Genomic DNA, 112,270 nt, shown 5'->3' on the forward strand with positions numbered 1-112,270 from the left:
CCACTCGGCGGGCCGTCATCATCCGGCTCGACGCCCTCGTCCTCGAGGTCGTCATCCTCCATCAGTGGCGGCTCGAGCTCGAACACCATGCCCTGGCCATTCTCACGGGCATAGATACCCAGGATGGCGCCGGCAGGCACGTACAGCGTGTGGGCAACCCCACCGAAACGCCCCTCGAAGCTCACGGCTTCGTTATCCATGTGCAAGTGACGCACGGCATTGGGCGACACGTTCAAAACGATCTGGCCATCGCTGGCGAAGCCCTGAGGCACCTGCACCGCAGGGTACTCGGCATTGACCAGCATGTGCGGCGTGCAATCGTTGTCCACGATCCACTCATACAAGGCTCGCACCAGATACGGACGACTGGAGTTCATCAACGGCTCCTTAAAACCTAACGCATATCGCGTTCAGCGGCGGACAGGCTGGCCTTGAAGGCTTCCCGCGCAAACTGACGCTCCATGTAATCGAGCAGCGGCTTGGCTGGCCGCGGCAGTTCGATACCCAATACCGGCAAACGCCACAGTATGGGCAATAGACAACAATCCACCAGGCTTTGCTCCTCACTCAGGAAACAAGGCTTGTCGGCGAACAACGGCGAAACGCCGGTAAGGCTCTCGCGCAGCTCCTTGCGCGCCTGCACGCGGGCAGGCTCCTTGCTGCGCGGGTCGAGAATCAGGTCCACCAGCGAACACCAGTCACGCTGGATACGGTGGATCAGCAGGCGGCTGTTGGCACGCGCCACCGGGTAGACCGGCAACAGCGGCGGGTGCGGGTAGCGCTCGTCGAGGTATTCCATCACCACGGTCGACTCATACAACGCCAGGTCACGATCAACCAGGGTCGGTACGCTGCCATACGGGTTGGCTTCCAGCAGCTTGGGCGGCTGGCGCCCGGCTTCGACACTGATGATCTCGACGCCGACACCTTTCTCGGCGAGAACGATGCGCACCCGATGAGAATAATGATCAGCGGGGTCGGAGTAGCAGGCTAACCGATTGGTCACGCCCATGGGGGTCCTCCTCGCGTGTTGAACTTATGAAATTACAAATGCAAACGCGCCCTGGGGGCCCTCCATACTGCAGAGGGACCCCAGGGCGCGCGTTAAACTAACAGATTTTACCCTGTGATCAGTGCACGTCCTTCCAGTATTCGCGCTTGAGCAGGTAGGCGAACACGAAGAAGAAGGCCAGGTACAGCAACACGTAGGTGCCGATGCGCTGGCTCTGCAGCTTGACCGGGTTGGCCGAGTAGGCCAGGAAGGTCACCAGGTTCTTGACCTTCTCGTCGAACTGCTCGTCGGTCAGGGTACCGGATTTCGGCACGATGGTCAGCTGATCGCACGCTTCGTGGGTCAGCGGGGCACCGGTGAGCGGGTCAAACTGCTTCTTGCCCTCGACCACGGTCTGGATCTGCTTGCAACCGACCACCTGACGCCCCTGCAGGCCCACCAGCACGTTTGGCATGCCAACGTTGGGGAAGACCTTGTTGTTCACACCCCAAGGGCGTGACGGGTCCTCGTAGAAGGCCCGCAGGTAGCTGTACAGCCAATCGGTGCCGCGTACCCGCGCCACCAGGGTCAGGTCGGGCGGCGCCGCACCAAACCAGGCCTTGGCGTCGGCCGGCTGCATGCCGATGTTCATGTGGTCGCCGATCTTGGCGCCGGTGAACACCAGCTTCTCGAGCATCAGCTCGTGCGGGATGCCCAGGTCATCGGCGACACGCTCGTAACGCTGGAACTTGGCGCTGTGGCAACCCATGCAATAGTTGGCAAAGGTCCGTGCGCCGTCCTGCATGGCGGCCTTGTCGGTCAGGTCGATGTCGACCTTGTCCAGTTCCACGCCGTGTTCGGCGGCGAAGGTCAGCGAAGGCATCACTGCCAGGAGCAATACTGCAAATAGCTTTTTCATCAGCCAGTCACCCTTTCCGGAACCGGTTTGGTCTTCTCGAGCCTGGTGTAGAACGGCATCAGAATGAAGTAGGCGAAATACAGGAAGGTACATACCTGCGACAGCAAGGTGCGACCCGGGGTTGGCGCCAGCACGCCGAGCACGCCCAGGATCACGAAGGAGATGCAGAACACCCACAGCCAGGCCTTGCTCATCCAGCCCTTGTAGCGCATCGACTTGACCGGGCTACGGTCCAGCCATGGCAGCACGAACAGCACCGCGATCGCAGCACCCATGGCGATCACGCCCAGCAGCTTGTCGGGTACCGCACGCAGGATCGCGTAGAACGGCGTGAAGTACCACACCGGGGCGATGTGCTCCGGGGTCTTGAACGCGTTGGCCTGTTCGAAGTTGGGTTTCTCCAGGAAGTAGCCGCCCATTTCCGGGAAGAAGAACACGATCATGCAGAAGACGAACAGGAACACCACCACGCCGACGATATCCTTGACGGTGTAGTACGGGTGGAACGGGATGCCGTCCAGCGGAATGCCGTTCTCGTCCTTTTTCTTCTTGATGTCCACGCCATCCGGGTTGTTCGAACCCACTTCGTGCAGCGCCAGGATGTGCAGCACCACCAGGCCGAGAATCACGATCGGCAGGGCCACCACGTGCAGGGCGAAGAAGCGGTTCAGGGTAATGCCGGAGATCAGGTAGTCGCCACGGATCCACTGGGTCAGGTCGCCGCCGATGACCGGGATGGCGCCGAACAGCGAGATGATCACCTGGGCACCCCAGTACGACATCTGGCCCCAGGGCAGCAGGTAGCCCATGAAGGCCTCTGCCATCAGCGCCAGGTAGATCAGCATGCCGAACAGCCATACCAGCTCGCGTGGCTTCTGGTACGAGCCGTAGAGCAGGCCACGGAACATGTGCAGGTAGACCACGATGAAGAACGCCGACGCACCCGTGGAGTGCAGGTAGCGCAGGATCCAGCCGTATTCGACGTCACGCATGATGTATTCGACCGAGGCGAACGCCTCTTCGGCCGAAGGGGTGAAGCTCATGGTCAGCCACACGCCGGTCACGATCTGGTTGACCAGGACCAGCAGGGCCAGGGAGCCGAAGAAATAGAAGAAGTTGAAGTTCTTCGGTGCGTAGTACTTGCTCAGGTGATCTTCCCACATCTTGGTGGCGGGGAAGCGGGCGTCAACCCAGTCCATGAACTTACTCATCACGCGTTCTCCTGATCGACGCCGACGACGATGATGTCATCCGACTCGTACGAGTGCGGTGGCACTGGCAGATTGAGCGGCGCTGGCTGGGACTTGTAGACGCGGCCGGCGAGGTCGTAGTGGGAGCCGTGGCATGGGCAGAAATAGCCACCCACCCACTTGGGACCCAGGTCGACAGGCGCCACTTCGGGACGGAAGGTCGGCGAGCAGCCCAGGTGGGTGCACAGGCCGACGAGCACGAGGATTTCCGGCTTGATCGAGCGGTTCGACGGGTCGACGTAGGCCGGCTGCTCCGACGCCTTGGACTCGGGGTCGGAGAGCTCACCGGTGATCTTCTTCAGGTTGCCCAGGATCTCCTCGGTGCGGCGGACGATGAACACGGGTTGGCCGCGCCATTCAGCAATCATCTGCTGGCCGGGCTCCACCTTGGCGATGTTGACCTTGACCGGTGCACCGGCAGCTTTCGCCTTGGCACTGGGAAACCATGACCCTACGAACGGGACCGCAGCCCCCACCGCTCCTGCAGCACCCACCACGGACGTGGCTGCTACCAGGAAGCGACGCCGGCCTGCATTGACGCCGTCATTGCTCATTCAGTCCTCTCCCATCAGCTTTGTGGCCTGTTGCAACAGGCATCTACTAAGTAAATTTCGAACTGCTAAAAATAAATTTCGAACTGCTAAAAATTTGCCGCATGGTAATGAAAAGACCCATCGAAGACAAGGTTATTACCCGGCATAAAGGCTGTATCCCTTATAGCACTTGACCTGCGTCTATGCGGCAAGTTGTCACACAGGGTCGGCAGCCCCTTTTATTCAAGACATAAAAAAAGCCCGGTTCCACCAGGAACCGGGCTTTTTTTGAACGCCGAAGCGAATTAACGCTTGGAGTACTGAGGACGCTTACGTGCTTTACGCAGACCCACTTTCTTACGCTCGACTTCACGAGCGTCACGGGTAACGAAGCCAGCTTTGCGCAGAGCGCCACGCAGGGTTTCGTCGTAGTCCATCAGTGCACGGGTGATACCGTGACGGATAGCGCCCGCTTGACCGCTGACACCACCACCGATGACGGTGACGTAGATGTCGAACTTCTCGGTGGTTTCGGTGAGTTCCAGCGGCTGGCGAACTACCATGCGCGCGGTTTCACGACCGAAGAAGGTCTCGAGGGAGCGGTTGTTGATGGAGATGCTGCCAGTACCCGGACGCAGGAAAACGCGTGCGGTTGCAGTCTTGCGACGGCCAGTGCCGTAATTTTGAGTCGCCGACATAATGAACTATTCCGTTAAATCTTCAGTTCTTGGGGCTGCTGAGCAGTATGAGGGTGTACAGCGCCCGCATAGACTTTCAGCTTACGGTACATGTCGCGACCCAGCGGGTTTTTAGGCAGCATGCCCTTTACCGCGGTCTCGATCACGCGCTCAGGCGCTTTGGCGATCAACTTCTCGAAGTTGATTTCCTTGATGCCGCCCGGGAAACCGGAGTGGGAGTAGTACATTTTGTCCGAAGTCTTGGCACCAGTAACACGTACCTGCTCGGCATTGATCACGACGATGTAGTCGCCGGTGTCAACGTGAGGGGTGTATTCTGGCTTGTGCTTGCCACGCAGACGGCTCGCGATCTCAGTGGCCAGACGACCCAGGGTCTTGCCAGCAGCGTCAACGACGAACCAGTCGCGTTTTACTGTTTCCGGTTTAGCAGTAAAAGTTTTCATTCTTTATAGCCTCAGGGGCCGTCCCGCAATTTTAAGACGGCAGATCTTACTGAATAGTGCGTACTTTGACAAGGTCAAAGGCAGCCGGATACGGACGCTATCGGGGGCTCGGGTCAGCACGTCCAATACTCGGCAAGATTCTTCGGCGGCGGGGCATCACTTCCACTGCTGAGAGAGGTGCAGAATTATCCAGATTGCAGAAAAAATATCAACCTGCTTTTATGCTTCTTTTGCCGTGGAGATCGTCATGGAGTATCGCCAGCTGGGTCGCACCGACCTCAACGTGAGTGCATTGTGCCTGGGCAGCATGACCTGGGGCGAGCAGAACGACCAGGCCGAGGGCTTCGCCCAGATCGAACGGGCCAAGGCGGCCGGGATCAATTTCATCGATACCGCGGAGATGTACCCGGTGCCACCGCGCCCGGAAACCTACTCGGCCACCGAGCAGATCATCGGCAACTGGTTCAGCCAGCGCGGCGATCGCGCCGACTGGATCCTGGCCAGCAAGGTGGCCGGCCCCGGCAACGGCATCAGCCACATTCGCGACGGCCAGCTCAAGCACAACCGCCAGCACATCGTGGCGGCCCTGGACGCCAGCCTCAAGCGCCTGCAGACCGACTGGATCGACCTGTATCAGCTGCACTGGCCCGAGCGCAGCACCAACTTCTTCGGCAAGCTGGGCTACCAGCACCTGCCCCAGGACCACTTCACGCCGCTGGAAGAAACCCTCGAAGTGCTCGACGAGCAGGTCAAGGCAGGCAAGATCCGCCACATCGGCCTGTCCAACGAAACCCCGTGGGGCACCATGAAGTTCCTGCAACTGGCCGAAAGCCGCGGCTGGCCCCGTGCGGTCTCGATCCAGAACCCGTACAACCTGCTCAACCGCAGCTTCGAAGTGGGCCTGGCGGAAATCGCTATCCGCGAGCAGTGCGGCCTGCTGGCCTACTCACCGCTGGCCTTCGGCATGCTGTCGGGCAAGTACGAGAACGGCGCGCGCCCGGAAAACGGCCGCCTGACCCTGTTCAACCGCTTCTCGCGCTATTCCAACCCGCAGACCGTCGCCGCGTGCAGCCGTTATGTGGCCCTGGCCCGCGAGCACGGCCTGGACCCGGCACAGATGGCCCTGGCCTTCGTGACCCAGCAGCCGTTCGTGACCAGCAACATCATCGGCGCCACCTCGCTGGCGCAACTGGACAGCAACCTGGCAAGCGCCAGCCTGAAGCTCGGTGACGAGCTGCTGGCCGCCATCGATGCGATCCACCAGGATCAGCCCAACCCCGCCCCGTAAAGCGCTGCAACGGTTCCCGCAGCCCGCTGCGGGAACCGAGGGTAGACACAATCGCCAAAAAATAAGACGATCCAGCCGGTGATTGACCACTCTACCCTATAAGAATAACGACAATGATGTTTACCCAACCTACCGCATCGCTGCGGCGCGTCAGCATCCTGGCCATCGACAAGGTATTCGCATCGACCCTGATGCAGGCCAAGGATTTCTTCCACCTGGCCAGCCTGCGCTATGGCAAGCAACTGGGCCTGGGCCTGCAACCGATGTTCGAAACCCGCCTCGTGAGCCCCGACGGGCTGCCCGTGCAGAGCTTCAGCGGCGTGCAGCTACCGGTGGACAGCGGCCTCGAGCAGGCCGACGTGATCATCCTGCCGGCGTTCTGGGACGACTTCGATGCCCTGTGCCAGCGCTACCCCCAGGTACTGCCCTGGCTGCGCGAGCAGCATGCCCGTGGCGCGGTGCTGTGCGGCGAGGCCAGCGGCGTGTTCTGGCTGGCCGAGGCCGGCCTGCTCGATGGCAAGGAGGCCACCACCTACTGGCGCTTCTTCGGCCAGTTCGCCGAACGCTTCCCGAAGGTGTCGCTGAACCAGGACAAACACCTCACCGATGCCGACAACCTCTATTGCGCCGGCGGCGCCACCTCGGCCTGCGACCTGTACATCTACCTGATCGAGCGCTTCTGCGGGGCCAACGTGGCCCAGGCCGTGGCCCGCGACATCCTCTACGAGGTGCAACGCAACTACACCCCGGGGCGCATGGGCTTTGGCGGACAGAAGCTGCACCAGGACCTGATCATCCTGCAGATCCAGCAGTGGCTGGAGGAACACTTCGCCGACAAGTTCCGTTTCGAGGACGTGGCACGCAACCATGGCATGAGCATCCGCAACTTCATGCGCAGGTTCCAGAGTGCGACGGGGGACAAGCCGCTGCATTATCTGCAACGGCTGCGGATCGAGACGGCGAAGGGCTTGCTGTCGGGTACGCGCAAGAGCATCAAGACCATCAGCTACGAGGTGGGCTATGACGACGCCAGCTTTTTTGCGCGATTGTTCAGGCAGCACACGGAGCTGTCGCCTAACCAGTATCGGCAGCAATTCATGCAGGAGGCCTGAGGGCCTATCGCGGGTCACGCCCGCCCCCACAGGTTCGCTGCAAACCTCTGTGGGAGCGGGCTGAGCCGCGACAGCAGTGACGCGACTTAAGGCTTGTGTGCCCGCGACAGGAACTCGTGGGACTGCATCTCCAGCAAGCGGCTCAGGGTACGCTGGAACTCGAAGCTCAGGCGCCCGCCGGTGTACAGGTCCTTGAGCTCCACTTCAGCCGAGATGATCAGCTTGACGTTGCGGTCGTAGAACTCGTCGACCATGTTGATGAAGCGACGCGCCAGATCGTCGGTGGCCACGCCCATCTGCTCCACGCCACTGAGCAGCACCGCATGGAAGATCTTGCCCAGTTCGATGTAGTCGTTCTGGCTGCGCGGGCCGTCGCACAGTTCGCGGAAGTCGAACCAGGCCACGTCGTCGCAGGTACGCAGCGCACGGATCTCGCGGTTCTCGATCATCAGCACGTCGTTTTCCACCGCCTGGGTGCATTCCGGCGTCAATGCGCGAAAGCTCTTGCGCAGGCTCTCGTGGGCCGCTTCATTCAGCGGGAAGTGGAACAGCTCGGCCTGCTCCAGGTGACGCAGGCGATAGTCCACGCCGCTGTCGACGTTGACGATGTCGGTGTTCTGCTTGATCAGGGCAATTGCCGGCAGGAAGCGCGCACGCTGCAGGCCGTCCTTGTACAGCCCGTCCGGCACGATGTTGGAGGTGGCCACCAGGGTCACGCCGTTCTTGAACAGCTCCTCCATCAGGGTGCCAAGGATCATCGCGTCGGTGATATCGGACACGAAGAACTCGTCGAAGCAGATCACCCGCGCCTCGTCGGAGAACCGCTTGGCAATGATGGTCAGCGGGTTCTTCTCGCCCTTGAGGGTCTTCATTTCCTCGTGCACGCGCTTCATGAAGCGGTGGAAGTGCGTACGCACCTTCTGCGGGAAAGGCAGCGCCTCATAGAACGTATCGACCAGGTAGGTCTTGCCGCGCCCTACCCCACCCCAGAAATACAGGCCCTTGACGGGCGCCTGCTCTTTCCTGCCGAACAGCTTGCCGAACACACCCGGCTTGCTGTTGTGCGCCGCGACCAGGTCGTCGTACAGGCGCTGCAAGTGACGCACCGCTGTTTCCTGCGCCGCGTCATGGAAGAATTCGGGACGTTTCAGATCTGCTTGATATCGTTCTAGGGGCGTCATAATTCGTTAGCAAGGCAACAAAAGCGGGCCGTCACTGTAGCGACGGCCCCGGGTAATGGCAATCAGACTTGCGATTGACGGTCAGTCCTGCTGGGGCTGCAAGGCAGCGCGCAGGCTCTCGATGGCGGCATCGCGCGCCGTGGCATCGGCGAACTGCGGGCCGTCGGCCACGCACTCGCCTTCCAGCCACAGGCTGAAGCCCAGGCCTTCGTCACGTACATCCAGCGGCTGGCCCAGTTGCAACTGCTTGCTCACCGCGCCGGCCGCCTTGCCATCGGCAAAGCTGCGCGACAGCAGCAACTGCTCGCCGTCGGCTGCCAGCAGGCGGAAGCGGAAGCTGCCGTCCTCTTCACGGAAGCTCACGAAGCGTGCCGCCTTGACCGCCTTCTTCCTGGTTTCACCGCTGACCTGAACCGTGCTGCGGAACGAGCGCAGGCCCACTGCTTCGCGCAGTTGCTCAAGAAACGGCGTGGCGATCCTGCGGGCCTTCTGCGCGCCGGCCAGAAGAATGTCCTCCAGGTCCGCCGGGCGGGAAATCAGCTGGTGGTAATGCTCGCGCGGCGCGCTCAACTGGCCGTCGACCAGCTGGAACAGGCGCTGCTTGGCTTCGCCCCAACCCAGCCCCTGCAGCAGCTCGCTTCGGAAGGCTTCGGCTTGCTCGGCGGTGGCAAAGGCCTGGAACAGGGTGAACAGGTGCGAGTTGTCCGGGTCCTTGGCCTCGCCCGGCGCGCGCGAGTCGGTGACGATGCGCGAGATCGCGTCCTTCATCTCCTTGGCACTGGTGAACAGCGGGATGGTGTTGTCGTAGCTCTTGGACATCTTGCGACCGTCCAGGCCCGGCAAGGTGGCCACGCTTTCCTCGATCAGCGCCTCGGGCATGGCGAAGAAGTCCTTGCCCTGGCCGAACAGGTGGTTGAAGCGCTGCCCGATATCACGGGCCATTTCCACGTGCTGGATCTGGTCGCGCCCCACCGGCACCTTGTTGGCATTGAACATCAGGATGTCCGCCGCCATCAGCACCGGATAGCTGTACAGGCCCATGCTCACGCCCGCATCCGGGTCTTCGCCGCTTTCCAGGTTCTTGTCCACCGAGGCCTTGTAGGCATGCGCGCGATTGAGCAGGCCCTTGGCCGCCACGCAGGTCAGCAGCCAGGTCAGCTCGGGGATCTCGGGAATGTCGGACTGGCGGTAGAAGGTCACGCGTTCCGGGTCCAGGCCGCCGGCCAGCCAGGTGGCGGCGATTTCCAGACGCGAGCGCTGGATGCGCTGCGGGTCGTCGCACTTGATCAGCGCATGGTAGTCGGCCAGGAAGTAGAACGAGTCGACGCCCGGCTGCTGGCTGGCGAGGACCGCCGGGCGGATGGCACCGGCATAGTTGCCAAGGTGCGGCGTGCCCGTGGTGGTGATACCGGTAAGGATACGAGTGGTCATGGGTAATCGCTTATCAGGCTTGTATCAGTTCGAAAGGCGTGGCAGCACCAGATCCTTGAGGTCGGTCAGCTTGCCGTGAAAAAAGTGACCGCATTCTGCCACTTTCAGCAGCTCATGGGGGCGCGCCAGTGCATCGGACCAGGCGTAGACGATCTGCGGATCGATCACCTCGTCGGCTTCGGGCTGGATCACGCTCAAGGCACCTGCCTGCGGCAGACCGTCGGTACCGCCAAGGCGCATCACTGCCGGGGCTACCATGAACAGGTGCTTGAGCGTGACGCCCTGGGCTTCGAGCCGGCCGCCGAGGCTGGCCGCGACGAAGCCGCCGAAGGAGAAGCCCATCAGCGTCAAAGGTAATTCGGGATGTTTTTCGCGCAGCCAGGTTGCAGCGGCCTGTGCATCGTCGACTTCGCCGCTGCCCATGTCATGGCTGCCAGCGCTCTGGCCTACACCGCGGTAGTTAAAGCGCAGGGTGATGTAGCCGGCATCGCGTGCGGTGCGCTGCAGCATCGACACCACCTTGTTGGTCATGGTGCCTCCCTGCACGGGGTTGGGGTGGCACAGCAGGACGATGCCGCGAGGGTCTGCCACGTCCAGGTACAGGGCTTCCAGCTGGCCAACCGGGCCATCGATGAATACGGGGGTTTCGCGGATAAGCAAGGGTGAACTCCGTGACCTCTGGAGGGGTCGACTCGTCTAGCTGATGATTCTGTCTGAGATATTTGCGATCGCTCGCGGTATACAGCGCAGGTCCGAGCCGTTAACGTAAAGCAAAGCCGTTTATAGAGGAAGGACTCGTGGAACTCTCGCTCTTAGTTTGGTTGTTGCCGACCCTGGCCCTGGTAGTGGGTGTAGTCGTTGGTTTCCTGGTCGCCCGCCTCTTGCCCAATGCCGCCCCGAGCAGCACCCAGCGGCAGCTGGACGATATCCAGGAACGTTTTGACAGTTATCAGAGTGAAGTGGTGACCCATTTCAACAGCACCGCGGCGCTGGTCAAGAAGCTGACCCAGAGCTACCAGGAAGTGCAGGACCACCTGGCCGAAGGCGCCAACCGTCTGGCCCTGGACGAACAGACCCGTCAGCGCCTGCTGGCCGCACTGCACTCCGAGGCGCAGGGCCCGCGTGACCGTCTGACCCCGCCCAAGGACACCGAAGTGCCACGCGACTACGCGCCCAAGGCACCGAACACCCCGGGCATGCTGGATGAGCATTACGGGCTCAAGCGCTGATCGCAGCGGCCCCGTCACTGGCATGGCGCGCTCCTGCTGGAGCCGGCCTTGCCGGCGAATGCCACACCCAACCATCCGACACAAAGAAAAAAGGGGCCGATCACCGGCCCCTTTTTTCATCCCCTCACATCAACGATACCAGGGGCCCGCCGCATCCAGCGCCGGATACCTGGCCCGTGCCTGCGCCATCACATCGACCTCCAGCAGCCCGTCATCCACCAGCGCCTGCAAGCTGGCCAGCACCACACTGAAGCGGTCCACCTCGAAGAACTGGCGCAACCGCTGGCGCGTATCGCTGCGCCCGAAGCCGTCGGTGCCCAGCGTCACGTACGGCGCCGGCACGTACTCGGCAATCAGCTGCGGCCAGGCACGTACATAATCGGTCGCGGCAATCACCGGCGCATCCCCCACCAGGCACTGCGCCAGATGGCTGCTGCCGCCCAGCCCAAGACGCTGCCCGCGCTGCACATCCCGAGCATCACGCGCCAGTTCGCTGAAGCTGGTCACACTGAACACCTCGCTGGCGGTGCCCCAGTCCGCCGCCAGCAGCTCGCTCGCGGCGATCACCTCGCGCAGGATCGCCCCGGAGCCCAGCAGGCGAACCCGCCCCAGGGCATGCTCCACCGGCTGTTCGGCAAACCGGTACATCCCGCGCAACACTGCCGCATGTGCTTCAGGTGGCAGGGAGGGGTGTGGATAACTTTCATTCATCACCGCCACATAGTGAAACTCGTCGCACTGCTCCATCAGCATGCGCCGCGCCGCGTGTTCCAGAATCACCGCCAGTTCGCCGGCAAAGCACGGCTCCCAGGCGCGGCAGTTGGGCACCATGGCCGCCATCACCAGGCTCGAGCCATCCTGGTGCTGCAAGCCTTCGCCGCCCAGGGTGGTGCGCCCTGCCGTAGCCCCCAGCAGCAGGCCCCGTGCACGCTGGTCGGCCGCCGCCCATATCAGGTCGCCGACCCGCTGGAAGCCGAACATCGAGTAATAGATGTACACCGGCAACATCGGCTCGCCATGCACCGCATAGGAGGTGGCCGCCGCTACCCAGGACGACAGGGCCCCGGCCTCGGTGATGCCCTCCTCCAGCAACTGACCATCGCGCGACTCCCTGTAGGAGAGCAGCGAACTGGCATCTTCGGGTTCGTAGCGCTGCCCATGGGGCGAGTAGATGCCGATCTGCCGGAACAGGCTGGCCATGCCGAAGGTGCGCGCTTCATCGGCGACAATCGGCACCACCCGCGGCCCCAGTTCCGGGGCCTTGAGCCAGGCACCGAGCATGCGCACCGCAGCCATGGTGGTGGACATCTCCTTGCCCTCGGCGTGCAGCGCAAAACCGCCCATCACCTGAACCGCCGGTACCGGCAGCGTGCGCGCCTGGGGCCGCCGCGACGGCAGGCTGCCGCCCAGGGCATTGCGCCGCTCGCGCAGGTAGCGCATCTCCCGGCTGTTTTCGTCTGGCCGGTAGAACTGCAACTGCTCAACCTGCGCATCGCTCAAGGGCAGGTGGAAGCGGTCACGGAAGGCCAGCAGCGCCTGCACGTCGAGCTTCTTGGCCTGGTGCGCGGTCATGCGCGACTCGCCGGCCGCACTCATGCCGTAGCCCTTCTTGGTCTTGGCCAGGATCACCGTCGGCTGGCCCTTGCACGCCTTGGCGGCGGCAAAGGCGGCATACAGCTTGCGAAAATCATGGCCACCGCGCTTGAGCGCGTTGATCTCGGCCGAGCTCATGTGCTCGACCAGGCGCTGCAAGGCCGGGTGCTGGTTGAAGAAGTGTTCGAGGTTGTAGGCGCCGTCATTGGCCCCCAGGGTCTGGAACTGGCCGTCGGGGGTTGCCGCCAGCTGGCGCAGCAGCACGTGCTCGCTGTCGCGGGCAAACAGCGCATCCCATTCCGAGCCCCACAACACCTTGATCACGTTCCAGCCGGCGCCGCTGAACAGCGACTCCAGCTCCTGGATGATCTGGCCATTGCCACGCACCGGACCGTCCAGGCGCTGCAGGTTGCAGTTGACGATGAAGGTCAGGTTGTCGAGTTGCTCACGGGCCGCCAGCGTCAGCCCGGCGATGGATTCGGGCTCGTCCATCTCGCCATCGCCGAACACGCCCCACACATGGCGCTGCGCGGTATCGGCCAGGCCGCGGTGCTGCAGGTAGCGCATGAAGCGCGCCTGGTACACGGCGTTTAGCGGGCCGATGCCCATCGACCCGGTGGGAAACTGCCAGAAGTCGGGCATCAGCCACGGGTGCGGGTAGGAGCACAGGCCATCGCCTGCGACCTCCTGCCGATAGCTGGCCAACTGAGCCTCGCTCAGGCGCCCTTCAAGAAAGGCCCGGGCATAGATGCCGGGCGCCGAGTGTGGCTGGAAGAACACCAGGTCGGCCGTGCGCTGCTCGCCGCCCTCCTCGCCGCGGAAGAAGTGCTGAAACCCCACCTCGAAGATCTCTGCGGCCGAAGCGTAACTGGCGATGTGCCCGCCCAGGTCACCGTAGGCATGGTTGGCACGCACCACCATCGCCAGGGCATTCCAGCGCAGGATGCTGGTGAGGCGCTCGTCCAGTTCCAGGTCGCCCGGGTAGGCGCCCTGATGTTCGAGCGACAGGGTGTTGCGGTACGCCGAGTACGGCTGGGCACCACGCTCCAGGCCCAGTTCACGGGCATGCGCCTCCAATTGTTCGAGCAGAAACCGCGCGCGGGCCGGGCCGCAGTGCGCCAGGGTCGACTCCAGCGCCTCCAGCCACTCTGCGGTTTCGCCAGGGTCGCTGTCACCGGGCACGCCGTCGCCAGGCACAAGGTTCATCATTGCCACCATTGCATTGACCTCATCCGTGACGGGTTCAGGCACTCGCCTTGAGTGCCTGTTGCACATCGGCCAGCAGGTCGTCGATGTCTTCCAGCCCCACCGACAACCGCACCAGCCCCTCGGAGATGCCGTAATGCGCACGCTCCTCTGGGGTATAGCTGGAATGAGTCATGCTTGCCGGGTGCTGCGCCAGCGACTCGGCATCGCCCAGGCTCACCGCGCGGCTGAACAGTTGCAGGGCGTTCATGAACCGCCGCCCGGCACCGATGCCGCCCTTGAGTTCGAAGGCGATCATGCCGCCCGGCTGGCTCATCTGCTGGCGGGCCAGGGTGTACTGCGGGAAGCTCGCCAGGCCCGGGTAATGGATCAGCTCTACCTGCGGCTGCCCGGCGAGGAACTCGGCCAGCACCTGAGCGTTGGCGCAGTGGCGGTCCATGCGCAGGTTGAGGGTCTTGATGCCGCGCATCAGCAGTGCGGCGTCATGGGGCGAGAGCACCGCACCGGTCATGTCCTTGAGGCCCTGCAGACGTATACGGTCCACCAGTGCCTGGCTGCCCACCACAATGCCAGCAGTGATGTCGCCATGGCCGCTCAGGTACTTGGTGGCCGAATGCACCACCAGGTCGGCGCCCAGCTCCAGTGGCCGTTGCAGGTACGGCGTGCAGTAGGTGTTGTCGACCACCACGGTCGCGCCGTGCTTGCGTGCAATCTTCGCCACGCCGGCGATATCGGCCATGTGCATGTTGGGGTTGGCCGGCGATTCGAAATAGATCACCCGGGTGGCCGGCGTCATGGCCGCCTCCAATGCCTGCAGGTCGGCCATGTCCACATGGCGCAGCTTGACCCCGAACTCGCCGATGCCGTGGTGCAGGAAGGCAAAGGTGCAGCCGTACAGGGTGTTGCCCAGCAGCACCTCGTCACCGGGGCGCAGCAGCGTCCATAGCGTGGACGTGATCGCCCCCATGCCCGAGGCCAGCGCCAGCCCGGCCTCGCCGCCTTCCAGCGAGGCCATGCGTGCTTCCAGCAGGTTGAGGGTGGGGTTGGAGATGCGGCTGTAGAAATGCCCGGCCTGCTCGCCGGCAAAGCACGCAGCGCCGTATTCCACGGTGGGGAAGGTGAACGTCGCGGTCTGGTAGACCGGTGGCACCAGTGCGCCGCCGTGGTCCTGGGGGTCGTAGCCATGGTGAATGGCGCGGGTGGCAAATCCTGGGAGCTTGTTGGAGCCGTGCATGGCAACCGCCTCTTGTGGTTTGTTATAAGCTTATTCCACAGACCGGCTTAAATTTTTCCAAATACGCCTACGAAAAGCGCCGCTCACTGACATAAAAACAACAAGAACAGGCTATGGAGGGCAAGACATGCCTAGCGCCATCGACCGTACCGACCGCGCACTGCTGGCCGCGCTGCAAGACAACGCCCGACTGACCGTGGCCGAGCTCGCCGACAGCGTCGCCCTGACCACCTCGCCGTGCTGGCGGCGGGTCAAGCTGCTGGAGGAGTCGGGCTACATCACCGGCTATCAGGCCATCCTGTCACCCAAGGCACTGGGCTTCGGAGTGACCGCCTTCGTCAGCATCATGATGGATTCGCACAGCAAGGAGATGGCCCGGGCATTCGAGCAGCGGCTGATGGATATCCCCGAAATCGTGGCGTGCCACAACATCTCCGGGCGCTATGACTTCCTGCTGGAGATTCTGGCGCGGGATCTGGAGTCGTTCGGCGAGTTCACCCGCGAGGTACTGCAGCGGCTGCCGGGGGTGAAGGAGATCTATTCGAGCTTCTCGTTCAAGGCGGTGAAGGAGAAGCGGGTGATTCCGGTGGCACAGAAGCATATTTGAAGCGGCGTGTCCGCTGGGCACTTCCCCGGCAAGGCCTGCTCCTGCATGGCCTTGCGCTCACCGTAGGAGCCGGCCTTGCCGGCGAAGCGGCCAGCCGCCACAAAAAAGCCCGCGATGGCCTTCACCATCGCGGGCTTTTCATTCAGCAGCAGCGCTTAGATCGCGCCACGCTTGCGCAGCAGTTCCAGTACCTGCTTGACGCCCTCTTCCACGCCAACGCTCTGGGTGTCGATCACCAGGTCCGCATCCTGCGGCACGTCATACGGGAAGCTCTCGCCCGGGATGTTGTCGCCACCGGCCGCGTACAGCCCCTGCGGATCACGCTCACGGCACACCAACGGCGAAGCCTGGACGTAAACGGTCAGCAAGCGCTCCTTGCCGATCAGCGCCTTGGCCTGTTCACGGCCTTCGGCATCCGGTGCCACGAACGCGGCCAGGGTCAGCAAGCCCGCTTCGTTGAACTGACGCGCCACATGCGCAGCACGACGCCAGTTCTCGGTACGCCCGGCACGGTCCTGCGGCAGGCCTTTGTTCAGGTCATGGCGCAGGTTCTGCCCGTCGAGCACGTACACCGCACGGCCCATGTCAAACAGCTTGCGCTCAACGGCATACGCCAGGGTGCTCTTGCCCGCGCCCGACAGGCCGCTGAACAGCACGGTGGCCGGCTGCTGGCCGAAGCGCAAGGCACGCTCCTCGGTGGTCACGTGGGCCTGCCTGCCATGCTGGCCGGTGCTGCCGTGAGGCAGTACCGGTGGCGCGATGATCATGCCCGCGCCCACGGTGCCGTTGGTCAGGCGGTCGATGATGATGAACGCGCCGGTGGTGCGGTTGCTGTCGTAGCCGTCCAGCGCGATCGGAGCATCCAGGCTCACCTTGACCTTGCCGATCTCGTTGAGCTGCAACGCACTCGCAGCGCCCTGTTCCAGGGTGTTCACATCGACCTTGTGGGCGATGCTGGCAATCGAGCCCGGCACGTAGCTGGTGGCGCGCTTGATGTCGTATTTCTTGCCCGGCAGCATCGGCTCTTCGGCCATCCACACCAGCATGGCGTCGAACTGGTCGGTCACCGGCGGGACGTTGTCGGCATGCACCAGCAGGTCGCCACGGGAGATGTCGATCTCGTCTTCCATGGTCAGGGTCACGGCCTGGCCCGGGCCGGCCTGCTCCAGCTCACCTTCGTAGGTGACGATGGACTTCACGCGGCTGCTCTTGCCCGACGGCAGCACCACGATTTCGTCGCCCTTGTGTACCACTCCGCTGGCCAGGGTGCCGGCAAAGCCACGGAAGTTCAGGTTGGGACGGTTGACGTACTGCACCGGAAAACGCAGGTCGGTGAAGTTGCGGTCGGCCGCCACTTCCACGGTTTCGAGGATTTCCATCAGCGCAGGGCCGGTGTACCACGGCGAACGCTCGCTGCGGTTGACCACGTTGTCGCCCTTGAGCGCCGACATCGGCACGAAGTGCAGGCTGCTGGGGGTCATGTTGATGGCTTCGGCAAACTTCAGGTAGTCGGCCTTGATGCCTTCGAACACGTCCTGGTCGAAGCCCTTGAGGTCCATCTTGTTCACGGCCACGACGATGTGCTTGATGCCCAGCAGCGAAGCGATGTAGCTGTGCCGGCGGGTCTGGGTCTGCACGCCGTAGCGCGCATCCACCAGGATGATCGCCAGGTCGCAGGTGGACGCACCGGTGGCCATGTTGCGGGTGTACTGCTCGTGGCCCGGGGTGTCGGCGATGATGAACTTGCGCTTGGCCGTGGAGAAATAGCGGTAGGCCACATCGATGGTGATGCCCTGCTCGCGCTCGGCCTGCAGGCCGTCGACCAGCAATGCCAGGTCGATGTCGTCACCGGTGGTGCCGACTTTCTTCGAATCGCGGGTAATGGCTTCCAGATGGTCTTCGTAGATCATCTTGGAGTCGTGCAGCAGGCGCCCGATCAGGGTGCTCTTGCCGTCGTCGACGTTACCGCAGGTCAAGAAGCGCAGCAGTTCCTTGCGTTCGTGCTGGGCCAGGTAGGCGAGGATGTCCTCGCTGATCAATTCGGATTGGTGCGACATGGTCTGACCCTAACTTAGAAATAGCCCTGACGTTTCTTGTCTTCCATGGAACCTGCGCCATCGTGGTCGATGACGCGGCCCTGGCGCTCGGAAGTGCGCGTCAGGAGCATTTCCTGAATGATGTCGGTCAGGCTCTCGGCCTCCGACTCCACCGCGCCCGTCAACGGGTAGCAGCCAAGGGTACGGAAACGCACTTTCTTCTTGACGATGCGAGCCTTCTCTTCATCCGAGAGGTGCTCCAGGATGCGCTCGTCATCGATCATGATCAGGGTGCCGTTCTTCTCGATCACTTCGCGCTCGGCTGCAAAGTACAGCGGCACGATCGGGATGCCTTCGAGGTAGATGTACTGCCAGATATCCAGCTCGGTCCAGTTCGACAGCGGGAACACGCGAATCGACTCGCCCTTGTTGACCTTGCCGTTGTACACGTTCCACAGCTCTGGGCGCTGGTTCTTCGGGTCCCAGCGGTGCTTGCTGTCACGGAACGAGTACACGCGCTCCTTGGCCCGCGACTTCTCTTCGTCGCGGCGCGCGCCACCGAAGGCGGCATCGAAGCCGTGCTTGTCGAGCGCCTGCTTGAGGCCCTCGGTCTTCATGATGTCGGTGTGCTTGGCACTGCCGTGGGTGAACGGATTGATGCCCTGGGCAACGCCATCGGGGTTGACGTGGGTGATCAGCTCCAGGCCCATTTCCCCGACCATCTTGTCGCGGAAGCTGTACATCTCCTGGAATTTCCACTGGGTGTCGACGTGCATCACCGGAAACGGCAGCTTGCCCGGGAAGAAGGCCTTGCGTGCCAGGTGCAGCATCACGGCCGAATCCTTGCCGATCGAGTACAGCATCACCGGGTTGTCGAACTCGGCGGCCACCTCACGAATGATGTGGATGCTCTCCGCCTCCAACTGTTTCAAATGCGTCAGCTTGTCGACCATGGCTACTCACGGAAAATCAATCTTATGGACGGCCAGCGGGCCGTGTTCGAGCGGGCCACTTTATCACAGCACCCGATTCTATTTAGGCAGGCTACTAGAACGAAACAGTATAAGAATATGCCTTGGCGTTTTAGCCTCAGATCGGGTTCGGGCAGTCGATGAACAGGTGTTCCAGAGCGAATCGACGTGCCAGGTAATCGCCCAGCGCCTGCACCCCGTAACGCTCGGTGGCGTGGTGGCCGGCGGCGATGAAGCTGATGCCGTTCTCGCGAGCACTGTGGAAAGTCTGTTCCGACGCCTCGCCGCTCAAGTACAGGTCGACCCCTGCGGCAATCGCCTGGTCGATGTAGCCCTGGCCGCCGCCGGTGCACCAGCCCACCCGGCGAATGACCTCGTCGCCTTCGATCAGCAGCGGTTCGCGGCCCATCACGTCGCTGACCTTGCGCGCGAAATCCCGCGCCGACATCGGTTCGGCCAGCGAGCCCACCAGGCCCACCACCCGCGGGTTGGCCGGGTCCAGCGGGCCCTCGACGGTGATGTCCAGCTGGCGCGCCAGCTGCACGTTGTTGCCCACCTCGGGGTGCAGGTCCAGCGGCAGGTGGTAGGCCAGCAGGCTCAGGTCGTGTTTGAGCAGGGTCTTGAGGCGGCGCTGCTTCATGCCGGTGATGCAGGGGTTCTCACCCTTCCAGAAGTAGCCGTGGTGCACCAGCACCAGGTCGGCGCCCGCCTCGACCGCAGCGTCCAGCAATGCCTGGCTGGCGGTGACGCCGGTGACGATGCGCGACACCTGCGGGTTGCCCTCGACCTGCAGGCCGTTGGGGCAGTAGTCCTGGATTTTTGCGCTGCCAAGGTAGCGATCGGCTTCCTCGACCAGGGTGCTCAGGGCAACAGCCATGCAAAGACTCCTCAATTCAGCGGTTCAGCGTGGCACAAGGCCTCGTATAATGGCCGCCATTATGAGCCGTCGACCGTTTTTGGGGAAACCGACGGCAACTGCCCGGGGGCGCGGCGCCATGACCGTCATGGCTCAACGTGATTTAGCAGTTCCTGCACGGGCCTTGCCGCAGTATGATCGCGCGCGTTCATCTACTCCCCACTGCGGCATCGGCTCTGGCCACCTCCCAGGATCCATCTCATGTTCAAGGCTCTGCGTTACTTTGCCTGGCCACTGGTCACCGGCGTACTGATCGCCCTGCTGGTCATCCAGCAATTTCCCCAATGGGTCGGCCTGCCCAGCCAGGACGTCAACCTGCAGCAGGCGCCGCAGACCACGCGGCTGATGCAGGGCCCCGTGTCGTATGCCGATGCGGTGAGCAATGCGGCCCCCGCAGTGGCCAACCTGTACACCACCAAGGTGGTCAACAAGACCGCGCACCCGCTGTTCGAAGACCCACAGTTCCGCCGCTTCTTCGGTGACAACCTGCCCAAGCAGCGGCGCTGGGAATCGAGCCTGGGCTCGGCGGTGATCATGAGCCCGGAGGGCTACCTGCTGACCAACAACCACGTGACCTCCGGCGCCGACCAGATCGTGGTGGCGCTCAAGGACGGCCGCGAGACCCTGGCACGGGTGATCGGCAGCGACCCGGAAACCGACCTGGCCGTGCTCAAGATCGACCTCAAGAACCTGCCCTCGATCACCATCGGGCGCTCGGACAACATCCATATCGGTGATGTGGCGCTGGCCATCGGCAACCCGTTCGGCGTCGGCCAGACCGTGACCATGGGCATCATCAGCGCCACCGGGCGCAACCAGCTGGGCCTGAACAACTACGAAGACTTCATCCAGACCGACGCGGCCATCAACCCGGGCAACTCCGGTGGCGCGCTGGTGGATGCCAATGGCAACCTGACCGGCATCAACACCGCGATCTTCTCCAAGTCCGGCGGCTCGCAGGGCATCGGCTTCGCCATCCCCACCAAGCTGGCGCTGGAGGTGATGAAGTCGATCATCGAGCATGGTCAGGTGATTCGCGGCTGGCTGGGCATCGAGGTGCAACCGCTGAGCCAGGAGCTGGCCGAGTCGTTCGGCATGCAGGGCCGGCCAGGCATCGTGGTGGCGGGCATCTTCCGCGACGGGCCGGCGCAGAAGGCCGGCCTGCAGCTGGGTGACGTGATTCTGAGCATCAATGGCGAACCGGCCGGCGATGGCCGGCGCTCGATGAACCAGGTGGCGCGGATCAAGCCCAACGACAAGGTGGCCATCGAAGTGGTGCGCAACGGCAAGCCGCTGAAGCTGATCGCCGAGATCGGCCTGCGTCCACCGCCTGCACCCGCGCCCAAGGAAGAGGACTGACCCCTGGCCGCGCCGGCCTGACGCCGCATCGGCGCAGCACCGGGGTGCGGCGGGTGATTGGCACAACCGACTGTTCTGTGACAGCCTTGCACGCAACGCCAGCGATGCCTTTCTTCAAGCACGCACCCCGGCCTGCGTGCACTTTTTCGGAGCAGTCATGACCAATCCCCTGATTCTCGAACCCCAGAAAACCGCCGACGCCTGTGTCATCTGGCTGCATGGCCTGGGCGCCGACCGCTACGACTTCATGCCGGTGGCCGAAGCCCTGCAGGAAGTGCTGCTGAGCACGCGCTTCGTGATGCCGCAGGCACCCACCCAGCCGGTCACCATCAACAATGGTTACGCCATGCCCAGCTGGTACGACATCAAGGCGCTGACGCCCGGTGCACGCGCCATCGACGAAGCGCAACTCGACGCCTCGGCACAGGCGGTCATCGACCTTATCAAGCAGGAACAGGCCAAGGGCGTCGCCCTGTCGCGCATCATCCTGGCCGGCTTCTCCCAGGGCGGTGCAGTGGTTCTGCACACCGCCTATGTAAAGTGGCAGGAGACGCTGGGCGGGGTAATGGCCCTTTCCACCTACGCCCCGACCTTCACCGACAGCACCGTGCTCAGCGCCAGCCAGCAGCGCATTCCAGCGCTGTGCCTGCACGGCGTGTACGACCCGGTGGTCATCCCGTCCATGGGGCGTGCCGCCTTCGAGTACCTGAACAGCTGGGGCGTCACCGTGCAGTGGAAGGAATACCCGATGGAACACGCCGTGCTGCCCGAGGAAATCCAGGACATCGGCGCCTGGCTGATCGAGCGTCTGCGCTAAAAAACGCCTTGCCTGTAGTTGTCGGAGCAATCCACTACGCCGCGCCCGAATCTTGCATTACACTGGCCGGCGTACATTCCTTAACCAATTGATGAGATGACCGTGCTCAAAGCACTCAAGAAGATGTTCGGAAAGAGCGAGGTTGAGCAACTCGCCACCGAAAGCGTTGCTACCGTGCAGCCGCCCGCAGCACCCAAGGCCCCGGCTCCCGCCGCGCCGCTCAAGGCTCAGACCGAAGCCGCCGCGCCAGCGCGCGCCGAAAAGCCGGCGGAAAAACCCCTGGAGCAACCGGCGAGCAAACCGGCCGAGGCCAAGCCGCGCCGCGAGCGCAAGCCAAAACCCCAGGCCAGCACCTGGAAACTGGAAGACTTTGTGGTGGAACCGCAAGAGGGCAAGACCCGCTTCCACGACTTCAAGCTCTCGCCCGAGCTGATGCATGCCATCCACGACCTGGGCTTCCCGTACTGCACGCCGATCCAGGCCGAAGTACTGGGCTTCACCCTGCGTGGCAAGGATGCGATCGGCCGGGCCCAGACCGGCACCGGCAAGACCGCCGCGTTCCTGATCTCGATCATCAGCCAGCTGCAACAGACCCCGCCGCCCAAAGAGCGCTACATGGGCGAGCCGCGGGCGCTGATCATTGCCCCTACCCGCGAACTGGTGGTGCAGATCGCCAAGGACGCCGCCGAGCTGACCAAGTACACCGGCCTGAACGTGATGACGTTCGTCGGTGGCATGGACTTCGACAAGCAGCTCAAGGCCCTTGAGGCACGCCACTGCGACATCCTGGTGGCCACCCCGGGTCGCCTGCTGGACTTCAACCAGCGCGGCGAAGCGCACCTGGACATGGTCGAGGTGCTGGTGCTGGACGAAGCCGACCGCATGCTCGACATGGGCTTCATCCCGCAGGTTCGCCAGATCATCCGCCAGACCCCGCCCAAGAGCGAGCGCCAGACGCTGCTGTTCTCGGCCACCTTCACCGAAGACGTGATGAACCTGGCGCAACAGTGGACCACCGACCCGGCCATCGTCGAGATCGAGCCGGAGAACGTTGCCAGCGAAACCGTCGAGCAGCATGTGTATGCGGTAGCCGGTGCCGACAAGTACAAGCTGCTGTACAACCTGGTGACCGAGAACAAGTGGGAGCGGGTCATCGTGTTCGCCAACCGCAAGGACGAGGTGCGCCGTATCGAAGAGCGCCTGGTGCGTGACGGCGTGAATGCCGCGCAATTGTCGGGCGATGTGCCGCAGCACAAGCGCATCAAGACCCTGGAGAATTTCCGCGAAGGCCGGGTCACCGTGCTGGTGGCCACCGATGTGGCCGGTCGCGGGATCCACATCGACGGCATCAGCCACGTGATCAACTTCACCCTGCCCGAAGACCCGGACGACTACGTGCACCGTATCGGCCGTACCGGCCGTGCGGGTACCAGTGGCGTGTCGATCAGCTTCGCCGGTGAGGATGATTCGTACCAGTTGCCGGGTATCGAGGCATTGCTGGGGCGCAAGATCAGTTGCGAGACCCCGCCGACCGAGCTGCTCAAGCCGGTGGCGCGCAAGCATCACTGAGTCGATTGATGGACAGAAAACGCAGCCCTCGCCGGCTGCGTTTTTTTTTGCGCTGACCGGGCTGGCTCATCGCGGGTCAAGCCCGCTCCCACAGCGACCACAGTAATGATTGTGGGGGCGGGCTCGACCCGCGATAGGGTTGGCGAAATTAAACTATTTGTCCATAATAGACAAAATAGTTCAAATGGAGCGCCGCATGTCTACCCCACGCGTGATCGACCAGCCCCTGGCCCGCCAACTGCTCGCGCAGGTGGACGTGCCGCAGATCCTGCGCAAGCTGTTCCGTGACCTGGCCGCCGGCCAGGCCGTGCAGCCGCCGCAACAGCTGGTGGAGTTCCCGGCCGGCAGGGGCGACTTCATCAACTACGGCGGGGTGCTCGCCGAAGACCGCGTCTACGGCGTCAAGACCTCGCCCTACATCGTGCGCGAAGGCGCGCCGCTGATCACCGCCTGGACATTGCTGATGTCCATGGACAGCGGCCAGCCACTGCTATTGTGCGACGCCGGCGAACTGACCACTGCACGCACCGCTGCCACCACCGCCGTCGCGGTCGACGCCCTGGCCCCCACCAGCGCCAGGCGCCTGACCGTGATCGGCAGCGGCCCCATCGCCCAGGCCCACCTGCACTATGTGCGCGGCGTGCGCGACTGGCAGGACATCCGCCTGCACTCGCCAGGCCTCAAGGGTAAAAGCGCCGAGCAGCGCGAAGCCCTCGGTGCACTCGACCCGCGCCTGAGCCTGGTGGACGACCTGCAATCAGCACTGCACGACGCCGACGTGATCATGCTGTGCACCTCGTCGGCAAAGCCTGTGATCGACCCGCGCCAGCTGAGCAAGCCGGCCCTGATCACCTCGATCAGCACCAACGCGGTACGCGCCCACGAAGTGCCGCCCGAGTGCCTGACCGACATGGACGTGTACTGCGACTACCGCCTGACCACACCCGGCTCGGCCGGCGAGATGCGCATCGCCAGCGAGCAGCACCGCTGGCAGGCCGACGCCATCATCGGCGACCTGGCCCAGTTGCTCAGCGAGCAGGCGCCGCGCCCGACCTACCAGCGCCATGCCTTCTTCCGCTCCATCGGCCTGGGCCTGGAAGACATCGCCCTGGCCAACGCCCTGTACCGCCTGCACGGGTGACGCCCGCCCGCGTTTGCGGCACACTCCCAGCGCCCTTCGCCTAGGGCGCTGACACCGCCTGGAGCCCGCCTGCATGCCGATACCGCCCCACGACCCCGCCCTGAGCAACTTTCGCGCGATTGCCGACGCCATCGCCACGCTGTTCTTCCCCCACGCCGAGGTGGTGCTGCACGACCTGCGCAGCCAGAAGATCGACTACATCGCCAACAACCTGTCCAAGCGCGAGATCGGCGACGATGCGGCCCTGGAAGACATGTTCGAGGCAGGTACCGACGAAACCAACATCGGCCCCTACGAAAAGCTCAATTGGGACGGGCAGAAGATCCGCTCGCTCAGCACCGTGCTGCGCGACGGCCAGGGCAAGCCGCAGGCCGTGCTGTGCATCAACCTGAACATCTCGATGTTCGAAAACGCCAAGGCGGCGCTGGACCTGTTTCTCTCGCCCACCCGGCTGATCGCCCAGCCCGACGCGCTGTTTCGCGATGACTGGCAGGAGCGCATCAACACGTTTCTCAACAGCTGGCTGCGCGAGCGCCAGCTGGCACTGAGCAACCTGAATCGCGACCACAAGCGCGAACTGGTGCTGGCCCTGCATGCCGAGGGTGCGTTTCGCGGCAAGAGCGCCGCCAACTACGTGGCCAACGTGCTGAACATGGGTCGGGCCACGGTGTACAAGCACCTCAAGGAGCTCAAGGCCTGAACGAACTCAGGCCTCGGGCAGGCGACGGTCAGTCGCCGTAGATGTCGGACTTGAAATACTTGGCCTGGATCTTCTGGTACTCGCCATTGGCGCGAATGGCGTCGATGGCCGCGTTCAGCTGGGCCACCAGTTCGGCGTTGCCCTTGCGCACCGCGATCCCGGCGCCCTCACCCACGTACTTGGGGTCTTTCAGCTCTGGCCCGACAAACCCGTAACCCTTGCCCTTGGGCGTCTCCAGAAAGCCCTGTTCAAGCGGGATGGTGTCGGCGAACACACCGTCCAGGCGACCGGCCACCAGGTCCATGAAGATTTCCTCGTTGCTGGTGTAGCGCACGATCTCGATGCCCTTGGGCACCAGTTCCGCAGTCACATAGCGGTCGGTGGTGGTCGCGCGCTGCACGCCGATGCGCTTGCCCTTGAGGTTGGCGAAGTCGTCATCGACCTGGCTGCCGGCCTTCATGGCCAGGCGTGCGGAGGTGAAGTAGTACTTGTGGGTGAAGTCCACCGACTTCTTGCGGTCTTCGGTGATGGTGATCGACGACAGGGCGGCGTCGATCTTCTTGACCTTGAGCGACGGGATCAGGCCGTCGTATTCCTGTTCGGTCCACTGGCACTTGACCTGCATCTGCGCGCACAGGGCGTTGCCGATGTCGTAGTCGAAGCCACTGATAGCGCCGTCGGCGGTCTTGAACGCGAACGGTGGGTAGGCGGCTTCGATACCGATGCGCAGGGTCTTTTCAGCGGCGAACGACGGGGCGGCGGCAAACAGGCTCAACGCCAGCGCGGCCAACAGGGATGGGGTTTTCATCAGCGGTCTCTCTCGCTCGTTGTTGGGGTGTGTTGCAAGACAGAGGAAAAAGCGGCGGGCACAAGGCAGCCTGGAACTATTTTGTACTTATAATTCCATACTGGACTTTTGTGTATTAATTTTCAACCGATTCGCGGCACCGCACCGTTGCAGGTGCCAGCCTTGCCGGCGGGGCGTCTACCAACGCCCCGCCGCGTCCGCATCACTCTGGCGCCCCTCGACCCAGCGCGGCCCCTCGCCGGTCTGCTCCTTCTTCCAGAACGGCGCGCGGGTCTTGAGATAGTCCATCACGAAGTCGCACGCCTGGAACGCCGCCTGCCGGTGCGCACTGGCTACCCCCACGAACACGATCGGCTCACCCGGCTGCAATGCGCCGATACGGTGCAGCACTTCGACCTTGAGCAAAGGCCAGCGCTGCTCGGCCTCCAGCACGATCTTGGCCAGGGCCTTTTCGGTCATGCCCGGGTAATGCTCCAGGAACATCCCCGCCACCTCGCGACCGTCGTTGAAGTCGCGCACATAGCCGACAAACGACACCACCGCGCCCACCCCGACGTTGGCCGCGTGCATCGCATTGGTCTCGGCGCCGGGGTCGAACGCGCCGGCCTGCACTCGAACGCCCACCTCAGCCCCCGGTCACGGGCGGAAAGAACGCCACTTCGTCGCCGTCGGCCACCGGCTCCTCGAGCCTGCACAACTCCTGGTTGCGCGCGCACATCAGGTTCTGCTCGCCCAGCATCGCGTACCCCTCCCCGCGTGCCAGCAGGGCCTTGCGCACATCGTCGACGCTGTCGAACAGCCCGTCGAGGCGTTCGCCGTCGCTGCCCAGCGCCTCGCGATACCGCGCGAAATACACCACGTCGATGTTCATGGCGCCTCCACCTGGTAGTGCCCGCTCTTGCCGCCCAGTTTTTCCAGCACACGCACGCTGTGGATGGTCATGCCCCGGTCCACCGCCTTGCACATGTCGTAGATCGTCAGCGCCGCCACACTGGCGGCGGTCAGGGCCTCCATCTCGACGCCGGTCTGCCCGGCCAGCTTGCAGCGCGCCACGATATGCACCGTGTCGTCGCCTTCGCCAGTCAGCTCGAGCTTGACGCTGGTGAGCATCAACGGGTGGCACAGCGGGATCAGATCGCTGGTCTTCTTCGCCGCCTGGATGCCGGCAATGCGCGCCACGGCAAACACGTCGCCCTTGGGGTGGCCGCCAGCCACGATCATCTGCAAGGTTTGCGGGAGCATGCGCACCCGCGCTTCGGCCACCGCCTCGCGCGAGGTGACGGCTTTGTCGGTGACGTCGACCATGTTGGCCCGACCTTGGGAATCGAGATGAGTCAGCACAGGGTTACTCCTGATCAGGAGCACCGATTGTAAACCCAGGGGTCAACATTAGGCAGCGGAAAAAACCGGGCGGCACAAGGCCGCCCGGTGGCAGGGGTTACAGGTGGGATTCGGCGTATTCGGCCAGGACCGAACGCGGCACGCCCTGCAGGGTGATGTGCACGCCGTTGGGGAAGTCCTTGAAGCGCTCGGTCAGGTAGGTCAGGCCCGAGCTGGTGGCGGACAGGTAAGGGGTGTCGATCTGCGCCAGGTTGCCCAGGCAGATCACCTTGGAACCGGCCCCGGCACGGGTGATGATGGTCTTCATCTGGTGCGGGGTGAGGTTCTGGCATTCGTCGATCAGGATCAGGCTCTGCTGGAAGCTGCGACCGCGAATGTAGTTGAGCGACTTGAACTGCAACGGCACGCGCTCGAGGATGTACTCGACGCTGCCATGGGTGTTTTCGTCGTCCATGTGCAAGGCTTCGAGGTTGTCGGTGATCGCCCCCAGCCAGGGCTCCATTTTTTCCGCTTCGGTGCCCGGCAGGAAGCCGATTTCCTGGTCCAGCCCCTGCACGCTGCGGGTGGCGATGATGCGCCGGTAGCGCTTGCTGACCATCGTCTGCTCGATGGCTGCGGCCAGTGCCAGGATGGTCTTGCCCGAACCTGCGGCACCGGTGAGGTTGACCAGGTGGATGTCGGGGTCGAGCAGGGCGAACAGCGCCAGGCCCTGATGGATGTCACGCGGTTTCAGGCCCCAGGCTTCCTGGTGCAGCAGTGGCTCCTGATGCAGGTCGAGCAGCAGCAACTCGCTGTCACGGATGCCCTTGACCCAGCCGACGAAGCCCTGCTCGTCGATGATGAACTCGTTGATGTGAACCGCCGGCAGGTTGTCGGCCAGCTGCACGCGGTGCCAGGTGCGCCCGCGCTCCTGGCGGGTCTCGACCTTGTTGACGCGGTCCCAGAACGAGCCGCTGACCGAATGGTAGCCCTTGGGCAGCAACGAAACGTCGTCGACCAGCTGATCGGTACTGTAGTCCTCGGCGGCGATACCGCAGGCGCGGGCCTTGAGGCGCATGTTGATGTCTTTGGTCACCAGCACCACGTCCAGTTCCTTGCGCCGGCTACGCAGCTCGAGCAACTGGTTGATGATGATGTTGTCGTTGAGGTGTTCTGGCAGCAGCCGGTTGGGTTCGGCGCGTGGGGTCATCAGGATCGACAGGAAGCCCTTGGGGCCGCTCTTGCCGCGCTGGATCGGTACGCCCTGCTCGACATCCTCGGGCGTGGCATCGCCCAGGGTCTGGTCGATCAGACGAATGGCCTGGCGGCATTCGGCGGCGATCGTGTGTTTGCCGGTCTTGAGTTTGTCGAGCTCCTCGAGCACGGTCATCGGCAGCGCGACGTGGTGTTCCTCGAAATTCAGCAAGGCGTTCGGATCGTGAATCAGAACATTGGTATCGAGCACGTAAAGGATTGGCTGGTTGGAAGAAACGTTACGTCCTTGATCATCCATACTCGGTCACCTTTGTAGGGGCCAGACGACGCAATACCTGGGCGGTGCTGCGCCGCGAAGTGACCGCCGGTCTCCCCCTGGCCGCGTCGTTACGGTAGGGAAGCTGCGAACAAAGGAGGGGCCATTAGTACGCCACCTGTGCTGCAGGGTTCGGCGGTCTGACTTCTTGATACCGCAAAACCCGTGACGATAAAAAGCGTTTTTACGTTTTTTTGAAGTTTATTTTTCGTTGTGCGGTCAAGCCCTTGGCGTGAGCCGCAAGCACCACTACAGTTAATGATCAAACCCCGATGAACGCCTGGCGATTTTTTCCGCCGGGTGCCGCCGCGCCCAGCGATTACGGGGTTTCGGCGAATTCCCGGCAGTCGCCCCAGCCAATCCCGCTCTGGGCCGTGTGCTGCAGCAACCAGTCGATCGCCGCCTGGGCCCTGGGCTGGCCGTCATGAAACTGGATCACCCCGCGGCGCCACAGCAGCATCAGGCTCAGCACCCGCTGCGCCGACTGCTCGGCATTCAACCCGGCCTGGTCCTGGGCGTCGATATCCCACAACATCACCTGCAGCTGCTGGCCGGCGAAAAACGCCGCACTGTCGGCGCGGCGCTGCCCGTAGGGCGGGCGAAACAGCGGCACGAATGCCTCGGGCAGGCTGCTCTGCACCAGTGCCCGGCTGGAGACCACCGAGTCCTGCCAGCCGGTCCACTGCGCATGCGAGCTGTACTGCCAGCCCTGCAGCCCCACGCACTGCCCGGCATACAGTTGCTGCAGCGCTGCGGCCGAGGTCTGGTCGCGGCGCGCCTGCAGGTTCTTGCCCACCACGAAGAACAGCCCGCCAAGCTTCTGCCGGCGCAGGTAGTCGGTCAGCGCCTCGGTAGCCGGCCCCGGGCCGCCATCGAAGCTGATCACGAACAGCCGGTCGTTGAGTGCCTGGCCATCGCGCTCCTGGTCGGAAAACCGCTCCACCTCGCTGGAGGTCTGGGTAAACAGCGCCGCCTTGCGCAATTGCTCGTTCAGGTAGTACTCGTGAAAACGCCGGCTTGGCTGCGCCCAACCGGCGTAGAACGAATCGTCTGCAACACTGAACTTGCCCGCCTGCTGGCGCAGGTCCGGCAGGCTGTCGATGGCGTAGCAGAACGAGGCGTCCTGCTCGCAGCTCTGCTGGGCCAGGTCATAGTTGCGCCACAGCCGCTGCCACAGGCGCTGACGCAAGGCATTCAGCGTCACCAGGTTGACCTGGCGAAGGTTCAGGCGCTCGGCCAGCTGCGCCTCGCTCAGGGCCTCGCTGTCATACAGCACGCGGGCAAAGCTGAGGATTTCGGCACGCGAGGCCACATCGAACAGGGCCGGGCTGTCGAGTTGTTCGGGCCACACGCTGCGGTCGAACCGGGCCAGCTCGACCGGGGCAGCGTGCACCAGCGTGCTCAGCAGGCCGGCCAGTAAAAGAAGGGCTATGCGCACGATCACACTCTCCATTTTCTCGCCGCGCACTATAGCGCCAAGCGCCGCCAGGGTCTTGGCTATTGGCGCGATAGCTGGAGATCGGCGCCCCCCGCCCGTAGAATCGACGCCACGATTCAAGGAGCCGACCTCATGCTGACGGTGATCTCACCCGCCAAGACCCTCGATTACGACACCCCGCCCGTTACCCAGCGGCACACCCTGCCGCAATACCTGGACGACTCCCAGGAACTGATCCTGCAACTGCGCGAACTTTCGCCGCAGCAGATCAGCGACCTGATGCACCTCTCGGACAAGCTGGCCGGCCTCAATGCCGCGCGCTTCGGCAGCTGGACCCCGAACTTCACCCCGGCCAACGCCAAGCAGGCGCTGCTGGCGTTCAAGGGCGACGTGTACACCGGCCTGGATGCACAGAGCCTGAGCGAAGACGACTTCACCTATGCCCAGCAGCACCTGCGCATGCTGTCGGGGCTGTACGGCCTGCTGCGTCCGCTGGACCTGATGCAGCCCTACCGGCTGGAGATGGGCACCAAGCTGGCCAACGCCCGCGGCAAGGACCTCTACGCCTTCTGGGGCACGCGCATCAGCGAGTGGCTGAACCAGGCGCTGGCCGAACAAGGCGACGACCTGCTGCTGAACCTGGCCAGCAACGAGTACTTCTCGGCGGTCAAGCGCAGCGCGTTGAAGGCGCGGGTGATCAACACCGAGTTTCGCGACTTCAAGAATGGCCAGTACAAGATCATCAGCTTCTATGCCAAGAAGGCGCGGGGCATGATGACCCGCTTCGTGACCCAGGAGCGCATCAACGACCCCGAGCGGCTCAAGCAGTTCGACGTGCAGGGCTACTACTACAGTGCCGAGCAGTCCAAACCGGACAACCTGGTGTTCCTGCGCGACCACCCGGCCGAGTAGAAAGCATCGCGGGTCACCCCGCTCCCCCCGGGATCACCTGAATCCTTGCGGGCGCGGGCTTGACTCGCGATGGCGTCCTCACAGCCCGCCAGTCGCCAATCCCGTGGCGCCAAAAAACCACCCCCTCTAGCCCTATCGCCAAACGTCATAAGACCGTTCGTAGTTTTCTGACGAAATATCCTGAAATTTTTTTTCATGCTGGCATAAAAACATCCCCCTCCAAGTTTGCCCTACAGACACGGGACGAAACTGCCGTGTGCTATCAAAGTGAAAGTATCGTCAACTGTTGAAATATTAAAAAATCCTTCACGGCGACTCGGGCGAGCCTGGAACTTATCCCCTTGAGGCTCGCTCATACCACCGGTACGGATTATCTCGTGATGGATGTGAGAGATGACGTACATGACAAATGGACAGTATTAGGAAGTTTTGAAAGCACTTTTTTGTCCGCGCAATTGTTCGACAAGATTACGCGTCCAAGCCAGGAGAGAGCACCCTTAAAAATCGTCCTAGTGGTTGATTTCAAAGGATTTAATCCACTTGAAATAACAAGCACAGCAGTACGCGCAGTGGGTACTGCAATAAAGACGGATACCGTCCAGGGCTCACCCCCCTAATGTAAATGGCCATTAGCCGCCAACTTGAGTGCCGTTTATTTTTCGCACTCCAATTTAATTTGCCTGCCGGCAGTTAGCGGTTTAACCGTGACACTTCCGTGCACCCTGAATTTGCTGGTCAACCAACCCGGTCTGGCGCTTAGTTGTGCGCCGACATGATAAACACATGAGGTGAATGCGATGCGTATCAGCATCTTTGGTTTGGGTTATGTAGGTGCGGTCTGTGCGGGCTGCCTGTCCGCCCGGGGCCATGAAGTGATCGGCGTGGATGTATCGGCGACCAAGATCGACCTGATCAACCAGGGCAAATCCCCCATCGTGGAACCGGGCCTCGAAGCCCTGTTGCAGCAAGGCATTGCCAACCAGCGCCTGCGGGGCACCACCGATTTTGCCCAGGCCATTCGCGACAGCGACGTGTCGATGATCTGCGTCGGTACGCCGAGCAAGAAGAACGGCGACCTGGGCCTGGAATACATCGAGTCGGTGTGCCGCGAAATCGGTCTGGTACTGCGCGACAAGAGCAGCCGCCACACCATCGTGGTGCGCAGCACCGTACTGCCGGGCACCGTCAAGAACGTGGTGATCCCGATTCTCGAAGACTGCTCGGGCAAGAAGGCCGGCGTCGATTTCGGCGTGGCGGTCAACCCCGAGTTCCTGCGCGAAAGCACTGCGATCAAGGACTACGACCAGCCGCCGATGACTGTCATCGGCGAACTCGACCGCGCCAGCGGCGACGTGCTGCAGGCCCTCTACGAAGAGCTCGACGCCCCGATCATCCGCAAGGACATCGAAGTGGCCGAGATGATCAAGTACACCTGCAACGTGTGGCACGCCACCAAGGTCACCTTCGCCAACGAGATCGGCAACATCGCCAAGGCCTGCGGCGTCGATGGCCGCGAAGTGATGGAAGTGGTGTGCCAGGACAAGGCCCTGAACCTGTCGCAGTACTACATGCGCCCAGGCTTCGCCTTCGGCGGCTCGTGCCTGCCCAAGGACGTGCGCGCCCTCACCTACCGCGCCGGCAGCCTGGACGTGAAGGCGCCGCTGCTCAACTCGCTGATGACCAGCAACGAGTCCCAGGTGCAGAACGCCTTCGACATCATCGAAAGCCACGACAAGCGCAAGGTTGCCCTGCTGGGCCTGAGCTTCAAGGCCGGCACCGACGACCTGCGCGAGAGCCCGCTGGTGGAACTGGCCGAACGCCTGATCGGCAAGGGCTACGAGCTCAACATCTACGACAGCAACGTCGAGTACGCCCGCGTGCACGGCGCCAACAAGGACTACATCGAGTCGAAGATCCCCCACGTCTCGTCCCTGCTCAACGCCGATTTCGAGCAGGTGGTCAACCACGCCGACGTGATCGTGCTGGGTAACCGCGACGAGAAGTTCCGTGCGCTGGCGCAACAGGCCCCGGCCGGCAAGCAGGTCATCGACCTGGTCGGCTTCATGGGCAAGCCGACCTGCCCCACCAGCCGCACCGAAGGCATCTGCTGGTAACAGCAGCCACTGCACGGGGTCGCCCCAGCCCCGTGCAGTTCCTTCCCATTCATTCGCTACGGATGCACACCATGCAAAGGCTCAAGCACGGCCTGCTACAGGTCGCCGGATGGCTGTTCTACGTGAGCCTGCTCATGCTGATCGCCCTGGCCTTGCCCAAGACCGTTTTCGACCCCGACTCCAAGGACTTCATCTTCCTCATCGGCGCTGTCGGAATCTGGCGTTATTCCATGGGTGCCACGCACTTCGTGCGGGGCATGCTGTTCCTCTACATCGTCTACCCGATGCTGCGACGCAAGGTGCGCAAACTGGGCAGCGCGGCCGACCCGTCACACGTGTACCTGATGGTCACCAGCTTTCGCATCGACGCCCTAACCACCGCGCAGGTGTACAGCTCGGTGATCCGCGAGGCAATCGACTGCGGCTACCCCACCACCGTGGTCTGCTCGCTGGTGGAAATGAGCGACGAACTGCTGGTGAAAAGCCTGTGGGCCAAGTTCAACCCGCCCGACCGCGTGGCCCTGGACTTCGTGCGCATCGCCGGCACCGGCAAGCGTGACGGCCTGGCCTACGGCTTTCGCGCCATCTCGCGCCACCTGCCCGACGAGAACGCAGTGGTCGCGGTGATCGACGGCGACACCGTGCTCGGCGAAGGCGTGGTAGCCAAGACCGTGCCCTGGTTCAAGCTCTACCCGAATGTCGGTGGCCTGACCACCAACGAATTCTGCGAAGTGCGCGGCGGCTACATCATGAGCGAGTGGCACAAGCTGCGCTTTGCCCAGCGCCACATCAACATGTGCTCGATGGCCCTGTCCAAGCGCGTGCTAACCATGACCGGGCGCATGTCGGTGTTCCGCGCCGCCGTGGTGACCAACCCCGAGTTCATCAAGGACGTCGAGAACGACTCGCTGCAGCACTGGCGCCTGGGCCGCTTCAAGTTCCTCACCGGCGACGACAAGTCCAGCTGGTTCAGCCTCATGCGCCTGGGCTACGACACGTTCTACGTGCCGGATGCGGCAATCAACACGGTCGAGCACCCGCCGGAAAAGAGCTTCATCAAGGCCAGCCGCAAGCTCATGTACCGCTGGTACGGCAACAACCTGCGCCAGAACTCCCGCGCCCTGGGCCTGGGCGTTCGCCGCCTCGGCCTGTTCACCAGCGTGGTGCTGTTCGACCAGCGCGTGTCGATGTGGACCAGCCTGCTCGGGCTCACCGTGGCGCTGATCGCCAGCCTCAAGTTCGGCCCTGCCTTCCTGCTGGTGTACCTGCTGTGGATCGGCATCACCCGCCTGATCCTGACCCTGATGCTGATGTGCTCGGGGCATGCCATCGGCCCGGCCTACCCGCTGATTCTCTATTACAACCAGATCGTCGGCGCAATCATGAAGATCTACGTGTTCTTCCGCCTCGACAAGCAGTCCTGGACCCGCCAGCCCACTGCGCTCAAACGCGACCTCGCGAGCTTTCAACAATGGTTCAACACCTGGTCTTCGCGGACCATGACCTTCTCGGCAGCCAGCATCTTCGTCGCTGTGCTGTTCATGGTCGTGTGAGCCGCCGCCCTACGGAATAAACAGGAACATATCGCCATGAATACCGCCGTGAATGCCAATGTCGTGCATGAGTCCGAAGCCCAGCGTCAGCACGCCCGGGTAAAGATCCCCGCCAAGCTGCGCTACCTGGGGGCCAACCGCGAGACCCTCGAAGTCAAGGTCGAGGACCTCTCGGCCGGTGGCCTGAGCTTCTACACCCGCCACCCGCTGAAGGTCGGCGAAGTGGTGCGCGGCCGCCTGCAGTTCGTGGTCGACAACCTGGGCCTGGCCATCGACATCGAGTTCCAGGTGCGCTCGCACAACGTCGCCGACGGTCGTACCGGCGTGCAGTTCCAGAACCTGGAACAGCGCGACATCGCCACCCTGCGCCACATCATCACCTCGCACCTGTCGGGCGAGCTGATCAGCATCGGCGACGTGCTCAGCACCCTGCAACGCGACAACTTCACCAAGGCGCGCAAGCAGAAGGACACCGGCGGCGGCCTGAGCGCCTTCGGCCGCCTGCGTGCGGTCACCTTCAGCCTCGGCGTGTTCGTGGTCGGCGTGGCCGCGTTCGGCTTCATCGCCAAGTCGGTGTACGGCCTGTACTTCGTCAGCCATGCCGAAGCCGGGGTGGTCAGCGTCCCCACCACCAACGTCACCATGCCGCGCGACGGCACCGTGCAGAGCCTGGTGAAGGCGGACGGCCCGGTGGTCAAGGGCGCGCCGCTGGCCTCGTTCAACACCAGCATGCTCGACCTGCTCAAGGGCCACCTGGACGACCAGCAACTGGAGCCGGCGCGGGTCGAGGAACTGTTCGGCAAGCAGCTCAGCGGCACCCTCACCAGCCCGTGCGACTGCGTGGTGGCCAGGCAGCTGGTGGATGACGGGCAATACGCGAGCAAGGGCGCAGTGATCTTCCAGCTGATCCCGCGCACCACCAACCCGATCATCGAGGCCCGTTTCAGCTACCGCCAGTTCGACGAAGTACAGCCCGGCACCCGCGTCAACTTCCAGGTGGCCGGCGAAGACGACGTGCGCCAGGGTCGCATCGTCAGCAGCACCAGCCAGAACAGCGACGACCTGTCTTCGGACATTCGCGTGCAGATCAAGCCGGATGCGCCGATGCCCAGCGAGCTGGCCGGGCGCCCGGTGTCGGTCAACAGCGACCGGGGTCCGTCGATGGACTGGCTGATCGACAAGGCCGTGGCCCGTGGGCTTTGAAGAGGACATGCCGGTGACTACCCAACACACCGCGATCCCTGTAGGAGCCGGCCTTGCCGGCGAATCGTGCAGCCCCCTTCGCCGGCAAGGCCGGCTCCTACCGATGGGTGCACTGGCCCTGGCCGTCAGCCTGGCCGGTTGCGCCGGCCTGCCCGACCAGCGCCTGGCCAACGAAGCCCTCAAGCGCGGCGACACCGCCCTGGCCGAGCGCAACTACCAGCAACTCGCCGACCTGGGCTACAGCGAGGCCCAGGTAGGCCTGGCCGATATCCAGGTCGAAACCGGTGACCCGGCCAAGCTCAGGCAGGCCGAGGCCACCTACCGCGCCGCCGCCCGCACCTCGCCCCGCGCCCAGGCCCGCCTCGGCCGTCTGCTGGTGGCCAAGCCCGACAGCAGCGAGGCCGAGCGCCACGAGGCCCAGGGCCTGCTCAAGCAGGCCTTCGCCGCCGGCGAAAGCAACACCCTGATCCCGCTGGCCATGCTCTACCTGCAATACCCGCAGAGTTTCCCCGACGTCGATGCCCAGCAGCAGATCGACCAATGGCGCGCCGCCGGCTACCCCGAGGCGGGCCTGGCCCAGGTGCTGCTGTACCGTACCCAGAACACCTACGACCAGCACCTGGACGAGGTGGAACGTATCTGCAAGGCCGCACTGGCCAGCACCGACATCTGCTATGTGGAACTGGCCAGCGTGTACCAGAAGCGTGCCCAGCCCGAACAACAGGCCGCGCTGATCGACCAGCTCAAGGCCGCCTATGCCCGCGGTGCGGTACCGGCCAGCCGGGTCGACAGCGTGGCCCGCGTACTGGCCGACCCCAGCCTGGGCCAGACCGACGAGAAAACCGCCCAGGCCCTGCTCGAACAGGTCGCACCGAGCAACCCCGCGTCCTGGGTCAGCCTGGCGCAACTGCTCTACAGCTTCCCCGAGCTGGGCGACAGCGACCAGTTGCTGGCCTACATCGACAAGGGCCGCGAGGCCGCACAACCGCGCGCCGAGCTGCTGCTGGGCCGCCTCTACTACGAAGGCAAGGCCGTGCCGGCCGACGCGAAAAAAGCCGAGACGCACCTGCAGTCAGCCGCCGATGCCGGCGAAATCAGCGCCCACTACTACCTCGGCCAGCTCTACCGCCGTGGCTATCTGGGCCAGGTCGAACCGCAGAAAGCCGTCGATCACCTGCTGCGCGCCGCCCGTGGTGGCCAGCTCAGCGCCGACTACGCGCTGGCCCAACTGTTCAGCGAAGGTCGCGGCATTCGCCAGGACCTGGTCAACGCCTGGGTGTTCGCGCAACTGGCGCAGGCCAACCCCAGCGAGCAATCGACGGCGATGGCCGGCGAGCTCGACCAGCAGCTATCCGCCCCGCAGAAGGCCCAGGCCCAGCGCCTGTTGCAACAGGAGCGCCAGGCCCGTGGCGCCATGGGTCAGGGCCCCGGCGCCCAGGCCATGCAGGCCCTGCAGGACACCACCGAACAAGACGGCGAGGAATCCCTATGACACTCAACCCGTGGATGAAGGCCGGCCTGGGCCTGGGCTGTGCCCTGCTCTGGTCGTGCCCGACCCTGGCCGCGATGACCGCCGAGAAGAACTTCGGCCTGGAAGTGAAAGTCACCGGCCAGTCCGAGGATGACCGCGACCTGGGCACCCGCTCCGGCGGCGACGTCAACGGCCTGGGCCTGGACCTGCGCCCCTGGGTGTATGGCGAGCGCGGCAACTGGAGCGCCTACGCCATGGGCCAGGCGGTCACCGCCACCGACACCATCGACACCGACACCCTGCGCCAGGCCGACGACGACAGCCAGGTCGAAACCCGCCGCGCCAGCGGCCGCGAGCAGGACAAGAGCTACCTGGCCATGCGCGAGTTCTGGGTCGGCTACAGCGGCCTGACCGCCTACCCCGGCGAGCAACTGCGCCTGGGCCGCCAGCGCCTGCGCAGCGACGACGGCATGTGGCGCGACACCAACATCGAGGCGCTGAACTGGACCTTCGACACCACTCTGCTGCGCGCCAACGCCGGCGTGGCCCAGCGTTTCAGCGAGTACCGCACCGACCTCACCGACCTGGCCCCCGAAGACAAGGACCGCCTGCACGTCTACGGCGACGTGGCCGCGCAATGGACCCCAGGCCACTGGGTCGGCCTGCGCGCGCACCACACCCACGACGACGGCAAACTGAAGAACCCGGGCGAGACCCTCGACCCGCTGGACAAGACCCGCAACGGCGACCTCACCTGGCTGGGCCTTGAGGCCAACAGCGACGCCTACAACTGGCGCAACCAGAACACCGTCAACTACTGGGGCAGCGTTACCTGGCTCACCGGCGACCGTGATCGCCTGAGCGCCACCACCCTGGCCAACGGCGACCAGCTGGCCACGCAAAAGCAGAGCGGCGATGTCAACGCCTGGGCCACCGACCTGGGCATCCGCCTGCGCCTGGACCCCAACTGGCAGGTGGGCGCGGCCTATGCCCGCGGCAGCGGCGGCGGTGGCAGCGACGGCTCGGGCAACTTCGAACAGACCGGCCTTGAGAGCAACCGCTCCAACTTCACCGGCACCCGCTCGCGTGTGCACCGCTTCGGCGAGGCCTTCCGTGGCGAGCTGGGCAACCTGCAGGCCGCCACCCTGTTCACCTCCTGGCAACTGCGCGACGACTACGACGCAAGCCTGGTGTACCACAAGTTCTGGCGCGTCGACGGCAAGCAGAACATCGGCAGCAGCGGCATCAACGCCGTGGTCGATGATGACGGCATCAACCGCCCGCTGATCCAGGGCGAAAAAGACCTCGGCCAGGAGATGGACCTGGTGGTCACCAAGTACTTCAAGCAGGGCCTGCTGCCGGCCGCGCTGAGCCAGTCGATCGACGAACCGTCGGCACTGGTGCGCTTTCGCGGTGGGGTGTTCAAGCCAGGCGACGCCTATGGCAAGGAAGCGGACTCGTACATGCACCGCGCCTTCATCGACGTGATCTGGCGTTTCTGATGCCTGGAGTGCATTGACATGAACCTTTACCCGCTCAACACGCTGATCGCCGGCAGCCTGCTGCTGGCCAGCAGCATCGCCCTGGCCAACGGCCTGCCCGTGGCCAGCCCGGCCAAAGAGCTGCAGCACGCCAAGACCTACACCGTCAGCAGCGCGCCGATCGAGCCGTTGCAGATCCCGGCGCCGACCCTGCCCGACCTCAGCGGCTACACCGCCGAAGCGGTGCAGGCCAAGATCCAGCGTGCACGCAAGGGCAAGGTCACGGTACGCCGCATGCTGCAGGAAGACGCCCTCAAGGAGTTCATCGGCGGCGACAACAAGATGGCCGAATGGGTAGCCCGCCAGCACGGCATCCCGCAGGCGATCTTCGTCGATGACGGGCATGTCGACTTCACCGAGCTGAGCAAGCACGTGCCGGCCCAGTACCTGCGTGAAACCGCGCCGGGGGTATACCTGTCGCGCCTGCCGATCGTGGTGGGGCAAAAGGGCGTGCTCGAGATCGATGCCAAGGTCAAGGAACTGCGCCTGTCCCAGGAAGGCGGTGCGTTCATCGTCAACGACGGCAAGCTGTTCGTCAGCGACACCCGCGTCACCGGCTGGCGCGAAAAGGACAACGGCCCGGCGACCTTCCGCACACCCAAGGAATTTCGCCCGTTCCTGCTCTCGTGGGGCGGCACCGAGACCTACATCGTCAACACCCGCATGGCCAGCTTCGGCTATGCCCAGAGCAAGTCCTACGGCGTGAGCATTTCGCAGTACACGCCCAACATGGCCAAGCAGATGGGCCGCCCCGAACCCACCGGCTGGATCATCGGCTCCGAGTTCAGCGACATGTGGTACGGCTTCTACTGCTACGAGACCAGCGACTTCGTGGTCAAGGACAACACCTACCGCGACAACATCGTGTACGGCATCGACCCCCACGACCGTTCGCACCGCCTGATCATCGCCGGCAACACCGTGCATGGCACCAAGAAGAAGCACGGCATCATCGTCTCGCGCGAGGTCAACGACAGCTGGATCATCAACAACAAGAGCTACGACAACAAGCTCTCGGGCGTGGTGATCGACCGCAACAGCGTCAACAACCTGATCGCCTACAACGAGATCTACCGCAACCACACCGACGGCATCACCCTGTACGAAAGCGGCGACAACCTGATCTGGGGCAACAAGGTCATCAGCAACCGTCGCCACGGCATCCGCGTGCGCAACAGCGTGAACATCCGCCTGTACGAAAACCTCGCCATGGCCAACGGCCTGGTGGGTGTGTACGGGCACATCAAGGACCTGTCCGATACCGACCGCGACATCGACCTGGACCCGTTCGACACCAAGGTGTCGTTGATCGTGGTGGGCGGTGAACTGGCGGCCAACGGCAGCGGCCCGCTGTCGATCGACTCGCCCCTGAGCGTGGAGCTGTACCGGGTGTCGATGCTGGCCCCGAGCAAGTCCAGCGGCATCAGTTTCTCCGGGGTGCTGGGCGATCGCCAGGACGAGATTCTCGACCTGATGGTTCGCCAGGGCAAAGCCGTACTGATCGACCCGGTCGAACGCCAGACCGACATGGCGGATTGAGGAAACCTGACATGACCCCACACCTGATGAAACTGCTTGGCCTGAGTGCGGCGCTGCTGGCGATCAGCAACGGCGTGCGTGCCGACGAGGTGCAGGCGCCCAGCTTCACCGCCCAGCCGTGCTGCCAACTGTGCCCCGAAGCCCACGATGCCAGCCGCTACACCACCCGCTACCAGCAGAACTTCACCACCCTGGTGCAAGCCCAGGGCGACTGGCTGTTCCGTACCCGCGAAGACCTGCGCACCGAATTCAGCACCACCCCGGCCGGCTACAAACGCCTGCAGCAGGTGCACGATGCGTTCAAGGCGCGCGGCGTGGAACTGGTGGTGGTGTACCAGCCCACCCGTGGCCTGGTGAACCGCAACATGCTCAACCCGGCCGACAAGGCCGCGTTCAACTACGAGAAGGCCCTGCGCAACTACCAGGCCATGCTCAAGCGCTTCGCCCAAATGGGCTACAACGTGCCCGACCTGTCGCCGCTGACCAACGAACAGTTGCCGGCCGCGCAGCAGGGCAAGGACTTCTACTTCCGCGGCGACCAGCACTGGACGCCCTATGGCGCCGAGCGTGCGGCAAAAATCGTGGCCGACACCGTGCACAGCATGCCGGCCTTCGCCGACATCCCGCGGCGTGAATTCGAAAGCCACACGTCCGGCCGCATGGGCAAGACCGGCACCCTGCACAACGTCGCCGGCCAACTGTGCGGCACCAGCTACGCGGTGCAGTACATGGACCAGTTCGTCACCGAGCCCAAGGGCGAGAGTGGCGGTGACGACCTGTTCGGCGACTCGGGCAACCCGCAGATCACCCTGGTGGGCACCAGCCACAGCGGCAAGAACTACAACTTCTCGGGTTTTCTGCAGCAGTACATCGGCGCCGACGTGCTCAACGTCGCGTTCCCCGGTGGCGGCCTGGAAGGTTCGATGATCCAGTACCTGGGCAGCGAGGAGTTCCAGAACAACCCGCCCAAGATCCTGGTGTGGGAGTTCTCGCCGCTGTACCGCCTGGACCAGGAAACCATCTGGCGCCAGATGCTCGCCCTGCTCGACAACGGCTGCGAAGGCAAGCCTGCGCAGATGAGCGTCAGCACCTCGCTCAAGCCGGGTACCAACGAGCTGCTGGTCAATGGCAAGAACGGCGTGATCAAGAACCTGGTCAACGGCCGTCATCAACTGGACATCCAGTTCGAAGACAAGTCGGTCAAGACCTTGCAGGCCACCCTGTGGTACCTCAATGGTCGTCACGAGGACCTGAAGATCGAAAAACCCGAAACCTCCGACACCGACGGACGCTTCGCCTTCCAGTTGCGCGAGGACGAGGACTGGGCCAACCAGACCTTGCTCGCGGTGGAAGTGCAGGGTCCCGAAAGCGGCAGCCAGAAGGTCCAGGCCAGGCTGTGTACACGCAACCCGATCGCCGGCGCCGGGCAGCATGCTGCCCAGGCCGGCCTGTGAGGCGCACATGACATCCATCCGCACCCTTGCCACCCCCGCCCTGCTCGCCCTGGCCCTGTTCGGCCCGGCGGTGCAGGCCGGCGGGCTGGTCCCGCCGCAGGGCTACTACGCCGGCATCGAGAAACCCAAGACCAGCCCCAACGACTTCACCTGTGAGGCCGTGCCCAAGCCCTACACCGGCGCGCTGCAGTTTCGCAGCAAGTACGAAGGCTCGGACAAGGCCCGCGCGACGCTGAACAAGGCATCCGAACAGGCCTTTCGCGATTCCACCGCCAGCATCACCACGCTGGAGCGCGGGGTCAGCAAGCAGGTGATGCAGTACATGCGCGACGGCCGCCCGCAGCAGCTGGACTGCACCCTGCAGTGGCTGGGCACCTGGGCGCAGGCCGATGCGCTGATGTCCACCGACTACAACCACACCGGCAAGTCGATGCGCAAATGGGCGCTGGGCAGCCTGAGCTCGGCATACCTGCGCCTGAAGTTCTCCAACGCACAGCCACTGGCGGCGCACCAGGCCCAGGCCGAACAGATCGAGAAATGGTTCGCGCGCCTGGCCGAGCAGACGGTCAAGGACTGGAGCGACCTGCCGCTGGAAAAGATCAACAACCACTCGTACTGGGCCGCCTGGTCGGTGATGGCCACGGCGGTGGCGACCGATCGCCGCGACCTGTTCGACTGGGCCGTGAAGGAGTACCGCGTGGGTGCCAACCAGGTCGATGCGCAGGGCTTTCTGCCCAACGAGATGAAGCGCAAGCAGCGCGCCCTGGCGTACCACAACTACGCACTGCCGCCGCTGTCGATGATCGCCAGCTTCGCCCAGGCCAACGGCGTGGACCTGCGCCCGGAAAACAACGGCGCGCTCAAGCGCCTGGGCGAGCGGGTGTTGTCCGGGGCCAGAGACCCGAGTGCGTTCAAGGCGCGCAATGGCCAGAAGCAGGACATGGACGATCTGAAGATCGACAGCAAATACGCCTGGCTTGAGCCGTGGTGCAGCCTGTACCAGTGCGACGCCGATGCGCTCAAGCGCAAGCACGCGATGCAGCCGTTCAAGAGTTTCCGCCTGGGCGGCGACCTGACGCGCGTCTACGACCCGCAGGCAGAACAGAAGAAGTAGCAACGACCGCAATCCCTGTGGGAGCGGGCTTGACCCGCGATGCGTTTGATCTGGTTCCCCCGCAATTTCAGCGGGGGGTTTGGGGGGCTGCTGCCCCGATTGTGGATAACGACAAGGAGAGATCGGGATGGTGTTCTCGTCCAATGTGTTCCTGTTCCTGTTCCTGCCGATCTTTCTCGGCCTGTACTACCTGAGCGGGCAACGCTACCGCAACGCCCTGCTGCTGCTGGCCAGCTACGTGTTCTACGCCTGGTGGCGAGTGGACTTCCTGGCGCTGTTCGCTGCGGTCACCCTGTGGAACTACTGGATCGGCCTCAAGGTGGGCGCCGCCGGCGTGCGCACCAAGCCGGCCCAGCGCTGGCTGCTGCTGGGGGTGGTGGTCGACCTGGGTATCCTGGGCTACTTCAAGTACGCCAACTTCGGCGTCGACAGCATCAACGCGATCATGACCTCGTACGGCCTGGAGCCGTTCATCCTCACCCACATCCTGTTGCCCATCGGCATCTCGTTCTACATCTTCGAGTCGATCAGCTACATCATCGACGTGTACCGCGGCGACACCCCGGCCACCCGCAACCTGATCGACTTCGCCGCGTTCGTGGCGATCTTCCCGCACCTGATCGCCGGCCCCGTGCTGCGCTTTCGCGACCTGGCCGACCAGTTCAACCACCGCACCCACACCCTGGACAAGTTCTCCGAAGGGTGCACGCGGTTCATGCAGGGCTTCATCAAGAAGGTATTCATCGCCGACACCCTGGCGGTGGTCGCCGACCACTGCTTCGCCCTGCAGAACCCGACCACCGGCGACGCCTGGCTGGGCGCACTGGCCTACACCGCGCAGCTGTACTTCGACTTCTCCGGCTACAGCGACATGGCCATCGGCCTGGGCCTGATGATGGGCTTTCGCTTCATGGAGAACTTCAAGCAGCCCTACATCAGCCAGTCGATCACCGAGTTCTGGCGGCGCTGGCACATCAGCCTGTCCACCTGGCTGCGCGACTACCTGTACATCACCCTGGGCGGCAACCGCGGCGGCACCTTCGCCACCTACCGCAACCTGTTCCTGACCATGCTGCTGGGCGGCCTGTGGCACGGCGCCAACTTCACCTACATCATCTGGGGCGCCTGGCACGGCATGTGGCTGGCGATCGAGCGCGCACTGGGCCTGGACACCAACCCGCAGCGCTTCAACCCGGTCAAGTGGGCCTTCACCTTCCTGCTGGTGGTGATGGGCTGGGTGATCTTCCGCGCCGAAAACCTGCACGTGGCCGCACGCATGTACGGCGCCATGTTCAGCTTCGGTGAATGGCAGCTGTCGGAACTCAACCGCGCCAGCCTCACCGGCCTGCAAGTGGCCACCCTGGTGATCGCCTACCTGAGCCTGGCGTTCTTCGGCCTGCGCGACTTCTACCGCAATGCCAAGCCCACGGCCAAGGCCAGCCCGGTGGCCGTGCATGGCGACGGCAGCGTGAGCCTGGACTGGGGCCTGTACATGACCCGCGCGCTGGTGCTGCTGCTGTTCGTGGCCTCGATCCTCAAACTCTCGGCGCAAAGCTACTCGCCGTTCCTCTACTTCCAGTTCTGAGCGAGCCGACCATGACCCGATCATTACGCAAACTCTACGCCGTGCTGTTCATGGCCCTGCTGCTGGGCCTGGGCATCTGGTCGCTGGGGGGCCTGGGCAGTTTCCAGCGCACCGCGCAGATGTCCCTGCTCGACGGCAAGCTGGCCAAGGCCGCCGAAACCCACTACGACGCGCAGTTCCCGATCAAGCGCCTGGGCACCAACCTCTGGGCGGCGCTGGACTTCAAACTGTTCAACGAAGGCCGCCCGGGTGTGGTGCTGGGCCGCGAGCAATGGCTGTTCAGCGATGAAGAGTTCAAGCCGGTGGCCGGCAGCGAACAGTTCGAGGCCGAGAACCTCGCACTGATCCGCGGCGTGCGCGACACCCTCAAGCAGCACGGTGTGCAACTGGTGCTGGCGATCATTCCGGCCAAGGCCCGCCTGTACCCGGAGTACATCGGTGAGCAGACGCCCGCCAGCCTGCATGCCGACCTGTACAACCAGTTCCATGCCAAGGCGCGCCAGGCCGGCGTGTTCGCCCCGGACCTGCTCGGCCCGCTGCAGGCGGCCAAGGCCCAGGGCCAGGTGTTCCTGCGCACCGACACCCACTGGACACCACTGGGCGCCGAGGTGGTGGCACGCCACCTGGCCGAAGCCGTGGCCCGCCAGACCCTGCTCAGCGGCACGCCGCAGCAGTTCGTCACCGAAGCCAAAGCCGCCACACCGTACAAGGGCGACCTCACCAACTTCCTGCCGCTGGACCCGTTGTTCAGCCACCTGCTGCCGGCCCCGGACAGCCTGCAGCAACGCACCACCCGCCCTGCCCGGGCCCAGGACCAGGCCGACAGCGACGACGCGCTGTTTGCCGACAACGAGATCCCCGTGGCGCTGATCGGCACCAGCTACAGCGCCAACCCGCACTGGAACTTCCTCGGTGCGTTGCAGCAGGCGCTGCGCAGCGACGTGGTCAATTACGCCGAGGACGGCCATGGCCCGCTGCTGCCGATGCTCAAGTACCTGCAGACCGACGCCTTCAAGACCAGCGCCCCACAGGTGCTGGTATGGGAGTTCCCGGAACGTTATCTGCCAATGAAAAACGACCTCAGCGCCTTCGATCCGCAGTGGATCGCCCAGCTGAAGCAAACCCGTACCGCCAATCAAGACATGGCCCTGTCGTCCAATCGGACGCAACACTGAGAGGAACTGCACATGACCACCAAGCACCGCATTGCCAAAGCATTCGCCCTGACCGCCGGCATGAGCCTGCTCTCGCTGCAGGCCTGGGCCGGCGCCGATGCCGCACTGTATGGCCCCAGCGCGCCCAAGGGCTCGACCTTCGTGCGCCTGTACAACGCCGGCAACCAGCCGGTGGCCGCCAGTGTCGGCAACACCCAGATCAGCGAAGTGGCCGCCCAGGGCAGCAGCGATTTCAGCTTCATGCCCCAGGGCGACTACAGCGCCAAGGTCGGCAGCCAGACCGTACCGGTCAAGCTGGCGGGCGATCACTACTACACCCTGGTCAACCACGGCAGCGGCCAGCCGCAACTGGTCGAGGAACCGCCGTTCAAGAACAAGCAGAAATCCCTGGTACGCGTGCAGAACCTGAGCGACCAGGCCCTGACCCTGAAGACCGCCGATGGCAAGACCGAAGTGGTCAAGCCGGTGGCGGCCAAGGCTCGCGGCGAGCGCGAGATCAACCCGGTCAAGGTCAGCCTGGCGCTGTATGAAGGCGACAAGAAAGTCAGCGACCTCAAGCCCGTTGCGCTCGAACGTGGCGAAGCGGCCGTGCTGTATGTGACCGGCAGTGGCAGCAACCTGTCGCCGGTCTGGGTCAAGCGCCCTGTGTCCACCCGTTAATCAACTGCCCCTTTCAACGTTCGGAGATTACCCATGATTCCAGTCATCCTGTCCGGTGGTAGCGGCTCGCGTCTGTGGCCCCTGTCGCGCAAGCAATTCCCCAAGCAGTTCCTGGCCCTGACCGGTGAACACACGCTGTTCCAGCAAACCCTGTCGCGCCTGGTGTTCGACGGCATGGACGCGCCCATCGTGGTGTGCAACAAGGATCACCGTTTCATCGTCAACGAGCAGTTGGCCAACCTGAACCTGGACACCCAGGCGATCCTGATGGAACCGTTCGGGCGCAACACCGCGCCGGCCGTGGCGCTCACGGCCATGAAACTGGTCAACGAAGGCCGCGACGAGCTGATGCTGGTGCTGCCGGCCGACCACGTGCTGGACGACCAGAAGGCCCTGCAACGCGCCCTGGCCCTGGCCACGGTGGCCGCCGAACGCGGCGAAATGGTGCTGTTCGGGGTGCCGGCGACCAAGCCGGAAACCGGCTACGGCTACATCAAGTCGAGCCAGGACGCCCTGCTGCCCGAAGGCATCAGCCGCGTGGCGCAGTTCGTTGAAAAACCGGACGAAAAACGCGCCACCGAGTTCGTCAAAAGTGGCGGCTACTACTGGAACAGCGGCATGTTCCTGTTCCGCGCCAGCCGCTTCCTCGAAGAGCTGAAAAAGCACGACCCCGACATCTACGACACCTGCCTGCTGACCCTGGAGCGCAGCCTGGAAGACGGCGACAGCATCAGCATCGACGAGGCCACCTTCGCCTGCTGCCCGGACAACTCCATCGACTACGCGGTGATGGAAAAGACCCAGCGCGCCTGCGTGGTGCCGCTGAGTGCGGGCTGGAGCGACGTGGGCTGCTGGTCGTCGCTGTGGGACGTGCACGAGAAGGACACCAACGGCAACGTGACCAAGGGCGACGTGGTGGTGCAGGACAGCCACAACTGCATGATCCACGGCAACGGCAAGCTGGTATCGGTGATCGGCCTGGAGAACATCGTGGTGGTCGAGACCAAGGACGCCATGATGATCGCGCACAAGGACAAGGTTCAGGGGGTCAAGCAGATGGTCAACACCCTGGACGCCCAGGGCCGCAACGAAACCCAGAACCACTGCGAGGTGTACCGCCCGTGGGGCTCGTATGACTCGGTGGACATGGGCGGGCGCTTCCAGGTCAAGCACATCACGGTAAAACCCGGCGCCAGCCTGTCGCTGCAGATGCACCACCACCGTGCCGAGCACTGGATCGTGGTGTCGGGCACGGCCGAGGTGACGTGCGACGAGAACGTGTTCCTGTTGTGCGAGAACCAGTCCACGTACATCCCGATCGCCTCGGTGCACCGCCTGCGCAACCCGGGCAAGATCCCGCTGGAGATCATCGAGGTGCAGTCGGGCAGCTACCTGGGCGAGGACGACATCGAGCGTTTCGAAGACATCTACGGGCGCTCCACGCCAGTGGAGCGCGGGGTGTCGATCAAGACCATCGCACAGTGATCTGAAGCCCGGAAGGCCTTTTCGCGGGTCAAGCCCGCTCCCACAACGGTCGCCATCGAACCTGTGGGAGCGGGCTTGACCCGCGATGCTTTTATCAGGGTAGGATGATCCTTCATCCGCACCCAAGGCGCCCTCCATGTTCATCGGTATCCTGCTCATCCTCACCTGGCTGGTCCTGCTGCTGCGCTACCCGGCCAAGGCCTTGCCGATCTCCATGGCCGCGCTGCTCGGCCTGGGCCTGGTGGGGCTGTGGGTGGTGTGGCTGGACAACCGCGAGGCCAGCCAGCTGGCCCGCCTGGAACTGCGCCTGGACTACGCCCCCGACGCCTGCCCGGCCGACCGCCCGCTGCGCGTACAGATAAAGAACGCCAACCGCGTGCCGCTGGTCGAGCTGCGCTGGCGCGTGGCCGCCTACGCCCCCGGCGACACCGTCAACCTGGCCGAGAACACCTACGCCGCACCGCGCTACCGCGGCCCCGGCGACCTGCAGCCCGAGGCCAGCTGGCACGACTGCCTGCCCCTGCCCCCCCTGCGCTCAGGCTACCGCCCGCAAACCCTGGAATTTCGTGCCGAGCACCTGCAGGGTGGGTTTGCCAACTAGTATTTTTGTCAGTTACCTGAGACACGCCAGCCGGGGTTGAATGGAGCGCACCGGAAATCTTGCAGGAGGCACCACCATGTCACTCAGGCCCGTGACCCGCCTCGACCAGCTCCAGGCGCTGCTCGATGATTGCACACGCCAACGCCCGGCCATGGTCATGGTGGGCTCGGCCAGTTGCCCGCCTTGCCGCACGATGCATCCCGGTGTTGCACGGCTTGGCAGTCAACATCCTCAGGTCGACTTCCACTATTTCAACGTCGACCTGTTCGAGGATCACCCGCAAGAACCGGCCCTGACCTGCCTGTTCCAGAGCCTGTCGCTGCACTACCTGCCTTCACATATCCTGTTGCCCGTCGCCGGCCCCAACCTCGTGGTGTGCGCCACGAGCATCACCCGGCTGATCGACGCCCTGACCGAACACCACATTCTGAGGAGAGCCCCCTTCCATGCCCGTCGTCCTGATCACCGGTTGCTCCAGCGGCATCGGCCGCGCCCTCGCCGACAGCTTCAAGTCCGCCGGCTACGACGTGTGGGCGACCGCGCGCAAGGCCGATGACGTCGCCACGCTGATCAAGGCCGGCTTCAGCAGCCGCCAGCTGGACGTCAACGACGAGGACGCCCTCGTGCGCCTGGCCGACGCCATCGAAACGGCCCATGGCGGCCTCGACATCCTGATCAACAACGCCGGCTACGGCGCGATGGGGCCGCTGCTGGACGGCGGTGTCGAGGCGATGCAGCGCCAGTTCGAGACCAACGTGTTCGCACTGATCGGTGTGACCCGTGCACTGTTCCCCTTGCTGCGACGCAATCGCGGCCTGGTGGTGAACATCGGCAGCGTGTCGGGTGTGCTGGTCACCCCGTTCGCCGGCGCCTATTGCGCATCCAAGGCGGCGGTGCATGCGCTCAGCGATGCGCTGCGCCTGGAACTGGCGCCGTTCGGCATCGGCGTGATGGAAGTGCAGCCCGGCGCCATCGCCTCAAGCTTCGCCAGCAATGCCGGGCGCGAGGCCGAGCAGGTGCTGGCGCAAGACTCGCCGTGGTGGCCATTGCGCGAGCAGGTGCGCGCCCGCGCCCGCGCCTCGCAGGACAGACCGACCCCCGCCAGCGCGTTCGCCCAGGGCCTGCTCAAGGCCGTACAGCAGCGTACCCCGCCCGACCTGCTGCGCCTGGGCAACGGCAGCCGCGCCTTGCCGCTGCTGGCCGGCGTGCTGCCCAAACGGCTGCTGGAAAAGGTGCTGAAGAAACGTTTCGGCCTCGACCGCAGCCTGTGATCTGCCCGGTTTGCGGGGGCCTGCGCCGGCGATAGCTGACCCTATCGCTAACTATAAAGTGCACACCAGAGCATTTTCCAAAGCGTCTCCAAGGCCAAGAATCGCCCTCGTACTGGATCGGCTGCATTGCCACAGCGGCGGCGCGCTCCAGGCAATCAGGGAGAAATCTCCAAGGTCGGAGCACCGCTGCCTGCTGGCAGCCTTTCTCACAAATGCAATCAGGCCCTTTCTGGAGACATTCGTGAAACACCTTAACCTTCCGCGCAAGATCCCCACCCAGGCCCGCTCGCGGATGATGGTCGAAACCATCCTCACCTCCACCGCCAAGGTGGTGGTCAAGCATGGCTACCAGGGCACCAACACCAACCTGGTGGCCCAGCGCGCCGGGGTCAGCGTGGGCTCGGTCTATCAGTACTTCCCGAACAAGGATGCATTGATCGCGGCGTTGCATGAGCGCCATGCGCAGGCCATGAATCGGGTGATTCTGGAGGTCGCCGGCGCACACGAGGTGGCCGACCTGCCGGCCCACCTCAGGCTGCTGGTGCAAGCCCTGCTGCACCTGCACCAGCAGGAACCGGAGCTGCACCGGCTGCTCGACACCGACCTGGCCAACCTGAGCCGCAGCGTCGACGACCTGCAGCACAAGGCCCGCATCACCCTGTCCATCGAGCGCCTGCTGGACCGCTGGCGGGCCACGCTGGCTCACAGCAACCTGCACCTGGCCGCCTGGCTGGCGGCGCAGGTGATCACCTCGATGGTCAAGGCCTACATCCTCGACTCGCCGCAGATGAGCCAGGCGCAGATCGAGGATGCGATCAGCAGCTCGCTGATCGGGCTGTTGTGCCTCCCGCCAGCCATGCCGCTGGCCACCGCCCGCGCCCGCGCGCAGCCGCACAGCTCAGCGGCGTAGCGCCTGGCGCGCCTGCAACTGCTCGTAACGCTCCAGCAAGCGCAGCGCCTGCAGGTAGCTGGGCACTTCCACCACCAGGCCATCGACTTCGGCACGCACGTTGCCGCCCTGGGCCGCCGCCTCGAACGCCGCCACCTGCCGGCGCGCCAGTTCGGCGTCCGCGTCAGCGGGGGTGAGGTAGCGATTGGCGACCGCCACGTGCGCCGGGTTGACCACACCCTTGGCCTGGTAGCCGATGGAGCGGGCGAACTGCATGTCGGCTTCGGCACCCTGCGCGTCGGCAAAGGTGTAGGGCGAGTCGATGGCCAGCACCCCCGCCGCCGCGCATTCGAGCAGAAAGCGCGAGCGCGGGTAATACAGCTCGGTGCCGGCGCGGCTGCGCCCGGCGCCCAGGTCGGCCACCATGTCCTCGGTGGCCACCAGCATCGCCTTGATACGCGGGCTGGCGGCGGCGATCTCGATGGCGCGCACCACGCCCAGCGCGGTCTCGATGTTCGGCACGATCAACGTGCTGCCGGCAGCGATGCCATGGCGCCCCTCAAGCTCGGTGATCAACTGGTCCAGCTCGATCATCTGCTCGCGGCGCTCGACCTTGGACATCATCACCACCTGCGGGCGGCCAGCCATCACTGCCGCCAGGTCCTCGTGGCCACAGGTTTCAAACGGGTTGATGCGCACCGCACTGACCCGCCCGCAGGCGCGCCAGCGCTGCAGGATATCCACCGCCAGTGCACGCGCCTCGGGGCGTCGCGCCGGTGGGGTGAAGTCCTCCAGCTCCTGCACCAGCACGTCGCCATCGCCGTCGAGTGCCGCCAGCAACGCGCGCTCGTCGGCGCCGGGAATGAAGAAAAAGGTGCGGCAAAGCGCCAGTGGGTTGTCCTTGGAAACTGCCATGGTTGACGTCCTGTACAGAGAAGAAAAGGAAGAAAAGAAAGCGCCTCAGAGCATCGCCAGGCCGCCGTCCACGGCGATGGTGGTGCCGCTGACGAACGAGGCCTTGCCCGACAGCAGCCAGGCGATCACCTCGGCGGCTTCCTCGGCACGGCCCTCGCGGCGCAAGGCGGTCATGCCGTGCAGCTGTTCGAGCTTGCCGGCGACGCGCGTGGTGTCATCGAGCATCGGCGTGCGGATCACCGCCGGGGCGACGCAATTGACTGTCAGCCCGCGCGGGCCCAGTTCGCGCGCCAGGCCCTTGCTCAGGGTGATTACCGCGCCCTTGCTGGTGGCGTAGCCGAGCGTGCCGGCCAGGCCGCCGCCGCGAATGCCGGCGACGCTGGCCACGGTGCAGATATGCCCGCCGGCGCGCATCAAGGGCACGCTGTGCTGCACCACGCTGAAGGTGGCAAGCAGGTTGACCTCCAGCAACTGGCGCAGGCGCGCCACGCTCAGGTCGTCGAATGCCGTGGTGTCGACCACCCCGGCGCAGGTGGCCAGGCCATCGATGCGCCCGCGCCACTGGGCGATTTCGGCGAACACCGCAGCCACTGCCTGTTCATCGCACAGGTCCAGGGCGAACGGCCGATGGCCTGGGCCCAGCGCATGCAGGGTGCGATCCAGGCCGCCTTCGTCACGGTCCAGGCACGCCACCTGAAAACCCTCCCGTGCCAGCTGCAGGGCGGTCGCCGCGCCAATACCGCTGGCCGCACCGGTGACCACCGCCACCCTGTCTTGATTGGTCATGAACACTGCACTCCCTGAATGGCGATACAGGGCCGCTACAACAACGGCGCCTGAGTGGCGGCCATGCTAAAAGAATGCCTGCCGAACAACTACTCGCATTAAAAACCCCACACACAAGAGCCGTGCCCGCGTACCCGTCGTGGATTGCTCGCATTGCCGGGAATATTAAATATTCATGACCAAAGTTCGTTGTCGGCGGCGAAATGCGAGCAATTCAACGCCACCCTCAAGGCCGCCCCCACAAACGAACCATGGCGTACAACCAGCAGCCAGCAACCCCACGACAGACAAGCGCTGCAGCGCGAAAGCGAGTTCCCTGCAAACAAACGCGAGTAGCCTTGCAAGTTCAACTTGCCTAGCATTTGAAACAACTTGAAACCCACTTTCAAGGGACCGAACAAGTTGCCGAGAAGTTTCAAGAACATTTCGCCAACTTCAAACAGAACAAACAAAAGGAAGTGCACCATGAGCCAGAAAGGCTTTGAGACCGTCATTGAAATCAAATACCGCGACACCGACTCGATGGGCCATGTAAGCAGCCCCATCTATTATGACTACATGCAACATGCCTACCTCTGCTACATGCACCACCTGCTGCAACTGCCAAAGAGCGAAAAACTGCCGCACATCATGGTGCGCAGCGAGTGCGACTACCTCAAGCAGGCCATGTACGGCGAAACCCTGGTGGTCAGCAGCGCCGTGGTGAAATTCGGCACCAAGAGCTTCGAGATCGAACACACCATGCGCCGCCAGGACGATACCCACGAGGTGGTGGCCAGGGCCAAGTCGTACCACGTGATGTTCGACTACGACAAACAGGCCACCGTGCCTGTGCCCCAGGCATTCAAGGATCAGGTCCTGGCTTTCCAGGAAGGCTGAGCCGGCGCTCAGGGACGAACCGTTCGCCGACGCTCAGGCGCCCCGGCGAACCGACTGCAAAGGTACGCTCAATGAAACTCTCCTGGACTCCACAGCAGCTCGCGCTGCTGTCGACCTACCGCGCCATCGGCGTGGAACTGGCCGAGGCGCGGCGCAGCGCCGCCCCCGGTTTCGATCACTACGGCTGGCAGCGCCTGTGCGACGCGGGCCTGTGGAAGCTGGTCATCCCGCTCGAATACGGCGGCCTGGGTGAAGACTGGTGGGGCTTCAGTGCCGCGCTGGAAGGCCTGGCCTCGTCGATCCGCACGCCCGAGCTGCTGCTGTCGGTGATTGCCCAGGCCGGCATGGTCCGTGCCCTGATGCTCTACGGCAGCGACGCCCAGAAGGACCGCTACCTGAGCGCGATCCTGGCCGGCGCGCTGAGCGCCACCGGCATCGCCGAACCGGGCACCGGCACCGACGTGCGCAGTATCCACAGCCTGCTGACCCCGTGCGCGGACGGCTACCGGCTGACCGGCAGCAAGTTCAACATCGCCCATGCACCGGTGGCCGACTTCCTGCTGATCGTGACCCGCCTGGCCACCGACTCCAAGCACAACATCGCCCTGGTGATCATCGACAAGGACACCCCCGGCCTGACCCGTGGCGAGCCGGACGACAAGCTGGGCAACAAGCACCTGCCCACCGGCCCGCTGCACTTCGACAACCTGCCGGTGCCGGCCGAACAGGTACTGGGCGAGCCGGGCCGCGGCCTGCAGCAACTGATCAGGATCATCTCGCTGGGGCGTGCGTACTACGGCCTGGTAGCGGCCAACCTGCCCACGCCGTTCCTGGCCGAGGCCATGCACTACGCGGCCAACCGCCAGAGCTTCAACAGCGCCATCGACACCCACCAGTACGTGCAGAAGCGCCTGGTGGACATCGCCATGGGCATGGAGCGCAACCGCTGGATGGTGTACGCCGCGCTCGACCAGTTGCTGGGCAACGACCCCCAGGCGCTGATGAGCTGCTCGATCGCCAAGCTCGGCGCCGCGCAGGACTTCATCCACAGCGCCATCAGCCTGCTCAAGCTGTACGGCAGCCTGGGCTACCACGAAGGCGACATCGCCACCCTGGTCAAGGACGCGCTGGGCTTTGCCAGCGTGGGCGGCACCGAAGAGATGCACCAGAAGAACATCTTCAACCAGCTGCTGCGCCTGACCCAGGCCGGCTGATCCCGCAGCGCCCGCCCCTGCCACCTGCGCGCCCGGCCCCACCCGGCGCGCGGGCATGGCAGCGCGAGCGTGGGCGCCCTTGACCACTCCCCTTCCTGGTAGAGAACAGACCCGATGCCGATCGAATCGACTTTACTGCACGCAAGCCCTGTCGCCGCCCTGGCCCCGGTGCCCTTCGCCCAACCGTTCGATGACCACCTGGAACAGGCCGGCCTCGACGAGTTGCGCCAGCACCAATTGCTGCGCCTGCGCCAGACCCTGCTGCATGCTTATACCCATGTAGCCTGGTACCGCGAGCAGTTCCATGCACTGGACGTGCACCCCTACGACCTCAAGCACCTCGACGACCTGGCGCACTTCCCGCTGACCAGCAAGGCACAGTTGCGCGACCACTACCCCTTTGGCCTGTTCGCCGTGCCGATGGACCAGGTGCTGCGCCTGCATGCCTCCAGCGGCACCACCGGCCAGCCCACCGTGGTCGGCTACACGCGCAACGATATCGACGTGTGGGCCTCGCTGGTGGCGCGCTCGATCCGCGCTGCGGGCGGGCGGCGCGGCGACCGCATCCATATCGCCTATGGCTACGGCCTGTTCACCGGAGGCCTGGGCGCACACTACGGCGCCGAGAAACTCGGCTGCACGGTGATCCCGATGTCGGGCGGGCAGACCGCACGCCAGGTGCAGCTGCTCAAGGACTTCCAGCCGGACATCATCATGGTGACGCCGTCCTACATGCTCAACATCGCCGAAGAGATCGAACGCCAGGGCATCGACCCGCAGTCGCTGTCGCTGCGCGCCGGGATCTTCGGCGCCGAGCCGTGGGGCGGACAGATGCGCGGCGAGCTGGAACAGCGCCTGGGCATCAAGGCCCTGGACATCTACGGCCTGTCGGAAGTGATGGGCCCGGGGGTGGCCATGGAGCACCTCGACACCCAGGACGGCCCGACACTCTGGGAAGACCACTTCTACCCCGAGATCATCGACCCGGTCACCGGCGCGGTGCTGCCCGACGGGCAGTTCGGCGAACTGGTGCTGACCACCCTGAGCAAGGAAGCGCTGCCGATGGTGCGCTACCGCACCCGCGACCTCACCCGCCTGTTGCCCGGCAACGGTCGCGCCATGCGCCGCATCGACCGCATCACCGGGCGCAGCGACGACATGCTGATCATCCGCGGGGTCAACGTGTTTCCCAGCCAGATCGAGGAGCAACTGCTCAAGCTGCTGATGTTCAGCCCGGTGTACCAGCTGCATGTCAGCCGCCAGGGCAACCTCGACGTGCTGGCCGTACACGTCGAGCTGCGCCCGGAACACAGCGGCCTGAGCGCCCAGCAGCAACAGGCCGCCTGCCAGCAGCTGAGCCACCAGATCAAGGTGCACGTGGGCATCAGCACCCACATCCAGCTGCACCCGTGCCACACCCTCAAGCGTTCCGAAGGCAAGGCCGGCAACGTCATCGACCTGCGCCGCCAGCCCTAGCGGCGCACCCTCTCTCAAGGATCACGAGGTTCCCCTACTCATGGACATGACCATTGGCGATTTTCTGCTGCGCCGCCTTCAGGAATTCGGCATCCGCCACCTGTTCGGCGTGCCCGGCGACTACAACCTGACCCTGCTCGAACAGGTCGAGGCGCTGCCCACGCTCGACTTCATCGGCAACTGCAACGAACTCAACGCGGCCTACGCGGCCGACGGCTACGCCCGCACCCAGGGCTTCGGTGCGGTGCTGACCACCTACGGGGTGGGCGACCTCAGTGCACTCAACGGCATCGCCGGCGCCTATGCCGAGCGGGTGCCGGTGATCATGGTGTCGGGCATGCCGCCGCTGCACGCGATCATCGACCGGGCCCTGATGCACCACACCCTGGGCGACGGCAACTACGACAACATCATGGTGACCCTGCGCCAGTTCACCGTGGCCCAGGCGCGCATCACCGTGGAAAACGCCGCCATGGAAATCGACCGCGTATTGCAGACCTGCTACCGCGAACGCCGCCCGGTGTACCTGCAACTGCCCAGCGACCTGGCCACCCTGCCTATCGAGGTGCCCGACACGCCGCTGCAACTGAGCGAGCCGCGCAGCGAGCCGGGGCAACTGCAGGCGGTGGTACGGGCGCTGGTGGCACGCCTGGATGCCGCCAGCTCGCCGGTGCTGCTGGTGGACATGGACGTGGCGCGCTTTGGCCTGGTGCCCCAGGTGCTCGAGCTGATCGAGCGCTTCGACCTGCCCTTCGCCTGCCTGCCGCCGGCCAAGGCCATGCTGCCCGAGTCGCACCCGCTGTTCCTCGGCACCTACGCCGGTGCCGGCTCCGCGCCCGGCGTGCGTGCGGCACTGGAGCAATCCGACTGCGTGATCAGCCTTGGCGCACGCTTCACCGACACCAGCACCGCGCTGTTCTCCCACAGCTTCATGGACGGCGCGCTGATCCAGCTGCACGCCTACGCGGCCTCGATCGCCAGGCAGCACTACACCGCCGTGAGCCTGGGCCAGGTGCTCCAGGCGCTGGGCCAACAGGCGCTGGCACGCGAGCGCCGCGCCCAGCGCATCCCGCCGTTCAGTGCCAGCCCGGCGTTCGCCGCGCTGTCGGGCAAGCCGCTGAGCCAGCTGCGCTTCTGGCAGCGCATCGGCCACCTGATCGAAGCCGACGACCTGGTCATCGCCGAAAGCGGTACCTCGTCGGCGGGCATCAGCGGCCTGCGCCTGCCGACCGGGGCAACCTGCATCACCCAGCCGATCTGGGGCTCGATCGGCTACACCCTGCCCGCGCTGCTGGGCAGCCTGCTGGCCGCACCGACACGCCGCCAACTGCTGTTCATCGGCGACGGCTCGTTGCAGATGACCGTGCAGGAGCTGTCGACGATTCTGGCGCACAACCTCAAGCCGGTGATCTTCCTGATCAACAACGATGGCTACACCATCGAACGGCTGATCCTGGGCGAGCATGCCAGCTACAACGACGTGAACCCCTGGCGCTATGCGCAACTGGCCAGCGTGCTGGACACCCGCGAGCGCTCGCGCAGCTTCACCGTGCACACCGAGGACCAGCTCGAAGATGCGCTGGCCCAGGCCGCACAGGCCGACACGCTGGTGTTCATCGAAGTGGTGATGGAACGCATGGACGCGCCCGAATCGCTCAAGCGCTTTGCCCGGCTGTTCGCCGAGTTCGACTACGGGCTGCAACCGGCCAGCCTGCCGGCGATTGCCGGCTGAAGGCCGCGCCCGGGCGAGTCGCTCGCCCGGGCGCGGCAGGGTGAATCAGGCGATGGAACGAACCACGCCGCCATCCACGCGCAGGGCTGCGCCGGTGGTGGCGCTGGCCTGGCGCGAGGCCAGGTAGACCACCATGTTGGCGACCTCCTCGACCGTGGCCAGACGCTTGATGACCGAGCTGGGGCGGTGCTCGGCAATGAACCGGGCCTCCAGCGTCTCGCTGTCCACCCCCTGCTCCCTGGCCATCTGGCTGAAGTAGCCGCCCACGCCTTCTGAGCGGGTCGGGCCCGGCAGCACCGCATTGACGGTCACGCCGGTACCGGCCAGGGTCTCGGCCAGCCCGCGGGAAATCGCCAGCAGGGCGGTCTTGGTGGTGCCGTAGTGCACCATCTCGGTCGGGATCTGCAGCGCCGATTCACTCGACAGGAACAGCACCCGGCCCCACTCGCGCGTGGCCATGCCCTTGGCGTAATGGCGCGACAGGCGCACCGCGCTCATCACGTTGACCTCGAAGAAGCGCTGCCAGTCCTCGTCGCTGATCTCGAAGAAGCCCTTGGGCTCGAAGATGCCCAGGTTGTTGACCAGGATGTCGGTTTCCGGCTCCTTGGCAAACAGGATGTCCGCCCCCTCGGCCGTGCCCAGGTCGGCCGCGATGCCCTTGACCTTGGCCCCGGGCAACTTGCGCTGGATCTGTTCGACGGCGCGCGTGACACGGGCCTTGGTGCGCCCGTTGACCACCACCTCGGCACCGGCCTCGGCCAGCCCGTGGGCAATGGCAAAGCCGATACCGGCGGTGGAGCCGCTGACGATCGCACGCTTGCCGTGCAAGGAAATATTCATACCTGCGTCCTTTTCTGGATGACATGTGAACCCCGGCGCGGCGCCGGCCGTGCCGGGGCACGGCCGGCGCAGGCCTCATGGGTGCTTTGACCGCTGCCCTCGATCGAGTTCAGCGCTGGCCTGGGCCGGTGGGGCAAATGACTGCCAGCCCCCACCCAGGGATTTGTACAGGCCGACCATGGCCAGCGACACCGCCGCCGAGCTTTCGACCCACTGCTCCTGGTTGGCCAGCAAGGCGCTCTGCACGGTCAGCACGTTGAGGAAGTCGACCGCGCCCTCCACGTACTGGTTGCGCGCGGTGTCCAGCGCCACCCGGCTCTGGCGCACCGCTTCGTCGAGCAGGTCGCGGCGCAGCTGGCTGGCGTTGTACAGGCGCAGCACATCCTCGATCTCGTGCCAGGCGCGCAGCACCACCTGCTGGTACTGCACAGCCGCTTCCTGCTGCTGCGCCTCGCGCAGCTTGAGCACGCCGGTCAGGCGCCCGCCTTCGAAGATCGGCAGGCTCAACTGCGGGCCGATGGCAAACCGGCGCGAACTCCAGTTGCCGAAGTCCGACAGTTGCAGCGACTGGAACCCCGCGCTGCCCGACAGGCGGATGCTCGGATAGAAGTTGGCCTTGGCCACCCCGATGCTGGCCGTGGCGGCGTGCAGTTGCGCCTGCGCCTGGCGGATGTCGGGGCGCCGCTCGGCCAGTTCCGAGGGCAGGCCCATGGCAAAGCGCTGCGCGGTCTGCGGCATCGGTGCCGGTTGCAGCAGTTCGTTCTGCAGGCTGCGTGGCGGTTCGGCCAGCAGCAGGCTCAGGGCGTTGATCAGTTGCGCCTGGCGGTCTTCCAGGGTGGGCAGGCGCGCCTCGATGGACGCCACCTGCGCCTTGGCCTGGGCCACGTCGAGGTTGGTCGCCACGCCATCGTTCAGGCGCATCTGCGACAGGCGCAGGCTGTGGCGCGACACGTCGAGGTTCTCGCGGATCACCGCCAGGGTGCTCTGCACCGCACGCAGCTGGATATAGTCGTGGGCGGTCTCGGCCAGCAAAGACAGCAGCACGCCCTGGCGGTCGTTTTCGGCCACCTCGACGCTGGCGTCGGCGGCCTCCACCTCACGCCGCACCCGGCCCCACAGGTCCAGTTCCCAGGCAGCGGTGAAGTCGCCCTGCCACAGGTTGAAGGCCGACTTGCCGTTCTTGCCGGACGGGTCGTTGAGGCCATCCTCGCTGTTGCGGGCGCGGCTGTAGTTGCCGTTCAGGTCGACCGACGGGTACTGCTCGGAGGCAATGCTGCTGCGCACCGCGCGGCTCTGCATCAGCCGGGCGGTGGCCACCTGCAGGTCCAGGTTGCGTTCGACCGCGCGCTGCACCAGTGACGACAGCTGCGCATCGTTGAACTGCTCCCACCAGCGCGCCTGCAGCGGTGTCGCCTCGGGCTGGCTGGGGCCGGCCTTCTCCTGCAGGGTCGGCCAGGCCGACGGCGCGGTGGAGCGCGGCGCTTCGAAATCGGGGCCCAGGCTGCAGGCGCCGAGGGTCAGCGTGGCGCCCAGCAGCAAGGGCGAAGTAGCCTGTGCGAAGTTCATCGAGCGCTGACCTCGTTGCCGGCCTGGGCCCTGGCCGGGCTCTGGGTATCAATTTTGGCGATCACCGACATGCCCACGCGCAGGCGGCTGAGCAATGGCTGGTCGGCGTCGAGCACGATCTTCACCGGGATGCGCTGCACCACCTTGGTGAAGTTGCCGGTGGCGTTGTCCGGCTTGACTGCGGCAAAGGTCAGGCCGGTGGCCGGGGCCACGCTCTGCACATGGCCGCGCAGCTGTTCACCGGCAAAGGTATCCACGCTCACCAGCACTGCCTGGCCTGGCTGCACGTGGGTCAGCTGGGTTTCCTGGAAGTTGCCGACCACGTAGGCCTGCGCCAGCGGCACCACCGAGAGCAGCCGTGCGCCCGGGTTGACGTAGGCGCCCACGCGCACGGCGCGCTCGCCGACCATGCCGTCGATGGGTGCGACGATCTGCGTGTAGGACAGGTCCAGGCGGGCACGGTCCAGCGCGGCCTCGGCATGCTTGAGGCCGCCCTGGGCCGCCTCCACCTGCGCGGTGAGAATGTCCACCTGCTTGCGTGCCGCGGCCAGCGCCGCACGGGTGTTGGCCAGGCGAGCCTGGGCCTGATCGACCCGACTGCGCGCCTGCTGGGCGTTCTGCACGGTGCCGGCGCCCTGCTCGGCCAGGCGGGTGTGACGGGTCAGTTCATGGTTGGCGAACGCCAGCGCCGCCTCGTCGGCAGCCACCGTGGCCTGGGCCTGGGCGATCAGCGAAGCCTGGCGTTCGAGGGTGGCGCGGGCGTTCTGGTACTGCGCGCGGGACATCAGCAACTGCGCGTCGGCGGCGGCCAGCGCCGCCTGGAAGTCGCGGTCGTCGATCTGCGCCAGCACCTGGCCGGCCTTGACCTGCTGGTTGTCCTCGACGTGGACCGCCTTGATGAAGCCCGACACCTTGGGCGCCACCACGGTGTAGTCGGCCGTGACGTACGCATCGTTGGTGGACTGCGTGCCGCCGCTGCCGAACAGCGCGGGCAGCGCCACATAGGCCAGGCCGGCGACGACGATCACCGCCACGGCGATCAGGGTGAGTCTGGAAGTTTTACTTGAGGTCATGTCTTTCTCTCTCGACGGGACTAGGCCACTGCACGCGGCGGGTAGATCCGGGTAGGCACAAAGGGAATCAGCACGATCAGCGCCAGTGCCAGCAGCGCCATGCACAGGTAAAGGTCGGCCGAGGTCAGCACCACGGCCTGCTCATGGATGCGCCTGGCCAACCCCGGCGCATCGCTGGCGGCCAGCGGCGAGTTGCCCAGGTTGTCCACCAGCATGTTGGAGTGGAAATGCCGGCGCACCGTGGTCAGGGCCTCCAGCACCCCGGCGGCCACCACCGAAGCCAGGCCCTTGATGGTGTTGAACCAGGCCGAGGCGAACGGGCCGTCCTGCGGGGTCATGCCGCCGGTGGCGAGCATCAGCAGCGGGATCACCGCCATCGGCTGGCCGAAGATCTGGAACAGTTGCAGCACATAGAAGTTTTCGCGCACCCACTGCGAGGTGATCTGCGTGCCGCCCAGGCATGACATGGCGAGCATGCCCAGGCCGATGGCCAGCACCCAGCGGCAGTCCACCGCGCGGATGTTGCACAGCGCCGCGGTCAGCGGCAGCGCCAGCAGTTGCGGCAGCGCCACCAGCAGCATCACCGGGCCGCTGTGCACGGGCCGATAGCCCTGGACCTGGGCCAGGTAGTTGGTGGGGATGATGATCACGGCCGACAGCACCACCAGCACCCCGCCCAGGGTGATCAGGGCGTGGGTCAGGTTGCGGTTGCGCAGCATCTGCAGCTTGAAGAACGGCAGCGGGTGCGACCATTCGTTGATCATGAACAGCACCAGCAGCACCACCCCGCCGCCCAGCAGCCAGCAGATCAGCGGCGAGTTGAACCAGCCCATGCGGTCGCCCTGGGACAGGCCGATCACGATCGAGCAGATGGCCGGCAGCCCCAGCAACAGGCCGCGCCAGTCGAACTGCTTGAAGCGCTCCAGGCGCAACGGGTCCTGCGGCAGGCCCCAGGCCACGCAGCCCATGGCCACCAGCGAGGGCAGGATGATCTGCCAGAACGCCCACTGCCAGCCGACATACTCGGTCCACATGCCCGCCAGCGGCAGGCCCAGGCTCGGCCCGAAGGTCGCGGTCAGGGCGTAGCCGGCCAGGCCGTAGAGCTTGATGCCGGGGGGCAGAAAGCGCAGCGCCACGCTCATCAGCATCGGCGGCAGCGCGCCCCCGGCAAGGCCTTGCAGGGTGCGCAGCAGCATCAGGCTTTCGAGGTTGGGTGCAAACGGGCAGAGCAGCCCCAGTACGGCAAAGGCGCCGATGGCACACAGGGTGAAGCGGCGCAGCGAGAAGGTCACCGAGCACCAGGGCGCAAAGGCCATGGCCGACACCGAGGTGGCCGAGTACAGCGCCACCAGCCAGGCCCCTTCGTCGGCGCCGATGTGCATCCCGCCACGGATGTCGGCCAGGGCCATCTTGGTGACCATCTCGTTGAGGCCGGCGCACAGCACCGCCAGCAGCACGCCGACCAGGCCCACCACGATACGCAGGCCGAAGGCAGCCGGGGCGGCCGGTTTGGCAGGCGCCGCGGCGGGCGCCGGGGTGGCCCCCAAGGGCGCCTGGGCCGCCAGCGACGTCATGGCCGGCCCCCGCCCACAGGCGCTGAAGCACGGCAGAAAAAAGGCACACACATGGCAGGAGGACTCCGGGTAGTTAAGTACCCGGCAAGTCTATGGAGGCCAATAGATGACGAAAACTGACATATTCGCAGTTTATTGCTGCGTCAAACGCAATCCACAAAAGTCGCGCTAACGCGTGCCTGCCCCGGGCTCAGGCGTAGTGCCTGGAGCAGCATTCCTTGAGGGTCTGGCGCAACCAGCGGTGGGCGGGGTCGTTGTCGAAGCGCGGGTGCCAGGCCTGCATGATGGTCACCGCCTCCAGCGCCATCGGGATGCGGAACGAGCGCAGCGGCAGGCCGAGCCGGGCCACGCTCATCAGCACGTGCTCGGGCAGCGCCAGCAGCAACTCGGAGTCGGGCAGCGAGAACATCGCCGAATGAAAGCTCGGGGTGATCAGCGCCACGCGCCGCTGCAGGCCCATGCCGGCCAGCGCCGCATCGATCGGGCCGGCGGCGCGGCCACGGCGCGACACGCTGATCTGCTCGTAGCCGGCGAAGCGCTCGGGGGTGATCTCGTCATCGAAGATCGGGTGATCGACCCGCGCCAGGCCGACGAAAGTGGTGGAGAACAGGCTCTGCACCTTGATCTCGGGGCCGAGGTTGCGCGTGGCACTGATGTACAGGTCCAGGCGCCCGTCGCGCAGTGCGGCGTCCTCGTCGCCGCCCTCGCCTTCGGGCACGAAGCGCAGCACCGTGTGCGGCGCCTGTTCGCGCATGGTTTCCAGCAGGGGCGCGGCAAAGGGCGCGATGAACACATCGTTGGCGCGCAGGTTGAAGGCCCGTTCCAGGCTCTGCAGGTCGACCTCGTCACTGGAACTGAACACCTGGTTGGCCTGCTCCACCACACTGCGCACCTGACTGCGCAGGGCCATGGCCTTGGGCGTGGGCACCAGGCCGCGGCCGGCGCGCACCAGAATCGGGTCACCCACCGCATGGCGAATGCGCGTCAGGGTACGGCTCATGGCCGCGGGGCTCAGGTTCATCCGCCGCGCCGCGCCGACCACACTGCCTTCATCGAGCAGCGCATCCAGCGCGACCAGCAAATTCATATCTGGAAAGTGCATGGCAAGCATCCATTCATTGCTTCGTTGAGTCCGGGGCAAAGCTTAACAGTTTCCGCCGCGCTCACAGCCCCTGCATGTGGCGCAACTAGTCATTGCACGCTGCACCATTTACCGCGCCGCATGCTTTTTTCAAGAATGCTGCTCTTTGCACAGTGAGTGGACCCTGCCCCATGTACAGCGTCGTTTTGATCGCCATCGATGGCTCGCCACGCAGCCACGGCATCCTGGAAACCGTCAGCACGTTCTGCGAGCAGACCCGTCATCGCCTGCATGTGCTGCTGGCGGTCGACCGTGCCTACGCGCTGCCCGAACAGGACGGCCACATCAGCCCGCAGGACGAAACCGAATACCCGGCGGCCAGCCATGAACAGCAGGTGGCCGACATGAGCATGCTGCAGGCCGTGACCCACCTGCGCGAACGCGGCTTCCAGACCGAAGGCAACCTGGTCAATGGCGACCCGGTGTCGAGCATCGTCGCCGAGGCCAAGCGCCTGGGCAGCGACCTGATCGTGATGGGCCACCGCCACCTGTCGCGGCTGGACCGCATGTTCGACCCCTCGATCAGCAGCAAAGTCATCGACAAGGCCGGTTGCCCGGTACTGGTCGATGCGCGTCATCTCTGACGCCCCCTTGCACTCACCCCTTGAACGAGACTACACGGATGAAACTCGATTACCTGCTGCTGGAACAGATTGACGCGGTGGCGCTGATTCGCCTCAACCGGCCGCTGTCGCTCAATGCCCTGTGCGCCGAACTGGCGGCGGAGCTGGCCGGCGTGCTTGACCGCCTGGAACAGGACCGCAGCGTGCGCGCCGTGGTGCTGACCGGCACCGACACGGTGTTCGCCGCCGGGGCCGACATCATGGCCATGCGCAACCGCAACTACATCGACGTGTACACCAGCGACTTCGTGACCGTGGACTGGGAGCGCCTGGCCAGCTTTCGCAAACCGGTGATCGCCGCGGTGGCCGGCTACGCACTGGGCGGTGGCTGCGAGATGGCGCTGATGTGCGACTTCATCATCGCCGCCGAGAGCGCGCGCTTCGGCCAGCCGGAAATCAAGCTGGGGACCATCCCCGGTGCCGGCGGCAGCCAGCGCCTGGCGCACTTCATCGGCAAGGCCAAGGCCATGGACATGGTGCTCACCGGGCGCACCCTGGACGCCCACGAAGCCGAGCGCTGCGGCCTGGTGAGCCGGGTGGTGAGCGACGCGGCGCTGCTCAACGAAGCCTTGCGTGTCGCGGCGCGGATCGCTGGCTACTCCGGGCCGGTAGCGATGATGGCCAAGGAGGCGGTGAACGGCGCCTTCGAAACCACCTTGAGCGAAGGCGTACGCCAGGAGCGCCGGCTGTTTCATTCCACCTTCGCCATCGAAGACCAGAAGGAAGGCATGGCCGCGTTCGCCGAGAAGCGCGAGCCGCAGTTCATGCACCGCTGAACGTTCGCCATGGCAGCGGCACGCGCTCAATCGCGCGGCTTGACCACCACCGTGCAGGTGGTGCCCGCTGCCAGCAGGAAGCCTTCGGGCACCTCGTCGATGTGGATGCGCACCGGTACCCGCTGGGCCAGGCGCACCCAGTTGAAGGTGGGGTTGACGTCGGCGATCAGCTCGCGGCTTTCAGGGTTGTCGCGGTCATAGATGCCGCGCGAGATGCTCTCCACATGACCCTTTAGCACCTCGCCGCTCATCATCTGCAGGTCGGCCTGATCGCCCACCTTCACGTGCGGCAGCTTGGTCTCCTCGAAGAAGCCGTAGACCCAGAACGAGTCCTTGTCGACCACCGCCATCTTCGGCTCACCGGTGCGCGCATAGTCGCCGCGGTGCACGTTGAGGTTGGTCACGTAGCCGTCCACCGTGGCCAGGATGCGCGTGCGCTTGAGGTCCAGCTCTGCCGCCGCCAGCTGCGCCTGGGCCTGCTGGTAGTCGGCCAGGGCCGAGTTGGCGATGTTGCTGGCGTCGTCGCGGTTCTCCCTCGAGATCACCAGGTTGTCCATGTCGGCACGCCGGTGCGCATTGACCTTGCGCATCTCCCAGGTGGCCTTGCGCGAGGCTACCAGCGCCTGCGCCTGTCTGACCGCCACCTCGTAGTGCTCGGGGTCGATCTGGATCAGCAGATCGCCCTTCTTCACCAGCTGGTTGTCGCGCACCGGCACGTCCACCACATAGCCGGGCACGTCGGCGGCCACGTTGATGATGTCGGCGCGTACCCGCCCGTCACGGGTCCAGGGCGTGTTCATGTACTGCACCCACAATTGCCGGCCGATCGCCACGGCAGCTGCCAGTACCAGCAAGGTGGCGATCAGGCTGAAAAACTTTTTCATCGACTAGGGTCTCAACGGTAGACGGTCAGCGCCATGGCGCCAAAGAGGCAAATGAACAGGCACAGGCGCAGCAGCGCCGGGTGCCAGAAAAAACGGTAGCCGTCATGCCCGGCAATGAACCGGTCCAGCCCCCAGGCAAGCCCTGCGGCGAACAGGAACATCAAGGTCATGGTCGGCATGTACAGGCCGTGGAAGGCGATTTCACGGGGCATCGGGCAGTCCTTGCGTCGCGGGCAGGTGGGCCAGCGGCGATTGTGGGTCGAGCAGCGAGGTACGGATGAAGTGCAGGTAGCTCTGCACCCGGCGCAGGGCCGAGGTGTCGAAGTGCCGGGCGAAAGGTTCGTCGGTGGCCTGCACGCGGCTGATCGCATGGTCCACTGCCACCAGCGCACGCTCGTGATTGCTGGCGGTGGGCTGCAGGAACAGCCGCGCCAGCGCCCGGCCCATCACGCGGATGGCCTGGCGCCAGGGCTGGGACTCGGCATAGCACGGGTGCACCGGGAGTATCGCCTGTTCCTTGCGCAGCTCGATGATCGCGTGGCCCACCTCCAGCACCACGAACATCCAGCGCAGCAGCTTGCTCTGCACCTGGGGCTGGCCCACGGCCAGGCCATAAGCCTGGTGCAGCAGGTCACGGGTGCGGCTCTCGAACGCCGAGCCCAGCCCGCGCAGGCGCCCGCTGATGGCGAACAGCACCTGGCCGCGCAGGTCCTGCTCCAGGCGACTCCACAGCCAGCGGCTGTTGGGCGGCAGGATGATCGCCCCGGCCGCCGCGCACACCAGCATGCCGATGACCATGGCGATGTAGTCGTTGACGAAGGTGTAGGGGTTGTACACGGTGAGGTTGTCGGGCACCGAGCCGGTCGAGAAGAAGATCAACAGGCCCAGGCCATAACCGGCGTAGGCCGGGCGCGAGGCCAGGAACGCGCCCACCACGAACACCGGCGCCAGCACCATGCACAGCAGCGGGAAGCCGTCGATCCAGGGGAACACGAAGAAGGTTTCGAAGAACCCCACCAGCGCGCCGAACAGGGTGCCGCAGGCCATCTGGAACGACATGCGCTTGGGGTTGGGGGTGGCCGCCGACAGGCCCACGGTGGCCGCCGCGATCAGGGTCATCATGGCCCCGCTGGGCCACGCCGTGGCCAGCCAGAAGCTGCCCAGCACCAGCAGAATGAACGCGGCCCGCACGCCGGCGGCCAGCGACACCAGCCAGTTGGTCTGGGCCACGTAGGGTTCGTCCCATTGCTCACGGGCGTGGCTGTGCTCGGCCAGCGAGGCGTGGGTCTGGGCATAGCTGTGCAGGTCGTCGACGAAGCGGTACAGCAGTTCGTAGGCGGTGTGAAAGTCGAGCAGGTCGGCGTCGCTGGGCGCGGTGTCGAGGTAGGCGGCGCGCAGGCTGCGTACCCGCTCGGGCAGGTCGTCCTTGTAGGCGGCCAGTTGCTCGGCCAGGCGCGCGGCATCGGCGTGGGTCAGCGAGCGCCCGGCATAGCCGTCGAGCAGGTTGGCCAGGGCATCGAGGCCCGGCTCGATGGCCGTGACGATCTGCAGCGGGCCGCGCTGGCGCAGGCGCTCGAGCAGTTGGTGCAGGGCGTTGAAGCGCGTGGTGATGGCCATGAACTCGCTGTTCATGCGGCCCAGGCGGCCGTTGCGCCGGCGCATGTGCGGGTCTTCGAAGGCGGTCACGCTGCGCAGGCTTTCCAGGCCCACCGCCTCGGCGATGAAGCGCACGTTGCTGCTTTCGAAACGGTCGCGCTGGCTGTCGCCGCGCAGGCCTTCGGCGACGAAGCCGGCGAACACGCCAAAGCGCTGGTACAGGGCGTTGCGCATCGAGGCACTGGCCGACTGCGGCAGGATCGCGGCGCTGACCAGGGTCGACACCAGGATGCCCAGGGAGATCTCCAGCACCCGCCACACTGCCGCCATGAATGCACCGTCGGGGTGCTGCAGGGCCGGCAGGCCGACCATGGCCGCGGTGTAGCCGGCCAGCACGAAGCCATAGGCGCGAAAGTTGCGGTAGCGCATCGCCCCCGCCGAGCAGATGCCCACCCAGATCGCCAGGCTGGGCAGGAACAGCTCGGTGTTCTGCGGGAAGATCGCGATAAGCGCGACCATCACCGACGAACCGGCCAGGGTGCCGAGCAGGCGGTAGAAGCTCTTGGCGAACACGTGGCCGCTCTGCAGCTGCATCACGATGAACACGGTGATCATCGCGGTGCGCGGCTGCGGCAGCTCCAGGCGCATGGCCAGCCACAGGGTGAGAAACGCCGCGCTCAGCACCTTGAAGATGTACACCCAGGTGACGCCGTCGCTACGCGCCCATTCGAAGAAGCCGCGACGCCATTCAAGTGATGCCAGCCAACGAAACGGCAGGGTCATGGCGCTCATTTGTCGAACACCGCCAGGGTGCGCGGGGTGGCCGGTGCGGCCTGCTTATCCGGCGTCGGCACATCGTTGCCGGCGCCCAGCCCACCGCCCAGGGCGGTGACCAGTTCGGCATGCGCGGTCAGGCGCGCGGCCTGCACCTGCTGCTGGATCTGCTGCTGGCGAAACAGCAGGGTCTGCGCATTGAGCACGTTGAGGTAGTCGGTGAGGCCGCGCTGGAACGCGATCATGGCGATGTCGTAGGTCTTCTGCGCCGAGGCCACCGACTCGGCGGCAAAGTGCTGCTGCTCGTCCATCGAGTGGCGGCGGATCAACTGGTCGGACACCCCCTTGAGGGCCTCGACCACGGTCTGGTTGTAGCGCGCCACGGCGATGTCGTAGCCGGCCGAGGCCACGCCCAGTTGCGAGCGCAGGCGGCCACCGTCGAACACCGGCAGGCTGATGGCCGGGCCGACGTTGTAGTTGAACTTGCGCCCGGTGAGAAACTCCAGCGCACCGCCGCCGGTGGCCATGAAGCCGAGCCCGCCGACCAGGTCGACGTTGGGGAAGAAGCCGGCATGCGCCACATCGATACCGCGCGCCTGGGCCGCCACCTGCCAGCGGCTGGCAACCACGTCGGGACGCTGCCCCACCAGCTCGGCAGGCAGCGCCGACGGCAGCTTGAGCGCGGTGGCCAACGAGAGATTCGGCCGCTGCAACTGCGCGCCCTCGCCCGGGCCCTTGCCGGCCAGCGCGGCCAGCTGGTTGCGCGCCAGGGCGATTTCTTCATCGAGGCTGTCGAGCTGGCGATGGGTTTCGGGCAGCGGCGTCTGCGCCTGGCTGACCTCGAAATGGGTGCCGATGCCGCCGGCCAGGCGCCGTTCGGCCAGGGCCAGGATCTGCTCCTGCTGGGCCAGCTCGGCCTTGACGATGTCGCGCTGGGCAAAGTGCAGCGACAGCTGGATGTACACCTTGACGATGTTGTTCTGCAGTTCGAGCTGCGCCTGGCGCGCCTGGGCCACGCTCATGTGGGCCATGTCCACGGCCTGCTCGCTGGCATTGCGCTCGCGGCCCCACAGGTCCAGCGCATAGCTCAGGCCCAGGGTGGCATTGTTGTCCCAGGTGTTGGCACCGGACAGCGCGCCGGGGCCATAGAACTGGTCTTCGGGCCAGTTGTGGCGCTTGAGGCTGGACTGGCCGTTGACCTGCAGTTTTTCGTCGGCCTCGATCACCCCGGCCATGGCCCTGGCTTCACGCACGCGGGCAGCGGCCATGGCCATGGTCGGGCTGCCCTGGAGCGCCAGGGCGATCCAGCGCGCCAGTTGCGGGTCGCCATAGGCTTGCCACCATTGCTGGTCGGGCCAGTGGGCATCCTGCGCGGCTGCTCGGATGGCCGCGTCGGTGGTCAGGGTATTGGCTTGCAGCATCTTGCTTTGCGGGGCGATGCCCCAGGTTCCGATACAGCCGCTCAAGGTCAAGCTAAAGGCACAGACACTGAGCGCATTCAGCGCTCTGATGATGCGACGCGGCACAGCTGCGAGTTCCCGACTAGAAGGTGGATGACGCTAGGTGACGCAATTCTAGGGGGCCGCCGCACTGGCGATAAGCGTGCTTTACTGCGAATCTTTGTTACGAAAACCGCGATAATCCGGCTTTAGTCTGAAGACTGCTTTGGTTACTTCATGTCACAATTCTGTCGTCTTCCTTGAGAGCGCCCCATGGACACCCTGCAAAACATGCGTGCTTTCAGTTGCGTCGCGCAAGTCGGCAGTTTCACCGCCGCTGCCGTGCAACTGGATACGACCACCGCGAACGTGTCGCGGGCGGTTTCCAATCTTGAAGCGCACCTGCAAACCCGCCTGCTCAACCGCACCACCCGGCGCATCGCACTGACCGAAGCGGGCAAGCGCTACCTGATGCGCTGCGAGCAGATCCTCACCTACGTGGAGGAAGCCGAGGCCGAGGCCAGCGACGCGCATGCGCGCCCGGCCGGGCAACTGAAGGTGCACTCGATGACCGGCGTGGGCCAGCATTTCGTCATCGACGCCATCGCCCGCTACCGCGAAACCCACCCCGACGTGACCTTCGACCTGACCATGGCCAACCGCGTGCCCGACCTGCTGGACGAGGGCTACGACGTGTCCATCGTGCTCGCCAGCGAGCTGCCGGACTCGGGTTTCGTGTCGCAGCGCCTGGGCATCACCTACAGCATCGTGTGCGCCTCGCCCGAATACGTGAAGCGCCACGGCGTGGCGCACAAGCCGGCCGACCTGCTCAAGCACGCCTGCCTGCGCATGGTGAGCCCGGTGATCCCGCTGGAAAAATGGCTGTTCGACGGCCCCGAGGGCCAGGAGGTGGTGAACATCACCCAGGCGCCCTTCCAGGTGAACTCGGCCGATGCCATGAAGGCGGCGATCCGCAGCGGCATGGGCGTGGGCGTGCTGCCGATCTACTCGGCCATCGACGGCCTGCGCGACGGCAGCCTGGTACGGGTGATGCCCGAGTACCGCCTGCAGGAGCTGAACCTGTACGCGATCTACCCCTCGCGCCAGTACCTGGATGCGAAGATCAAGACCTGGGTCGAGTACCTGCGCAACTCGCTGCCGGAGATCCTCGCGGCCCACGAGGCCGACCTCAAGACCCACGAGCTGCTCATCGCCACCTGAAATCTTGCTGCACAGGGGCGGCGGAGAATGATAGCGTGCTACCCACTCTCCCCTGCCCGCAGCGAGTTCGCCGATGAAAAAGACCGTACTGGCCTTCAGCCGCATCACCGCCCCGATGGTCGAGCGTCTGCAGCAAGACTTCAACGTGATCGTGCCCAACCCCAAGCTGGGCGACATCAATGCCCAGTTCAACGAAGCGCTGCCCCAGGCCCACGGCCTGATCGGGGTGGGGCGCAAGCTGGGCGAAGCGCAGCTGCACAACGCTGAGCAGCTGCAGGTGGTGTCGAGCGTGTCGGTGGGTTACGACAACTACGACCTGGCCTACTTCAACCAGCGCGGCATCGCCCTGACCAACACCCCTGACGTCCTCACCGAAAGCACCGCCGACCTCGGCTTTGCGCTGATCATGAGCGCAGCGCGGCGGGTGGCCGAGCTGGACGCCTGGACCAAGGCCGGCGAATGGAAAGCCACCGTGGGCCCGGCACACTTTGGCAGCGACGTGCATGGCAAGACGCTGGGCATCGTCGGGCTGGGCAACATTGGCGCGGCGATTGCGCGGCGTGGCCGGTTCGGCTTCAACATGCCGGTGATCTACAGCGGCAACAGCCGCAAGACCGCGCTGGAGCAGGAACTGGGCGCGCAGTACCGCAGCCTGGATCAACTGCTGGCCGAAGCCGACTTCGTGTGCCTGGTGGTGCCGTTGGGGGCCAACACCAGGCACCTGATTGGCGAGCGCGAACTGAAGCTGATGAAGCCCAGTGCGTTTCTGGTCAACGTGTCGCGAGGGCCGGTGGTGGATGAGGCGGCGCTGGTGGCGGCGTTGCAGCAGGGCACGATTCGCGGTGCAGGGCTGGATGTGTACGAGAAGGAGCCGCTGAGCGATTCGCCGCTGTTCCAGCTGGCCAATGCGGTGACCTTGCCGCATGTGGGCTCGGCTACGGCCGAAACCCGCGAGGCGATGGCCAACCGTGCCATCGACAACCTGCGCGCGGCACTGCTGGGCGAGCGCCCGCGCGACCTGGTGAACCCGCAGGTGTGGAAGTAAGGCTGCCATTCGCCAGCAAGGCGGGCTCCTGCAAGGGTTACGCGGCCCTGGTAGGCGCCGGCCTTGCCGGCGAAGGCGTCACCACCCGCCCCTTCCTGAACACCAGCACATTGCCCAGCATCACCAGCACCAGCCCGCCCAGCGCCGGCGCTGTCCACTGGTACCCCTCGTAGAACGCCGACACGTTCAGCGCCACCAGCGGGAACAGCACCGTGCAGTACGCCGCACGCTCCGGCCCCATGCGCCCCACCAGCGTCAGGTACGCGGTAAAGCCGATCACCGACCCCGGGATCACCAGGTACAGCAGCGACCCCACATACCGCACATTCCATTCCATCGCGAACGGTATGCCGCTGACCACGCAGTACAGCGCCAGCATTCCGGCCCCGTAGAGCATGCCCCAGGCATTGGTGGTCATCGGCCGCAAGCCGGCCTTCTGCTGCAGGCTCGAGAGCATGTTGCCCGCCGAGAAACACAGCGTACCCAGCAACGCCAGGCCCAGGCCGATCAGGGTTTCGCGGCTGGCCGCATGCCCGGCCAGCTCCGGCCAGAACAGCAGCCCCAACCCGCCCAGCCCCAGCGCGCCACCCGCCAGCACGTTGGCCGCCACCTGCTGCCCGAAGAACACCCGCGCATTGAGTGCGTTCCACAGCGTGGCGGTAGAGAACACCACCGCGATCAGGCCGCTGGGGATCCACTGGCTGGCCGTCAGAAAGCACATGAAGTTCACGCAGAACAGGCACAGCCCCTGCGCCAGGCAGATCAGGTGCCCGCGCCGGTTCATCACCTGCAAGCGCCGCCCGATCAACAGCACGGCAAACAGCACCAGCGCCGCCAGGGCAAAGCGATAGACGATGGACACCGGGATGGCCACCACCCCCAGTTGCAGTTTCAGGGCGATCCAGGTGGTGCCCCAGATCAGCACGGTCAGCAGGTACAACGACAGGTTCATGGCATGCACTCCTCACGACAGCCTGCAGTGTCCGGCGCGGGCCGCCCCGTGCGCTTGCACAAACTTGCGGTTTTTTGCTGGGCGGGGCTGTCAGGCCCGGTGGCCGCGAGTAGGATGGCCGACAGAGGTAGACCCCATGACGCCGCTGGACCAGTTGCAAGTCTTTCAAGCCATGCACGCCTCGCCCAATGCCCGCCTGGAACACAGTGCGCAGCTCGGCGACGAGCTGGTCGCAGCCCTGTGGAACAACCGCCACGACGCCCGCGACTACGAAGCGCCCAGCCACCACACGCTGTCGTGCTATATCGCCGGCGGCACCGGCACCTTTCGCCGGGATCGCCCCGCCGCCAAGGGCGGGCCCGGCAAGCTGTGCATCCTGCCGGCCGAGCACGCCTCGAACTGGGTGATCAATGGCAGCATCCGCCTGGCGCACCTGTACATCAGCCAGGCGCAATTCGCCCTGGCCTGCACCCGCCTGCTGGACCGCGAACCGCGCGAGGTGCAACTGCACGAAGCGACCTTCATCGACGACCCGGAGCAGGCGCTGCGCTTTGGCCGGCTGATCGAGCTGAACTGGGACGAGCCCGGCGAGCGCCTGCTGACCAGCAGCCTGGCCCACGAGATTCTCGACCATGCGGTGCTCAACCAGGTGGGGCTGCGTCGGGGGCTGCGCCTGAAGGGCGGGTTGGCGACGCATCAGCGCCGGCACCTGGCCGACTACATCGAGGCGCACCTGGAGCAGGCGATCAGCCTGGGTGAGCTGGCGTTGCTGTGCAACCTGTCGCACTACCACTTTGCACGGATGTTCCGCGCAAGCTTCGGCCTGCCGCCGCACCAGTACCTGCTGGCGCGGCGCCTGGCCCGGGCACGCCAGCTGCTGCGCTGTGGCGACGGGGCGTTGGGCGAGGTGGCATTGGCGTGCGGGTTTGCCAGTGCCAGCCATTTCAGCAATCGCTTCAGGCAGGTGGTGGGGGCCACGCCGGGGGATTATCGGTTGGCCATGCGCCGCTGATCGCGGGTCAAGCCCGCTCCCACAGGGCCCCCACCGCCCTCACGGCGGGTGTTCTTCCTGTGCTCTCAGAACTCCAGCGTACTCGACAGGCTCACCTGCCGCGCATCCCCCACTGCCACGAAGTAGCGGTTCACTGCCGAGCTGTAGTAGGTCTTGTCGAACAGGTTCTTCACGTTCAGCTGAAAGCGCACCTTGTGCTCATCCAGCCGGGTTTCATAACTGGCGAACGCATCCGCCACGGTGTACGCCGGCAGGTCGAAATCGTTCTCCGCGTTGCCGGCCCGCTCGCCCACATAGCGCGCCCCGGCGCCGACCCGCAGGCGATCACCACCGAACAGGCTGCCCACGTCATACACCGCCGACAACGACCCGGTATGCCGCGCCACGTTCTGCAGGCGGTTGCCCTTGAGCTTGGGGTCCTGGGACACTTGGGCGTCGGTGAAGGCATAGCTGCCGATCAGGCTCCAGCGCTCGCTCACCTGCCCGGTGAGGTCCATCTCCAGGCCGCGCGACTTCACTTCGCCGGCGCTGCTGTACAGGGTGTCGCCGGTGGCCGTGTCGAAATTGGCCACCAGCACGTTCTGCTTGGTGATGTCGAACAACGCCACGCTGCCGGTGATCGCCCCCGGCAGGTCGAGCTTGGCCCCCAGCTCCCACGACTTGCCCTCTTCGGGGGCAATCGAGGAATCCAGCACCAGGCCACCGGTCATCGGCGCGATGCTGGAGTTGGGCTTGAACGACTCGGTGTAGCTGCCATAGAACGACAGCGTGTCGTCGACCTTGTACACCAGCCCCGCACGCGGCACCCAGGCCTGGCCGCTGTTGTCGGTGTTGGCCTTGAACGGCCGGCCGCGACCGGCGTACTGGTCGAACTGCTGATAGCGCGCACCGGCCACCAGAATCCAGTGCTCGTCGAGGTGGATCGAGTCCTGGAAGAACAACGAGTTGCTGCGCAGCTTGTCGGTCTGGTCGCTGTCGCTGTCGCGCACGGCGGTGCCGGGCTGGACCTGGCCGTACACCGGGTCCAGGTAATCGAAGGTGTTGCGGGCACCGCGAATCAGGTCGGCACGAAACACCTTGCGGTACTCGTCATCCACCCCCACCAGCACGTCGTGCTGCATGCCTGCCAGTTGCAGCTTGCCGTCCAGGCTGACGGTGGCGAAGCGGTCGCTGCTCAGGGCGCCACGGGTGCCGTCCAGGTTGCGCGTGAGGGTGCCCTTGGCAGGGTCAACCGCGGTGACGCGCACCTGGCTGGCATCGTAGGTTTCGCGGTTGAAGCTGTAGCCGAAGTGGAGTTTCCAGTCATCGGCAAGCTGATGGTCGACCTCCAGGCGGTACAGGTCCGAGCGCCCTTCCATGTTGTTGAAGGGCTCGTCCAGCCGACGTGTGCTGGGGATGTTCAGCGGGTGGTTGGTGCGCGGGTCGATGGCCGTGCCGCGGTCGAACGGATACAGGAACTCGCGGTGCTCATAGGCCAGCTGCACCTGGGTGTCTTCACCGAACCAGGCCAGCGACGGCGCCACCAGCGTCTCGCGGTGGGTGCCGAAGTTGCGCCAGTAGTCTTCGTCCTCGTGGTCGAGCACCAGGCGGTAGGCGAAGTTGCTGTCGCCCAGCGCGCCGGTACTGTCGAGCCCGCCGCCGCTGCCGTTCTTGCCGCTGCCATAGCTGGAGCCGCGCAGGTTCACGGCGTTGTAGCGCTGCAGTTGCGGGCGCTTGCTGACCACGTTGATCACCCCGCCCGGGTCCTGGATGCCGTACAGCAGCGAGGCCGGGCCCTTGAGCACTTCGACCCGCTCGGTGCTGGCATTGAGGCTGCGCCCCTGCACCAGCGGCATGCCGTCACGCATGATCGAGCCGTCGCGGTTGTCGCCGAAGCCGCGCTTCATCACGGTGTCGGCGGTGGCGCCGAAGTTGTTGCCCTGGGTGATGCCGCTGACGTTGCTCAGCGCATCGTCGAGGTTGCGCGGCGCCTGGTCGGCGAGCACCTGGGCCGGCACCACGTTGATGGCCTGGGGGATCTCCAGGTTCGGCACCTGGCTGCGCATGATCGCGCTGGTGGCCGGCGGCTGGTAGCTGCCGACGCTGTCCTGCTGGGACGAGACCGTGGTGGGCTCGAGGTTGAGTGCACCGGCCTGGGCCAGCGGTTCGACGGTGAGGGTGCGCGCATTCACGCGGCGGTAGGTGAAGCCGCTGTTGCCCAGCAGGCGCTGCAGGGCCTGCTCGGCACTGAACGTGCCCGTCAGGGCCGGCGCGGCAAGGCCGGGCAGCTCTACGGTGTAGACCACGCTCAACCCGGTGACCCGGCTGAAGTCGTTGAGCGCCTGGGGCAAGGGTTTGCTGGGCTGGGCAAAGCGGTACACCTGCTCGACCTGCTGCGCCGCCACCGCCTGGCTCACGCCCGCCCCCAGCGGCAGCCACGCTGCCGCCCCAAGCCCGATTGAAACGCAACGCACCAACGATGATTTTGCCCTGAACTTCATGCCGTCGACCTGTGAGTGAACCTGTTTCATGCGAATGAATCGCACTTTCAATCACTACACGGTTGCCGCACGTACTTACCTCACCGGGCCGTGAAAATATTTTTCAGCGCAGCAGCGTGACCCGCCCGAGCAGGGTCTTGCGCTGGAAGCCGGCCACCGCCCCCAGGGCGTCCAGCGCCGCCAGCGGGTGGGCGGCGGGGAAGCTGCCGCTGACCTTGCGCGCCGCCAGGGCGTCGTCCAGCAGCACGATGCGCCCGGGGTAATGCCGCGCCAGGTCGTCGACCACCTGCGCCAGCGGCGCCTGGTAGTAGTTGAGCCAGCCCTGGCGCCAGGCCAGGCGGTTCTCGCTGTCCACGCCCTGCACTGCACCGGCCAGGCCCTGGGCGTACTCCACCTGCTGGCCGGCCGTGAGCACCTGCTGCGCCTGCCCCGGCGCCGGCGTGACCCCGACCTTGCCCGAGAGCACGGTAACGGTGGTGCCCTGGGGCTGGCGACGCACCTCGAACCGGGTGCCCAACACCCGCACCTCGCCGCCATCGGCCTGTACGGTGAACGGCGCACCGGTATGCGTGACCTCGAAGAACACCGCGCCGCGCCGCACCTGCACGCGACGCTGCCCACCGCTGAAGTCCACGTCGATGGCGCTGTCGGCATCCAGCAGCAGGTGCGACTGGTCGGCCAGGGTCACGGCCTTGAGCTCGCCCACCGCGGCCACGTAATCGGCGCCCAGGTCATCGACCCAGTTGGCCGGGTGCCAGCCCGCCCCCATCGCCACGCCCAGTACCACGCTGGCAGCCAGTGCCAACCCGGCCACACGGGCCGGCCAACGGCGCCGAGGCCGGTCCATCGCGCGCAGGTAGGCCTCCAGTGCCGGGGCGTCTTCGGCGGCCAGGCGTGCTGCAGGCGCGGCGGTCTGCTGCCACAGCGCCTGGGCCTGGCGCCAGACCTGCGGGTGCGCAGGGTCAGCCAGCAACCAGCGCTTGAACGCGGCGCCCTCGGCACGCGCGGGCTGCTGGTTGATCTGGCCGAGCCAGGCGAGCGCGGCCTGCTGCTGTTCGGCGGTAGGTGGGGCTGGAGCGTTCATCGCGGGGCATTCCCTGGCTTGCGGGGCACGGCAGGCTCGGCGGCGATACTCGCCTTGCAGGCCTCGAGGGCACGCATCATATGTTTTTCCACGGCGCTTTGGGACAGGCCCATGGCCCGCGCAATGTCGGCATAGGTGCGGCCGTGAATACGGTTGAGCAGGAAGATCTGGCGGGTGCGCTCGGGCAGCTCGCGCAGGGCAGCCTCGATCCGACGCAGGTCGCTGCCAGCCTCCAGCGCGGCCTCGGGCTCGCTGGCATGGCTGTCTTGATGCGGCGCCAGCAGGCTGTCGTTGACCCGCTCGCGGGCGCCTTGGCTGCGCAGGTGGTCGATGGCGATATTGCCGGCGCAGCGCAGCAGGTAGGTGTCCAGCGCCTCGACCTCGACCTGCGGGCGACGCCAGAAGCGCAGGAACAGTTCCTGCACCAGGTCGGCGGCGGTGGCCCGACAGCCCACGCGGCGGCTGACCAGGCGCTCCATGCGCGCACGCTGGGCCACGAACACCTGCACGAAACGTGCGCGGCCCGGGGCGTCGTCGTGGCTGTCGAGCGGCTCGCTCATCGTTTCAGTACGGCGCCAGCAGTGCCAGCGGCGCCAGCACCAGGCTGGCCGCGGCCAGGCCCAGCAGCAGGCGCGGGGCGTAGGGAAGGACGAACACCCACGCGCACAAGCCGCCCATCACTACCGCGCTCAGCTCCACCAGGCCCATGGCCCAGCCGCTGTGACGCACCGCCAGCCCCAGTGCCACGGCGATCAGCAACCAGCCGCCCATGCGCAGGCCACCCAGGCGGCGGGGCGTGGGCTTGTGCCCCAGCAGGTCGGTGTAATGGCGCTCCATGGCCAGGCACAACGCCGCCACTGCGGCAAAGCCGAACAATGCGATGGCCAGCATCACTGCACCTCGCTTTCGATCAGCGGTGCGGCTCTGGGCGTGCGTGCCGCGCGCTTGGGCGCCAACACCTGCGGGCGCAGCATCTTGCGCGCCATCCAGGCCAGCAGCAGGCCACAGCCCAGCGCCGTGAGGTCGAACCCGGCAATCATCCAGTCGCCCTGGGCGATCGCAGGCAGCAGGCCGGTGCCAGTGGTCAGGGCGTTGAGCACCGGCAAGGCGGCGAACAGTACCGCGCCCAGCAGCAGTTGCTCGCCCCAGGCGCGGCGCCCGGGGCGCAACAGTGCGTGCAGCAGGGCCAGGCCCCAGACGGCAAAGAAGCTGTCGACCTCAAGATCGGCACGTCCTTCAAGGGCCACCGGCAACAGGCGGTTGGCCCAGAAGAACGCCGCCACGGCGAGGATCAGCCCGCTCATGCTGGCGATGTTGAGCACCTCGACCAGACGCAGTTCGAAGGGCTGGGTGCCGCTCTTGGCGTGCTTGAGCTGGCGCTTGCCCAGCCACATCACCAGCCCCGTGCCGATCACGGCAGTGCCGGCCAGGCCGAACACGAAGTACAGCCAGCGCAGCGTCGGGCCGGCAAAGTGGCCCATGTGCAGGCCGTACATGCCGGCGGCAATCACCAACGGTGTGCTCTGCTCGCCCGGGGCCTTGAGCGGGGTACCCTGCACGCCGTCGAACAGCCAGCCGGCGCCGCGGTTCTGGGCGATGCCCTCGTTGCTGGCACGCACCAGGCGCACACGTGCGTTGAGGTCACCGGGGTTCTGCACCTCGACCCAGCTGATCTCGCTGCCGGGCGCCTGCTGGCGCGCCTGGGCATACAGCTGCGCCAGCGGCACCAACGGTGCCGGGGTGCCCGCCGGCTTGACCGGCTCGTCGCGCGAAAACAGCTCGTTGTAATAGGCTTGGAGGTTGTCGCCATACATCGTGCTGATGCTGGCCGGCATCACCATGGCCATGAAGATCACCAGGCTGCTGTAGCTGATCATCAGGTGGAACGGCAGCACCAGCACGCCGATCGCGTTGTGGCCGTCGAGCCAGGAACGCTGGCCCTTGCCGGGGCGGAAGGTGAAGAACTCCTTGAAGATCTTCTTGTGGGTGATGATGCCGGTGACCAGCCCCACCAGCATCATCAGCGCGCAGAAGGTCGACAGCCAGCGGCCCCACGGGTAGGGCATCTGCAACTGGAAGTGGAAGCGGTAGAAGAACTCGCCGCCGCTGCTGTCGCGCGGGTGCAGTTGATTGCCGGTGGCGGGGTCGAGGATCTTTTCGTTGAAATCGCGCCGGCCGGCGCCGGGTGCACGCCAGCCCACGCGCAGGGTCGGGTCGCGTGCTTCGGGCAACTGGATGAACCAGCTGCCGGCATCGGCGGCGTTGGTTTGCAGGTAGCGTTGCGCCAGGCTCAGGCTGGCGGTGGTGTCGAGGGTGCGGTACGGGATCTCCGGCTGGGCCCAGTGGCTGATTTCGCTCTTGAAGTACGACAGCGTGCCGGTGAGGAAGATCGCGAACAGCAGCCAGCCGAAGATCAGCCCGGCCCAGGTGTGCAGCCAGGCCATGGCCTGGCGAAAGCCTTCTTTCATGGGGTTTGCATCCAGTAGGCCAGGCCGTTGATGGCGGCCAGCGCGGCGCCGGGCAGCAGCACCCGAGCCAGGCATGCCAGGCGCTGCGACAGGCGAAGCACCAGAGGATCGCCACCAGGTAGAACAGAAACGACAGCATCATGCCGGTGACGACCGCGTCGGCCTTGGGCATGGGCAGCAACAAGGTGATGCACACGCTGGCCATGGCCGCCAGCAGGTAACCGCCGAGCAGCGCCGCGAGGCTGCGCGAGGTCACGGCCAGGCGATAACTGAATGGCAGCCCGGCGGCTTTGCTTTTCATGACAGCGGGTCCAGTGTGAGGAGGGGCGTAATATTAATGATTAATATTCGCAGATGCAAAGACACCGCTTCAGACGGACCTGAAGAAGCAGATCGGTGGTATGGCCGCTTGCAGCGGGTGGCTTGAAGCCTGTGGCTTCAAATCCTACAATGCGAACAATTCTTATTCTTTTGCGCACCCCCCGGCGCCGGAGTTGTCACGGTGCCCAGTGCCCAGCCCGCCCCTGCTTCGCTCGAACGCCTCTACAGCGCCCATCACAACTGGCTCACCGGCTGGCTGCGACAGCGCCTGGGCTGCCCGCACAGCGCCGCCGACCTGGCCCAGGACACCTTCATGCGCCTGCTGCAGGCGCGCGAAACACCAACGCTCAACGAACCTCGCGCCTTCCTCACCACGGTGGCCAAGCGCGTGCTGTTCAACCACTACCGCCGCCAGGACCTGGAACGCGCCTACTACCAGGCACTGGCCCAGCTACCCGAAGCGGTGGCGCCTTGCGAAGAACATCGCGCGATCATTCTGGAAACCCTGATCGAACTCGACCGGCTGCTCGACGGCCTGCCCGTGGTGGTCAAGCGCGCCTTCCTGATGGCCCAGGTCGACGGCCTGGGCTACGCCGACATCGCCCGGGAGCTGGGCATTTCGCTGGCCACCGTGAAGCGCCATCTGAACAAGGCGGCCATGCGCTGCTACTTCGCCCTGTGAACGCCCAGGAATTCTCGCCAAAGGTGGCAGAACAGGCGGTGCACTGGCTGATCGAACTGCAGGGCGGTGCCCTCGACAGCCGCCAGCAACTGGCCATGGAGCGCTGGCTGCAGGCCAGCGAAGAACACCGTCGCGCCTGGGAGCACATACAGCGGGTCAATCAGCGCCTGCGCGGGCTGTCTTCGCCACTGGCGCACGCCGCCCTGCAGGCGCCACGCTCGGCCAGCCGGCGGCGCGCGCTCAAGGCGCTGTTGCTGCTCGGGGTGGGCGGCGCCTGCGGGCTGGCCCTGCAGCAGCACAACCCGCTGCCGCCCCTGCTGGCCGACTACCGCAGCCCGCTGGGCCAGCGCCGCCAGATGCGCCTGGACGACGGCACGCACCTGCACCTGAACACCGCCAGCGCCGCCGACGTGCGCCTGGACCGCGAACAGCGGCTGATCCACCTGCTCGAAGGCGAACTGCTGCTCAATGTGGCCGACGACCCCCGCCCCCTGCGCGTGGTGACCGGCAACGGCCTGCTGCAACTGTCGAGCGGGCGCTTCAACGTGCGCCAGTGGGCCGACCACAGCCAGGTGGCGGTGCTGCAGGGCCGGGCGATGCTTGCCGGGCATGCGCTTGAAGCCGGGCAGCAGGCGCGTTTCGACGGGCCACGCTGGGGCGCCACCCATGCGGTGGATGCCAACACCGGCGCCTGGGTCGACGGCATGCTGGTGGCTGCGCATACGCGCCTGGGGGACTTCATCGACGATCTGGCCCGCTACCGTCGCGGCCAGCTCACGTGCGATCCGGCGGTGGCCGACCTGCTGCTGTCGGGCAGCTACCCGCTGGCCGACAGCGAACGCATCCTGGACCTGCTGGAGGTGTCGCTGCCGGTGCGCGTGCGGCGCTTCACCCGCTACTGGGTCACGGTAGAAGCCCGCGCCTGAGATTATTTTCAGAACCTTGAGCCGTTTTTTCATCTCGCGTGACAGAGAAGGCAGAACCCTTTGCCCCGACCTTCTCAAGGACCCTTTGCATGCCGCTTCGCCTAAGCCCCCTCGCCCATGCCCTGCTGCTGGGCGCCAGCCTCACCTTCGGCGCCGTTGCGCCCCTGCACGCCGCCCAGGCACGCACCTACCACATCGCCCCGATGTCGCTGGAAGACGCCCTGAACCAGTTCGGGCGTGAAAGCGGCGTGCTGATCTCGTTCGGCTCGCAGGTGACCCAGGGCGTGAAAAGCCGTGGCCTGGAAGGCGAGTATTCCACTGCACAGGGCCTGGCCGCGCTGCTTGAAGGCACCGGCCTGCAGGCCCGCGCCGAAGGCGACAACGCCTACAGCCTGCAACCGCTGGCCCCGGCCGCCGGCGCGCCGCTGGAGCTGGGCAGCTCCAGCGTGGTCGGCGACTGGCTGGGTGAAGCCACCCAGGACAACGTGTTCGAACACCCCGGCGCGCGAGACGTGATCCGCCGTGAAGAGTTCGAACGCACCGGCGCCAGCAGCGCACGGGAAGTGCTCAACCGCATACCCGGGGTGAATGCGCCGGAAAACAACGGCACCGGCAGCCACGACATGGCGCTGAACTTCGGCATCCGCGGGCTCAACCCGCGCCTGGCCTCGCGCTCAACGGTGCTGATGGACGGCATTCCGGTGCCGTTTGCGCCCTATGGCCAGCCACAGCTGTCGTTCGCGCCGATCAGCCTGGGCAACATGGACGCGGTGGACGTGGTACGCGGCGGCGGCGCCGTGCGCTACGGGCCGCAGAATGTGGGCGGCATCGTCAACTTCGTGACCCGCGCGATCCCCGACGAACCCACGCTGAAGGCCGGCCTGCAGACCCAGACCAGCCCCTCCTCCAGCCATGACGGTTTCAAGAGCAGCGCCAACCTGCTGGCCGGCGGCACCGCCGACAACGGCCTGGGCGGCGCGATCCTGTATTCGGGCACCCGCGGTGGCGACTGGCGCGAGCACAGCGACACGCAGATCGACGACCTGATCCTCAAGGGCAAGCTGCAACTGGACGAAGCCAACAGCCTGCACGCCATGGCGCAGTACTACGAGGGCGAGGCGCAGATGCCCGGCGGCCTCAACGTGGCCGACTACGACGCAGACCCCTACCAGTCGACCCGCCTGCAGGACAAGTTCTGGGGCCGGCGCACGATGTTCAACGCCGGTTACGACTACAAGGAAGGCGAGCGCCAGTTCAGCGTCAACAGCTTCTTCACCAAGACCCTGCGCAGTGGCTACCTGGTGCAGAACAGGTCGATCTCGCTGTCGCCGCGCGAGTACTGGGTGCGCGGCATCGAAACCCGTTTCACCCAGGGCTTTGCGCTGGGCGACAGCCACCACGAGGTGGGCCTTGGCTACCGCTACATCAACGAGGCCGGGCACGAGCTGCGCTACATGGAGAGCGTCAGCGCCGGCCTGTTGCCGACCACCTCCAGCCCCAACGACCGCGACACCCGTGGCGGCACCGATGCCCATGCGCTGTTTCTGGATGACCGCATCGACATCGGCCAGTGGACCATCACCCCGGGTATCCGCTACGAGATGATCAAGTCGCAGCAGAGCAACAAGCTCAAGAGCCTGGAATACAAGGGCGACTACAACACCGCGTTGCCGGCGCTGAACGTGATGTACCACCTGAGCGACAGCTGGAACCTCTACGCCAACACCGAGGGTTCGTTCGGCAGCGTGCAGTACAGCCAGATGCCCAACCGCGTGAACCAGGGTGAAGTGAAGCCCGAGAAGGCCCGCACCTGGGAGCTGGGCACGCGCTACGACAACGGCAACCTGCAGGCCGAGGCCGGGCTGTTCCTGATCAATTTCGACAACCAGTACGAAAGCAACCAGACCACCGACGACGTGATCGCCCGTGGTGAAACCCGCCACCAGGGCCTGGAAACGAGCGTGAAGTACGCGCTGGACGGCCTCACGCCGGCGCTGGCCGGGTTCGATGTGTACGCCAGCTATGCCTTCGTTGACGCGACCATCCGCGAAGATGGGCCGAACAAGGGCAATCGTGTGCCGTTCTCCTCCAGGCACAAGGGTACGCTGGGGCTGGGTTACACCGATGGGCCGTGGAAGCTGAACCTGGACAGCACCTACCAGAGCAGCCAGTTCGCCGACAACGCCAACACCTCGGCCCAAAGCGCAGACGGCGCGGCCGGGCGCATCCCGGGCTACATGCTGTTCAGCAGCCGCGCCGGCTATGACTTCGGGCCGCAGCTGTCGAACCTGAACGTGGCGGTGGGGGTGAAGAACATCTTCAACCACCAGTACTTCACGCGCTCGTTCGACGACAACAACAAGGGCAAGTATGTGGGTGAGCCACGGACGGTCTATCTGCAGACATCGGTCGCTTTCTGATCGGTAGCGCCTGCTTCGCCGGCAAGGCCGGCTCCTACAGGAGCGCACCTTGCCGGGGGGCCGCGCATTGACTCAGGACACCCCCAGACAACCTTTCACCTGTTTAATTGCCACAAAATATTTTTCTTCTTCAAGCACTTGAAAAGTTCTGCCAACTGCCTGACCTTGTAGTCAAGAGGCGATGATTTCCACAGGCCGCAATGGCCCGCATCGTTCTCTTGCGAGCTAGCTGAATAAGGGATTGAACTATGCAAATCCAAGTCAACAGCGACAACCATATCCAAAGCAGTGCCCGTCTCGAAGAGTGGGTACGCACTACGGTAGAAAGCACGCTCGAACGCTACGAAGAAGACCTCACCCGCATCGAAGTCCACCTGCGCGATGAGAACGGCGACAAGCCAGGCCCCCACGACATGCGCTGCCAGATGGAGGCACGCCCCAAAGGCCATCAACCGATTTCCGTCAGCCACAAGGCCGATAGCCTGGAGCAGGCCATCGAAGGCGCCGCGACCAAACTCGAGCATTCCCTCGAGCACCTGTTCGGCAAACTGCGCGGCAAACGTGGTGTGACCCAGAAGGTCGCAACCGCCCCGGCAGCCGATGCCCTGCTGCAGGAAGAATTCCTGGAGAACGAGCAAGCCCTGCAGGCCCGTCAGGCCTGACAGCCTAGGCAATGAAAGAAGGCGAGCCACGGCTCGCCTTTTTTATTGACCACTCGGCACCTGCCCCGCAACGTCACCTGAACCAACCTGGCCAGGGCCCTGTCAATCAGAACATGTCTTTGCCAGGTACAGCCCCATGATCAACCCCTTCCAACAGATCAACGCTGCATTTGCCGACACCTACCGGGTCAACCTGAGTATCGAGCGGCTCGATGGCAGCATCATGCTGACCCTGTCCGACGATCAGGGCGTGGTGGCCAAGCGCCTGATCAGCCCGGCCCAGCGCAATGACCCCAAGCGCCTGGCGCGCCTGATCGAGAGCGTGCGCTTTGGCATTGCCATCGAGCAGGGCCACAGCGCCATGGAAATTCTGGCCAGCATGACCCGCGACGGTGCACGCACCCCGGGCCTGCGCGCCGCCAGCGAGCGCCGCGCGGGGGCGTGAGCCAAGGCTACTTGGCCTCTTCGATTTCCTTGCCGCTGGCGTCGATGGCCTTGGTGGAGGGGTAGCGCGACGAGGCGTAGCGCACCACCAGGATCGAGAACGACAGCAGCAGGATCCCGCCGCACACATACAGCAGGCCCACGTCGGGGGCCTTGTGGTGCGACACATCGCCGATCAGCAGGCGCGTAAGCGCGGTGATCGCCACGTACAGCAGGAAGCGGATGGGCATGTGGTTGGTCTTGAAGTAGATCCCCACCATCGCCCCCAGCTCCAGGTAGATGAACAGCAGCAGGATGTCATCGACGCTCACCCCACCCTTGCCGATCATCTCGATGAATGCCGACACCGCCGCATAGGCGGTGATGGCACCGATGCCGAACAGTGCCAGGTAATGAAAGGCCTCCACGCACAGGTTGCCCAGCGAATCCGCCGAGCCATGCAGGCCCTTGCGCACTTTTTCAGCCCATTTGATGTTCACGATGCGAATTCCTTGGAAACGACGAAGGGAGGATGCGCCACCCAGGTGACGCTTTGCCTGCATGCAGTAAAAAGGCCAGCGGCACAGCTTGAGAAGGCGACCGATTGCCGCAAGACACCCGCCACCCCACCATTGCGAGCAAATTGGGCTATAAAAATGCCACTACCCAAACGTGGTGGTTTGCCTTATGCTTTTACCTGTATAAAAACACAGTACTCGTACACATCAATTATCGAAAGGCATGTGAGGTGATGAATGGCCGTCGAAGTGGTATACCGCAGCAGCCGCGATCTGGAGCGCTTGTTCATGGATAAAGCTGAAGCAGACCGTCACGACAAGATGCTCGAGCTGGCCGAACTGCTCGCCGAGGTGCTGCAGAAGGCCGTGCCGTCGCTGAGCGAACAGCAGGTCGAGGAAGCGGGTATCTACATGGCGAAGAACCGCGATGTGTTCGCCAAGGCCTTCAAGAGCCAGCCCGACGCGTTGTCCGAGCTGCTTGCCGAGCAGCCCGCCGAGTAGGCATCAGGCGTTGTACACCAGCTTCTCGGCCAGTTGCTGGGCCACGCGGGCCGGCGAACTCTTCTCGGCCTGGGCGTGGGCGAAGACCTCGGTCAGCCGCGTGGGGATGCGCGCCAGGTGCGCGGTGATGGTGCCAAGGTCCTGGCCCTGGTGGGTCAGCGCCACGTAGATCAGCCCGCCGGAATTGATGATGTAGTCCGGGGCATACAGAATGCCGCGGGTTTCGAGCTGGTCGGCGACCTGAAGGTGGGTCAGCTGGTTGTTCGCCGAGCCGGCCACCGCGGCACAGCGCAGCTGCATGACGCTCTGGCTGTTGAGCACCGGGCCCAGCCCGCACGGCGCGAAGATGTCGCAAGGCGTGCTGACCAGCGCTTCGCTGGCCACCGGCAGCGCATTCAACTGCTCCATGGCCAGTTGCACCCGCCCCGGGTCATGGTCGCTGACCAGCAGTACCGCCCCCGCCGCATGCAACTGCTCGGCCAGGGCAAACCCGACATTCCCCAACCCCTGCACAGCCACGCGCAACCCTTCCAGGTTGTCGGTGCCCAGGCGCGCCATCGCCGTGGCGCGGATGCCGGCGAACACGCCCATGGCCGAATGCGGCGAAGGGTCGCCGGCGGTGGTGGTACTGGTGACGTGCCGGGTGCTCTGGGCGATGCAGTCCATGTCCAGGGTCGAGGTGCCGCTATCGGTCGCGGTGATGTAGCGCCCCTCCAGGCTGTCGACGAAGCGCCCGAAGGCCTCGAACAGCGCGGCGCGGTTTTCCACATGGGGGTTGCGGATGATCACCGCCTTGCCACCGCCCAGCGGCAGGCCCGCCAGGGCAGCCTTGTAGCTCATGCCCTGGGCCAGGCGAATGGCATCGGTCATTGCGGTGTCGTCGTCCGGGTAAGGCAGATAGCGACAACCGCCCATGGCCGGGCCCAGCCGCTGGTTGTGAATGGCGATCACCGCCTTGAGGCCCGTGGCCGGGTCGACGCACAGGTGCAGTGAGTGGGTGCGCGTGCTTTGCATGAGAGCGAACATTGCCCAGCCCTCGTGAGTCAGTGCTCCCACCAGTATAGGCGGCGCGAAGGCACACGTTGCGGCACTGGACGAACGCCCCTGCCGGCGCTACAACAGAAGCTTGAGCGGAGACTGCCATGACCCCACGCCAAGCCTGCCTGGCCTGCCTGGAACGCAACCCCGCCGCCCTGTTCGAGGCGGCGCTGTGGATCGCTGCCGAACACGATGCCAGCGTGCAGCCGGCCCAGGTGCTGGGCGAATTGCAGCTCGTGCAGCAGCAGGTCAGCCAGAGCCTGCCCATGCTGCCGGTGAGCGAACTGGCGCAGCCGTTGCTGCGGGCGCTCAGCGCGGCGGGCTTCCAGCAGGACGAATACCACCCGTTGCGCCCGCAGGCGGCGCTGCTGAACAAGGTGCTGCAACGTCGTCGCGGACAACCACTGGCACTGGCGATCCTCACGCTGGAGCTGGCCCGCGGGCTGTCGATACCACTGGAGGGGGTGAATTTTCCGGGGCATTTCCTGTTGCGCGTGCCGGGGGCCGATCACCTGCTGGACCCCTGCGGCGGGCGCCGGTTGTACCCGGCCGATTGTCGCGAGTTGCTCAGCCGCCAGTTCGGCCCGCAGTTGCCGTTGAGCGCCGAGCATCTGGTGACGGCCAGCGCACAGCAGATGCTGCAACGACTGTCGCGCAACCTGCGTCAGTTGCATGCGAGCAATGATGATGACCTTGCGGCGCTGAAGGATGCCGAGCGGGTGTTGTTGCTGGGCTCGGCCAGCGCCAGCGATTACCTGGCGCGGGCGACACTGTATCAGCGGCTGGATTGCCCGCAGGCAGAGCGGTTTGACCTGGAGCATGCGCTGATGCTGACGGATGACCCGATCCAGCGGTTGCGCCTGACCGAGCGGCTGAGCCACCTGCCGCCGCCGACGCCTTCGGTGCACTGAAAGCTTCGCCGGCCAGGCCGGCTCCTACACGGGCCGCGCAGCGCCTGCAGGAGCCGGCCTGGCCGGCGAATGGGCCATCAGGGGGCATCCGGCTGACGCGAAGGGTGCGCCTGCACGAACGCATCATGCTCACCGGCCAGCGCCACCACCCGGCGAATCCGTGGCCAGCCCGACAGGTCCACATTGAACCGTTCGGCCGCATACACCTGCGGGATCAGGTACACATCCGCCAGCCCCGGCTCATCGCCGAAACAGAACCCCGCCTCGCCGATCATCTGCTCCACCGCCGCCAGCCCCTGGGTGATCCAGTGGCCGATCCAGGCGTTCACCTGGGTGTCGTCATGCCCCAGCTCACGCAGCTGGTTGAGCACGCTGACATTGTGCAGCGGGTGGATGTCGCAACCGATCAACGCCGCCACGGCGCGCGCCTGCGCCCGCGCCACCGGCGACTGCGGCAACAGCGCAGGCTGTGGATAAACCTCCTCCAGGTACTCGATGATCGCCGGCGACTGCACCAGCAGCTCGCCCGAGTCGATACGCAGCGCCGGGATGCGCCCCTGGGGGTTCAGCCCCAGGAACTCGGCCTCGCGCTGCGCGCCCTTGAGCAGGTTGACCGGCAGCGACTGGTAATCCAGCTGCTTGAGCGCCAGCGCAATGCGCACGCGGTACGACGAGGTAGAACGGTAGTAGGTATACAGTTCCATGCTCGTACCCTCTCAATGTGCCGGCAGGATCTTGCCGCGGCACTCGCCAAAACCGATCGACGCCACGCCATCACGCTTGCAGCGCGCGCGCAGGATGATCTCGTCGCCGTCTTCAAGGAACCTGCGCACCTCGCCACTGGCCAGTTCGATCGGCACCTTGCCGCCCTCGGTAATCTCCAGCAGGCTGCCGAACTGGCCAGGCTTGGCGCCCGACAGGGTGCCCGAACCGAACAGGTCGCCTGGCTGCAACTGGCAGCCGTTGACACTGTGGTGCGCAACCATCTGCGCCACGGTCCAGTACATGCTCAGGGTGTTGCTCAGGGTCAGGCGATGCGCCGGCAGGTTCTGCTCGCGCATGCGCTCGGTCAGCAGCAGCACTTCCAGCTCGATGTCGAACGCGCCACCCGCCTGGTCACGCGGGTCGAGCAGGTACGCCAGCGGCTGCGGATCGCCTTCGGGGCGTGCCGGCTGGGCGCAGCGGAACGGCTCCAGCGCCTCGGCGGTGACCACCCAGGGCGACACGGTGGAGATGAAGCTCTTGGACAGGAACGGGCCCAGCGGCTGGTATTCCCAGGCCTGGATGTCGCGGGCCGACCAGTCGTTGAGCAGGCAGTAGCCGGCAACGTGTTCGCCTGCCTGCGCTACCGGGATGGCATCGCCCATGGCATTGCCCTGGCCGATCCAGATGCCCAGCTCCAGTTCGTAGTCCAGCCGCGCGCACGGGCCGAAGCTCGGCTCGGTTTGCCCGGCGGGCAGGGTCTGGCCGTTGGGCCGACGGACATCGGTACCCGACGGGCGAATGGTCGAGGCACGGCCGTGGTAGCCGATCGGCACGTACTTGTAGTTGGGCAGCAGCGGGTTGTCGGGGCGGAACAGCTTGCCGACGTTCTTGGCGTGCTCGATGCCTACATAGAAGTCGGTGTAGTCGCCGATGCGCGCCGGCAGGTGCAACTGGCACTCGGCGGCCGGGTACAGGGCCGGCTTCAGCGCAGCCTGGTGCGGGCTGTCGGCACCCAGCAGTTCGAGCAGGCGCTCGCGCAGGGCCACGCGGGCCTCACGGCCCAGGGCGAAATAGGCGTTCAGCGCACCACCGCGGGTGGCCTGCACCGCATTGCGGGCCTGGCCGTCGAACAGCCCGGCGGCCAGCACCGCGTCGAGGTCCAGAATCGCGTCACCGATGGCCACACCGCAGCGACGCTCGTCGCTGCCACGGCTGAAGATACCCAGCGGCAGGTTCTGCAGCGGGAAATCGCTATGCCCGTTGGCGTGCTCGACCCAACTGCGGGCAATGGCGGACTGGTTCATGGTTATCTCCGATTCGGGGTGAAGGTGCTCGGCAAGGTGGCCCAGCACGTGTCGTAGTCGGCCTGCAGTTGCGGGCATTCAAGCGCATGGCGGGTCGGGCGCAGCACCTGGCTGGTCTCGAACATGAACGCCATGGTGTTGTCGATCTTGCTCGGTGCAAGGTCGGCGGCAATCGCCCTGGCGCAGGTTTCGGCGTCCGGGCCGTGGGCGCTCATGCAGCTGTGCAGCGAGGCGCCGCCGGGCAGGAAGCCTTCGGCCTTGGCGTCGTACTCGCCCTTGATCAACCCCATGAACTCGTTCATCAGGTTGCGGTGGAACCACGGTGGACGGAAGGTGTTCTCGGCCACCATCCAGCGCGGCGGGAAAATCACGAAATCGATGTTGGCCATGCCCGGTACGCTGGTAGGCGAAGTGAGCACGGTGAAGATCGACGGGTCGGGATGATCGAAGCTGACCGTGCCGATGGTGTTGAAACGGCGCAGGTCGTATTTGTACGGCACGTTGTTGCCGTGCCAGGCCACCACGTCCAGCGGCGAGTGCTGCAGTTCGCAGCCCCACAGCTCGCCGAGGAACTTCTGTACCAGCGGCACCGGGCCCTGCTGCTCTTCGTAGTGGGCCACCGGCGCGAGGAAGTCGCGCGGGTTGGCCAGGCCGTTGCTGCCCAGCGGGCCCAGATCCGGAATGCGCAGCGGCGCGCCGTGGTTTTCGGCAATGTAGCCACGCGCCTGACTGTCGAGCAGCTCGACGCGAAACTTCAGGCCACGGGGCAGCACGGCGATTTCCAGCGGCTCCACGTCCAGCACGCCCAGCTCGGTGACGAGGCGCAGGCGGCCCTGCTCGGGTACCAGCAGCAGTTCGCCATCGGCGTTGAAGAACACCCGCTCCATGGAACGGTTGGCGCGGTAGTTGTAGATGCTGATGCCGGCCGGCTTTTGCGCCGCCGAGTTGGCCGCCATGGCCACCCAGCCGTCGATGAAGTCGGTGGGCTCGGCCGGGATGTCCAGCGGGCTCCAGCGCAGCCGGTTGGGGGTTACCGGGCCCAGCGGGCCGCCGCTCAACTGGCGCTCGAGGCGTTCGAATGCCGGGTGCAGTGCCGATGGCCGGATACGGTACAGCCAGGTACGCCGCTGCTCGCTGCGCGCCATGGTGAATGCGGTGCCGGAAAACAGCTCGGCATACAGGCCATACGGGGCTTTTTGCGGGGAGTTCTGGCCAACCGGCAGGGCGCCGGGCAATGCCTCGCTGGCAAATTCGTTGCCGAAGCCGCTCTGGTAAGCGAGGGCGGGAGTGGAATCGACGTTCATCGAGCCTCCAGTCAGGTAGCGTTATTATTATCGTAAACTGATTACGCATAACGTAATTTGATACCTGTAACCCGTCAAGCTATAAAGACGCCCACCTGTCAACACGGACCCCTTTCCCATGAGCAAAACCAGCACCGCCGACAGCAACGGCAAACAGAAGGTCCGCTCGGCGGAGGTCGGTACCGACATTCTCAAGGCGCTGGCCCAGCTCTCGCCGGCCACCTCGCTGTCGCGCCTGGCCGAGCATGTGCAGATGCCCGCGAGCAAGGTGCATCGCTACCTGCAAGCCCTGATCGCCAGCGGCTTTGCCGAGCAGAACCCGGCCACCAACCACTACGGGCTGGGCCGTGAAGCCCTGCGCGTGGGCCTGGCCGCGCTGGGCGGGATGGACGTGCTGAAAGTGGCGGCCATGCCGTTGTCACAGCTGCGTGACGCACTCAATGAAAGCTGCTTTATCGCGGTGTGGGGCAACCAGGGCGCAACGGTGGTGAACATCGAACCTGCGGTGCGCGCCGTGACAGTGGTGACGCAGATCGGTTCGGTGCTGCCGTTGCTCAGTTCGTCCACCGGGCTGGTGTTCGGGGCCTACCTGCCCCAGCGCGAGACCATCGAGTTGCGCGACCAGGAACTGCTTGCCCTGGGCCAGGACGCCGCAGACTACGAAGCGCTGTTTGCGCAGATCCGCGCACGCGGCCTGCACCATGTGCATGGCCTGCTGATGCCGGGGGTGGATGCGCTGTCGGCACCGGTGTTCAACGCCATGGGCAACATCGCTGCCGTGCTGACCGTGGTGGGCCCTACCTCGATTTTCCATGCCGATGAACAGGGCCCGGCGGCGCAGCAGCTGCAGGCGGCGGCTCAGGCAATCAGCTGGCGCATGGGCTATGAACCACAGTGACCTGTTTTGGTGCACTGTTACCCACTTTGCAACAGTGAATGTCCGAAACGTCTATTTTTTTCGGTAGGGGGGCTGGCTATGCTGGCCGGGCTTGCAGCGAAACGCGGTTTCGCCAGGCGCTGGGCCGATGGTTTGGCGGTTAATGTCAGGTTAATCCTCTCCCCCTAGAGTAACCACCTGACACGTTGAACCCTCCCCCTTCAGGTTCACCGACGTTGATTTTGAAGCTCCTTGATCTACGTCTTGCTTGGCCGCTGCTTTTGCAGCGGCCTTTTTTATTTGTGCTGCCCGGTTCAGCCTGCGTGCCTGTGCAGATTGGCCATCATCTGCTGCAACGCCTCGAGGCTGTCCTGCGGGTGCACCGCGCCCTCGAAATCGCCGATGGCATCCCAACTTGCGGCGATGTCTTCCACGCTCATGCCCTGGCGCGGGTCGAAGCCCACCCCCAGGCTGCGTTCCCAGCGCACCTTGCCCACCCAGCCGCCACCGACCTCGTAGAGCCCGCCGGTGTCCTGGCAGCGATCACTGCCCAGGTACACCACCAGCGGGCTGATCAGCTCGGGCTTGAGCTGTTCGAACACCTGCGGCGGAATCAGCCCCTCGGTCATGCGCGTGCCACCGGTGGGGGCGATGGCATTGACCAGGATGCCGTGCTTGCGCCCCTCAAGCGCCAGGGTGCGGGTCAGCCCGTACAGGCCCAGCTTGGCCATGCCGTAGTTGGCCTGGCCGAAATTGCCATAGATGCCCGAGGTGGACGAGGTGAAGATCACCCGCCCCGCGTTCTGCTCGCGCAGGTGCGGCCAGGCGGCGCGGGTGAGCTTGTAGGCACCCTCCACATGCACGCGGTACACCTGGTCCCAGTCGCTGTCCTCCATCTTGTGAAAGGTCTTGTCCCGCAGGATGCCGGCGTTGTTGACCAGCACATCCACGCGGCCGAAGGTGTCCAGCGCCTGCTGGACGATACGCTCGCCATCGGTGACCGAGTCATGGCTGGCCACCGCCCTGCCGCCCGCCTCGCGAATCTCGGCCACCACACGGTCGGCCGCCGATGCGCTGGCGCCCTCACCATGGGTGGAGCCTCCCAGGTCGTTGACCACCACGCGGGCACCATGACGGGCGAACAGCAGCGCATGGGCACGCCCGAGGCCCCCGCCAGCGCCGGTCACAATCACTACTTTTTCATCCAGGCGAATCGACTCGGTCATCTCGGCACTCCGTTAACTGCAAGGAATATGGCAGCCAGTGTCAGCCAGCGCCCGGCCCCGGACAATCAACCGGGCGGACGCTGAATGGCAGGCGATAAGGCAGCGGGATGATCAGGACCAGGCGACCTTGTGCGCCAGGCTTGGCAGGGGTTGCTGCCGAAATGCCAGGTAGTGGCGCAGCACCTGTACCGGTGCCTCGGTGTGCGGATAATGGCCGATGCCCTGCAGGGTCACGGTGTCGGGTTGGGGCACCAGTTCGCAGTAGCGCGCCACCACATGCGCACCCGATACCGGGTCGGCGGCGCCATTGATAAGGCGCAGCGGTACGCCTGACTGCTGCAAGGCCGCCACCCAGCGCTCGCGCCAGGTGACGCGCTCGGGTACATAGGCTGCCAGCTTGTGCAGGATGCGATTGCCGCGGTTGGAGGCGATCAGGCTCCAGCAGTCATCCAGCACGCTTTCACTGGGGCGTGTGCTGCGGCCATAGAGGTGGGTGACATTCCTGACCAGGTCGTCGCGCCCGAACGAGCGCGCCACCAGCCAGCCAAGCCGGCTGAGCAGGAGCTTGTGCACCAGCAACGCACGGTGGCACTCCGGGAACAGGCCGGCGTTGAGAAACGCGCAACTGGCCACCTGGGCCGCCCCCTCGTGGTGACGGGCCAGCAGTTCCTGGGCCACCGTGGCGCCATAGTCATGGGCCAGCAAGTGCACCGGCTCCTGAACCTGCAGGTGTTCGAGCAGGGCCTGCTGTACGTCTGCCTGTTCCAGCAGGCTGTAGGTGTGGTGCAACGGCTTGGACGAGTCACCGAAGCCGAGCATGTCGCAGGCGATCACGCGAAAGCGCTGGGCCAGGGGTTGCCACAGGTAGTGCCAGTCCCAGCTGGCAGTGGGGAAGCCGTGCAGCAGAAGCAGGGGCTCGCCCTGCCCTGCGCTCCAGTAGCGAATCGATTGCTGGCGAAACGTGAAACTGCGACCACGGGTACGCCAGACACTCAAGGGAATCTCGGCGAGGGGCATCACGCAGGTCCTGGTTCGGGGCTGCAACTTCCTGGGGGCAGCGCGTTGTCGGGCAAAGGGTTGGCGGCGGTCATTGCAATCACCTCGGCACATGGGTGTGCTCTGCTGCCGGTCAGTCTAGAGGCGCGACTCGATAGCGGGTGTTGCATTGCCAGCCAGCTTATTGGCCCACCGGGTCAGGGCAGTAAATAGTTACAGCAGGTGACGTAACAGTGGCGCCATGAACAGGTTGAAAATGCCCGTCAGCACCATCACCAGCCCCGCCACAGAGCCCTCTTCGCCGCCCACCTCATGGGCTCGGCTGACCCCGGCGCCGTGCGCCCCCACCCCGAACAGCGCCCCGCGTGCCAGCGGCGTGCGCAAGGGCAGGTACTTGAGCAGCACCCCGCCCATCAGGGCACCGAGCACCCCGGTGAACATCACGAACACCGCGGTGAGTTCCGGCACACCGCCCAGGTCGTGGGCCAGCGGCATGGCAAAGGGTGTGGTGATCGAGCGTGGCAGCAGCGACAGGCTCACCTGATTGTCCAGCGACAACGCATGGGCCAGGGCCCACGAACTACCGATGGACGCCGCACTGCCCACCAGCATGCCCAGCGACAGGGCCGGCCAGTGGCGTGCCAGCAGCGCCCGCTGCTGCCAGATAGGCACCGCAAAGGCCACGGTGACCGGGCCCAGCACCGACATCAGCCAGTGCGTGTTGCGCGCGTACTCGGCGTAACCGGTGTGCAACGGCACCGCCACCGCCAGCAGCACCACCGGGACCAGGATCAGCGGCGACAGCAGGTAGCGCCCGGTACGTCGGTACAGCCAGCGGCTGCCCAGGTAGGCCAGCAGGGTCAGCGCCAGCCAGAACAGCGACATCGGCTCAAGCGTCATGGCGTAGCCTCCAGCGGCACGCCCACTCCACCGTGAAGGCAGTGGCGAGCATCACCAGCAGCGTGCTTGCACCAATCACCAGCAGAATGCGCCAGCCTTCGCTGCGCAGCAGCGGGCCGTAGTCGAGCAGGCTCATCAGCGCCGGAATGAAGAACAGCAGCATCTCTGCCATCAGCAGGGTGGCGCCGGTCTGCAGGGTGGCCGGTTTGACCCGCCCGGTGGCGAACACCAGCAGCAACAGCGCCATGCCCACCACACCGCCCGGGATCGGCCAGTGCAGCCAGGCCGACAGCTGGCAACCGAGCAGGTACAGCACCAGCAGCACGCCCAGTTCGGCGAGCAGGCGCGAAAATTTCTTGAATGAAACGGCAGTCATCGAAGGGGTCCTCTGAGGTCTGCAGTTTAAAATCCCGCTGCCCATGCAAAAAGCGAATTGTTAGACTGACCTCCATTCCATAATGGAATTCAGGCAATGGAATTCAAGCAACTACGCAGTTTTGTCGAAGTGGTTCATCGTGGAGGCTTCACCCAGGCCGCGCAGACCCTGCATATCAGCCAGTCGGCCGTGAGCAAGCAGGTGGCGCAGCTGGAGCACGACCTGGGCATGGCCCTGCTCGATCGCCATGGCTCGCAGTTGCACCTGACCGATGCCGGCAAGATCGTGCTGGCCCGCGGCGAGGCCATGCTGCGGCTGCGCCAGGAACTGCACAACGAACTCGACGACCTTGGCCAGCTGGCGCGGGGCGAGTTGCGCCTGGGGCTGCCGCTGCTGGGCAGCGACGCGCTGTTTGCCGGGTTGTTCGCCGAGTACCGGCGGCGCTACCCGAACATCACCGTGCAACTGCTCGAAGGCGGCAGCCTGAACGTGGAGCACGCCGTGCGCAGCGGCGAGCTGGAGCTGGGCGGCAGCCTCACGCCCACCACGCCGGGCTTCGAGTGCCAGCCCTTCTGCAACGAACCGTTGGATGCACTGCTGCCGGTAGCCCACCCACTGGCAACTGCCGCCAGCATCAACCTGGGGCAACTGGCCGACACGCCGTTTCTGCTGTACCAGCGCAGCTTCGTGCTCAATGATCGCCTGCTGGCGGCCTGCCAGGCCTACGGCTTTACCCCGAAGGAAGGCGGACGCAGCGGCCAGGCGGATTTTCTGGCGGCACTGGTGGCGGCAGGCCAGGGCGTGGTGTTGCTGCCACGGGTGGTGGCGCGGGGCCTGGAACGGCCGGGGGTGGTGCGTGTGACCTTGAGCGAGCCCAGCGACCTGCGCTGGGACATCGCCTTCATCTGGCGCCAGGGCGCCTACCTGTCACGGGCGGCGCAGGCCTGGCTGGCGCTGCTGCGCGAGCGCCCGCAACCGCTGTGATCAGCCGCGCAGCCTGGCGATGAACTCGGCCAGCCAGGGCTCTGCATCGGTTTCGGGGGTGACGGTTTCACTGGCGTCCAGACGCAGCATCGGCTGCACTTCGTCGAGGCCCAGTTCGGCGAACAGCTCGCGCAATTGCTCGCCGCCGCCGCAGTAGGTGTCGCCATAGCAGGAGTCGCCCAGGCCGATCACCGCACCGGGCAAGCCGCGCCAGGCACCTGGCAGCACATCGCGGATCTCGCTGTACAGCGGCACCAGGTTGTCGGGCAGCTCGCCCATGCCGGTGGTGGACGTGATCGCCAGAAAGGCCTGCGGAGCAAACCCCTGAACGTCCTGCAGGTTGGCACGGTTGGCCAGCAGGGTCTCGAAACCCGCCGCCTGGAGCAGCGAGGCGGCATGGCGTGCAACTTCCTCGGCAGTGCCGTAGACCGAGCCGGAAAGAATGGCAACTTTCATAACTAATCCCGAAGCTGAGTAAAAGCGTAGGATACTATCACCTGATGCGGGCTCCGGACGCTGGCAATTGGCCCGCATGCAGATGCCGACCGCTCGGCAATCCACTAGAATCCTTCGCCTGGGTGCCCCTTTCACATTCGGTTCGACACGATGATCAACGCCAAGCTGCTGCAACGCATGATTGATGCCTCCAACGACGGGATCGTGGTAGCCGAACAGGAAGGCGACGACGACACCATCCTGATCTATGTGAACCCGGCCTTCGAACGCCTGACCGGCTACGCGGCCAACGACATTCTGTACCGCGACTGCCGCTTCCTGCAGGGCGAGCCGCGCGACGATGCGGCCCGGGCACGCATCCGCGACGCCATCCGCAGCGGCCAGCCATGCCGGGAAGTGCTGCTCAACTACCGCAAGGATGGCACGCCGTTCTGGAACGAGCTGTCGATCACCCCGGTGTTCAACGAGGCCGACCAGCTCAAGTACTTCATCGGTATCCAGAAGGACGTGAGCCGCCAGGTGGCCGCCGAGCAGCGGGTGCTGGAACTGGAGCTGGAACTGGCCCGGGCGTACGCCCTGCTCGACGCGCAGAAACCCGACGGACGGTCTTAACAAAGCCAGCGAATCGTTGTCCATCACCCACGAAGAAATGATTCCCGATTGAAATTGCCGAGTTCGCCCATGCAATCAGATGCCCTCCTGACCCAGGATGAGCTGGATTTCATTCAGACCATGCACCGTTCGCCACAGCTGAACCTGACGGACGTCACCTCCAGCCTGCGCCTTGATGGCGGCAGCGAGGTGCAGCAACTGTTGACCCGGCTGGTGGCCCAGGAGCAGGTGACCCTGCAGGCGAATTTCGAGAACCAGCAGATGAGCTTTCCACTGCAGCTGGTGGAAGACGAGTTCCATGCGGTGAGCCTGCAACTGGGCGCACCGAGCATCTATGAAGACGGGCCGATGATGCGCCCCTGGCGCCTCACGCTGGAGCCGCCGGTTGCGCTGGACGACGAGCTGGGCCTGAGCACCGACCTCAAGGTGTGCGAGATGTCGTTTCGCGGTGTGCTGGTGCAGGTACCGCGCAATCGCAAGCCGCCCAAGACCTTCAACCTGTGGTTCAGCCCCGAGGCCGACGCGCCGATCAACCTGCAGGGCACCTTGCAGCGCAAGACGGCCGACGGGCTGGCAGCGTATCGGCTGAGCCAGCACCAGCCCCACGAGATCGAGCGGTTGCGCCAGTACATCCTGCGCCAGCACCGGTTGGCGCATCCCGAATTGCATCCGGATTAACACCGCAGCGCGGCTTTCGCCGGCAAGGCCGGCCCCTGCAGGACTGCAACTGCCTGCAGGAGCCGGCCTTGCCGGCGAAGGGGTTTCAGGTATCCAGGTGCTCTGCCAGGTACTGCTGCAGGCGCCGACGCATCAAGCGCCCCTCACTGCCCAGGCACGCCACCTGCGAGCGCATCAGCGCATCCTGGGCCAGCTCCGCCGCCTCCCCCGCGAACAGCAACGGGCAATCCAGGCCCTGGGCCAGGCGCATCAAGCGCTTGGGCAGCTCGGCCGTTGGTGAATGGTTGGAGAACAGCACCAGTGCCTGCGGCGCCATGCGCTCGCACACCAGGCTCAGCTCCTCCAGCGGCTGCCCCACGGCCAACACCCTGATCACCACCTCGCTGCTGCCCAGCATCAGGGCCGCCACCAGCAACTCAAGCTCGCGGCAGTGCCCCGGCATCGCTGCCAGCACCACGCTTACCTCCTGCTGTTCGCGGGCCAGTTGCAGGCGCTGCAAGGCCCGGGCACGCAGGAAGCCGTCGAGAAACAGCCACTCGCTCTGCGCACCGAATGCCTCGCCGGCCGCGCACAGGTCGTGCCATACCGGCATCAGGATGTCCTGGAACACCACCACCAGCGGATAGCTGGCGAAGACCTGCCCGTACACCTGCTCCAGGCGCCTCTCGTCGAATGCCTTGACGGCCTGGCGCAACTGCACCTGCCACTGCTTCCAGTCCGCCTGGGTGCCGGGCACCTGGGCCGAGGGGGCCTGCTGCTGGGTCGCCTGGTTGCGCGCAAGGATCTTGCCGACCTTGCTCACCGCCACGCCGCGCTCGATCCAGCCCAGAATGCTGCGCACGTCATCGATGTCGGCCTGGGAATACAGGCGGTGCCCACTTTCGGTGCGTACCGGCTGGATCAGCCCATAACGGCGCTCCCAGGCACGCAGGGTGACCGGGTTGATGCCGGTCAGGCGCGCCACTTCACGGATGGGGAAAAGCTCCTCCTGCCGGTGGGGAGCATCAGGGAGGGAAGCCGAATCAGGCTCGATCATCGCCGTAAAGACCGTGATTGCGTAGTGAAAGGCAATTCTACTCCCCTTGTACCAGCCCGCCGCAAGCACCATGCGCCGGGCAGCCGACACATCAGCACTGACGAGTCAGCTTATTTGCGGAATAATCCTTGCTTGTTCCCACACGAACACTCGAACGCCACCCACCACCCCGGGCAGCGTTGCATGGCCGTGGCTACCCGCCGCGCCGGTTTTTACCAGGAGATACACGATGTCTACCCCTCCGGTTACCTTGATGGTGGCGCGCCGCGTTGCCGAGGGTCGCTACGAAGACCTGATCGCCTGGCTGCGCGAAGGCGAACAGCTGGCTACCGACTTTCCCGGCTACCTGGGTTCCGGCGTACTGGCCCCGCCGCCCAACGACGACGAATTCCAGATCATCTTCCGCTTCGCCGACGAGAAAACCCTGCATGCCTGGGAGTTTTCCGCCTCGCGCAGCGCCTGGCTGGCCCGCGGCAACGGCTTGTTCCAGCAGCCCCACGAGCACCGGGTCAGCGGCATCGACGGCTGGTTCGGCCCGGCCCTGGCACAACGTCCACCGCGCTGGAAACAGGCCGTGGCCATCTGGCTGGCGTTCTTTCCGGTGTCGCTGGCCTTCAACCTGCTGTTCGGCCACTGGCTGGGCGAGCTCGGCCTGGTGCCACGGGTACTGCTGAGCACCCTGGCCCTGACCCCGCTGATGGTCTACCTGTTCATCCCGCTGTCGACCCACCTGCTGGCCAGCTGGCTGCACCCCAAGCCTGCCCCGCAGAGCGTTGCCGCGCCGCCCGTGGGCACCCGCTGACGCAGCGCCCCGGGGCGTGCAACGGCGGCGAGTTCGGGTATGCTGGGGCCTACCCAAGCGAATATCTGAAGTTGACCGCCCATTACATGAACAGCCCAATTCTTGTTACCGGGGCCAGCCAGCGAGTCGGGCTCGCGCTGGCCATCAAACTGGCGCAGGCCGGCCACACGGTCGTCAGCGCCAGCCGCAGCATCAGCGCGCAGGCGCCCCACCCGAACATCGTGCAGTTCCAGGCCGACCTGTGCCTGGAGCAGGACCGCCTGGCCCTGATCGACCACCTGCGCAGCCGCTATGACGGCCTGCGGGCGATCATCCACAACGCCTCGCTGTGGCTCGACGATGACCTGGCCAACCTGAACACCATGTTCAAGTTGCACGTGGAAGCGCCGTACCACCTGAACCTGGCACTGGGTGAGCAACTGCTCAAGCTGGACAAGTCGGACATCATCCACATCTGCGACGAAACCTCCTCGCGCGGCAGCAAGAGCCATATCGGCTATGCCGCCACCAAGGCGGCGTTGCAGAACATGGTGCTGTCGTTCGCCGAGAAGTACGCCCCCAGCGTGCGCGTCAACGCCATCCTGCCCGGCCTGCTGATCTTCAAGGAAGACGGCGACGAGCAGTACCGCCAGCAGGCGCTGAAGAAGGCCCTGCTTGAATTCGAACCCGGTGCCCAGCCGCTGATCGAGGCCGTGATGTTCCTGCTCGACAGCCAGTACAGCACCGGCAGCAACGTGGTCATCAACGGTGGCCGCCATTTGAAGAACCGCATCGCGGCCGGATGAGCCGCTGCACCGTGAAGGGAACCCCCATGGACCCGCAACAGCAACTCGAACTCGAAGCGGCGGCCTTTCGCCGCCTGGTAGCGCACCTGCGCGAGCGCACCGATGTGCAGAACATCGACCTGATGAACCTGTCCGGCTTCTGCCGCAACTGCCTGTCCAAGTGGTACAAGGCCGCCGCCGACGAGCGCCAGATCGACCTGAGCCTGGATGACGCCCGCGAAGTGGTCTACGGCATGCCCTACGCCGAGTGGAAAACCCAATACCAGAAAGAAGCCAGCGCCGAACAGCAAGCGGCGTTCGCCAAAGGAAAACCCCATGACTGACCTGAACACCCTGCGCAGCCAACTCGACAGTGGCGAACATGTATTCGCCGACACGCTGGCGTTCATCGCCCAGGGCTACACCTACCAGCCACAGGCCTTCACCAATGGCGGTGTGGAAAACGCCGCCGGGCAGAACGAAGGGTCGTGCAAGACCCTGGGCCTGGCACTACTCGAAGGCCTGAGCGACCAGCACGCGCTGCTGGCGTTCGGCGAGCACTACCGCTCGGTGCTGGCCACCCCCGAGGGCAGCGACCACGCCAATATTCGTGCGCTGATGCAGCACGGCCTGGCCGGCGTGACGTTCGCCGGCGCGCCGCTGCAACGCAAGGGCTGACGCCACACCGCTGCACAAGAACGGCCCGCCTGGGCCGTTTTTTCATGCCTGGGGTTCGATCACCTGCCCGGGCACCTGCGCCGGCAGTTGTGCACTGTGCAGCCAGCCCAGGGCTATGGGCCACAGCTGCGCCTGAAAGCGGCTGTGAAAGAACGCGAAATGACCGACACCCTTGGCATCGACCAGCTGCGCGGCGATGCGCAGGTGCGTGCACGCGCTGGCGGTAAAGTAGCCCAGCAGGCGCTCGATGGCCGGCACCGTACCGAACGGGTCGTCGGTCAGGCTGATCGCCAGGATACTGGCCTGCACCTGGCCAAAGCCCAACGCCCCCAGCGCGCGACCGCTGGGCCGCTGTTCATAGGTAGCAGCGGGTGTCACCCAGTCGCGCACCACGCCGGCCGGGGTGTCTTCCATCCAGCCCAGGCGCTTGCCGGGAAAGTAGCCGAACACGCGGGTCAGCAGCGGCATTGCCAGGTGCCATTTGCACAGCAGCTGCCAGCGGCTGCCCGGGGCATAGTCACGCCAGTAGGCGAACTGCGCGCCCACCGTGACCACCCGCCGGATGCTCGCCGCCGACGCCGCCAGGCCCAGCGCGCAACCGCCGAAACTGTGCCCGACCACATCGATGGGCTGCCCGGGAAACTCGCGCCGGGCGCGCTGGAGCATCGCCTCGAAATCCAGCCGGCCCCAGTCCGACCAGCTGGCCTGAAAACCCCGCAAGGCGGCAGGGCGCGATTCGCCGATGCCGCGGTAGTCGTAGGTGATCACGTCGGCGCCATGGGCGAACAGGTAGTCGGCAAAACGCGAATAGAAACGGCAGCGCACCGAGGTGGCGGCGTTGATGATGACCACCGCCCGCGTGGGGTCCGCCGCGCCGTGGCGCCAGGTGAAGCCGCCCAGGCTGAAGCCGTCTGCCGCCTCTTCGCGAAACGGCTGGGCAACGCTGGGCGCCTGGGTGGTGAGGGGTTGATTCATCGGTGCCGGCTCCTTCAGGGCCCTTCGCAGCGCAGCATCGGCCAGCAGGTGGGCCAGCCCTTGTGGGTGATGCGCGAGGCGTAGACCGTCTGTTTCTGGCTAACGTAACGCGCGGTGCGGCGCAGTACCAGCCCGAACAGGTCATCCAGCCCCAGGGGCGCAGCGACTTATCATTGTGGGTTCGGCCACCGGCAGGTTGCGCGGGCACCGGCGCCGATCATCGGCGCGCCGGCCCGCGCCCGCCTCAGGCAAGCTCGGTGTAGCGCGCCGCCACCTCGGCCTGGCGGATGTCCGAGATCAGGGTGTGACGCGCCGCCTGGAAGGCCGTCCAGCGGGCGTCGTCATGCAACGGCGGGATGGTCACGCCCTCGCGGCGATCGAACCCCACCAGCGCCGCATCCACCAGGTGGTCCACCTCCATCACCTGCGTCAGGGTGTTGATGTCGATGCCCGAGCGCTCCCAGATCTCGGTACGCGTGGCCGCAGGCAGCACCGCTTGCACGTATACGCCGCTGGGCGAGAGCTCCAGGCTCAGCCCCTGCGACAGGAACTGCACGAACGCCTTGGTGGCGCCATACACCGTCATGCCCAGCTCCGGTGCCAGCCCTACCACCGAGCCGATATTGACGATGGCCCCCTCCCCGGCCTGCGCCAACCGTGGCGCGATGGCATGGGCCAGGCGCGCCAGCGCGAGGGTGTTGAGCGTGATGATGCGCGTGACGCTGTCGGCGCTCTGCTCGACGAAGGCCCCCGACTGCGCCGCCCCGGCGTTGTTGATGAGGACGCCGATGCGGGCATCTTCGCGCAGGCGGGTTTCGACCCTGGCAAGGTCTTGGGCCAGGGTGAGATCGGCCTGCAACACCTCGACGGCCACGCCGTGAGCCTGGGCCAGGCGGCTGGCCAGCCCGTCAAGGCGAGGCCTGTCGCGGGCTACCAGCGCCAGGTCATGGCCACGACGGGCAAAACGCTCGGCGTAGGTAGCGCCGATACCGGAAGAAGCACCAGTGATGAGAACAGTGGCAAGGGTAGTCATGGGGTTGCGCTCTCGATTGGGTAACGAGCCGCTATGATGATGACCATAATCTTAATCGTCAACGGTTTTGATGATGGTTGACATCAATGTATAGTGGGCCCCTGATTGACGGCACACGCAGCGAGGAACCTGCACATGAGGGTCACCAAGGCACAGGCGCAAGCCAATCGCACGCACATCGTCGAAACCGCGTCCGAACTGTTTCGCGAGCGCGGCTATGACGGGGTGGGCGTGGCAGACCTGATGGCGGCGGCAGGGTTTACCCACGGCGGCTTCTACAAGCACTTCGGCTCCAAGGCCGACCTGATGGCCGAGGCTGCTGCCTGCGGGCTGGCCAAGACTGCCAGCGCCGAAGAAGCGCTGGACGTGGCGCAATTTTTCCAGCGTTACCTGTCGCGCGAACACCGCGATGCACGCAGCACCGGCTGCACCATGGCCGCCCTGTGTGGCGACGCGGCGCGCCAGCCGGCCGCAATCAAGGCGACCTTTGCCGACGGCCTGGAGGGCCTGCTCAAGCGGGCCGAGCACGCAGGTGCCGAAAACGGCGATCAAGACCCGCACACCGCACGCGCCAGGATGATCGAGCGCTTTGCCCAGGCGGTGGGCGCGATCATGCTGTCGCGCGCCTGCCCGGACGATGCGCCATTGGCCGACGAAATCATCGAGGTGTGCCGCAAGGCCATCGTTGCCCCGCTCGCCGACTGAGGTGCCCGCCCCGCAGTTGTCTTAAAACTGCAACCTTTTGGTCATAGTATGGAAGCTGTTCCCGCTGCAGCCCTGTTGCAGCGGGCCTTTGACAAGGACTCGAAACTCAATGCGCCGTGTCGTATTCAATCAGAAAGGGGGCGTGGGCAAGACCAGTATCGCCTGCAACCTTGCCGCCGTCAGCGCCACCGAAGGGTATCGGACGCTGCTGGTGGACCTCGACCCCCAGGCCAACACCACCCACTACCTCACCGGCCTGCTCGGCGACGCCATCCCGGCCGGCATCAGCGACTTCTTCAAGCAGACCCTCTCCAGCGCACCGGGCAGCAAGCGCGGGCGCGTGTGCATCACCCCCACCCGCTACGACAACCTCGACCTGGTGACCGCCAGCCCCGACCTGGCCGACCTGCAGCCCAAGCTGGAGAGCAAGTTCAAGATCAACAAGCTGCGCAAGCTGCTGGTTGAACTGTCCGAAGACTACGAGCGCATCTACATCGACACCCCGCCGTCGCTGAACTTCTACACCTTCAGCGCGCTGGTGGCCGCCGACCGCCTGCTGATTCCGTTCGATTGCGACAGCTTTTCGCGCCAGGCGCTGTACAGCGTGATCGAACAGGTGGAAGAACTGCGCCAGGACCACAACGAGTCACTGCAGGTGGAAGGCGTGGTGGCCAACCAGTTCGTCGCGCGCACCGCGCTGCACCAGAGCCTGGTTGATGAACTGCTGGCCGAGGGCCTGCCGGTGCTGCCGGTGTACCTGAGCAGCTCGGTGAAGATGCGCGAATCCCACGAGCTGTCGGTGCCGCTGGTGCACATGGCACCGCGGCACAAGCTGTCGCGCGAATTCGTCGACCTGCTGGGGGCGCTGGAGCGGGCTGCCTGAGGGCTGCCCGCCGGTTGCGCCCTGGCGTCAGATCGACGCCTGGCGCATGCGATCGGACAACGCCTGCGCCGTTTCCTTGCGCTCGGAGTAGCGGTCCACCAGGTGCGCCTGGCTGTCGCGCAGCAGCAGCGTGAACTTGACCAGTTCTTCCATCACATCCACCACCCGGTCGTAATACGGCGAGGGCTTCATGCGGCCCTGCTCGTCGAACTCCATGTACGCCTTGGGCACGGACGACTGGTTGGGGATGGTGAACATGCGCATCCAGCGCCCCAGCACGCGCAGCTGATTGACCACGTTGAACGACTGCGAACCGCCACACACCTGCATCACGGCCAGGGTCTTGCCCTGGGTGGGGCGAATGGCGCCGAGGGCCAGCGGCACCCAGTCGATCTGCGCCTTGAACACCGCCGACATCGCGCCGTGCCGTTCAGGCGAACACCACACCTGGCCTTCGGACCACAGCACCAGCTCGCGCAGTTCCTGAACCTTGGGGTGCTCCACCGGTACGTCGTCCGGCAGTGGCAGGCCGCTGGGGTCGAAGATGCGCGTCTGGGCGCCAAAATGCTGGAGCAGGCGCGCGGCCTCCTCGGTCAGCAACCGGCTGAAGGAACGCTCGCGGGTGGAGCCGTACAGCAACAGAATGCGCGGCTTTCGCTCGCCGGCCTGCAGGGCGGTAGGCAGGCCTTCGAACAGGCTCGGGTCGAGGTTGGGCAGGTCGTGGTGCATGGGGCCTCCGGGTCAGAGCGTGGCAATGCGGTCGAGTTCACGCTTGAGCGCGTGGGCATCGAGCTGGCTGAATGGCAGCGCGAAAAACGCCCGGCAGCGACGCTCGATACGCGCCAGCGCATGGTGAAAGTTCGCCTCCACCTCGTCGTCGGTGCCGGGTTGTTCGGAAGGGTCGGCCAGGCCCCAGTGGGCCTTGAGCGCCGGGCCGAAAAACACCGGGCACGCCTCGCCTGCGGCCTTGTCGCACACGGTGATGACGATATCCGGCGGGTTGGCCGCGAAGGCCTCGTTGCCCTTGCTGCTCAGGCCCGCGGTGCTGATGCCGGCCTGCTGCAGGGTCAGCAGACTGCGCGGCAACACCTGCCCCCTGGGGAAGCTGCCGGCGCTCAACGCCTCGAAGCCCGCCGGGGCGAGGTGATTGAACATCGCTTCGCAGAGGATGCTGCGACAGCTGTTGGCCGTGCACATGAACAGAACTCGCATGGTGGTGTACTCCCTTTGGCAGGCAGAATGGTCAAAGGCTCAGGCGCAGGGCCAGGGCCGAAAGCGTGATCAACAGCACCGGCACCGTCAGCAGCAGGCCGACCTTGAAGTAGTAGCCCCAGGTGATGCGCGTGCCCTTGCGCGCCAGCACATGCAGCCAGAGCAATGTGGCCAGGCTGCCGATGGGGGTGATCTTGGGGCCCAGGTCGCAGCCGATGACGTTGGCGTAGACCATCGCCTCGCGCACCACACCCTGGGCTTCGCTGGCGTGGATCGAAAGCGCGCCGATCAGCACGCTGGGCAGGTTGTTCATCACCGAAGACAGCACCGCGGCAAGCAGCCCGGTGCCCAGCGATGCGCCCCACACGCCATAGGCGGCAAGACGGTCCAGCAACTGGGTGAGCAGGTCGGTAAGGCCGGCGTTCTTCAGGCCGTACACCACCAGGTACATGCCCAGCGAGAACACCACGATCTGCCAGGGCGCATCGCGCAGCACGCGCCGGGTGGAGATCACATGCCCGCGCGCAGCGACGATGAACAGCACCACTGCACAGGCCGCCGCCACGGCGCTGATCGGGATGCCCAGCGGCTCGAGCAGGAACAGGCCCACCAGCAGCGCCACCAGCACGCCCCCGCCCACGCGGAAGGTGGCGCGGTCGCGGATCGCCAGCACCGGCGCCTTCAGTGCCTGTACCTCATACACCACCGGTATGTCGCGGCGAAAGTACAGGAACAGCACCAGCAAGGTGGCCGCCACACTCACCAGGTTCACCGGCACCATCACCGCCGCGTATTCGCCAAAGCCCAGGCCGAAGTAATCGGCCGAGACGATGTTCACCAGGTTGGAGACCACCAGCGGCAGGCTGGCGGTGTCGGCAATGAAGCCTGCGGCCATGACGAACGCCAGGGTCGCAGCTGGGGAGAAACGCAGCGCCAGCAGCATCGACATGACGATAGGGGTAAGGATCAGCGCCGCACCGTCGTTGGCGAACAGCGCCGAGACCGCAGCGCCCAACAGCACGATGAAGGCGAACAGCCGGCGCCCGTTGCCACGCGCCCAGCGGGCCACGTGCAGGGCTGCCCATTCGAAGAAGCCGGCCTCGTCGAGCAGCAGGCTGATGACGATGATCGCGATAAAGGTGGCGGTGGCGTTCCACACAATCGCCCACACCGTGGGGATGTCGTGCAGCGACACCGCACCCAGCGCCAGGGCCAGCAGTGCGCCGAGGCTGGCGCTCCAGCCGACGCCCAGGCCGCGGGGTTGCCAGATGACCAGGGTCAGGGTGAGCAGGAAAACAGCGATGGCAATCAGCATCGGGGCGCTCCTGGCTCAGCAGCAGGCAGCAGCACGAACGGGGCGACCGTCCATGTTGTGCAAGCGTGTGGTGTTGTCCTTGAGCCAGTCGGCATTGGCGCGCAGCGTCACCTGCAGCAGGTCGTGCACCCAGCCGGGCAGTTGCGGGTTGAGACGGTAATAGACCCACTGCCCCTGGCGACGGTCGAGCAGCAGGCCGCTGGTACGCAGCTGCGCCAGGTGGCGGCTGATCTTGGGCTGGCTGTCGCCCAGGGCGCACATCAGCTCGCACACGCACAGCTCGCCCTGCTCTGCGATCAGCAGCGCAGCGCGAGCGCGGGTTTCGTCGGCCAGGCTCTTGAACAGCTCGGGTGGGGTAATCATTGTGGGCGGCCCTTACATATGGATAACCGAATATACGGATATCCATATGTTATCTGCAACCGGATTTTTCAGCGCCTGCCATCAACCACCCCAGCGCGTCACCCGCCGTTGGGGGCCGGTTTTTCGCGCAAGGCCGTGTGGTAGATCTGCGCCGAATCGAGCACGGGCTGGCTGGCACCATGGCGGGCGATCGACAGCATTGCCTGGCCGATGACCTCGGTGCTCAGCACCTTTTCGGGCAACAGCGCACGCGCCAGGCCCAGCAGCGGGCCGGTGAGCCGGTAGAACACGCGGTACGCGCGGGTTCTGGAGGTGGCCCCATGCAACGGCTGAATCACCGCCGGGCGCAGGATGTGCACGCGCCTGAACGGCAGGCGCAGCAGGCTGTTCTCCGTCATGCCGCGCACCCGCGCCCACATCGTCGAGCTGGTTTCGCTGCTGTCGGCGCCCGCCCCGGAGACGTAGATGAAGGTGGCATGCGGGTTGAGCTCGCACACGCGCTGGGCCACCGCCAGGGTCAGGCGGTAGGTCATGTGGGTGTACTGCGCCTGGGTCATGCCCGCCGCCGAAACGCCCAGGCAGAAGAAACACGCATCCACATCGCGCAGGTCGTCGTCGAGCAGCGTGGACGGGTTATCGGCGAAGGCCGGCCTGACCACCTGCCGGAGCTTGGGGTGCTGGGCGTTCAGGCGTGAGCGCCCGATCAAGCGAACGGACTCCACATCCTGCGCCGCCAGGCATTCGCGCAGTACCCCGCTGCCGATCATGCCGGATGCACCAAAGATCACTATGTTCATGGCGTAGGCTGGCCTCGCTCAGTTTGAAGGGTGCGCCGGCTTCATGCCGACGGCCATTGCGGCGGTGCCGTGCCGAAATCGGCCGCGAGGCTTACCGGCTTCCAGCGCTGCATCGCTTCGCTGCGGGCGGCCTCTTCCACCTCGACCACATACAAGGCGTCCGACCCCAACAGTAGACGCGACGGCAGCCCTTCACGAGCGGCCAGCGCCACGATCAGCTGTGCAATGCGCTCGGGGTCGCCCACTTCGTTGCCCACGTAGGACTCGATCAAGGCCTTGAACGCGGCCATCGACGCCATGTAGTCCGGGGCCAGCTCGGTGAGCGTGCTGCGGGCCTGGTGGCCCCAGTCGGTACGCATGCCGCCGGGCTCCAGGGTGCACACCTGGATGCCGAACGGCGCGACCTCCTTGCCGACCACGTCACTGAACCCGCCCACGGCCCATTTGGCCGCCTGATAGGCCGACAGGCCCGGGCTTGCGATGCGACCGCCGGCCGATGACACCTGAAAGATATGGCCGCGGCCCTGGGCGCGCATCACCGGGATGGCCGCACGGGTGAGGTTGACCACGCCGAACAGATTGGTCTCGACCTCGGCGCGAAAATCATCGGTGGGGATGTGCTCGAACGGCTGGATATGGCCGAAGCCGGCGTTGTTGACCAGCACATCCAGCCGGCCAAAACGGCGCACGGCCTCGGCCACGGCGTGCCTGGCCTGCCGTTCGTCGGTCACGTCCAGTTCGAACGTGGCCAGGTTGGCGCCGTACTGCGCCTGCAGCTCGACGAAGCGTGTGATGTCGCGTGCAGTGGCCAGCACCTTGGCGCCGCTGTGCAGCGCCGCCTCCAGAATGGCGCGCCCCAGGCCTCGGGACGCACCGGTAATCAACCAGACTTCAGACATGATCATTCAACCTTTTCAAAACGCCGACGCGGCGCATGGGCAACGTAAAAGAGGGGCTGCTCACTCGGGCCGAAAGCCGGCCTTGCCTTCCAGCATCACCGACTCGGCAAGCGCCTTCTGTGCCTGAATGTCCGCCAGGCTGCGTGCATAGCCGGCCTCCAGCGCCGCATAGGCATCCCCGCCGAGCACGGTGCGCAGCGGCGGCTTCTGCAACTGGCTGAGGGTGTAGATGGCGTCGGCCATTTTCAGCGGGTCGCCCGAGGCGGTGTCTTCGCCATGCTGTTCGATCCACCCGCGCAGGTTGCCGACCGCACTGCCCTTGTAGGCGTCGAGCTGCTCGGTCCAGCGGATGTTGGCCACGAAGCCGGTCTTGATCGAACCTGGCTCGATGATCAGGGTGTTGATGCCGAACTCGGCCAGCTCCTGCGCCACCGCTTCGGCGAAGCCTTCCAGCCCGTACTTGGCCGCGTGGTACAGCGAGCCGCCCGGGTAGGCGGTACGGCCGCCGACGCTGCTGACATGGATGAAGGTACCGCGCTGCTGTGCGCGCATCGCCGCCATGAAGGCGCGGGTGACCTGTATCGGCGCCATCAGGTTGAGCGCGATCTGCTGCTCGACTTCGGCGTCGGTCATCTCTTCCATCGCACCGATCACCGCCCCGCCCGCGTTGTTGACCACCACCTCCACATCGGGATGGCGGGCGGCAACGGCGCGTACCTGTTCGCGGTCGGTCACGTCGAGCGCTTCCACATGAAGGCGCTTTGGATACGCCTTTTGCAACGCCTGCATCGCCTCGACCCGACGCACTGCGGCGACCACGGTATGCCCCTGGGCCAGCGCCTTTTCGGTAAGGGCCAGGCCCAGGCCACCCGAAGCACCGGTAATGAACCACTTTTGAACAGCCATGAAGATACTCCTGTTACAAATTGTGAGTGATTAATCACTCAGTTAAAAGGCAAGGCTTTTACGCCGTAATGGCGCGCCACAGCATATGGAAGCCCAGCTGGCGGTGGCCGTCGGCCTCCTCCGGGGACTTCTCGATGTGTTCGATGGTGGTGGTGGCAATACTCTCGATCACGGAAGAAATGAAGCTGATCGGGGCGTCGATCAGCACACCGTCCTCTACCCCGCCCTCCATCGTCCTGGACACGGCCTGGAACGGCTGCGCGCCCAGTGCGCGGGTTTCTGCGGTCACCTGCCCCGACGCCGACAGCCGTGCCAGCACCACGCGCTCCAGGGCATTGTTCAGGCCCCAGCTGACATAGCGATTGAAGATGTACTCCATGCGCTGGCGGTAGTCGGCCTGGGCCGGGAAGTCCGACATCATGGCCGTCACCAGGCTTTGCTTGAGGTGCAGGTAGAGCTCCTGGAACAGCACCTCCTTGCTGCTGAAGTAGGTGAACAAGGTGCCGTCGGCAACCCCGGCGCGCCGCGCAATGCTCGACGTGCTGGCCATCACGCCCAGCTCGGCGACCGCCTGCATTGCAGACAACAGCAAGGCTTCACGTTTTTCGGGGCTGAGGGGACGTGCCATGGAGGGGGTTCGCTTA

General features: G+C 65.3%; 112 protein-coding genes and 1 pseudogene. 52 read left to right on the top strand and 61 right to left on the bottom strand.

Annotated features, from left to right (window positions below; genetic code table 11):
- The 7 genes from DN388_RS03060 to rplM all read right to left on the bottom strand — a co-directional run.
- Nucleotides 1-377, bottom strand: a 377-nt coding sequence (locus DN388_RS03060) for a ClpXP protease specificity-enhancing factor (RefSeq protein ID WP_254996614.1), incomplete at its 3' end; no start/stop codon positions are given.
- 17 nt (nt 378-394) lie between these two features.
- A complete protein-coding gene (locus DN388_RS03065; RefSeq protein ID WP_043862050.1) occupies nt 395-1,012 on the bottom strand; it encodes a glutathione S-transferase N-terminal domain-containing protein in 618 nt (205 codons plus the stop codon).
- A gap of 118 nt (nt 1,013-1,130) precedes the next feature.
- Nucleotides 1,131-1,910: a cytochrome c1 gene (locus DN388_RS03070; protein ID WP_043862049.1), complete on the bottom strand. Its 780-nt coding sequence runs from the start codon at nt 1,908-1,910 to the stop codon at nt 1,131-1,133.
- The gene (locus DN388_RS03075; RefSeq protein ID WP_043862048.1) at nt 1,910-3,121 is read right to left on the bottom strand and encodes a cytochrome bc complex cytochrome b subunit; all 1,212 of its coding nucleotides are present in this window, start codon (nt 3,119-3,121) and stop codon (nt 1,910-1,912) included. Before DN388_RS03075 ends, DN388_RS03070 begins: the two co-directional genes overlap by 1 nt.
- Entirely contained in the window at nt 3,121-3,714 is a 594-nt protein-coding gene (gene petA, locus DN388_RS03080) for a ubiquinol-cytochrome c reductase iron-sulfur subunit (RefSeq protein ID WP_043862047.1), read from the bottom strand. Before petA ends, DN388_RS03075 begins: the two co-directional genes overlap by 1 nt.
- 284 nt (nt 3,715-3,998) lie before the next feature.
- Nucleotides 3,999-4,391 (bottom strand): 30S ribosomal protein S9, encoded by a 393-nt coding sequence (rpsI, locus tag DN388_RS03085; RefSeq protein ID WP_043862046.1) that lies wholly within the window; start codon nt 4,389-4,391, stop codon nt 3,999-4,001.
- 14 nt (nt 4,392-4,405) lie between these two features.
- Complete coding sequence (gene rplM, locus DN388_RS03090; RefSeq protein WP_043862045.1) at nt 4,406-4,834, bottom strand: 50S ribosomal protein L13; 429 nt, start codon at nt 4,832-4,834, stop codon at nt 4,406-4,408.
- A gap of 247 nt (nt 4,835-5,081) precedes the next feature.
- On the opposite strand from rplM, the gene DN388_RS03095 reads away from it, so the two are divergent.
- Nucleotides 5,082-6,122, top strand: a complete 1,041-nt coding sequence (locus DN388_RS03095) for an NADP(H)-dependent aldo-keto reductase (RefSeq protein ID WP_043862044.1) — start codon at nt 5,082-5,084, stop codon at nt 6,120-6,122.
- A 215-nt stretch (nt 6,123-6,337) separates the two neighbouring features.
- Nucleotides 6,338-7,234: a GlxA family transcriptional regulator gene (locus DN388_RS03100; protein ID WP_167400212.1), complete on the top strand. Its 897-nt coding sequence runs from the start codon at nt 6,338-6,340 to the stop codon at nt 7,232-7,234.
- Between the two features lie 86 nt (nt 7,235-7,320).
- Here DN388_RS03100 and zapE read toward each other — a convergent pair whose 3' ends face one another.
- From zapE to DN388_RS03115, 3 genes are all read right to left on the bottom strand, one after another.
- Entirely contained in the window at nt 7,321-8,415 is a 1,095-nt protein-coding gene (gene zapE, locus DN388_RS03105; protein ID WP_043862043.1) for a cell division protein ZapE, read from the bottom strand.
- Between the two features lie 81 nt (nt 8,416-8,496).
- The gene (locus DN388_RS03110) at nt 8,497-9,846 is read right to left on the bottom strand and encodes a tryptophan--tRNA ligase (protein ID WP_043862042.1); all 1,350 of its coding nucleotides are present in this window, start codon (nt 9,844-9,846) and stop codon (nt 8,497-8,499) included.
- 24 nt (nt 9,847-9,870) lie between these two features.
- A complete protein-coding gene (locus DN388_RS03115; RefSeq protein WP_254996629.1) occupies nt 9,871-10,506 on the bottom strand; it encodes an alpha/beta hydrolase in 636 nt (211 codons plus the stop codon).
- Nucleotides 10,507-10,643: 137 nt separating this feature from the next.
- Between DN388_RS03115 and DN388_RS03120 the strand changes: the two genes are divergently transcribed.
- Nucleotides 10,644-11,075 (top strand): YhcB family protein, encoded by a 432-nt coding sequence (locus DN388_RS03120; RefSeq protein ID WP_043862040.1) that lies wholly within the window; start codon nt 10,644-10,646, stop codon nt 11,073-11,075.
- Between the two features lie 129 nt (nt 11,076-11,204).
- Here the strand turns inward: DN388_RS03120 and mdeB are convergent, their stop codons facing one another.
- Both mdeB and DN388_RS03130 read right to left on the bottom strand, forming a co-directional pair.
- Nucleotides 11,205-13,886 carry an alpha-ketoglutarate dehydrogenase gene (gene mdeB, locus DN388_RS03125; RefSeq protein ID WP_254996631.1) on the bottom strand — a complete coding sequence of 894 codons (2,682 nt, stop codon included), beginning with the start codon at nt 13,884-13,886 and terminating at the stop codon, nt 11,205-11,207.
- 25 nt (nt 13,887-13,911) lie between these two features.
- A complete protein-coding gene (locus DN388_RS03130; RefSeq protein ID WP_043861022.1) occupies nt 13,912-15,108 on the bottom strand; it encodes a methionine gamma-lyase in 1,197 nt (398 codons plus the stop codon).
- Between the two features lie 127 nt (nt 15,109-15,235).
- Here DN388_RS03130 and DN388_RS03135 point away from each other — a divergent pair, with 127 nt between their 5' ends.
- Nucleotides 15,236-15,715 carry an Lrp/AsnC family transcriptional regulator gene (locus DN388_RS03135; RefSeq protein ID WP_043861021.1) on the top strand — a complete coding sequence of 160 codons (480 nt, stop codon included), beginning with the start codon at nt 15,236-15,238 and terminating at the stop codon, nt 15,713-15,715.
- A gap of 155 nt (nt 15,716-15,870) precedes the next feature.
- On the opposite strand, the gene cysN is transcribed toward DN388_RS03135, so the two are convergent.
- From cysN to DN388_RS03150, 3 genes are all read right to left on the bottom strand, one after another.
- A complete protein-coding gene (gene cysN / locus DN388_RS03140; RefSeq protein ID WP_088515546.1) occupies nt 15,871-17,772 on the bottom strand; it encodes a sulfate adenylyltransferase subunit CysN in 1,902 nt (633 codons plus the stop codon).
- Between the two features lie 14 nt (nt 17,773-17,786).
- Entirely contained in the window at nt 17,787-18,704 is a 918-nt protein-coding gene (gene cysD / locus DN388_RS03145) for a sulfate adenylyltransferase subunit CysD (RefSeq protein WP_254996635.1), read from the bottom strand.
- Between the two features lie 136 nt (nt 18,705-18,840).
- Nucleotides 18,841-19,599 carry a Nif3-like dinuclear metal center hexameric protein gene (locus tag DN388_RS03150; protein ID WP_043861018.1) on the bottom strand — a complete coding sequence of 253 codons (759 nt, stop codon included), beginning with the start codon at nt 19,597-19,599 and terminating at the stop codon, nt 18,841-18,843.
- 240 nt (nt 19,600-19,839) lie between these two features.
- On the opposite strand from DN388_RS03150, the gene algW reads away from it, so the two are divergent.
- From algW to DN388_RS03175, 5 genes are all read left to right on the top strand, one after another.
- Nucleotides 19,840-20,997, top strand: a complete 1,158-nt coding sequence (algW, locus tag DN388_RS03155; protein ID WP_043861017.1) for a Do family serine endopeptidase AlgW — start codon at nt 19,840-19,842, stop codon at nt 20,995-20,997.
- 157 nt (nt 20,998-21,154) lie between these two features.
- On the top strand, nt 21,155-21,814 hold the full coding sequence (locus tag DN388_RS03160; protein ID WP_043861016.1) for an alpha/beta hydrolase: 660 nt from the start codon (nt 21,155-21,157) through the stop codon (nt 21,812-21,814).
- A gap of 102 nt (nt 21,815-21,916) precedes the next feature.
- Nucleotides 21,917-23,383 (top strand): ATP-dependent RNA helicase RhlB, encoded by a 1,467-nt coding sequence (gene rhlB, locus DN388_RS03165; RefSeq protein ID WP_254996645.1) that lies wholly within the window; start codon nt 21,917-21,919, stop codon nt 23,381-23,383.
- 196 nt (nt 23,384-23,579) lie between these two features.
- Nucleotides 23,580-24,524, top strand: a complete 945-nt coding sequence (locus DN388_RS03170) for an ornithine cyclodeaminase family protein (protein ID WP_254996646.1) — start codon at nt 23,580-23,582, stop codon at nt 24,522-24,524.
- A 73-nt stretch (nt 24,525-24,597) separates the two neighbouring features.
- A complete protein-coding gene (locus DN388_RS03175; protein WP_254996648.1) occupies nt 24,598-25,224 on the top strand; it encodes a transcriptional regulator in 627 nt (208 codons plus the stop codon).
- A 28-nt stretch (nt 25,225-25,252) separates the two neighbouring features.
- Here the strand turns inward: DN388_RS03175 and DN388_RS03180 are convergent, their stop codons facing one another.
- The 6 genes from DN388_RS03180 to DN388_RS03205 all read right to left on the bottom strand — a co-directional run bounded on the left by DN388_RS03180 (nt 25,253) and on the right by DN388_RS03205 (nt 30,321).
- A complete protein-coding gene (locus DN388_RS03180; RefSeq protein ID WP_043861013.1) occupies nt 25,253-26,032 on the bottom strand; it encodes an ABC transporter substrate-binding protein in 780 nt (259 codons plus the stop codon).
- A 177-nt stretch (nt 26,033-26,209) separates the two neighbouring features.
- The gene (gene moaE / locus DN388_RS03185) at nt 26,210-26,656 is read right to left on the bottom strand and encodes a molybdopterin synthase catalytic subunit MoaE (RefSeq protein WP_043861012.1); all 447 of its coding nucleotides are present in this window, start codon (nt 26,654-26,656) and stop codon (nt 26,210-26,212) included.
- Between the two features lies 1 nt (nt 26,657).
- Nucleotides 26,658-26,903, bottom strand: coding sequence for a MoaD/ThiS family protein (locus DN388_RS03190; protein ID WP_078479511.1), 246 nt, complete (start codon nt 26,901-26,903; stop codon nt 26,658-26,660).
- Nucleotides 26,900-27,373, bottom strand: a complete 474-nt coding sequence (moaC, locus tag DN388_RS03195) for a cyclic pyranopterin monophosphate synthase MoaC (RefSeq protein WP_058540865.1) — start codon at nt 27,371-27,373, stop codon at nt 26,900-26,902. The genes DN388_RS03190 and moaC overlap by 4 nt, the downstream gene beginning before the upstream one ends.
- Nucleotides 27,374-27,470: 97 nt before the next feature.
- Nucleotides 27,471-28,865: a PhoH family protein gene (locus DN388_RS03200; RefSeq protein ID WP_043861009.1), complete on the bottom strand. Its 1,395-nt coding sequence runs from the start codon at nt 28,863-28,865 to the stop codon at nt 27,471-27,473.
- 337 nt (nt 28,866-29,202) lie between these two features.
- A complete protein-coding gene (locus DN388_RS03205; RefSeq protein WP_254996652.1) occupies nt 29,203-30,321 on the bottom strand; it encodes a polysaccharide deacetylase family protein in 1,119 nt (372 codons plus the stop codon).
- Nucleotides 30,322-30,453: 132 nt separating this feature from the next.
- Between DN388_RS03205 and yaaA the strand changes: the two genes are divergently transcribed.
- The 17 genes from yaaA to DN388_RS03290 all read left to right on the top strand — a co-directional run bounded on the left by yaaA (nt 30,454) and on the right by DN388_RS03290 (nt 50,909).
- A complete protein-coding gene (gene yaaA, locus DN388_RS03210) occupies nt 30,454-31,233 on the top strand; it encodes a peroxide stress protein YaaA (protein ID WP_100633490.1) in 780 nt (259 codons plus the stop codon).
- A 797-nt stretch (nt 31,234-32,030) separates the two neighbouring features.
- Nucleotides 32,031-33,347 carry a nucleotide sugar dehydrogenase gene (locus tag DN388_RS03215; protein ID WP_104571967.1) on the top strand — a complete coding sequence of 439 codons (1,317 nt, stop codon included), beginning with the start codon at nt 32,031-32,033 and terminating at the stop codon, nt 33,345-33,347.
- A 71-nt stretch (nt 33,348-33,418) separates the two neighbouring features.
- Nucleotides 33,419-34,900, top strand: coding sequence for a mannuronan synthase (gene alg8, locus DN388_RS03220; protein ID WP_043861006.1), 1,482 nt, complete (start codon nt 33,419-33,421; stop codon nt 34,898-34,900).
- A gap of 36 nt (nt 34,901-34,936) precedes the next feature.
- Entirely contained in the window at nt 34,937-36,103 is a 1,167-nt protein-coding gene (locus DN388_RS03225) for an alginate biosynthesis protein Alg44 (protein WP_043861005.1), read from the top strand.
- 103 nt (nt 36,104-36,206) lie between these two features.
- The gene (gene algK / locus DN388_RS03230; protein ID WP_253086585.1) at nt 36,207-37,595 is read left to right on the top strand and encodes an alginate biosynthesis TPR repeat lipoprotein AlgK; all 1,389 of its coding nucleotides are present in this window, start codon (nt 36,207-36,209) and stop codon (nt 37,593-37,595) included.
- Nucleotides 37,592-39,076: an alginate export family protein gene (locus DN388_RS03235; RefSeq protein WP_058540863.1), complete on the top strand. Its 1,485-nt coding sequence runs from the start codon at nt 37,592-37,594 to the stop codon at nt 39,074-39,076. The genes algK and DN388_RS03235 overlap by 4 nt, the downstream gene beginning before the upstream one ends.
- A gap of 18 nt (nt 39,077-39,094) precedes the next feature.
- The gene (algG, locus tag DN388_RS03240; protein ID WP_043861002.1) at nt 39,095-40,654 is read left to right on the top strand and encodes a mannuronan 5-epimerase AlgG; all 1,560 of its coding nucleotides are present in this window, start codon (nt 39,095-39,097) and stop codon (nt 40,652-40,654) included.
- A gap of 11 nt (nt 40,655-40,665) precedes the next feature.
- Nucleotides 40,666-42,108 (top strand): alginate O-acetyltransferase, encoded by a 1,443-nt coding sequence (locus tag DN388_RS03245; RefSeq protein WP_213606258.1) that lies wholly within the window; start codon nt 40,666-40,668, stop codon nt 42,106-42,108.
- 7 nt (nt 42,109-42,115) lie between these two features.
- Nucleotides 42,116-43,222, top strand: coding sequence for a mannuronate-specific alginate lyase (locus DN388_RS03250; RefSeq protein WP_058541092.1), 1,107 nt, complete (start codon nt 42,116-42,118; stop codon nt 43,220-43,222).
- Between the two features lie 127 nt (nt 43,223-43,349).
- Nucleotides 43,350-44,807, top strand: coding sequence for an MBOAT family protein (locus DN388_RS03255; RefSeq protein ID WP_058540860.1), 1,458 nt, complete (start codon nt 43,350-43,352; stop codon nt 44,805-44,807).
- 11 nt (nt 44,808-44,818) lie between these two features.
- Nucleotides 44,819-45,982 carry an alginate O-acetyltransferase gene (locus DN388_RS03260; RefSeq protein WP_054914853.1) on the top strand — a complete coding sequence of 388 codons (1,164 nt, stop codon included), beginning with the start codon at nt 44,819-44,821 and terminating at the stop codon, nt 45,980-45,982.
- Nucleotides 45,983-45,994: 12 nt separating this feature from the next.
- Nucleotides 45,995-46,642 (top strand): alginate O-acetyltransferase AlgF, encoded by a 648-nt coding sequence (locus tag DN388_RS03265; RefSeq protein WP_043860998.1) that lies wholly within the window; start codon nt 45,995-45,997, stop codon nt 46,640-46,642.
- Between the two features lie 33 nt (nt 46,643-46,675).
- Nucleotides 46,676-48,127 (top strand): mannose-1-phosphate guanylyltransferase/mannose-6-phosphate isomerase, encoded by a 1,452-nt coding sequence (locus DN388_RS03270; protein ID WP_043860997.1) that lies wholly within the window; start codon nt 46,676-46,678, stop codon nt 48,125-48,127.
- Nucleotides 48,128-48,263: 136 nt separating this feature from the next.
- On the top strand, nt 48,264-48,728 hold the full coding sequence (locus tag DN388_RS03275; protein ID WP_043860996.1) for a hypothetical protein: 465 nt from the start codon (nt 48,264-48,266) through the stop codon (nt 48,726-48,728).
- A gap of 76 nt (nt 48,729-48,804) precedes the next feature.
- Nucleotides 48,805-49,284: a thioredoxin family protein gene (locus DN388_RS03280; protein WP_147303843.1), complete on the top strand. Its 480-nt coding sequence runs from the start codon at nt 48,805-48,807 to the stop codon at nt 49,282-49,284.
- Nucleotides 49,175-49,999, top strand: coding sequence for an SDR family oxidoreductase (locus tag DN388_RS03285; RefSeq protein WP_054914855.1), 825 nt, complete (start codon nt 49,175-49,177; stop codon nt 49,997-49,999). The genes DN388_RS03280 and DN388_RS03285 overlap by 110 nt, the downstream gene beginning before the upstream one ends.
- 241 nt (nt 50,000-50,240) lie before the next feature.
- Nucleotides 50,241-50,909, top strand: a complete 669-nt coding sequence (locus DN388_RS03290) for a TetR/AcrR family transcriptional regulator (RefSeq protein ID WP_052504232.1) — start codon at nt 50,241-50,243, stop codon at nt 50,907-50,909.
- Here the strand turns inward: DN388_RS03290 and DN388_RS03295 are convergent.
- Together DN388_RS03295 and DN388_RS03300 are read right to left on the bottom strand one after the other, a co-directional pair.
- Nucleotides 50,898-51,803, bottom strand: coding sequence for a CoA ester lyase (locus tag DN388_RS03295; protein ID WP_043860993.1), 906 nt, complete (start codon nt 51,801-51,803; stop codon nt 50,898-50,900). The genes DN388_RS03290 and DN388_RS03295 overlap by 12 nt on opposite strands.
- Before the next feature lie 45 nt (nt 51,804-51,848).
- The gene (locus tag DN388_RS03300) at nt 51,849-52,589 is read right to left on the bottom strand and encodes an SDR family NAD(P)-dependent oxidoreductase (protein ID WP_210014186.1); all 741 of its coding nucleotides are present in this window, start codon (nt 52,587-52,589) and stop codon (nt 51,849-51,851) included.
- 465 nt (nt 52,590-53,054) lie between these two features.
- Here DN388_RS03300 and DN388_RS03305 point away from each other — a divergent pair, with 465 nt between their 5' ends.
- The 4 genes from DN388_RS03305 to DN388_RS03320 all read left to right on the top strand — a co-directional run bounded on the left by DN388_RS03305 (nt 53,055) and on the right by DN388_RS03320 (nt 57,890).
- Nucleotides 53,055-53,468 (top strand): thioesterase family protein, encoded by a 414-nt coding sequence (locus tag DN388_RS03305; protein WP_043860990.1) that lies wholly within the window; start codon nt 53,055-53,057, stop codon nt 53,466-53,468.
- 71 nt (nt 53,469-53,539) lie between these two features.
- A complete protein-coding gene (locus DN388_RS03310) occupies nt 53,540-54,682 on the top strand; it encodes an acyl-CoA dehydrogenase family protein (protein WP_078479507.1) in 1,143 nt (380 codons plus the stop codon).
- A gap of 114 nt (nt 54,683-54,796) precedes the next feature.
- On the top strand, nt 54,797-56,158 hold the full coding sequence (gene paaK / locus DN388_RS03315) for a phenylacetate--CoA ligase PaaK (protein ID WP_100633482.1): 1,362 nt from the start codon (nt 54,797-54,799) through the stop codon (nt 56,156-56,158).
- Between the two features lie 40 nt (nt 56,159-56,198).
- Nucleotides 56,199-57,890, top strand: a complete 1,692-nt coding sequence (locus DN388_RS03320) for an alpha-keto acid decarboxylase family protein (RefSeq protein WP_043860987.1) — start codon at nt 56,199-56,201, stop codon at nt 57,888-57,890.
- Nucleotides 57,891-57,935: 45 nt separating this feature from the next.
- On the opposite strand, the gene DN388_RS03325 is transcribed toward DN388_RS03320, so the two are convergent.
- From DN388_RS03325 to DN388_RS03345, 5 genes are all read right to left on the bottom strand, one after another.
- Nucleotides 57,936-58,730, bottom strand: a complete 795-nt coding sequence (locus DN388_RS03325; RefSeq protein ID WP_043860986.1) for an SDR family NAD(P)-dependent oxidoreductase — start codon at nt 58,728-58,730, stop codon at nt 57,936-57,938.
- A gap of 75 nt (nt 58,731-58,805) precedes the next feature.
- On the bottom strand, nt 58,806-60,296 hold the full coding sequence (locus DN388_RS03330) for an efflux transporter outer membrane subunit (RefSeq protein WP_254996676.1): 1,491 nt from the start codon (nt 60,294-60,296) through the stop codon (nt 58,806-58,808).
- On the bottom strand, nt 60,293-61,369 hold the full coding sequence (locus tag DN388_RS03335) for an HlyD family secretion protein (protein ID WP_043860984.1): 1,077 nt from the start codon (nt 61,367-61,369) through the stop codon (nt 60,293-60,295). Before DN388_RS03335 ends, DN388_RS03330 begins: the two co-directional genes overlap by 4 nt.
- A gap of 20 nt (nt 61,370-61,389) precedes the next feature.
- Nucleotides 61,390-62,943, bottom strand: a complete 1,554-nt coding sequence (locus DN388_RS03340; RefSeq protein WP_043860983.1) for an MFS transporter — start codon at nt 62,941-62,943, stop codon at nt 61,390-61,392.
- A 190-nt stretch (nt 62,944-63,133) separates the two neighbouring features.
- Nucleotides 63,134-64,045 (bottom strand): LysR family transcriptional regulator, encoded by a 912-nt coding sequence (locus tag DN388_RS03345; RefSeq protein ID WP_043860982.1) that lies wholly within the window; start codon nt 64,043-64,045, stop codon nt 63,134-63,136.
- A gap of 170 nt (nt 64,046-64,215) precedes the next feature.
- On the opposite strand from DN388_RS03345, the gene DN388_RS03350 reads away from it, so the two are divergent.
- Together DN388_RS03350 and DN388_RS03355 are read left to right on the top strand one after the other, a co-directional pair.
- The gene (locus tag DN388_RS03350) at nt 64,216-64,668 is read left to right on the top strand and encodes a universal stress protein (RefSeq protein ID WP_043860981.1); all 453 of its coding nucleotides are present in this window, start codon (nt 64,216-64,218) and stop codon (nt 64,666-64,668) included.
- A 38-nt stretch (nt 64,669-64,706) separates the two neighbouring features.
- Nucleotides 64,707-65,483 (top strand): enoyl-CoA hydratase, encoded by a 777-nt coding sequence (locus DN388_RS03355; RefSeq protein ID WP_043860980.1) that lies wholly within the window; start codon nt 64,707-64,709, stop codon nt 65,481-65,483.
- A gap of 26 nt (nt 65,484-65,509) precedes the next feature.
- Here DN388_RS03355 and DN388_RS03360 read toward each other — a convergent pair whose 3' ends face one another.
- From DN388_RS03360 to DN388_RS03375, 4 genes are read right to left on the bottom strand one after another with little or no spacing between them, the layout of a single operon-like run.
- On the bottom strand, nt 65,510-66,367 hold the full coding sequence (locus DN388_RS03360; protein WP_043860979.1) for an HlyD family secretion protein: 858 nt from the start codon (nt 66,365-66,367) through the stop codon (nt 65,510-65,512).
- An 11-nt stretch (nt 66,368-66,378) separates the two neighbouring features.
- Nucleotides 66,379-66,579 (bottom strand): DUF1656 domain-containing protein, encoded by a 201-nt coding sequence (locus DN388_RS03365; protein WP_043860978.1) that lies wholly within the window; start codon nt 66,577-66,579, stop codon nt 66,379-66,381.
- A complete protein-coding gene (locus DN388_RS03370; RefSeq protein ID WP_054914863.1) occupies nt 66,569-68,755 on the bottom strand; it encodes an FUSC family protein in 2,187 nt (728 codons plus the stop codon). Before DN388_RS03370 ends, DN388_RS03365 begins: the two co-directional genes overlap by 11 nt.
- Nucleotides 68,752-70,263, bottom strand: a complete 1,512-nt coding sequence (locus tag DN388_RS03375; RefSeq protein WP_254996683.1) for an efflux transporter outer membrane subunit — start codon at nt 70,261-70,263, stop codon at nt 68,752-68,754. The genes DN388_RS03370 and DN388_RS03375 overlap by 4 nt, the downstream gene beginning before the upstream one ends.
- Before the next feature lie 186 nt (nt 70,264-70,449).
- Between DN388_RS03375 and DN388_RS03380 the strand changes: the two genes are divergently transcribed.
- Nucleotides 70,450-71,397 carry a LysR family transcriptional regulator gene (locus tag DN388_RS03380; protein ID WP_043860975.1) on the top strand — a complete coding sequence of 316 codons (948 nt, stop codon included), beginning with the start codon at nt 70,450-70,452 and terminating at the stop codon, nt 71,395-71,397.
- A 73-nt stretch (nt 71,398-71,470) separates the two neighbouring features.
- Nucleotides 71,471-72,442: a D-glycerate dehydrogenase gene (locus DN388_RS03385; RefSeq protein ID WP_054914865.1), complete on the top strand. Its 972-nt coding sequence runs from the start codon at nt 71,471-71,473 to the stop codon at nt 72,440-72,442.
- A 37-nt stretch (nt 72,443-72,479) separates the two neighbouring features.
- Here the strand turns inward: DN388_RS03385 and DN388_RS03390 are convergent, their stop codons facing one another.
- A complete protein-coding gene (locus DN388_RS03390; protein ID WP_054914866.1) occupies nt 72,480-73,394 on the bottom strand; it encodes a DMT family transporter in 915 nt (304 codons plus the stop codon).
- A gap of 136 nt (nt 73,395-73,530) precedes the next feature.
- Between DN388_RS03390 and DN388_RS03395 the strand changes: the two genes are divergently transcribed.
- Entirely contained in the window at nt 73,531-74,406 is an 876-nt protein-coding gene (locus DN388_RS03395) for an AraC family transcriptional regulator (protein ID WP_043859711.1), read from the top strand.
- Between the two features lie 65 nt (nt 74,407-74,471).
- Here the strand turns inward: DN388_RS03395 and DN388_RS03400 are convergent, their stop codons facing one another.
- The 6 genes and pseudogenes from DN388_RS03400 to DN388_RS03425 form a co-directional block, all read right to left on the bottom strand.
- Nucleotides 74,472-76,886 (bottom strand): TonB-dependent receptor, encoded by a 2,415-nt coding sequence (locus DN388_RS03400; RefSeq protein ID WP_213606266.1) that lies wholly within the window; start codon nt 76,884-76,886, stop codon nt 74,472-74,474.
- Between the two features lie 103 nt (nt 76,887-76,989).
- Nucleotides 76,990-77,970, bottom strand: a complete 981-nt coding sequence (locus tag DN388_RS03405) for a FecR family protein (RefSeq protein ID WP_254996688.1) — start codon at nt 77,968-77,970, stop codon at nt 76,990-76,992.
- Entirely contained in the window at nt 77,967-78,530 is a 564-nt protein-coding gene (locus DN388_RS03410; protein WP_100633479.1) for an RNA polymerase sigma factor, read from the bottom strand. Before DN388_RS03410 ends, DN388_RS03405 begins: the two co-directional genes overlap by 4 nt.
- Nucleotides 78,531-78,534: 4 nt before the next feature.
- The gene (locus DN388_RS03415) at nt 78,535-78,861 is read right to left on the bottom strand and encodes a DUF3325 domain-containing protein (RefSeq protein WP_254996697.1); all 327 of its coding nucleotides are present in this window, start codon (nt 78,859-78,861) and stop codon (nt 78,535-78,537) included.
- Nucleotides 78,861-80,438: a PepSY domain-containing protein gene (locus tag DN388_RS03420; protein WP_254996699.1), complete on the bottom strand. Its 1,578-nt coding sequence runs from the start codon at nt 80,436-80,438 to the stop codon at nt 78,861-78,863. The genes DN388_RS03415 and DN388_RS03420 overlap by 1 nt, the downstream gene beginning before the upstream one ends.
- Nucleotides 80,435-80,739: pseudogene (locus tag DN388_RS03425) on the bottom strand (DUF3649 domain-containing protein). Before DN388_RS03425 ends, DN388_RS03420 begins: the two are co-directional and overlap by 4 nt.
- A 201-nt stretch (nt 80,740-80,940) precedes the next feature.
- Between DN388_RS03425 and DN388_RS03430 the strand changes: the two are divergent.
- The 5 genes from DN388_RS03430 (at nt 80,941) to DN388_RS03450 (ending at nt 85,894) form a co-directional block, all read left to right on the top strand.
- Nucleotides 80,941-81,441, top strand: coding sequence for a sigma-70 family RNA polymerase sigma factor (locus DN388_RS03430; protein WP_254996701.1), 501 nt, complete (start codon nt 80,941-80,943; stop codon nt 81,439-81,441).
- Complete coding sequence (locus tag DN388_RS03435; RefSeq protein WP_058540849.1) at nt 81,438-82,367, top strand: FecR domain-containing protein; 930 nt, start codon at nt 81,438-81,440, stop codon at nt 82,365-82,367. The genes DN388_RS03430 and DN388_RS03435 overlap by 4 nt, the downstream gene beginning before the upstream one ends.
- 89 nt (nt 82,368-82,456) lie before the next feature.
- On the top strand, nt 82,457-84,787 hold the full coding sequence (fecA, locus tag DN388_RS03440) for a TonB-dependent Fe(3+) dicitrate receptor FecA (RefSeq protein ID WP_254996704.1): 2,331 nt from the start codon (nt 82,457-82,459) through the stop codon (nt 84,785-84,787).
- A gap of 248 nt (nt 84,788-85,035) precedes the next feature.
- Nucleotides 85,036-85,449, top strand: a complete 414-nt coding sequence (locus tag DN388_RS03445; protein ID WP_043860410.1) for an HPF/RaiA family ribosome-associated protein — start codon at nt 85,036-85,038, stop codon at nt 85,447-85,449.
- 136 nt (nt 85,450-85,585) lie between these two features.
- Nucleotides 85,586-85,894, top strand: a complete 309-nt coding sequence (locus DN388_RS03450; protein WP_043860411.1) for a DUF3509 domain-containing protein — start codon at nt 85,586-85,588, stop codon at nt 85,892-85,894.
- Nucleotides 85,895-85,901: 7 nt separating this feature from the next.
- Here DN388_RS03450 and DN388_RS03455 read toward each other — a convergent pair whose 3' ends face one another.
- A complete protein-coding gene (locus DN388_RS03455; RefSeq protein ID WP_043860412.1) occupies nt 85,902-86,372 on the bottom strand; it encodes a phosphate-starvation-inducible protein PsiE in 471 nt (156 codons plus the stop codon).
- Between the two features lie 255 nt (nt 86,373-86,627).
- On the opposite strand from DN388_RS03455, the gene DN388_RS03460 reads away from it, so the two are divergent.
- Nucleotides 86,628-86,891 carry a YebG family protein gene (locus DN388_RS03460; RefSeq protein WP_043860413.1) on the top strand — a complete coding sequence of 88 codons (264 nt, stop codon included), beginning with the start codon at nt 86,628-86,630 and terminating at the stop codon, nt 86,889-86,891.
- 3 nt (nt 86,892-86,894) lie between these two features.
- On the opposite strand, the gene DN388_RS03465 is transcribed toward DN388_RS03460, so the two are convergent.
- A complete protein-coding gene (locus DN388_RS03465) occupies nt 86,895-87,917 on the bottom strand; it encodes a Glu/Leu/Phe/Val dehydrogenase dimerization domain-containing protein (protein WP_054914877.1) in 1,023 nt (340 codons plus the stop codon).
- 116 nt (nt 87,918-88,033) lie between these two features.
- Here DN388_RS03465 and DN388_RS03470 point away from each other — a divergent pair, with 116 nt between their 5' ends.
- Nucleotides 88,034-88,840 carry a SirB1 family protein gene (locus tag DN388_RS03470; RefSeq protein ID WP_043860415.1) on the top strand — a complete coding sequence of 269 codons (807 nt, stop codon included), beginning with the start codon at nt 88,034-88,036 and terminating at the stop codon, nt 88,838-88,840.
- Between the two features lie 77 nt (nt 88,841-88,917).
- Here the strand turns inward: DN388_RS03470 and maiA are convergent, their stop codons facing one another.
- Genes maiA through hmgA form a run of 3 tightly spaced genes read right to left on the bottom strand, consistent with a single transcriptional unit; the run spans nt 88,918 to nt 92,153 of the window.
- Nucleotides 88,918-89,544 carry a maleylacetoacetate isomerase gene (gene maiA / locus DN388_RS03475; protein ID WP_253086573.1) on the bottom strand — a complete coding sequence of 209 codons (627 nt, stop codon included), beginning with the start codon at nt 89,542-89,544 and terminating at the stop codon, nt 88,918-88,920.
- A 12-nt stretch (nt 89,545-89,556) separates the two neighbouring features.
- On the bottom strand, nt 89,557-90,849 hold the full coding sequence (gene fahA, locus DN388_RS03480; RefSeq protein ID WP_043860417.1) for a fumarylacetoacetase: 1,293 nt from the start codon (nt 90,847-90,849) through the stop codon (nt 89,557-89,559).
- 2 nt (nt 90,850-90,851) lie between these two features.
- Nucleotides 90,852-92,153, bottom strand: a complete 1,302-nt coding sequence (gene hmgA, locus DN388_RS03485) for a homogentisate 1,2-dioxygenase (protein WP_043860418.1) — start codon at nt 92,151-92,153, stop codon at nt 90,852-90,854.
- A 118-nt stretch (nt 92,154-92,271) separates the two neighbouring features.
- Here hmgA and DN388_RS03490 point away from each other — a divergent pair, with 118 nt between their 5' ends.
- Nucleotides 92,272-93,051: an IclR family transcriptional regulator gene (locus DN388_RS03490; RefSeq protein ID WP_043860419.1), complete on the top strand. Its 780-nt coding sequence runs from the start codon at nt 92,272-92,274 to the stop codon at nt 93,049-93,051.
- A gap of 293 nt (nt 93,052-93,344) precedes the next feature.
- Here the strand turns inward: DN388_RS03490 and DN388_RS03495 are convergent, their stop codons facing one another.
- The 4 genes from DN388_RS03495 to DN388_RS03510 all read right to left on the bottom strand — a co-directional run bounded on the left by DN388_RS03495 (nt 93,345) and on the right by DN388_RS03510 (nt 96,528).
- On the bottom strand, nt 93,345-94,256 hold the full coding sequence (locus DN388_RS03495) for an SDR family oxidoreductase (protein ID WP_254996715.1): 912 nt from the start codon (nt 94,254-94,256) through the stop codon (nt 93,345-93,347).
- Between the two features lie 111 nt (nt 94,257-94,367).
- The gene (locus DN388_RS03500) at nt 94,368-95,273 is read right to left on the bottom strand and encodes an alpha/beta fold hydrolase (protein ID WP_043860421.1); all 906 of its coding nucleotides are present in this window, start codon (nt 95,271-95,273) and stop codon (nt 94,368-94,370) included.
- A gap of 192 nt (nt 95,274-95,465) precedes the next feature.
- Nucleotides 95,466-96,152 (bottom strand): LrgB family protein, encoded by a 687-nt coding sequence (locus DN388_RS03505; RefSeq protein WP_043860422.1) that lies wholly within the window; start codon nt 96,150-96,152, stop codon nt 95,466-95,468.
- On the bottom strand, nt 96,142-96,528 hold the full coding sequence (locus DN388_RS03510) for a CidA/LrgA family protein (protein WP_043860423.1): 387 nt from the start codon (nt 96,526-96,528) through the stop codon (nt 96,142-96,144). The genes DN388_RS03505 and DN388_RS03510 overlap by 11 nt, the downstream gene beginning before the upstream one ends.
- A 96-nt stretch (nt 96,529-96,624) precedes the next feature.
- Here DN388_RS03510 and DN388_RS03515 point away from each other — a divergent pair, with 96 nt between their 5' ends.
- Nucleotides 96,625-97,512, top strand: a complete 888-nt coding sequence (locus DN388_RS03515; RefSeq protein ID WP_210014846.1) for a LysR family transcriptional regulator — start codon at nt 96,625-96,627, stop codon at nt 97,510-97,512.
- On the opposite strand, the gene DN388_RS03520 is transcribed toward DN388_RS03515, so the two are convergent.
- Nucleotides 97,513-97,968 carry a flavodoxin gene (locus DN388_RS03520; protein WP_043860425.1) on the bottom strand — a complete coding sequence of 152 codons (456 nt, stop codon included), beginning with the start codon at nt 97,966-97,968 and terminating at the stop codon, nt 97,513-97,515.
- A 150-nt stretch (nt 97,969-98,118) separates the two neighbouring features.
- On the opposite strand from DN388_RS03520, the gene DN388_RS03525 reads away from it, so the two are divergent.
- Nucleotides 98,119-98,580, top strand: coding sequence for a PAS domain-containing protein (locus DN388_RS03525; RefSeq protein ID WP_254996720.1), 462 nt, complete (start codon nt 98,119-98,121; stop codon nt 98,578-98,580).
- Between the two features lie 69 nt (nt 98,581-98,649).
- A complete protein-coding gene (locus DN388_RS03530; protein ID WP_088515565.1) occupies nt 98,650-99,258 on the top strand; it encodes a hypothetical protein in 609 nt (202 codons plus the stop codon).
- 85 nt (nt 99,259-99,343) lie between these two features.
- On the opposite strand, the gene DN388_RS03535 is transcribed toward DN388_RS03530, so the two are convergent.
- Nucleotides 99,344-100,294 (bottom strand): MerR family transcriptional regulator, encoded by a 951-nt coding sequence (locus DN388_RS03535; RefSeq protein WP_254996722.1) that lies wholly within the window; start codon nt 100,292-100,294, stop codon nt 99,344-99,346.
- 229 nt (nt 100,295-100,523) lie between these two features.
- Between DN388_RS03535 and DN388_RS03540 the strand changes: the two genes are divergently transcribed.
- The 4 genes from DN388_RS03540 to DN388_RS03555 all read left to right on the top strand — a co-directional run bounded on the left by DN388_RS03540 (nt 100,524) and on the right by DN388_RS03555 (nt 102,538).
- Nucleotides 100,524-101,096, top strand: coding sequence for an antibiotic biosynthesis monooxygenase (locus DN388_RS03540; RefSeq protein ID WP_043860429.1), 573 nt, complete (start codon nt 100,524-100,526; stop codon nt 101,094-101,096).
- 86 nt (nt 101,097-101,182) lie between these two features.
- Entirely contained in the window at nt 101,183-101,881 is a 699-nt protein-coding gene (gene folM, locus DN388_RS03545; RefSeq protein ID WP_054914885.1) for a dihydromonapterin reductase, read from the top strand.
- Between the two features lie 26 nt (nt 101,882-101,907).
- Nucleotides 101,908-102,204: a DUF1244 domain-containing protein gene (locus DN388_RS03550; protein ID WP_043860431.1), complete on the top strand. Its 297-nt coding sequence runs from the start codon at nt 101,908-101,910 to the stop codon at nt 102,202-102,204.
- Entirely contained in the window at nt 102,197-102,538 is a 342-nt protein-coding gene (locus tag DN388_RS03555) for a HopJ type III effector protein (RefSeq protein ID WP_043860432.1), read from the top strand. Before DN388_RS03550 ends, DN388_RS03555 begins: the two co-directional genes overlap by 8 nt.
- Nucleotides 102,539-102,580: 42 nt before the next feature.
- On the opposite strand, the gene DN388_RS03560 is transcribed toward DN388_RS03555, so the two are convergent.
- The 3 genes from DN388_RS03560 to DN388_RS03570 form a co-directional block, all read right to left on the bottom strand.
- Nucleotides 102,581-103,513 (bottom strand): alpha/beta fold hydrolase, encoded by a 933-nt coding sequence (locus DN388_RS03560; RefSeq protein WP_254996729.1) that lies wholly within the window; start codon nt 103,511-103,513, stop codon nt 102,581-102,583.
- 14 nt (nt 103,514-103,527) lie between these two features.
- Nucleotides 103,528-103,668: a nucleotidyltransferase family protein gene (locus DN388_RS03565; protein ID WP_156326212.1), complete on the bottom strand. Its 141-nt coding sequence runs from the start codon at nt 103,666-103,668 to the stop codon at nt 103,528-103,530.
- An 89-nt stretch (nt 103,669-103,757) separates the two neighbouring features.
- On the bottom strand, nt 103,758-104,546 hold the full coding sequence (locus DN388_RS03570; RefSeq protein ID WP_254996730.1) for an SDR family oxidoreductase: 789 nt from the start codon (nt 104,544-104,546) through the stop codon (nt 103,758-103,760).
- A gap of 135 nt (nt 104,547-104,681) precedes the next feature.
- On the opposite strand from DN388_RS03570, the gene DN388_RS03575 reads away from it, so the two are divergent.
- The gene (locus DN388_RS03575; protein WP_054914889.1) at nt 104,682-105,251 is read left to right on the top strand and encodes a TetR/AcrR family transcriptional regulator; all 570 of its coding nucleotides are present in this window, start codon (nt 104,682-104,684) and stop codon (nt 105,249-105,251) included.
- A 109-nt stretch (nt 105,252-105,360) separates the two neighbouring features.
- Nucleotides 105,361-106,134 carry a ParA family protein gene (locus tag DN388_RS03580; protein ID WP_043860436.1) on the top strand — a complete coding sequence of 258 codons (774 nt, stop codon included), beginning with the start codon at nt 105,361-105,363 and terminating at the stop codon, nt 106,132-106,134.
- Between the two features lie 27 nt (nt 106,135-106,161).
- Here the strand turns inward: DN388_RS03580 and arsH are convergent, their stop codons facing one another.
- From arsH to DN388_RS03620, 8 genes are all read right to left on the bottom strand, one after another.
- A complete protein-coding gene (arsH, locus tag DN388_RS03585; protein WP_043860437.1) occupies nt 106,162-106,863 on the bottom strand; it encodes an arsenical resistance protein ArsH in 702 nt (233 codons plus the stop codon).
- Nucleotides 106,864-106,875: 12 nt separating this feature from the next.
- A complete protein-coding gene (locus tag DN388_RS03590; protein WP_043860438.1) occupies nt 106,876-107,346 on the bottom strand; it encodes an arsenate reductase ArsC in 471 nt (156 codons plus the stop codon).
- A gap of 31 nt (nt 107,347-107,377) precedes the next feature.
- Nucleotides 107,378-108,661 carry an arsenic transporter gene (locus DN388_RS03595; protein WP_254996735.1) on the bottom strand — a complete coding sequence of 428 codons (1,284 nt, stop codon included), beginning with the start codon at nt 108,659-108,661 and terminating at the stop codon, nt 107,378-107,380.
- Nucleotides 108,662-108,676: 15 nt separating this feature from the next.
- On the bottom strand, nt 108,677-109,024 hold the full coding sequence (locus DN388_RS03600) for a metalloregulator ArsR/SmtB family transcription factor (RefSeq protein WP_043860440.1): 348 nt from the start codon (nt 109,022-109,024) through the stop codon (nt 108,677-108,679).
- Between the two features lie 98 nt (nt 109,025-109,122).
- A complete protein-coding gene (locus DN388_RS03605; protein WP_254996738.1) occupies nt 109,123-109,821 on the bottom strand; it encodes an epimerase in 699 nt (232 codons plus the stop codon).
- A 41-nt stretch (nt 109,822-109,862) separates the two neighbouring features.
- On the bottom strand, nt 109,863-110,720 hold the full coding sequence (locus tag DN388_RS03610; RefSeq protein WP_104573144.1) for an SDR family NAD(P)-dependent oxidoreductase: 858 nt from the start codon (nt 110,718-110,720) through the stop codon (nt 109,863-109,865).
- A gap of 60 nt (nt 110,721-110,780) precedes the next feature.
- On the bottom strand, nt 110,781-111,626 hold the full coding sequence (locus DN388_RS03615) for an SDR family NAD(P)-dependent oxidoreductase (protein WP_229589869.1): 846 nt from the start codon (nt 111,624-111,626) through the stop codon (nt 110,781-110,783).
- A gap of 58 nt (nt 111,627-111,684) precedes the next feature.
- Nucleotides 111,685-112,254 carry a TetR/AcrR family transcriptional regulator gene (locus DN388_RS03620; RefSeq protein ID WP_054914894.1) on the bottom strand — a complete coding sequence of 190 codons (570 nt, stop codon included), beginning with the start codon at nt 112,252-112,254 and terminating at the stop codon, nt 111,685-111,687.
- Nucleotides 112,255-112,270: the final 16 nt, after the last annotated feature.

Origin of the sequence: Pseudomonas sp. S12(2018) (assembly GCF_024355235.1) — a bacterium.
Classification (GTDB): domain Bacteria; phylum Pseudomonadota; class Gammaproteobacteria; order Pseudomonadales; family Pseudomonadaceae; genus Aquipseudomonas; species Aquipseudomonas palmensis.

Coding starts and splice junctions, on each gene's coding strand:
- DN388_RS03065 (WP_043862050.1), bottom strand. CDS start 1,012: ATGGGCGTGACCAATCGGTTAGCCTGCTACTCCGACCCCGCTGATCAT.
- DN388_RS03070 (WP_043862049.1), bottom strand. CDS start 1,910: ATGAAAAAGCTATTTGCAGTATTGCTCCTGGCAGTGATGCCTTCGCTG.
- DN388_RS03075 (WP_043862048.1), bottom strand. CDS start 3,121: ATGAGTAAGTTCATGGACTGGGTTGACGCCCGCTTCCCCGCCACCAAG.
- petA (WP_043862047.1), bottom strand. CDS start 3,714: ATGAGCAATGACGGCGTCAATGCAGGCCGGCGTCGCTTCCTGGTAGCA.
- rpsI (WP_043862046.1), bottom strand. CDS start 4,391: ATGTCGGCGACTCAAAATTACGGCACTGGCCGTCGCAAGACTGCAACC.
- rplM (WP_043862045.1), bottom strand. CDS start 4,834: ATGAAAACTTTTACTGCTAAACCGGAAACAGTAAAACGCGACTGGTTC.
- DN388_RS03095 (WP_043862044.1), top strand. CDS start 5,082: ATGGAGTATCGCCAGCTGGGTCGCACCGACCTCAACGTGAGTGCATTG.
- zapE (WP_043862043.1), bottom strand. CDS start 8,415: ATGACGCCCCTAGAACGATATCAAGCAGATCTGAAACGTCCCGAATTC.
- DN388_RS03110 (WP_043862042.1), bottom strand. CDS start 9,846: ATGACCACTCGTATCCTTACCGGTATCACCACCACGGGCACGCCGCAC.
- mdeB (WP_254996631.1), bottom strand. CDS start 13,886: ATGGTGGCAATGATGAACCTTGTGCCTGGCGACGGCGTGCCCGGTGAC.
- DN388_RS03130 (WP_043861022.1), bottom strand. CDS start 15,108: ATGCACGGCTCCAACAAGCTCCCAGGATTTGCCACCCGCGCCATTCAC.
- DN388_RS03135 (WP_043861021.1), top strand. CDS start 15,236: ATGCCTAGCGCCATCGACCGTACCGACCGCGCACTGCTGGCCGCGCTG.
- cysN (WP_088515546.1), bottom strand. CDS start 17,772: ATGTCGCACCAATCCGAATTGATCAGCGAGGACATCCTCGCCTACCTG.
- cysD (WP_254996635.1), bottom strand. CDS start 18,704: ATGGTCGACAAGCTGACGCATTTGAAACAGTTGGAGGCGGAGAGCATC.
- DN388_RS03150 (WP_043861018.1), bottom strand. CDS start 19,599: ATGGCTGTTGCCCTGAGCACCCTGGTCGAGGAAGCCGATCGCTACCTT.
- algW (WP_043861017.1), top strand. CDS start 19,840: ATGTTCAAGGCTCTGCGTTACTTTGCCTGGCCACTGGTCACCGGCGTA.
- DN388_RS03160 (WP_043861016.1), top strand. CDS start 21,155: ATGACCAATCCCCTGATTCTCGAACCCCAGAAAACCGCCGACGCCTGT.
- DN388_RS03170 (WP_254996646.1), top strand. CDS start 23,580: ATGTCTACCCCACGCGTGATCGACCAGCCCCTGGCCCGCCAACTGCTC.
- DN388_RS03175 (WP_254996648.1), top strand. CDS start 24,598: ATGCCGATACCGCCCCACGACCCCGCCCTGAGCAACTTTCGCGCGATT.
- DN388_RS03180 (WP_043861013.1), bottom strand. CDS start 26,032: ATGAAAACCCCATCCCTGTTGGCCGCGCTGGCGTTGAGCCTGTTTGCC.
- DN388_RS03190 (WP_078479511.1), bottom strand. CDS start 26,903: ATGAACATCGACGTGGTGTATTTCGCGCGGTATCGCGAGGCGCTGGGC.
- DN388_RS03200 (WP_043861009.1), bottom strand. CDS start 28,865: ATGGATGATCAAGGACGTAACGTTTCTTCCAACCAGCCAATCCTTTAC.
- yaaA (WP_100633490.1), top strand. CDS start 30,454: ATGCTGACGGTGATCTCACCCGCCAAGACCCTCGATTACGACACCCCG.
- DN388_RS03215 (WP_104571967.1), top strand. CDS start 32,031: ATGCGTATCAGCATCTTTGGTTTGGGTTATGTAGGTGCGGTCTGTGCG.
- alg8 (WP_043861006.1), top strand. CDS start 33,419: ATGCAAAGGCTCAAGCACGGCCTGCTACAGGTCGCCGGATGGCTGTTC.
- DN388_RS03225 (WP_043861005.1), top strand. CDS start 34,937: ATGAATACCGCCGTGAATGCCAATGTCGTGCATGAGTCCGAAGCCCAG.
- algK (WP_253086585.1), top strand. CDS start 36,207: ATGGGTGCACTGGCCCTGGCCGTCAGCCTGGCCGGTTGCGCCGGCCTG.
- DN388_RS03235 (WP_058540863.1), top strand. CDS start 37,592: ATGACACTCAACCCGTGGATGAAGGCCGGCCTGGGCCTGGGCTGTGCC.
- algG (WP_043861002.1), top strand. CDS start 39,095: ATGAACCTTTACCCGCTCAACACGCTGATCGCCGGCAGCCTGCTGCTG.
- DN388_RS03245 (WP_213606258.1), top strand. CDS start 40,666: ATGACCCCACACCTGATGAAACTGCTTGGCCTGAGTGCGGCGCTGCTG.
- DN388_RS03250 (WP_058541092.1), top strand. CDS start 42,116: ATGACATCCATCCGCACCCTTGCCACCCCCGCCCTGCTCGCCCTGGCC.
- DN388_RS03255 (WP_058540860.1), top strand. CDS start 43,350: ATGGTGTTCTCGTCCAATGTGTTCCTGTTCCTGTTCCTGCCGATCTTT.
- DN388_RS03260 (WP_054914853.1), top strand. CDS start 44,819: ATGACCCGATCATTACGCAAACTCTACGCCGTGCTGTTCATGGCCCTG.
- DN388_RS03265 (WP_043860998.1), top strand. CDS start 45,995: ATGACCACCAAGCACCGCATTGCCAAAGCATTCGCCCTGACCGCCGGC.
- DN388_RS03270 (WP_043860997.1), top strand. CDS start 46,676: ATGATTCCAGTCATCCTGTCCGGTGGTAGCGGCTCGCGTCTGTGGCCC.
- DN388_RS03275 (WP_043860996.1), top strand. CDS start 48,264: ATGTTCATCGGTATCCTGCTCATCCTCACCTGGCTGGTCCTGCTGCTG.
- DN388_RS03280 (WP_147303843.1), top strand. CDS start 48,805: ATGTCACTCAGGCCCGTGACCCGCCTCGACCAGCTCCAGGCGCTGCTC.
- DN388_RS03285 (WP_054914855.1), top strand. CDS start 49,175: ATGCCCGTCGTCCTGATCACCGGTTGCTCCAGCGGCATCGGCCGCGCC.
- DN388_RS03295 (WP_043860993.1), bottom strand. CDS start 51,803: ATGGCAGTTTCCAAGGACAACCCACTGGCGCTTTGCCGCACCTTTTTC.
- DN388_RS03300 (WP_210014186.1), bottom strand. CDS start 52,589: ATGACCAATCAAGACAGGGTGGCGGTGGTCACCGGTGCGGCCAGCGGT.
- DN388_RS03305 (WP_043860990.1), top strand. CDS start 53,055: ATGAGCCAGAAAGGCTTTGAGACCGTCATTGAAATCAAATACCGCGAC.
- DN388_RS03310 (WP_078479507.1), top strand. CDS start 53,540: ATGAAACTCTCCTGGACTCCACAGCAGCTCGCGCTGCTGTCGACCTAC.
- paaK (WP_100633482.1), top strand. CDS start 54,797: ATGCCGATCGAATCGACTTTACTGCACGCAAGCCCTGTCGCCGCCCTG.
- DN388_RS03320 (WP_043860987.1), top strand. CDS start 56,199: ATGGACATGACCATTGGCGATTTTCTGCTGCGCCGCCTTCAGGAATTC.
- DN388_RS03325 (WP_043860986.1), bottom strand. CDS start 58,730: ATGAATATTTCCTTGCACGGCAAGCGTGCGATCGTCAGCGGCTCCACC.
- DN388_RS03330 (WP_254996676.1), bottom strand. CDS start 60,296: ATGAACTTCGCACAGGCTACTTCGCCCTTGCTGCTGGGCGCCACGCTG.
- DN388_RS03335 (WP_043860984.1), bottom strand. CDS start 61,369: ATGACCTCAAGTAAAACTTCCAGACTCACCCTGATCGCCGTGGCGGTG.
- DN388_RS03340 (WP_043860983.1), bottom strand. CDS start 62,943: ATGACGTCGCTGGCGGCCCAGGCGCCCTTGGGGGCCACCCCGGCGCCC.
- DN388_RS03345 (WP_043860982.1), bottom strand. CDS start 64,045: ATGCACTTTCCAGATATGAATTTGCTGGTCGCGCTGGATGCGCTGCTC.
- DN388_RS03350 (WP_043860981.1), top strand. CDS start 64,216: ATGTACAGCGTCGTTTTGATCGCCATCGATGGCTCGCCACGCAGCCAC.
- DN388_RS03355 (WP_043860980.1), top strand. CDS start 64,707: ATGAAACTCGATTACCTGCTGCTGGAACAGATTGACGCGGTGGCGCTG.
- DN388_RS03360 (WP_043860979.1), bottom strand. CDS start 66,367: ATGAAAAAGTTTTTCAGCCTGATCGCCACCTTGCTGGTACTGGCAGCT.
- DN388_RS03365 (WP_043860978.1), bottom strand. CDS start 66,579: ATGCCCCGTGAAATCGCCTTCCACGGCCTGTACATGCCGACCATGACC.
- DN388_RS03370 (WP_054914863.1), bottom strand. CDS start 68,755: ATGAGCGCCATGACCCTGCCGTTTCGTTGGCTGGCATCACTTGAATGG.
- DN388_RS03380 (WP_043860975.1), top strand. CDS start 70,450: ATGGACACCCTGCAAAACATGCGTGCTTTCAGTTGCGTCGCGCAAGTC.
- DN388_RS03385 (WP_054914865.1), top strand. CDS start 71,471: ATGAAAAAGACCGTACTGGCCTTCAGCCGCATCACCGCCCCGATGGTC.
- DN388_RS03390 (WP_054914866.1), bottom strand. CDS start 73,394: ATGAACCTGTCGTTGTACCTGCTGACCGTGCTGATCTGGGGCACCACC.
- DN388_RS03395 (WP_043859711.1), top strand. CDS start 73,531: ATGACGCCGCTGGACCAGTTGCAAGTCTTTCAAGCCATGCACGCCTCG.
- DN388_RS03400 (WP_213606266.1), bottom strand. CDS start 76,886: ATGAAGTTCAGGGCAAAATCATCGTTGGTGCGTTGCGTTTCAATCGGG.
- DN388_RS03405 (WP_254996688.1), bottom strand. CDS start 77,970: ATGAACGCTCCAGCCCCACCTACCGCCGAACAGCAGCAGGCCGCGCTC.
- DN388_RS03410 (WP_100633479.1), bottom strand. CDS start 78,530: ATGAGCGAGCCGCTCGACAGCCACGACGACGCCCCGGGCCGCGCACGT.
- DN388_RS03415 (WP_254996697.1), bottom strand. CDS start 78,861: ATGCTGGCCATCGCATTGTTCGGCTTTGCCGCAGTGGCGGCGTTGTGC.
- DN388_RS03420 (WP_254996699.1), bottom strand. CDS start 80,438: ATGAAAGAAGGCTTTCGCCAGGCCATGGCCTGGCTGCACACCTGGGCC.
- fecA (WP_254996704.1), top strand. CDS start 82,457: ATGCCGCTTCGCCTAAGCCCCCTCGCCCATGCCCTGCTGCTGGGCGCC.
- DN388_RS03445 (WP_043860410.1), top strand. CDS start 85,036: ATGCAAATCCAAGTCAACAGCGACAACCATATCCAAAGCAGTGCCCGT.
- DN388_RS03450 (WP_043860411.1), top strand. CDS start 85,586: ATGATCAACCCCTTCCAACAGATCAACGCTGCATTTGCCGACACCTAC.
- DN388_RS03460 (WP_043860413.1), top strand. CDS start 86,628: ATGGCCGTCGAAGTGGTATACCGCAGCAGCCGCGATCTGGAGCGCTTG.
- DN388_RS03465 (WP_054914877.1), bottom strand. CDS start 87,917: ATGTTCGCTCTCATGCAAAGCACGCGCACCCACTCACTGCACCTGTGC.
- DN388_RS03470 (WP_043860415.1), top strand. CDS start 88,034: ATGACCCCACGCCAAGCCTGCCTGGCCTGCCTGGAACGCAACCCCGCC.
- maiA (WP_253086573.1), bottom strand. CDS start 89,544: ATGGAACTGTATACCTACTACCGTTCTACCTCGTCGTACCGCGTGCGC.
- fahA (WP_043860417.1), bottom strand. CDS start 90,849: ATGAACCAGTCCGCCATTGCCCGCAGTTGGGTCGAGCACGCCAACGGG.
- hmgA (WP_043860418.1), bottom strand. CDS start 92,153: ATGAACGTCGATTCCACTCCCGCCCTCGCTTACCAGAGCGGCTTCGGC.
- DN388_RS03490 (WP_043860419.1), top strand. CDS start 92,272: ATGAGCAAAACCAGCACCGCCGACAGCAACGGCAAACAGAAGGTCCGC.
- DN388_RS03495 (WP_254996715.1), bottom strand. CDS start 94,256: ATGACCGAGTCGATTCGCCTGGATGAAAAAGTAGTGATTGTGACCGGC.
- DN388_RS03500 (WP_043860421.1), bottom strand. CDS start 95,273: ATGCCCCTCGCCGAGATTCCCTTGAGTGTCTGGCGTACCCGTGGTCGC.
- DN388_RS03505 (WP_043860422.1), bottom strand. CDS start 96,152: ATGACGCTTGAGCCGATGTCGCTGTTCTGGCTGGCGCTGACCCTGCTG.
- DN388_RS03510 (WP_043860423.1), bottom strand. CDS start 96,528: ATGACTGCCGTTTCATTCAAGAAATTTTCGCGCCTGCTCGCCGAACTG.
- DN388_RS03515 (WP_210014846.1), top strand. CDS start 96,625: ATGGAATTCAAGCAACTACGCAGTTTTGTCGAAGTGGTTCATCGTGGA.
- DN388_RS03520 (WP_043860425.1), bottom strand. CDS start 97,968: ATGAAAGTTGCCATTCTTTCCGGCTCGGTCTACGGCACTGCCGAGGAA.
- DN388_RS03525 (WP_254996720.1), top strand. CDS start 98,119: ATGATCAACGCCAAGCTGCTGCAACGCATGATTGATGCCTCCAACGAC.
- DN388_RS03530 (WP_088515565.1), top strand. CDS start 98,650: ATGCAATCAGATGCCCTCCTGACCCAGGATGAGCTGGATTTCATTCAG.
- DN388_RS03535 (WP_254996722.1), bottom strand. CDS start 100,294: ATGATCGAGCCTGATTCGGCTTCCCTCCCTGATGCTCCCCACCGGCAG.
- DN388_RS03540 (WP_043860429.1), top strand. CDS start 100,524: ATGTCTACCCCTCCGGTTACCTTGATGGTGGCGCGCCGCGTTGCCGAG.
- folM (WP_054914885.1), top strand. CDS start 101,183: ATGAACAGCCCAATTCTTGTTACCGGGGCCAGCCAGCGAGTCGGGCTC.
- DN388_RS03550 (WP_043860431.1), top strand. CDS start 101,908: ATGGACCCGCAACAGCAACTCGAACTCGAAGCGGCGGCCTTTCGCCGC.
- DN388_RS03555 (WP_043860432.1), top strand. CDS start 102,197: ATGACTGACCTGAACACCCTGCGCAGCCAACTCGACAGTGGCGAACAT.
- DN388_RS03560 (WP_254996729.1), bottom strand. CDS start 103,513: ATGAATCAACCCCTCACCACCCAGGCGCCCAGCGTTGCCCAGCCGTTT.
- DN388_RS03570 (WP_254996730.1), bottom strand. CDS start 104,546: ATGACTACCCTTGCCACTGTTCTCATCACTGGTGCTTCTTCCGGTATC.
- DN388_RS03575 (WP_054914889.1), top strand. CDS start 104,682: ATGAGGGTCACCAAGGCACAGGCGCAAGCCAATCGCACGCACATCGTC.
- DN388_RS03580 (WP_043860436.1), top strand. CDS start 105,361: ATGCGCCGTGTCGTATTCAATCAGAAAGGGGGCGTGGGCAAGACCAGT.
- arsH (WP_043860437.1), bottom strand. CDS start 106,863: ATGCACCACGACCTGCCCAACCTCGACCCGAGCCTGTTCGAAGGCCTG.
- DN388_RS03590 (WP_043860438.1), bottom strand. CDS start 107,346: ATGCGAGTTCTGTTCATGTGCACGGCCAACAGCTGTCGCAGCATCCTC.
- DN388_RS03595 (WP_254996735.1), bottom strand. CDS start 108,661: ATGCTGATTGCCATCGCTGTTTTCCTGCTCACCCTGACCCTGGTCATC.
- DN388_RS03600 (WP_043860440.1), bottom strand. CDS start 109,024: ATGATTACCCCACCCGAGCTGTTCAAGAGCCTGGCCGACGAAACCCGC.
- DN388_RS03605 (WP_254996738.1), bottom strand. CDS start 109,821: ATGAACATAGTGATCTTTGGTGCATCCGGCATGATCGGCAGCGGGGTA.
- DN388_RS03610 (WP_104573144.1), bottom strand. CDS start 110,720: ATGTCTGAAGTCTGGTTGATTACCGGTGCGTCCCGAGGCCTGGGGCGC.
- DN388_RS03615 (WP_229589869.1), bottom strand. CDS start 111,626: ATGGCTGTTCAAAAGTGGTTCATTACCGGTGCTTCGGGTGGCCTGGGC.
- DN388_RS03620 (WP_054914894.1), bottom strand. CDS start 112,254: ATGGCACGTCCCCTCAGCCCCGAAAAACGTGAAGCCTTGCTGTTGTCT.